Origin of the sequence: Pseudomonas sp. J380 (assembly GCF_009827115.1) — a bacterium.
Lineage (GTDB): Bacteria > Pseudomonadota > Gammaproteobacteria > Pseudomonadales > Pseudomonadaceae > Aquipseudomonas > Aquipseudomonas paracarnis.
The window spans coordinates 5,974,505-6,089,847 of the sequence record NZ_CP043060.1; the positions used below are offsets into that span (position 1 = coordinate 5,974,505).

Sequence of the window (115,343 nt, forward strand, 5' to 3'; positions counted from 1 at the left end):
AGAATTCCTTTCATCGGCCCTACTGGTTTGCATTGTCGGTGGCGCAGTGTGGCGAGCCGAGGCGGATTTGAAAAGCCCTCGGGTTTGCCCGGTCAGTAACATGTTTAACCGGTGTTGAATCAAAAAACGCCGCCGATATAACCAGTCGATCGGGACTTGTGCACATTTGTGGCCAAGGGTGTAACCCTGCTGTCACTGGTGTGCAAGTGCGCCCATTTGCCTGTAATCAAAATTTAAGTCAATGAAAAATCTCGCTTTTTTTTATTGGTGAAAAAATCGTCAGTTTGACTGCGGCCCCCGTTCCATGGGGCTTTGCGCCTGTTCTAGGGGGGTTGTCCACTGAGTTATCCACAGCTTCTGTGGATTGTCCCGAGCGCTTGCTCTAGGACGGGCGTGCACGGTTTTTTCAGCTTTACCTGTACGAAAAAAAGAGTAGAGTGGCGCGCCTTCCGTTCTGCCCCACAGTGCTTTATGAAGTTTCGCTCAGTATCACCTTCTGTTACCGACACGCCCCAAACTGTTACCGCACCCAAGCGTTTTTCCTTGAAGGTCGCATTGTGGCTGCTCGACAGCCCGCGCCTGGGGCAGAGCACCAATATCAAGCATCTCGCCGGACGCTTGCTCAAGCAGCCCGCCCGCGAAGGCGTGGTGGCCGCTCAGAGCCGTCTTGGCCAACTGATGTGCCGCGAGTGCGGAAATGCCCGTGACCGGCGCATCGGCCACGATTTGTTGCGTTCGGCTGCCCGCGCCGGCGACCGTCGCGCCCAGCGCGAACTGGGGCAGGTCGAAGACTGAGCTGTCCTCCGGCCTTAGGCTTGGTTAACCTTGATCTTTTTCGGTGATGGCAGAAATGGCTATGGTGTTTGACTGGACCAGTATCGCCTTGGGTCTTGTGGGTGCAGCCGTGCCGCTACTGGCGCTGTGCTGGCAACTCCAGCGGCGCCTGACCGCACGCACCACCGGTTGGGAACTGCTGGAAGAACGCCTGGCAACCGCGCAACTGGCCCAGGAAGGGCTCGCCGCGCAACTGGACGCCAGTCGCGATGAGATCAGTGACCTCAGCCAGGCCAATGCCGCCAAACAAGCCGACCTGGCGGCGCTGCGCCGTGAAGTCGAGTTGTTGCAGATCGACCGCGATAACGCCCGCGATGCCGCGCACGCCTGGAACCTCGACCGCAGCGCCAAGGAAACCGAACTGCGTCGCCTTGACGCCTTGGCCGCTGCCCTGAGCGCCGAATTGCGCGAGCAGCAAGAGAGTCATCAGCAACGACTCACCGACCTGCAAGGCTCACGAGACGAACTGCGTGCGCAATTTGCCGAGCTGGCCGGCAAGATCTTCGACGAGCGTGAGCAACGCTTCGCCGAAACCAGTCAGGAGCGGCTGGGCCAACTTCTGGACCCGCTCAAGGAACGTATCCAGTCCTTCGAGAAGCGTGTCGAAGAAAGCTATCAGAACGAAGCCCGTGAGCGCTTTTCCCTCGCCAAAGAGCTTGAGCGCCTGCAGCAATTGAACCTGCGTCTGTCGGACGAAGCCACTAATTTGACCCGCGCCCTCAAGGGCCAGAAAACCCAAGGCAACTGGGGTGAGCTGATTCTTGAGCGGGTGCTGGAGCACGCGGGCCTGGAGAAGGGCCGTGAGTACCAGACCCAGGTCAGCCTCAAAGGCCCGGATGGCGAGCGTTTCCAGCCCGACGTGCTGATCATGTTGCCGGGCGACAAGCAGGTGGTGGTCGACTCCAAGGTCAGCTTGACCGCCTATCAACAGTACGTTGCGGCGGATGACGAGGTGATTGGCCAGGCCGCCTTGAAGCAACACGTGCTGTCCCTGCGTAATCATGTCAAAGGCTTGGCCGGCAAGGACTACAAGCGCCTGGAGGGTTTGCACAGCCTGGATTTCGTCCTGCTGTTCGTACCGATCGAGGCTGCCTTTTCTGCGGCATTGCAGGCCGAGCCCAACCTGTTCCAGGAAGCCTTCGACCGCCATATTGTAATCGTCAGCCCCACGACCTTGCTCGCCACCCTGCGCGTGATCGACAGCCTGTGGAAGCAGGAGCGCCAGAGCCAGAACGCACGGGAAATTGCCGAGCGTGCCGGTTGGCTGTATGACAAGTTCGTGCTGTTTATCCAGGACCTGGACGAAGTGGGCAACCGGCTACAACAGCTGGACAAGGCCTACAGCGCGGCGCGCAACAAGCTGACGGATGGGCGCGGGAACCTGGTCAGCCGTACCGAGCAACTCAGGTTGCTCGGTGCCCGTGCCAGCAAGAGCTTGCCGGCGGATCTGCTGGAGCGGGCGATGACCGATTCGGATGGCGTGGCGCATCTCCCGGAATAAATACGGGGCTAAATTGTAGGAGCGAGCTTGCTCGCGAAAAACTCATAGGCGCCGCGTTTATTCAGGAAACACGCGTTATCATTGACGTTTTTCGCGAGCAAGCTCGCTCCTACAGGGGCAAATGTCTGCTCAATAGCGCCCGCAACGCCGCCGGCTTCACCGGCTTGGCCAAGTAATCCAACCCCGCCCCATGCACCTCGGCAACCATCTCCGGTCGCCCATCGGCACTGATCACTACGCCGGGAATCGGCTCGGCCAGTTGTGCACGCAGCCAGCCCATCAACTCGGTACCGGTTTCGCCGTGGTCCAGGTGGTAATCCACCAACGCCAGTTGCGGGCGGATGCCCTCGGCCAGCAATGCCGCGCATTCGGCCTGATTGGCGGCCGTCCAGACTTCACAGCCCCAGCGCGTGAGCAGGCTGCGCATGCCGATCAGGATGCTGTCTTCGTTATCCACACACAGCACGCGTGCGCCACTCAAGGGCAGGCCGGTTTCTGCGGGCGCCTTGGGTTGCACGCTGGTCTGGTTACGGGCCAGCGGCACGCACACGCTGAAGACGCTGCCTTTGCCCGGCCAGGAGCGCACGCTCAGGCGATGGCCCAGCACGCGGCACAGGCCGTCGGCAATCGCCAGGCCCAAGCCCAGGCCCTTTTCGGCGCGTGTCTGGTGACTGTCCAGGCGCTTGAACTCTTCGAAGATCACCTTTTGTTTATCGGGCGCAATACCAGGGCCGCGGTCCCAGACCTCCAGGCAGAGTTCGCCCTTGCGACGACGTACGCCCAGCAGCACCGGGCCGTCGGCATAACGGAATGCATTGGTCAGAAAGTTCTGCAAAATCCGCCGCAGCAGCTTGATGTCGCTGTCCACTCGCAAACGGCTGCCGCGCCAGCGGAAGCGCAAGTGTTGCTCCTGGGCCAGCGCCTTGAATTCTGCTCCCAGGGTGTCGAACAGCTCGTTGAGAACAAAGGGCTGGCGTTGTGGGTTGATCTTGCCGTTTTCCAGGCGCGAAATGTCCAGCAAATCGCTGATCAGGTCTTCGGCCGAGCGCAGTGAGCTATCCAGATGCTGCACCAACTGCCGTGCCTCGCCGGACAGGCCATCGGTCTGGTGCGAGAGGGCGGCGGAAAACAACCGCGCAGCGTTCAGCGGTTGCATCAGGTCATGGCTCACGGCCGCCAGGAACCGCGTCTTCGACTGGCTGGCGGATTCGGCCACGCCCTTGGCGTCGGTGAGGGCCACGTTCAGTTGCGACAGTTCATGGGTGCGCTCGGTCACCCGCTGCTCCAGGCCCTCGTTGGCCTCGGTCAGCGCTTGTTCGGCTTCGCGGAACGCGGTGATGTCGGTGAAGCTCATGACAAACCCGCCGCCGGGCATCGGGTTGCCGATCAACTCGATCACCCGGCCGTTGGGGAACAGGCGCTCGGAGGTGTGCGCACGCCCCTGGCGCATCCAGTGCAGGCGACGCGCCACGTGCACCTGCGCTTCACCAGGGCCACACAGGCCGCGCTCGGCGTTGTATCGAATGATGTCTGCAATCGGCCGGCCGACGCTGATCAAGCCGTCCGGGTAGTTGAACAGTTCCAGGTAGCGCCGGTTCCAGGCCACCAGCTTGAGCGACTGGTCCACCACGCTGATGCCCTGGGTGATGTTCTCAATGGCACCTTGCAACAGAGCGCGGTTGAACTGCAGCACTTCCGAGGCTTCGTCTGCGATACGGACCACGTCCTCCAGCTGCATTTCCCGCCCTTCAATCGCCGCTTTCACCACCGCCCGCGTCGATGAGGCTCCGAGTACGCCGGCCAGCAAGCGTTCGGTGTGGGCGATCCAATCGTTATCAGCATTCTGGTTGGGGTTGAAGCCTTTGCCCTGGCGATAGGCGAAGCGAATAAAACTCTGCTGGGCCCGTTCTTCCCCGACGAAGCGTGCCGCCAGGCTGAGCAGGTCGCTGATCTGCACCGACAGCATGGAGCGCGCACTCGCACGCTGGCTGATTTCCTGGCCGATAAAACGGCCTGCCTGCCAGTGCTCGGAAACCCGTGTGCGCGACAGCATCGACACCCACACGAAGAGGGTGAAGTTACCTGCCAGGGAGAACACGGTGCCCAGGGTCAGCGAGGTGACCGACAGCCCGAACGGGTGGGAGTGCATCCATGTCAGGCCGGGGAAAAGGTTGAGCGACCAGCCCAGACTTTTCGCCGTCACTGGCAAGACCAACGTGTAGAACCACAGGAAAGTACCGGCGGCCAAACCGGCAAACACCCCACGCCGGTTGGCCTGCTTCCAATAGAGGGCGCCGAGCATCGCCGGGGCCAGTTGGGTCACAGCGGCAAAGGCGATCTGGCCGATGGTCGCCAGGCTGGCGGTGGAGCCCAGCAAGCGGTAGCTCACGTACGCCAGCAGCAGGATGATCACAATGCTCACCCGGCGAACCGACAGCATCCAGTGACGGAAGACTTCGAATGGCCGCTCGGCGCTGGATCGGCGCAACAGCCAGGGCAGCAGCATGTCGTTGGAAACCATGGTCGACAAGGCGATGCTCGCTACGATGACCATGCCAGTGGCCGCCGATGCACCGCCAATGAATGCCAGCACGGCGAGGGCAGGATGGGCCTCGGCCATTGGCAGGCTGATCACATAGGAGTCCGGCAGCACCGAGCCGGGCAACAGCATCTTGCCGCCCAGGGCGATGGGCACCACGAACAGTGCCGCGAGGATCAAATAAGCCGGGAACACCCACTTGGCCAGGCGCAAATCCTGGGGGTCGATGTTCTCCACCACCGTCACATGAAATTGTCGCGGCAGGCAGATGATCGCCATCATGGCGACGCCGGTCTGTACCACCATCGAAGGCCAGTTGATGGTCTCTTTCCAGTATTCCTCAAGGCGCGGGGCGAGCATGGCCTGGCTGAACAGATCGCCGAAACCGTCGTACAAGCCGTAGGTGACAAACGCACCGACGGCGAGAAAAGCGAACAGCTTGACCAGCGACTCAAAGGCAATCGCCAGCACCATGCCGCGGTGGTGTTCGGTGGCGTCGAGGTTGCGTGTACCGAACACGATGGTAAACAGCGCCAATACCAGCGACACAATCAAGGCCGTGTCCTGGGCGCGGGTGCCGGTGGTGTCGGGGCCGGCGCCGATCAGCAGGTTCACGCCCAGCACGATGCCTTTGAGCTGCAGCGCGATATAGGGCAGCACGCCGACCAGGCAGATCAACGCCACCACCACCGCCAGGGACTGGGATTTGCCGTAGCGGGCGGCGATAAAGTCGGCGATTGAGGTGATGTTTTCCTGCTTGCTGATCAGGATCATCTTTTGCAGCACCCAGGGTGCCAGCACCAGCAACAGCACAGGTCCCAGGTAGATCGGCAAGAATGCCCACAGTTGTTCCGCCGCTTGGCCTACGGCGCCGAAGAAGGTCCAACTGGTGCAGTACACCGCCAGCGACAGGCTATACACCCAGGCACGCACGCGCGGCGGCAGCGGCGCATGGCGGCGGTCACCGTAAAAGGCGATGGCAAACATAGTGGCCATATAGGCCAGGGCAACGGCGGCGATCAGCCCGCTGGACAGCGTCATGGTAACTCCGAGCATAAGAACACCCGGGCATTCCAGGCCCGGTTGGACAGTCTCGCATGATGCCTGGTGTTAGTCAGTGTCGACCAAGGTCGTGTGGGATCGAATGTCGCAGGCGGCGCTCAGCGTGGCGGCAGGGTTTTCTGGCGCAGGATGTAGATCGTCACCAGCACCGCACTGGTCAGCATAAAGCCCCGTGCCCATGGCAGTGGTACCAGGTAGCAGGAAATCGAGATGCTCAGCCACATCAAGCCGATGGCGTAGACCTTGCCTTTGAGCGGGATGCCATTGCCGTCGAGGTAATCGCGCACCCAGGGCCCCAGGCGCGGGTGTTCCACCAGCCAGTGGTAGAAGCGCGGGGAGCTGCGAGCGAAGCAGGCGGCGGCGAGTAGCAGGAAGGGTGTGGTCGGCAGTACCGGCAGGAAAATACCGATGACTCCCAGCGCTACGCTTAGCCAGCCGATGGCCAGCAGCGCATAGCGCAGGAGCAGTGGACGGTTGCCCATGGGTTCCACGGGCAAGCGACTCAGTGGTGACGTGGCTTGAGGATCGCCGGTTTTTCGTCAGGCGCGTTGCACAGCAGGTACAGCGCGGTCAGGGCTTCCGGGATCTGCACGATCATGTCGTCCATCAGGTTGGCGTCGGCGGCGATGTCGGAGAACTCTGCTTCCTCTTCGAACAGGCCCGAACCGACCATGATCGGCAGCAGCATTTCGCTGACTTCTTCTTCGGCGGTTTCGAACCAGGCGGCTTCGCGCAGGAATACGCCTTCCATGAAACCGATGCACCAGCCGCGCAGGTCGGAGTCATCCGGATCGTCGCCCAGATCCAGCTCGCACGGCAGCTCGAACTCTTCGTCGGAGGCCAGTTGGCGCGCGATGTGGGCCTTGAGGGCGATCAGGGTGGATTCGATTTCTTCGCGATGGGCGGCGTCGCTGTAATGAGGCTCTTCAGCGAACAGCGCGTCGATCCATTCACGGTCCGGGACGGGGTCGGAGCAGATCGACAGGGCGGTCAGGTAGCCGTGGGCGGCCACGTAGTCCAGCGCCTCGTCATGCAGCTCATCGGCGTCGAGGAAGGCTTGCAGGCGGGTTAGTTGCTCAGCGAAGGACATTGAAGGGCTACCTTGGGAATAAACGATGCTGAATTCTAGGCTTTCTTGAGCGCCCAGGCCAGCCGCACGGCATATTTGCCCGGTTTTAGCCTGGTGCGTCTATTCGTCAGTCGCGCCCTTTGGTGGATAACGCTCGGGTATACTGCCGCGTTTTGTGATGCCCCTGCAGGCCCAGCGCCAATCCGGGAAAACTTCGCTTACGGATTATTTTTCGTGAGTGCGGATATTTTCGGCCAGCCTGTATTGAGGGATTTCGGCACCATTTTGGAGTTTTACATGCTCGAGCAGGCTCAACGCGTCCTCAAGGACATCTTCGGCTACGACAGTTTTCGTGGCCGCCAGGGTGCGATCATTGAGCGCGTGGCCAGTGGCGGCGATGCCCTGGTGCTGATGCCTACCGGTGGCGGCAAGTCGCTGTGCTTCCAGGTGCCGGCGCTGTTGCGCAATGGCCTGGCCGTGGTGGTGTCGCCGCTGATTGCGTTGATGGACGACCAGGTCGCCACCCTTGAAGAACTCGGTGTCGCCGCCGCGTCGTTGAACTCCACCCTCAGCGCCGAGCAGCAGCGCGACCTTGCTGCACGCATCAAACGTGGCGAGGTGAAAATGCTTTACCTTGCGCCGGAGCGCCTGGTGCAGCCACGCATGCTGGCTTTTTTGCAGAGCCTTGAGATCGCTCTGTTCGCCATCGACGAAGCCCACTGTGTGTCGCAATGGGGCCACGATTTCCGCCGCGAATACCTGCAGCTTGGCCAATTGGCAGAACTGTTTCCCGATGTGCCGCGTATCGCCCTGACCGCCACCGCCGACAAGCGCACCCGCGAAGAGATCGTCGAGCGCCTGCATTTGCAGAACGCCGAGCGCTTCCTGTCGAGTTTTGACCGGCCCAATATTTTCTACCGCATCGTGCCCAAGGAGCAGCCGCGCAAGCAGTTGCTGGCGTTCCTGTCCGAGCGGCGTAGTGACGCGGGCATTGTGTATTGCCTGTCGCGCAAGAAAGTCGACGAGGTCGCGGCGTTCCTCTGTGAACAAGGCTACCCGGCGCTGCCTTACCATGCCGGGCTGCCCAATGAAACGCGATCAGCGCACCAGAAACGCTTCCTGAACGAGGAAGGCCTGATCATGGTGGCGACCATTGCCTTTGGCATGGGCATCGACAAATCCAATGTGCGTTTCGTGGCGCACATGGATCTGCCCAAGTCCCTTGAGGCTTATTACCAGGAAACCGGGCGTGCCGGCCGCGATGGCCTGCCGGCGGATGCCTGGATGGTCTACGGCCTGCAAGACGTGGTGATGCTCAAGCAGATGCTGCAGAACTCCGAGGGCGACGAGCGCCACAAGCGCCTGGAGCAGCACAAGCTCGATGCCATGCTTTCGTTGTGCGAAGAGACCCGCTGCCGCCGCCAGACCCTGCTGGCGTATTTTGACGAAGACATGCCTGAGCCCTGCGGCCACTGCGATAACTGCATCGACGGCGTGCAAACCTGGGACGCCACCGAACCGGCGCGCCAGGCGTTGTCGACGATCTATCGCACCGGCCAGCGTTATGGCGTGGGCCATCTGGTGGATGTGCTGCTGGGCAAGGACAACGAAAAAATCCGCAGCTTCGGCCACGAGAAACTTTCGGTGTACGGTGTCGGTAAAGCTCGCGCCGAAGGTGAGTGGCGTTCGCTGTTTCGCCAGATGGTTGCCCGTGGGCTGGTCGACATCGATATCGAAGGCTACGGCGGGCTGCGCCTGAATGACAGTTGCCGGCCGTTGCTCAAGGGCGAAGTGAGCCTGGAACTGCGCCGTGACCTCAAGCCGCAGACCACCGCCAAAAGCAGCAGTACTAGCCAGGCCAGCCAACTGGTGCGGGGTGAAGAACGCGAACAGTGGGAAGCCTTGCGCACCCTGCGGCGCAAACTGGCGCAGGAGCACAGCGTGCCACCCTACGTTATCTTCCCCGACTCCACCTTGCTGGAGATGCTTCGTGAGCAGCCCACCACCATGGCCGAGATGGCCCGGGTCAGCGGTGTGGGCGCGCGTAAACTGGAACGCTACGGCCAGGCCTTCCTGGAAGTGCTCGGCGGCCAGGCCGAAGCGCCGAAGGAAATCGCCGATATTCGCCACGAACTGATCAGCTTGGCCCGTGCCGGCATGACCCCGATCCAGATCGCAGGCCAACTGCAATGCTCGGAAAAAAACGTGTACACCTTGCTCGCCGAAGCCATCGGCAAGCAGCAATTGTCCCTGGAGCAGGCCCTTGATTTACCTGAGGATTTGCTCGGTGAAATCCAGGACGCGTTTCTCGATGGAGAAGGCGAATTGCCAGCTGTCACCGAAATTGCGCCGTTGTTTACCGGGCGTGTTCCGGAAGGCGTTTTGTACTGCGTGCGTGCTGCTTTGCAGTCGGAATTCGAAATTTAGTGTGCCAATTACGACAATGTAACGAATCAGTACATAGCGGGCCTTGCCTACTGACAGGGCTCATGCTTAGCTGACTAATAATTAGCCATACTTTATTTTCAGTCTTAAACATGAGTTTTTTATGCCGTTAACCGATCAACACCGTTTTGGCATGCAGTTGGCGCAAATGTCCCGAGGTTGGCGCGCCGAACTGGATCGCCGGCTGGCGGGGCTGGGCTTGTCCCAGGCGCGCTGGTTGGTGCTGCTGCACCTGGCCCGTTTTGTCGAAGCACCCACCCAGCGTGAATTGGCCCAAAGTGTCGGCGTGGAAGGGCCCACCCTGGCTCGTCTGCTCGACAGCCTCGAGGGCCAGGGCCTGGTGCAACGCCAGGCCGTAGTAGAAGACCGTCGTGCCAAACGTATCCTGCTGTGCGACACCGCCCAACCGTTGATCGACCAGATCGAAACCATTGCCACGGCGTTGCGCCATGAATTGTTCGTGGGCGTGAATGAAGAAGACCTGCGGGTGTGCATGCGGGTGCATGAGCACATCCTGGCGAACCTGGAAAAGTCCTGATCTGCAAAATGTAGGAGCGAGCTTGCTCGCGAAAAACGCCAACGATAACGCGGGCTTCCTGAATAAACGCGGCGTCTGTGGGTTTTTCGCGAGCAAGCTCGCTCCTACAAAAGTCCTTGGCAATCCTTTCCTAGAACGTCTGGCCCAGGTTCAAGTACACCGCCTTCTGATTATCATCATTGAACCCATAGCTGAAATTCAGCGGCCCCAGTGGTGTATCAAACCCCAGGAAAATACTCGCGGCGTTGATATAGCCGCTGTCGAACTCGTTATCGTTGTTCCACGCCCGGCCCCGTTCCAGGGATGCACCCAGGTACAACGGGAAGTCCAGCGGCAGGTAAGAGCGTGGGGTGAGCCTGCGGAAGTACACCGCGCGCATGAGGCTGATGTTCTGCCCCGAAATCGCATCCTGGCGGAAGCCCGACAATTGCCGTGCGCCCCCCAGCAGGAAGCTGGAAATCACCACATCCGAATTATCCAGTGTGCGACCGTAACGACCGCCCAGTATCAAGGTGTCCGGCCCGTGGCTCATGGCCTTGTCCAGCTTGAATTCCCACTGGCGATAGCGCTGGTCGGAGCCCAAACCGGGTTCGAACTCGCGAAAGGCCAGGCCGATGTCTTCGCCGCTGTGGGGGAAGTACACGTTGTCCAGGGAGTCGAAGGAATATTTGAGTTCATAGAAGCCTTCGCTGAAGCTCACGCTCGGCAGGTCGCGGTCGCCAATGCGCACGTCCGCCTTGCCCCAGGCTTCGCCCACGCCAAAGCGGATCTCGCCGCTGTTGCCGATCTGCCGGCCCACATTCAAACCAAAGCCATAGCGTTCCAGGCGGTATTCGGAGATGGGGTCGTTGTCCAGGATCAGCTCGACATTCTGTGCCTCGGCCCTGATATAGGGGGCCACAAAGTAGCGTGAGCCGGTGTCCATGGGCTGGTAGAACTCGCTGTAGAGCTCCTGCCGGTCACCAATCTGCACCCGTGTGAGCCATTCCGCGCCGAGGCGGTTGATGCCGTTCACACGGTAACTGGCGCCGAGGTTGAAGGCGCTATCACCGCGCATGTCATCCGAGAGGTTCAAGCCCAGTCGCAGGTAGTCGGTGCCGCTGCGCTTGCCGCGTGCGCTGATCACCAGGGTGTTGTCCTGGCCCTTTTTCACTACGCGGTATTGCACCTGCTCGAAGTAATCCAGGCCGTACAGGGTGCCCATGTCCGATTGCAGGCGGCCCAGATTCAAAGGTTCTCCCAGGCCCTGGCGAATGTAGTAGCGGATGACGTCATCGCTGACCTTGGAGTCGTTCTCCACCTGGATCGCGGTGATCACCGGGGTGCGTTCGCCCGGCGTGCGCGCGGCTACCAGGTCGGCGTCGATGGGTTCGGCAGGGCGCAGGTGTGCCAGGCGTACGTCGAGGGCACGGGTGGCGCGGTAGCCAGCGTCGATCATGTCCTTGGCGCGGCCAAAGTCGGTGACGCCATACGCGGCCAGCGGTGGTTGGATCAACACATCCTTGGGGTTCAGGGCCTTGAGCTGCTCTTCGGAGTTGCGCCGGGTCATCAGGGTGATGGACTGGTTGAGCACATCCACCACGGTTGCCAATTGCTTGCGCGAGCGTAGCGGGGTGCCGATGTCGACCACGATGGCGATATCGACGCCCATCTCCCGCGCCACATCCAACGGAATGTTGTCGGTCATGCCGCCATCTACCAGCAGGCGGCCATCCAGCTCCACCGGGGCGAACACCGCGGGGATCGACATGCTGGCGCGTATCACCTGGGGCAGGTGGCCTTTGCTGAACACCACTTTTTCGCCGGTGGTGATGTCGGTGGCCACGGCGCGGAATGGGATCGGCAGCTTGTCGAAATTACGTGTGTTGCTGCTGTGGGCGAACATGCTTTCCAACAGCAGTGCCAGGTTCTGGCCCTGGATCACGCCCAGCGGCAGGCCGAGGCTGCCATCGTCGCGGAAACTGAGTTTTTGTTTGACCAGGAAATCCCGGTCATCCTGTTTGCGCCGAAACGGTACGTCTTCACGTGGTGGCGCGTCGGACAGGGCCTGCTGCCAGTCGATACCCAGCGCCAACTTCTCCAGCTCGTCGATCTTGTAGCCTGACGCGTACAACCCGCCAATCACCGCGCCCATGCTGGTGCCGGCAATCGCATCGATATGAATACCTTGCTCTTCAAGCGCCTTGAGCACACCGATATGCGCCAGGCCACGGGCAGCCCCGCCGGACAGCACCAGACCGATTTTCGGGCGGGGGGCTTCTACCGCGTCGGCAAGTAGGGGGACAAGGCACAGGAACAGGCAAGACAGCAGGCGGCGCATCATCAATCTCGTGGCTGGGCGACAAAGGCCGCTATTATAGCCACCCGATTCGCTGAGCCTGTTACGCCAGGAGCCGCTTAATGATGTCTGCATGCAAACCCGAGATCGTTATCACCTATTGCACCCAGTGCCAGTGGTTGCTGCGCGCCGCGTGGCTGGCCCAGGAGCTACTCAGCACCTTTGCCGATGACTTGGGGCGCGTGGCACTGGAACCGGCCACCGGCGGGGCCTTTCGCATTACCTGCGATGGCGTGCAGATTTGGGAGCGCAAGGCCGATGGCGGTTTTCCCGAGGCCAAGGTGCTCAAGCAGCGAGTGCGCGACCAGATCGACCCCCAGCGCGACCTCGGGCATAACGACCGTACCGTCTGAAGTCAGGCCGGCGCCGGTTGCTTGGCCTGGCTGGCGCTGCCCATCAGGCCGGAGAGCACGATGGCGACGATGATCAAGGCGCCGCCCAGCAGCATGCGCAGGGTCGGGGTTTCGGCAAACAACAGCCAGGCCACGGTGATGCCGTAGACCGGTTCCATCGCAAACACCACCGAAGCGGTGCGCGCCTTGATTACGGCAAGGCTGGCGACAAACAGGCTGTGGGCGAGGCCGGTACAAAACACCCCCAGCAGCCCGATCCACAGCCAATCTATCCCTCGCACATCCGCCAACCCCGGCGCGGCCACGGGCAGCAGGCACGCGGCGACCACGACGTTCTGGCACAGCGCGGCCTGTACCGCTGGAATGCGCCCGGAACTGGCGCGATTGTTCAGCGACAACAACGAGAACAACAGGCCCGAGGCGATGCCCCACAGCAGGCCGCCCGTGGCTTCGCTGGCGAGATTGAAATCCGGGGTCACAAGCACCAGGCCAACGGTGACCAGCACCACCAGCAGCACTTCATTGGCCCGAATACGCTCGCGGAAAATCAGCCCCTCAAGGATCACCGTAAAGGCCGGAAAGGCGGTGAACCCCAAGGTCGCCACGGCCACGCCGGCGACTTTGACGGCGATAAAGAACGTCACCCAATGGGCAGCCAACAACACGCCGCTGACCAGCAGCCGGCGCCAGTCACGCATCTCCAGTTTTTTCCAGGGAGCGTTGCTGGCAAAGCGCGCAAAGACCGCCAGCGCCAGCACGGCAAACGCCGCCCGGCCAAATACGATGATGGCGGGGGAGGCCGCCGCCAGCTTGCCGAACACGCCGGTGAGGCCAAACATCAATGCGCCGATATGCAGGGCGCCGAGGGCTGAGCGGGGAGTCATTGCGATCCTTGATCCAACAGGGGGTGACAGCCTCGCAGTCTAGAGGGTTGGCGGGTGGGCGTCTGTCGCGGGTGGGGTGATTTTTAGCGCAAGACTCTTGCTAGCCCGCTCGACGCAATGCACCGGGCGAGGCGCCAAACGCCCGAAGCATGGCCGCGCAAAATGCACTTTGCGAGGCGTAGCCGACGCGCTCGGCAATCTCGCCGATGGGTAGGGAGGTTTCGCGTAAAAGCCTGAGCGCCAAGTGCAAGCGGCGACTGCGTAGATAGTCCATCGGCGTTTGCCCGCACTCCGCCATGAACCGCGCATGCAGGCGCGGCACGGACAAATCGGCAATCCGCGCCAGGTCGGCCACCTGGAGCGGACGCGCCGCATGGCGCTCGATATGGCTATTTAACGCGGCATAAGGCAGACGCCGGCCAGGCAGCGGTTGAGCTTGAGGGTGGTTGAGGCTGGCCAGTAACAACACAGCGCCTTGCTGGACGATCAGCGGGTCGTGCACCGGGCTTTGTGCCAGCCACTGCACTAACTGGTGTTGCCGGGCATCCAGCGCCAGGCGCGCGGGTTGGTCGAGCAAGCGGCGGCTGGCATCGGCATGTTCGCCCAAGGATTGCACCACCCAGTGCTCGGTCGGCACATCCAGCACCAGGCAGCGGCTGCCATCGCGGCTGATGCAGGCGTGGTGGGCGGAGAAGGGCAGCACCATCACGCTGCTTTCGCGTACCTGGCTGCCACGGCCATCGACTTCCAGGTCCAGGTGCCCGGAAAGGCCGAACACCAACTGCGCATGGTCATGGCTGTGGGCAATGGGCGCTTCGAGGTAGTGGCGTAGCGTGAGGGTCGGGCTCATCGCGGTCTCCAGGGCGGCAAGCCGTCAGTCTACAACGCTTGGCGGGCCGCGCGCGCTGTCATCAGACTGACGCACGCTTGTCATGGGCTATTAATCGCCAAGGCGCAAGCTCGCCAAAACAGCGTCGAGGGATGCCCATGACCCGTGCCGAGTTCACCAAGCCCAGCCGCAAGCAACGGGTGCGAACCCTGTGGATTTCCGACGTGCACCTGGGCACTCGGGATTGCCAGGCCGAGCATCTGTCGCACTTTCTCAAGGGCTACCACGCCGACAAGGTCTACCTGGTCGGTGACATCATCGACGGTTGGAAACTGCGCGGCGGCATGTATTGGCCTCAAGCCCACACCAACGTGATCCGCCGCTTGCTGACCATGGCCAAGCGTGGCACCGAGGTGATCTATGTCACCGGCAATCATGACGAGTTCCTGCGTCGCTATTCCAAGCTGATCCTGGGCAATATCCAATTGGTCGATGAGGCTGTGCACGTCACCGCCGATGGCCGCCATTTGCTGGTGATTCATGGCGACCAGTTTGATGTGATCACGCGCTATCACCGCTGGCTCGCTTTCCTCGGCGACTCGGCCTACGAGTTCACCCTGACGCTGAACCGCTGGCTGAACCACTGGCGTGCGCGGTATGGCTACGGTTATTGGTCGCTGTCGGCGTACCTGAAACACAAGGTCAAGACGGCGGTGAGTTTTATCAGCGATTTCGAAGAGGCGATTGCCCACGAGGTGACCAAGCGGGAATTGCACGGGGTGGTGTGCGGGCATATTCACCATGCCGAGATTCGCAAGGTGGGCGAGGTGGATTACCTCAACTGCGGGGACTGGGTGGAGTCGTGCACGGCATTGATCGAGCACTTGGATGGGCATATCGAGTTGTATCGGTTGGCGGATGCGCAGGCTAAAGAGGCACTGCTAAAGGCCGAAATGGTCGCTGGCTGAACCTGTGGCGAGGGAGCTTGCTCCCGTGACGGCCTGACAGCCGACGCTGATCTACCTGACACCCCACGATTCAAATGTGGGAGCGGGCTTGCCCGCGATGGCGGCGGGTCAGGCAATTAATCTGCAACTGAACCACCGCCATCGCAGGCAAGCCAGCTCCCACAGTTAATCCTGTTGCTTCAGTTGGAGACGTCAGCAATGGCTTGAGCCAGCAACGTCAAGCGCGTCGCATCAACCCCAGCCACGTTAGCCCGCCCCGAACTGACCATATACACACTGTGCTTCTCGCGCAGTTGCTTGACCTGCTCGGCACTCAAGCCGGTATAGGAAAACATCCCACGTTGCGCGCCGATATGCGCAAAGCGCTCGGCCAGCCCATGGGGCACAAGCGCTTCCACCAACCCGGAACGCAAATGGGCGATCCGCGAACGCATGGCCTCGACTTCCTCGCTCCACTGCTTTTTCAGCTGTGCATCACCGAGGATGGTCGCCACCACGGCGGCACCGTGATCCGGCGGTGTCGACCACAGGTTGCGAGCGATATTCGCCAGTTGGCTGCGTACATCGGTGAGCTTTTCGGCATCCGCCGCACAGACGATCAATGCACCCACGCGGTCGCGATACAGGCCGAAGTTCTTCGAGCAGGAGCTGGTGATCAGCACTTCCGGTAGCTCGGCGGCAAACAGGCGCACCGCCCAGGCGTCCTGCTCCAGGCCATCGCCAAAGCCCTGGTAGGCGAAGTCGATCAGCGGCAGCAACTGGCGTTCACGCACGATCTGCAAGACCTGGCGCCAGTCATCCTGGGACAGGTCAAAGCCGGTCGGGTTATGGCAGCACGCGTGCAGCAATACCACGTCGCCCTTGGGCACGCTGGACAGGGTCGCCAGCATCGCCGTCACATCCAGGCGGTTGTCGCTGCCCACGTAAGGGTAATGGCTGACCTTGAGCCCGGCCTTGGCAAAAATGGTTTCGTGGATCGGCCAGGTCGGGTTGCTCAGCCACACGCCACGGCCCGGCAGGCTGTGGGCGATAAAGTCGGCACTCAAGCGCAGGGCGCCGGTGCCGCCTGGGGTTTGTGTGGCGCCAGCGCGGCGGTCACGCAGCAAGGCCGAGTCGGCGCCTAGCACCAGTTGGCTGATCAGGCTGCCGAAGGCTGCATCGCCATGGCCACCGATATAGGTCTTGGTCACTTGCGTGTCTACCAGGCGCTGTTCCGCCAGTTTCACCGAGTGAGGAATCGGCGTCAGGCCTTGGTCGTCTTTATAGACCCCTACGCCCAGGTCGAACTTGTTCGGGTTGGCATCCTGGGTATACAGGTCCATCAGCCCTAGGATCGGGTCGCCGGGCACGCGGTCGATGGCATCGAAATGCATTACTTGCGGCCCTCGGCGGTCTTGGCCACTTCGTCGGTGCGCGCGGCCATGATGAAGTCGTTGCGGTGCAGGCCCTTGATGGAGTGGCTCCACCAGGTCACGGTGACTTTGCCCCACTCGGTGAGCAGGCCTGGGTGATGGCCTTCGGCTTCGGAGATTTCACCCATGGCGTTGGTGAAAGCCAGGGCAAATTTGAAGTTCTTGAACAGGAAAACCTTTTCCAGCTGCATCACGCCGTCGCGCACTTCGATGTTCCAGTCAGGGATCTGCTTGATCAGCACCGGCAGTTCTTCATCGCTGACTTGCGGGGCATCGGCGCGGCAGGCTTCGCAGTGGGCTTGGTTCAAGGTGGTCATGGAAGGTGTCCTGAATTCGAATGATTGAAGGTCAGTGGCGTTACCCTAAAGCAACGCGGGGCCAGGGAACAGACTCACCTGGCCTTAAAACGCAAGGTTCACGCGGCTTTGGGCTTGGGTGGGAATTTCGGTGCGTGCAGACCCAACTGCATACCGCGCTCCACCATGCCCATGATGTCCTCCTGCGCCACGTCGAACAGGCGCTTGAGCTCGGGCAATACGAAGTACAAAGGTTGCAGGATGTCGATGCGATAGGGGGTGCGCATCGCTTCCAGCGGATCAAAGGCCTGGTGCTCGGGCTCGTCCGACAGGCAATACACACTTTCTTTAGGCGACGACAGAATGCCGCCACCGTAGATACGCCGGCCCTGGGGCGTGTCCACCAGGCCGAACTCGATAGTCATCCAGTACAGGCGCGCCAGGTACACCCGTTGCTCCTTGGTGGCCGCCAGGCCGAGCTTGCCGTAGGTGTGGGTGAATTCAGCGAACCAGGGGTTGGTCAGGAGCGGGCAGTGGCCAAAGATCTCGTGAAAAATATCCGGCTCTTGCAGGTAGTCCAATTCTTCACGGGTGCGAATAAAAGTCGCCACCGGAAACTGCTTGCTGGCCAGTAATTCAAAAAAGGTCTGGAAGGGGATCAGCGCCGGCACGCGGGCGACTTGCCAGCCGGTGGTGTCGGCCAGCACCTTGTTGATTTCGCCCAACTGGGGAATGCGGTCCAGAGGCAGGCCGAGCTTGTCGATACCGTCCAGGTATTCCTGGCAGGCGCGGCCCTCGATCACTTTCAATTGGCGAGTGATCAGGGTGTTCCACACCGCATGTTCTTCTGGCGGGTAGTGGATAAAACCTTGCGCATCGGGCTCGCGGGCCACGTAGTGCGTCTGCTTCATACGGCTCTCCTGCTAGGCATTCGTTCTTGTTATGTCCTGGGATGCTCCTATTGATAACCGGATAGGCGCCGGATTCCATCAGCCTTAACGGACTGGTGTAGGAAAAATTACCGATTATCGTAAAGTATTCGTTACGACAGGCCCGCTAGTCGCAGCTATGGGCTGGGAAAAGCCACCGCGCTGTCACATAATCTTGACGACTATCTGCGCCCAGCGACAAAAAGCCGCGGCGTCTACTCCCTTTTCGAGTCTTTCCATGCGTATCAAAGTGCACTGCCAAAACCGCATCGGCATCCTGCGGGACATCCTCAACCTGCTGGTGGAGTACGGCGTCAACGTCGCCAAGGGCGAAGTCGGCGGCGAGCACGGCAATGCCATCTACCTGTTCTGCCCCAACCTGGTGAACATGCAGTTCCAGGCGTTGCGCCCGCAGTTCGAGGCGATTGCCGGAGTGTTCGGGGTCAAGCGGGTAGGGCTGATGCCCAGCGAGCGGCGGCATATGGAACTCAACGCATTGCTCGGCGCCCTGGAATTCCCGGTGCTGTCCATTGATATGGGCGGCTCCATCGTGGCCGCCAACCGTGCGGCGGCGCAGTTGCTTGGCGTACGGGTAGATGAAGTGCCGGGGATTCCCCTGTCGCGTTATGCCGAGGATTTTGACCTGCCGGAACTGGTGCGCGCCAGCAAGTCACGAATCAATGGCCTGCGGGTCAAGGTCAAGGGTGACGTATTTCTGGCGGACATCGCGCCCCTGCAATCCTCCGAGCACGATGACAGTGAAGCCATGTCCGGCGCCGTGCTCACCCTGCACCGTGCCGACCGTGTCGGTGAGCGTATCTATAACGTGCGCAAGCAAGAGCTGCGCGGTTTCGACAGCATCTTCCAGAGCTCCAAGGTCATGGCCGCAGTGGTACGTGAAGCGCGACGCATGGCGCCGCTGGATGCGCCACTATTAATAGAAGGCGAAACCGGCACCGGCAAGGAGCTGTTGGCCCGGGCCTGCCACTTGGCCAGCCCGCGCGGGCAGTCGCCGTTGATGGCGCTCAACTGCGCGGGGTTGCCCGAGTCGATGGCCGAGACCGAACTGTTTGGTTATGGCCCCGGCGCATTTGAAGGGGCGCGGGCGGAAGGTAAGTTGGGCCTGCTTGAGCTGACGGCGGGCGGTACCTTGTTTCTGGATGGCGTGGGAGAAATGAGCGCGCGCTTGCAGGTCAAGCTGCTGCGCTTTCTGCAGGACGGTTGTTTTCGCCGGGTGGGCAGTGATGAAGAGGTGTACCTGGACGTGCGGGTGATCTGCGCGACCCAGGTAGATTTGTCGGAACTCTGCGCCCGGGGTGAGTTTCGTCAGGACCTTTATCACCGGCTGAATGTGCTGTCTTTGCATATTCCGCCGTTGCGCGAATGCCTGGATGGCCTCGCGCCGTTGGTCGAGCACTTTCTCGATCAGGCCAGTCGGCAGATCGGTTGTCCTCTGCCCAAGTTGGCCCCCGCCGCTATGGACAAGCTCAGCCACTACCACTGGCCGGGCAACGTGCGGCAGCTGGAAAACGTGCTGTTCCAGGCGGTGTCGTTGTGTGAGGGCGGTACGGTCAAGGTTGAGCATATTCGGTTGCCGGATTATGGCGTGCGTCAGCCGCTGGGCGATTTTTCCCTGGAGGGTAGCCTGGAGGATATCGTCGGGCGCTTTGAAAAGGCGGTGTTGGAAAGCCTGTACGCCGAACACCCGAGCAGTCGCCAGTTGGGCAAGCGCCTGGGGGTGTCGCACACCACCATTGCCAACAAACTGCGTGATTACGAAGTGCTCAAGGCCGATCGTAGTTAAAACGGTGGGAGCTGGCTTGCCGGCGATAACGGACTGTCAGTTGGCATATCAGTGCCTGCCCAACCGCTATCGCAGGCAAGCCAGCTCCCACATTGGTTTGGTATTGCCCACGGAATCAACGCCCAGCATCAATCCTCTGTGGGAGCGGGCTTGCCCGCGATGGCGGCGTGTCAGTCAATGAATCTGTGACTGAACCACCGCTATCGCAGGCAAGCCAGCTCCCACATTGGTTGGGTATTGCCCACGGCATCAGCGACCGGCATCAATCCCCTGTGGGAGCGGGCTTGCCCGCGAAGGCGGCGTGTCAGTCAATGAGTCTGTCACTGAACCACCGCTATCGCAGGCAAGCCAGCTCCCACATTGGTTGGGTATTGCCCACGGCATCAGCGCCCGGCATCAATCCCCTGTGGGAGCGGGCTTGCCCGCGAAGGCGGCGTGTCAGCCAATGAGTCTGCACTGAACCACCGCTATCGCAGGCAAGCCGGCTTTGATCTGTACCGGATTTAAGGCCGGTGTTTGCCGCAGGCGGCAGTAGTCCGCCGTTTTTTCGACTGTTTCTCCCTTCACTTCTTTCAGCTACTACACGAAACCCCTGCCCCGCCTGGACTTTAGCCTCTTTTAAAAAGTTGGTTCGCAAATTGCTTAAGCCTCCTCAGTACAGCGGTGGGCGGCAAGCGTCCGTCAGAAAGAGGATAGAGCGTGGACAAGTACCTTTATGTGGCAATGACCGGCGCCAGCCAGAATGCACTGGCGCAGAAGGCCCATGCCAACAATCTGGCGAACATTTCCACCAACGGTTTCCAGCGCGACCTGGAGCAGGCGCGTTCGATGCCGGTGTTCGGTGACAGCTTTCCGGCGCGGGCGTTTGCCATGACCGAACGTCCGGCTACCGACTTTTCACCGGGCGCGATGATCGAGACCGGTCGCGACCTGGACGTAGCCGTCAGCGGCGACGGCTGGATGGCGGTGCAGACCCCCGATGGCGGCGAAGCCTACGTGCGCAGCGCCAGCATGAACGTGGATGCCCTGGGTGTGCTGCGTGCCGGCAACGGTATGCCGATCATGGGCAACGGTGGCCCGATCGCCGTGCCGCCCCAGCAGAAAATCGAAGTGGGTTCGGACGGCACCATCAGCATCCGTGCCATGGGCGAAGGTCCGCGGGTGATGGCGGAAGTGGACCGTATCAAGATGGTCCAGCCTGACCTCAAGAACATGACCAAGGGCCTGGACGGCACCATCCACACCAAGGATGGCCAACCGGCCCAGGCCGACGCGAACGTGCGGCTGACCTCGGGTTTCCTGCAGGCGAGCAACGTCAATGCCGTGGAAGAAATGACCGCAGTGCTGGCGCTGGCCAAGCAGTTCGAGCTGCACATCAAGATGATGAACAGCGCAAAAGAAGACGACCAGGCCATGACGCGCGTCATGCAGATGAGCTGATCCAAGCCCATTAACTAATTTGCAACGCAGCGCCAACCATCCGGCGCACGAAGGAGAACAGCATGCTTCCGGCTCTATGGGTTGCCAAGACAGGCCTGTCCGCCCAGGACACCAACCTGACGACCATTTCCAACAACCTGGCAAACGTGTCGACCACGGGCTTCAAACGTGACCGCGCCGAGTTCCAGGACTTGCTCTATCAGATCAAGAAGCAACCGGGCGCCCAATCGACCCAGGACAGTGAACTGCCGTCGGGCCTGCAACTGGGGACCGGTGTGCAGATCGTCGGCACCCAGAAAAACTTCAGCGCCGGCAACCTGCAGCAAACCGGCCAGCCCCTGGACATGGCGATCAACGGCCGGGGCTTTTTTCAAGTGCTGCAACCGGATGGCACCACTTCTTACACCCGTGACGGCACCTTCCACCTGGACTCCAACGGCCAGATCGTGACCGCCAACGGGTTCGCCCTGGAGCCTGCTGTCGTGGTGCCGCCCGACGCCAAGACCTTCACCGTCGGCAACGACGGCACCGTGTCCATCACCGTCGCTGGCAACCCAGCGTCCCAGGTGATCGGCAACCTGCAAACCGCCGACTTCATCAACCCGGCCGGCCTGCAGGCCATGGGCAACAACCTGTTCCTGGAAACCGCCTCCAGTGGCGCGCCGCAAATCGGCACCCCTGGCTTGAACGGCTTCGGCACCACGCTGCAAAGCACCCTGGAAACCTCCAACGTCAGCACCGTTGAGGAGATGGTCAACATGATCACCACCCAGCGCGCCTACGAGATGAACTCCAAGGTGATTTCCACCGCCGACCAGATGCTTTCGTTCGTTACGCAGAATCTGTAATCAGTCTATGGGGCGCCCTTGAGGGTGCCTGCAACACCGTGAGGTTAGGGTCATGAATCGCTATGTTTGTGTGTTGGCATTGAGTGGGATCGCCGTGCTTGCGGGCTGTGTCGCCCCCACGCCAAAGCCCAATGACCCGTACTACGCGCCGGTGTTGCCACGCACGCCGCTGCCGGCGGCGGCCAACAATGGCTCGATCTACCAGGCCGGTTTCGAGCAGAACCTGTACAGCGACCGCAAGGCGTTCCGGGTCGGTGACATCATCACCATCACCCTGAACGAGAAGACCCAGGCCAGCAAGAACGCCAACTCGCAGATCGGCAAGAACAGCAAGACCAGCATCGGCCTGACCTCGCTGTTCGGCGGCGGCCTGAACACCAACAACCCGCTGGGCAGTGGTGACCTGAGCCTGGACGCCGGCTACAGCGGCGACCGCGCCACCAACGGCAAGAGCGCGGCCGGGCAGGGCAACAGCCTGACCGGTTCGATCACCGTGACCGTCGCCGATGTATTGCCCAACGGCATCATTGCCGTGCGCGGTGAAAAGTGGATGACCCTCAACACCGGCGACGAGCTGGTGCGCATCGCCGGCATGGTCCGCGCCGATGACATCTCCACCGACAACACCGTGCCGTCGACGCGCATTGCCGATGCACGCATTACCTACTCGGGCACCGGCTCGTTTGCCGATGCGAGCCAGCCGGGCTGGTTCGACCGCTTCTTCCTCAGCCCGCTGTTCCCTTTCTAGGTGGCCATTTTGAAGTTCAAACAGCTGATGGCGATGGCGCTTTTGCTGGCCTTGAGTGCTGTGGCCCAGGCCGAGCGCCTGAAGGACATCGCCAGTATTTCCGGCGTGCGCTCCAACCAGTTGATCGGCTATGGCCTGGTCGTGGGGCTCAACGGCACGGGTGACCAGACCACCCAGACGCCGTTCACCCTGCAAACCTTCAATAACATGCTCTCCCAGTTCGGCATCAAGGTACCGCCAGGCTCGGGCAACGTGCAGTTGAAGAACGTCGCGGCGGTGTCGATCAGCGCCGATCTGCCCGCGTTCGCCAAGCCTGGGCAGGTGGTGGACATTACCGTGTCGTCCATGGGTAACTCCAAGAGCCTGCGCGGCGGCACCTTGCTGATGACGCCGCTCAAAGGTATCGACGGCAACGTCTACGCCATCGCCCAGGGCAACCTGGTGGTCGGCGGTTTTGACGCCGAAGGCCGCGACGGCTCGAAGATCACCGTCAACGTGCCGTCGGCCGGGCGTATCCCCGGTGGCGCCACGGTTGAACGCACCGTGCCGAGTGGTTTCAACCAGGGCAACAGCCTGACCCTGAACCTCAACCGCTCCGACTTCACCACCGCCAAGCGCGTGGTCGACAAGATCAACGACATGCTCGGCCCTGGCGTGGCCCAGGCCATCGACGGCGGCTCGGTTCGCGTCACTGCGCCTTTGGACCCAAGCCAGCGCGTGGACTACCTGTCGATTCTGGAAAACCTTGAAGTGGACCCCGGCCAGGCCGTGGCGAAAGTCATCATCAACTCGCGCACCGGCACCATCGTGATCGGCCAGAACGTCAAGGTCTCGCCAGCGGCGGTAACCCACGGCAGCCTGACGGTGACCATCACAGAAGACCCGATCGTCAGCCAGCCTGGGCCGTTGTCCGGTGGCCAGACTGCCGTGGTCCCACGCTCGCGGGTCAATGCCCAGCAAGAAGCCAAGCCGATGTTCAAGTTCGGCCCCGGCACCACCCTGGATGAGATTGTCCGCGCGGTGAACCAGGTGGGCGCTGCGCCCGGCGACTTGATGGCGATCCTCGAAGCTTTGAAGCAGGCCGGCGCGTTGCAAGCCGACCTGATCGTGATCTGAGGCCATGGCCATGGATATGCGCAAGAGCGGCATCAGCAGCACGGCGGACTCGGGGTCTTACTCCGACCTGAACCGGCTTAACCAGCTCAAGGTCGGTGACGACAAAAACAGCGAAGGCAACCTGCGCAAAGTGGCGCAGGAATTCGAGTCGCTGTTTTTGAACGAGATGCTCAAGTCCATGCGTTCGGCCACCGAGGCCCTGGGCAAGGACAACCCGCTGAACACCCCGGCCGCCAAGCAATACCAGGAAATGTACGACCAGCAACTGGCGGTGTCGATGTCCCGCGAAGGTGGCGGTATCGGCCTGGCCGATGTGCTGATGCGCCAGATGCAGAAGAACAAGCCGGTGGAGGCTCAGGCCGCCACCTTGCAAGGCCCGGCGGCGGATGCGCCGGTGAAGAAAGTCGATGTGCCGACCGAGATTGCCGCCGGTACCCAGGCCGAAGGCCCGTTGGGCCGCTCCAATGGCCAGCGGCCTTTGTGGGCGTATCGCGTGGCCGTGCCTGAGGGCGCCGGCACCCATGCCAACGACATGGAACTGATGAACCAGCGTCGTATCGCCTTGCCCAGCAAGCTGGCCGACCGCCTGCTGGCGGGTATCGTGCCGAACGCTCCGGTCGAAGCCAAATCCGCGCCCCTGCGTAACAGCGCTGCCGACGACACGGTCATCAACAGCAGCACGCGTAGCTTTGCCGTGCCGAGCGGGCGCATGCAGGTGTATGGCCGCGCCATTGCCCAGCCACCGCTGGCGCCGGCCAAGAAAGCCTTCAGCTCCCAGGATGAATTTGTCGCCACCATGTTGCCGATGGCCAAGGCCGCTGCCGCACGGATTGGTATCGACCCCAAGTACCTGGTGGCCCAGGCGGCACTGGAAACCGGTTGGGGCAAATCAGTCATGCGCGCCGAGGACGGCAGCAGCAGCCACAACCTGTTCGGCATCAAGGCCGGGCAGAGCTGGCAGGGTGGTCAGGCCCGGGCGATCACCAGCGAGTTTCGCGATGGGGCGATGGTCAAGGAAACGGCGCAATTCCGTTCCTACAGCTCCTACCAGGACAGCTTCCACGACCTCGTGACCCTGCTGCAAAGCCATGATCGCTATAAAGAAGTTGTGAAATCAGCCGACAACCCGGAACAGTTTGTACGCGAGTTGCAAAAAGCCGGTTATGCAACCGACCCGGATTACGCCAGCAAGATTTCGCAGATCGCAAAAAACATGAACAGTTACCAGAACTACGCTGCCGCTGGCGCAACCACACATTTATAAGGTCTGAACCATGAGTTTGCTCAGTATCGGGATGTCAGGGCTCAATGCCGCTCAAGGATCGTTGTCGGTCTTGAGTAATAACATCGCCAACGCCAACACCTCGGGTTATTCGCGCCAGCAGACCACGCAAAATGCGAGTGCCAACAACCCCTACGGCGGTGTGTACATTGGCAGCGGCACCACGCTGGCGGATGTGCGTCGGGTCTATAACGAGTTCCTGGACGCGGCCTACCAGAACAGCACGGCGCTCAATAACGATGCCAAGGCTTATTCCAGCCAGGCCAGCGCCATCGACAAGACTTTGTCGGACAAGACAACCGGCATGTCTTCGGTGCTCAGCGCGTTTTTTGCCGCTGTGCAGACCTCCGCGGCCAACCCCAGCGACGTGTCTGCCCGGCAAGTGCTGCTGACCAGCGCCCAGACCCTGAGTAACCGTTTCAACGCCATCTCCAGCCAATTGACTCAACAGAAAGAGTCGATCAATGGCCAGTTGAGCACCATGAGTGACCAGGTCAACCAGTTGACCTCCTCGATTGCTTCGCTCAACAAGCAGATCACCCAGGCCCAGGGCTCAAGCAACAGCGCCCCGGCCAACCTGCTGGATGCCCGTAACGAGGCGGTGCGCTCGCTCAATGAACTGGTGGGTGTGACCACCAGTGAACAGAATGGTGTGTTCAGCGTCAGCACCGGCACGGGCCAATCCCTGGTATTGGGCGACCGGTCCAACACCCTCTCGGCAGTGCCGAGCGCTAGCGACCCAAGCCAGTACACCATTGCGCTCAATGCTGGCGGCGGTACGGCGATCGACTTGGGCAACGTGCTCAGTGGGGGCAGCATCGGCGGCCTGTTGCGTTATCGCAGTGATGCCCTGATGCCGGCCATCAATGACTTGGGGCGTATCGCCCTGGCGACAGCCGATACCATCAACAGCCAACTGGGGCAGGGCCTGGACTTGAACGGTGACTTCGGCTCATCGCTGTTCAAGGACATCAACAGCGCGGCGGCCATTGCCCAGCGCAGTCAGGGCGCGCTGGGCAACAGCACGGGTTCCGGCAATTTGAATGTGACCATTGCGGACACTAGCAAGCTGTCGACCTACGACTACAAAGTGACCTTTACCAGCGGCAACAACTACACGGTGGTGCGCTCCGACGGCAAGGCCATGGGCGCGTTCGACACCAATACCGCGCCGCCGCCGGTGATCGATGGGTTCACCCTGGCGTTGGATGGCAAGGGGCCGATGGCGGCGGGCGATAGTTTCAAAGTCAGTCCTACCGCCAGCGGTGCGACCAACATCGGCACGACTTTGACGGACGCCAATAAAATCGCGTTCGCCGGGCCATTGCTGGGCGAGGGCAGCAAGACCAACCAGGGTACCGGCACCTTTACACCGCCGACCCTGACCCTGCCTATCGATATTCATGGTGGCGCCGATACCGCGCAACTGCGTACCGGCATTGAGCACTCAATGCCAGTGAAGATGGTATTCGGCAAGCCGGCCGCCGACGGCACCCAGGGTTATACGCTCAACGATGCCCAGGGCAACCCGATTGGCACCGGCACCATCGTGCCGGGCCAAGGCAACAAGATCACGGTCGACGTGCCGATGCGGGATGCCAACGGCACGCTGCTGGTGCCGGCCAAAAGCTTCAAGTTCGATACCACGGTCGCCGGGTCGCCCGCCGCTGGCGACAGCACCACGTTTTCCTTCAACGCCTCGGGCAAGTCGGATAACCGTAACGCCCAGGCGTTGCTCGACCTGCAAACCAAAGCCACCGTCGGCCTGTCCGATGGCAGTGGCGGCGGAGTGAGCCTGGTGGCGGCCAACAGTCGCCTGGTGTCGACCGTCGGAGCCAAGGCCGCGTCGGCCAATACCGACACCACGGCCACGGGCGCCTTGCTCAAGGCCAACCAGGATGCGCGCAACTCCGTGTCCCAGGTCAACCTCGATGAAGAGGCGGGCGACATGATCAAATTCCAGCAGTACTACACCGCCTCGTCGCAGATCATCAAGGCTGCGCAAGAAACCTTCAGCACGCTGATCAATAGTCTTTAAGGGAGTCTGGGACGATGCGTATTTCCACTGCACAGTATTTTGAAACCAGTGCCGCCAAGTACACGGACAACTATTCCAGCGTTGTGAAGGCCCAGGAGCAGGCCAGTTCCGGTGTGCGCGTGCAAACCGCAGCGGATGACCCGGTGGCGGCGGCGAGGTTGTTGTTGCTGCAACAGCAGAAGGACATGCTCGGGCAGTTCAACGGCAATATCACCAGTTTGAAGAACTCGTTGACCAACGAGGAAAGCGTATTGGGTGCAATCAACGAGGCACTGCAGGCGGCCAGTACCTTGGCCATTGAAGCGGGCGGTTCGCGCAGCGATGCCGACCGCAAGTCGATTGCCGGCCAGATCGGTGCGCTTGAAGACCAGGTGCTGGGCTTGCTTAACAGCAAGGATTCCTCGGGCAACTATCTGTTTTCCGGCTCCAAGACCTCGACGCCGCCCTATAGCCGTAACAGCGACGGCACCTACACCTATCAGGGTGATGAAACGCCGCTGAGCCTGCAGGTTTCCGATTCCCTGAGAGTCAGTGCCGGTGACACCGGCAAGAGCATCATGGATGGTGCCGTTAACTCGGGCCGCACCCAGGCGACCTGGATCGCACCTGCTATCGTGCCGCCGGCAACGGCGCCAGTGCCCAATGATCATAAAGTCTCAGTGTCGGCCGGCCTGGTGACTTCAGGCTCGGACTACACGAATAAATTCGCCGATGGCGAGCCTTACAAGCTGACCTTTACCAGCAGCACCCAGTACAAGGTCTCCGACAAGAACGGCAATGACGTCACGTCGGAAATCCCTGGCAACGGCACCTTTGACTCCACCAAGGAAGGCGGCTCCACCGTGAGCCTGCGCGGCGTGAATTTTGATATTGCGGTGGATCTCAAGGATATGGCGACGGGGCCGGACGCCGATGCGCTGGTCAAGGACCGTTCGTTCAGCCTGGCCGCCAAGCCCGACACCTTCAGTGTTTCGCGCACGCCCAGTAATGCCTCCACTGCGCAGCTGACGAATGCGCAGGTGAGCAACCCGGCCACCTATGCCAGTACGTTCCCGGCTAACAGCGGGGCGGTGATCAAGTTCACCAGTGGCACGGCGTATGAAGTCTATGCCCAGCCCTACAGTGCCGACAGCAAAGCGATCGCCACCGGCGACACCGGTGGCGGTACGACCGTGACGGCAGCAGGCGTGACCTTTGATGTCAGCGGCACACCTCAAGCCGGCGATCAGTTTGCGGTCGCTGCCAGCACGGCCAAGACCCAGAACGCGCTGGATACCCTGAGCCAACTGCGCAAGGCGCTGGAGCAACCGGCCGACGGCAACCCGGCGGCGATGGTCAAGCTCAAGGATGCGCTCGACGCTTCCATCAGTAATTTTGCCAATTCACGGGCCCAGGTCGACAACGTGCGCGGTTCCATCGGGGCCCGCGAAGCGGCACTGGATATCCAGTCGGCGGAGAACATCAGTATCGGCACTGCAAACAAAAGCACTATGAGCGATCTGGCGAACATTGACATGGGCGAAGCCGCGATCAACCTCACGTTGCAGCAAACCATGTTGCAGGCCTCGCAACTGGCGTTCGTTAAAATCTCCCAGCTGAACCTGTTCAGTCGCATGTAATCGTCGCAATGAACAACGGCCTCCCCTGGCGACAGGGGAGGCCGTTGTCGTTTCTGGCCTGGAAATGTTGCCGGTTTTTGCACAAAGCGCGCAAAATTGAGTGACCTGTGAGTCATAAAGCGCATCTTCACTGTATCGTGTGAAAAGGATAAGTCGTCACAGGGCCTTTATCGGGCGGCTTTCAGCGAGATTTTCATGGGGTTATCCCCTTTATTGTCAGCACTCCCGGCGTAGTCCGAGGGGTGTTCTCCAGCTATTTAGTATTGGGAAGCCACAATGATTGGCATAAAAAGCATCGCCAGTTACGTGCCGGCAGACGGGATCGATAACTACGCCCAGGGTGCCAAATTCGCCAAGGATGAAGAGTTCATCATCGGCAAGATCGGTTCGGCGTTCCTGCCGCGCAAGGAAGCTGCACAGGAGACTTCCGACCTGTGCGTCGAAGCAGTCAATGCATTGTTTGCCAACAACCCGGATTTGAAGCGCGAGTCCATCGACGCGCTGATCGTCGTCACCCAGAACGGCGATGAAGAGGGCTTGCCCCACACCGCCGCCATCGTCCAGGACAAATTGGGCCTGCCGACTCACGTTGCCGCTTTCGATATTTCCCTGGGCTGCTCCGGCTACGTGTACGGCATCTACGCGATGAAAGGCTTCATGGAAGCCGCCGGCCTGAAAAACGGCCTGCTGATCACCGCCGACCCGTATTCCAAGATCGTCGACCCGGAAGACCGCAACACCACCATGCTGTTCGGTGATGCCGCCACCGCCACCTGGATGGGCGAGGACGCGCCGTGGTTGCTGGGCAAATCCAAGTTCGGTACCGACGGTTCCGGCGCGCCGCACTTGAAGGTCAGCGATGGTGTGTTCTTCATGAACGGCCGCCAGGTGTTCAACTTCGCCTTGCTCAAGGTGCCGGCACACTTGCACGAACTGCTCAATGAGTCGGACCTCAAGGCAGATGACATTGATGCGTTCTGCATCCACCAGGGCAGCGCGGCCATCGTCGACGCCGTGGCGCGCCGCTTTGAAGAAGCGCCGGTGGACAAGTTCATCAAGGACATGGTCGAGACCGGCAATACCGTGTCATCGAGCATTCCGTTGCTGCTGGAAAAGCACGTGATGGACGCCACCTGGAAGCGCGTGGCAATCAGCGGCTTTGGTGTGGGGCTGTCGTGGGGCTCGGCGATTCTCTATCGTCCGTGATGCTTTAGCGGCTTCATGAAAAACGCCGATGATCGAATGATCATCGGCGTTTTTTATTGGCGCCAGAAAAGCCAATGAAACCGAGGTTTTATGCCTGCGTAAGCCGTTGAAATACAAGGGCTGGCACAGGGCTAGTAAAAAAAATCAAAAAAACCCTCAAGCAACCGGCTACCACGACGATAACTATTACGTAGGTTCTCAGGCCACACCCGGCGGTTGCCAGGGCCGGAAGCCGCAGTATCCATCCAACGAGGATTTCGTCATGGCTTTAACAGTAAACACCAACATTGCTTCCATCACGACTCAGGGCAACCTGAACAAAGCTGGCGGCGCCCTGGCCACTTCCATGCAGCGCCTGTCTTCCGGCCTGCGTATCAACAGCGCTAAAGACGACGCTGCCGGCCTGCAAATCGCTAACCGCCTGACCAGCCAAATCAACGGCCTGGGCCAAGCTGTAAAAAACGTGAACGACGGCATCTCCATCGCTCAGACCGCTGAAGGCGCGATGCAGGCTTCGACCGACATCCTGCAAAAAATGCGTACCCTGGCCCTGTCCTCGGCTACCGGCTCCCTGAGCGCCGACGACCGCAAGTCGAACAACGACGAATACCAGGCCCTGACTTCGGAACTGACCCGTATCTCGCAAACCACTACTTTCGGTGGCCAGAAGCTGCTGGACGGTTCGTACGGTACCAAGGCTATCCAGGTTGGCGCCAACGCCAACGAAACTATCAACCTGAGCCTGGAAAACGTTGCGGCTAACAACATTGGTTCGCAGCAGATCAAAACCAAGGCCATCGCGCCTAGCGCAACTGGCCTGGCTGGCGGCGACATCACTGTTACCGGCAACGGCCAAAGCAAAACCGTCACTTACGGTGCAGGCGCATCGGCTAAAGACATCGCTGCGGGCCTGAACGGTTCGATCGGTGGCCTGACCGCTACCGCCAGCACTGAAGTCAAGCTGGAAGTAGGCGCTGCAACTCCGTCGAACTTCAAGCTGGCTGTAGGTAGCGGTACTGCTGTCGATTTCGTCGGTGTAACCGACCTGGCCGGCCTTGCTGACCAACTGAAGTCCAACGCTGCCAAACTGGGCATCAGCGTTAACTACGACGAAGCCAACAAAACCCTGTCGGTTAAGTCGGATTCCGGCGAAAACCTGTCGTTCTCGGGTGCTGATACCAACGCCCAGGCGAACATCAAGGTTGGCGCAAAAGACGGTGCTGGCGCATTCGCCACCCCAGCCGCTCTGGGTGCTGCTGCAATCGTTGTGACCGGTCAGGTTTCTCTTGATTCGGCTAAGGGCTACTCCCTGAGCGACGCTGCTACTGGTGTTTCGGACTTGTTCGCGGGTGCAACCGTTTCGTCGACTAAAACCACCATCGCTAACACCGACGTGACCGACGCTACCAACGCCCAAAACGCCCTGGCAGTAATCGACAAAGCCATCGGCACCATCGACGGCGTTCGTTCGGGCCTGGGTGCTACCCAGAACCGTCTGACTACTACTGCAGACAACCTGCAGAACATTCAGAAGAACTCCACCGCTGCACGTTCCACCGTTCAGGACGTCGACTTCGCTTCCGAAACCGCCGAACTGACCAAGCAACAAACCCTGCAGTCGGCTTCCACCGCGATCCTGTCGCAGGCTAACCAGCTGCCATCCGCTGTACTGAAACTGCTTCAGTAATCAGCGCGCTTGGTAACTAACGGAAGGGCGCGTTTACGTGCCCTTCCGTTTTTTCGGTTTAGAGGAGATTGGACATGGACATGAGTGTAAAGCTGAACCAGTCTTATCCGCCGGTTGCCCCCCAAGGCGCGCCTCCCAAGGTGACCGCCGATCAAAGCAGCAGCAAGGCCCAGGAAGTGGCGGCAACCGGCAAAGAGCCTGAGCGCGCGGAACTGGAAAAAGCAGTAACCGACATTCGCGAATTCGTCCAGGCTGCCCAGCGCAGCCTGGATTTTTCCATTGACGATTCGACCCACCGGGTCGTGGTCAAGGTCATTGCCACCGACAGTGGTGAAGTGATCCGTCAGATTCCGTCGGAAACGGCGTTGAAGCTGGCACAAAACCTTTCCAGCGCAAGCAACGTGTTGTTTGACGACAAGGTGTGAGCTGGCATGAAATTTGTTGCTGTCAGGTCTTGAGGCGCAATAAGTCAAGATAACGGCAGCCACCGAACAGGAGATAGATGATGGCGGGTTCAACGGTAAGTGGTATCGGTTCGAACATCGATACGCAAGCGATCGTGAAGTCCTTGGTGGACGCCGAAAAGGTGCCCAAGCAGACGCAGATCAATACCGCGTCCCAGAAGGCGACCACCACGCTGTCTTCGATCGGCAAGATTCAAGCTGCGTTGGATGCATTCCGTGGTGCCTTGGACACCATGTCCAAAGACAGCAGTTTCACTGGGCTGACGGGCTCGTCGTCGGATGAGAAGACGGCGACCATGACCGCCAGTAATACGGCTTCCAACGGTAGTTTTCGGCTGATCGTCGACCAGTTGGCCCAGGCTTCCAAGTTGTCCACCAAGAACTTCTCCGGCGGCACTTCCGCCGTGGTGAACGCTACGGATAAGCCGACCACCTTGACCATCTCTCAATCGGGCAAGGATTACAGCGTCAATGTTCCAGCTGGCGCGACCTTGCAGCAGGTGCGGGATTCGATCAATACCCAGTTTGGTACTTCCGGGCTCAGTGCCAACATCCAGACCGACTCCAATGGTTCCCGATTGATCCTGACCTCTACCACCATGGGGACCGGTTCCGACCTTACGCTTTCTGGCACCTCCGGCTTGGATGTGGGTTCAACGGTCGTCGATGTGCCCAAGGATGCGCTGTACAGCATTGATGGTGTTGCGTCTGTGTCCAAGACCAACAGTATTGAGGGAGCGCTCAGTGGTGTGAACATCAAGTTGGTGGCGCCTTCGACTTACAAGACGGGCACCTCTGGCGATAAAAACGCTACGCTGATCACCGTCAGTACCAACAACACGGCGCTCAAGTCCGGAGTCAAAGGCTTCATTGATACCTACAACGCCTTGATCACCGCAATGAACGCCGAAACCAAGGTCACCAAGAATCTTGACGGCAGCACGACGGCTGCGGCATTGACAGGTGACTCGACCATGCGTTCGCTGCAGGCGGCGATCCGGAATGAGTTCAACACGCTTTCGGGGACCGGCACTTTCAAGTCGTTGGCTCAATTCGGCGTGAGCACAAGCTCTACTACCGGCTTGCTGACAATCGATGACAAAAAGTGGGACGCTGCCGTCAAGACTAATGCAGCCGATATCAACAGTATGTTCAGCGGCAAAGACGGCATGTTGGCGCGCATGAAAAGTGCAACGGATGACTTTGCCAAGGCCTCTACCGGGGTTCTGGCTACGCGTTCTACGTCGTTGACCGATAGCCTCAAGGACATCGCAAAGCAGCAGGAAACCCTGAACGAGCGCATGGAACTGCTGACCAACAGCCTCTCCGCCAAATACAACGCCATGGACACCTTGGTTGCCCAACTGCGCCAGCAAAGCACCAGCGTCATGACCACGCTCAACGCCTTGAACAACCCTAAAACCAATAACTGATTGCCACTCACGCAAAAGGCCAGGCAACCTGCCTGGCCTTTTCGTAGCGAAAGACGACCGGTGTTAAAGCTTTTTGCGGCCCAGTCGACATATTGGTTACTAGAATCCTTTTCGCTGTCGCCTGTCACGAGGTAGAAACATGAACCCCATGCGAGCCCTTCGCCAATACCAGAAGGTCAATTCCCACGCACAGATCTCCGAAGCCAGCCCGCATCGCCTGGTGCAGATGCTGATGGAGGGCGGCCTGGATCGCATGTCCCAGGCCAAGGGCGCCCTGGCGCGTGGTGACATCGCACAGAAGGGCTTGATGCTCGGCAAGGCCATCGACATCGTTATCGGGCTGCGCGATGGCCTGGATGCTGAAAAGAGTGATAACCCGGCTTATGTTCAGCAGTTGGAAAGCCTTTATGTGTACATGACCAACCGGTTGATGGAGGCTAACCAACAAAACGACGCCGAGATCATCGACGAAGTCGCTCGCTTGATGATTACCGTAAAAGAAGGCTGGGATGCTATCGGCGCGCCACAAGGCGCAGCAGAATAAGGCCACGGGCCTTGAGGAACTCGTCATGAGCCACGCACTGCAACGCATTGATGAAACCCGTGAAGCCCTGGTCGACGCGCTTGCCGCGCGCAACTGGGATGCCATCAGCGAGCTCGACCTGGGCTGCCGCAGTGTGATCGATCAGGTGCTGAGCGAAGCGCCGGTGGATGAGGATGCGCTGCGTGGAAAGCTGGAAAGCCTGTTGGCGGTTTACCAGCAGTTGCTTGAGGTGACGACCGGCGAGCGCCAGGCGATTTTCGAAGAGATGTCGCAGATCAACCAAGCGAAAAATGCGTCAAAGGTTTACCATCTGTTCGGTTGAAAGGGCGCAGTTAATCCGAACGGCGCGTCATATATTTGACTATGCCATCATTTTTGACTTAACTAGTGCTGTTTTCAGATTTCAGACGTCTAGAAGGTAAGAAATCTTACAGACGTCTTGATTGCCCTCATTCCGGGGCAGGAAGTTTTACTAGGGAAGTTGCTATTGCATGTGGCGTGAAACCAAAATTCTGCTGATCGATGACGATAGCGTCCGCCGCCGCGATTTAGCGGTGATTTTAAATTTTCTCGGTGAAGAAAATTTGCCCTGCGGCAGCCACGATTGGCAGCAGGCGGTCAGCTCGTTGTCGTCGAGCCGTGAAGTCATTTGTGTATTGATCGGGACGGTAAACGCTCCTGGCGCAGTTCTGGGCCTGTTAAAGACACTGTCTACCTGGGATGAGTTCCTTCCGGTGTTGCTAATGGGCGATATTTCTTCCGTGGACCTGCCGGAAGACCAGCGCCGCCGCGTGCTATCCAACCTGGAAATGCCGCCCAGCTACAGCAAATTGCTCGATTCCCTGCACCGTGCCCAGGTCTATCGCGAGATGTACGACCAGGCCCGCGAGCGCGGCCGTCACCGTGAACCCAACCTGTTCCGCAGCCTGGTCGGCACCAGCCGCGCCATCCAGCACGTGCGCCAGATGATGCAGCAAGTGGCCGATACCGACGCCAGCGTGCTGATCCTCGGCGAGTCGGGCACCGGCAAGGAAGTGGTCGCGCGCAACCTGCACTATCACTCCAAGCGTCGCGACGGGCCCTTTGTGCCGGTCAACTGCGGGGCGATCCCGGCAGAGCTGCTGGAAAGCGAATTGTTCGGCCACGAGAAGGGCGCCTTTACCGGGGCGATCACCAGCCGTGCCGGGCGCTTTGAGCTGGCCAATGGCGGCACACTGTTCCTCGACGAAATCGGCGACATGCCGTTGCCGATGCAGGTCAAGCTGCTGCGCGTATTGCAGGAACGCACCTTCGAGCGCGTGGGCAGCAACAAGACCCAGAGCGTGGACGTGCGCATCATTGCCGCCACCCACAAGAACCTCGAAAGCATGATCGAGGTCGGCAGCTTCCGCGAAGACCTGTACTACCGCCTCAACGTATTCCCTATCGAGATGGCCCCGCTGCGCGAGCGCGTGGAAGACATCCCGTTGCTGATGAACGAACTGATCTCGCGCATGGAGCACGAGAAGCGCGGCTCCATTCGTTTCAACTCCGCGGCAATCATGTCCCTGTGCCGCCACGGCTGGCCGGGCAACGTCCGCGAGCTGGCCAACCTGGTGGAGCGCATGGCGATCATGCATCCGTACGGGGTGATCGGCGTGGTCGAGTTGCCGAAGAAATTCCGCTACGTCGACGACGAGGACGAGCAGATGGACAGCCTGCGCAGCGACATGGAAGAGCGCGTGGCAATCAACGGCCATACTCCAGACTTCGGCGCTAGCGCGATGTTGCCGCCCGAAGGCCTGGATCTCAAGGACTACCTCGGCAACCTGGAACAAGGCCTGATCCAACAGGCGCTGGACGATGCCAACGGCATCGTCGCCCGTGCCGCCGAGCGCCTGCGTATCCGTCGCACCACCCTGGTGGAGAAGATGCGCAAGTACGGGATGAGCCGCAAAGAAGGTGATGAACAGGCGGATGATTGACGCCTGTTTTTCAACTACTTGATTTATAGGTAGATTTTTTTCGGCACGGGTATTGCTACAGCCCTCGTAACGTTCCGTTTAACTGACGGTCAGCCAAGCGAGAGAGCATCATGCCCCACGCCGCCCAACTATCTTCGGCCCCTGCCATCCAGGGGCTGGTTTCGCCTGTAGAACCGCCGACCCGCCAGGGCCTGGAGCACGCGCTCTCGCAGTTCAACCAGATGTCGAACCAGCTGACCGACTCCTACAGCCTGCTTGAGGCCCGGGTTTCCGAGCTTAAAGGCGAACTGGCGGTGGTCAGCGCCCAGCGAATGCAGGAGCTGGCCGAGAAAGAACGCCTGGCCAACCGTCTGCAAAACCTGCTGGACCTGTTGCCCGGTGGCGTGATCGTCATCGACGACCAAGGCCGCGTTCGCGAAGCCAACCCGGCGGCCTGCGACCTGCTTGGCTTGCCGCTGGAAGGCGAGCTGTGGCGTGAAGTCATCACCCGCTGTTTCGCCCCCCGTGAAGACGACGGCCACGAAGTCTCCCTCAAGGACGGGCGCCGGCTGTCCATTGCGACCCGTTCCCTGGACGCCGAGCCGGGCCAGCTTGTGCTGCTCAATGACCTGACAGAAACCCGGCACCTGCAAGATCAGTTGGCTCGCCATGAGCGGCTGTCGTCCCTGGGGCGGATGGTCGCTTCCTTGGCGCATCAGATTCGTACGCCGTTGTCGGCGGCATTGATCTACGCCAGCCATTTGACTGACGAGCAATTACCAGCGGCCACCCACCAACGCTTTGCCGGGCGCCTCAAGGAGCGCCTGCATGAGTTGGAACACCAAGTACGTGACATGCTGGTATTTGCCCGCGGCGAACTGCCGCTGACCGATCGCGTTACCCCTGCTGGTTTGATGCAGTCGCTGCAAGCGGCAGCGGCGACCCATGTGCAGGAGGCCAACCTGCGCTGGCAGTGCGACAGCCACCAGGGCGAATTGCTGTGCAACCGCGACACCCTGGTGGGCGCGCTGCTCAACCTGATCGAAAACGCTACCCAGGCCAGTGGCCCCGGGGCGCGCCTGAAAGTGCACCTGTATAGCCGCGGACAAACCCTGCGCCTGTGCGTCAGCGACAGCGGCAGCGGTATCGCCCCGCAGGTGCTGCAGCGCCTGGGCGAGCCGTTTTTTACCACCAAGACCAACGGCACTGGCCTGGGCCTGACCGTGGTCAAGGCAGTGGCCCGTGCCCATCAGGGACAATTGCAGCTGCGTTCGCGCCTGGGGCGTGGCACCTGTGCATTGATGACCTTGCCGCTGTTTTCCAGCGCGGCAAGCGCGGAGTAAGAGGATGATGGCTATCAAGGTTTTATTGGTGGAAGACGATCGCGCCCTGCGTGAAGCATTGGCTGACACGCTGCTGTTGGCGGGCCATGACTACCGTGCGGTCGGCTCTGCCGAGGAAGCCTTGGAGGCGGTCGAGCAGGAAACCTTCAGCCTGGTGGTCAGCGATGTGAATATGCCCGGCATGGACGGCCACCAGTTGCTCGGCCTGCTGCGGGTGCGCCAGCCGCAACTGCCGGTGCTGCTGATGACCGCCCATGGCGCGGTGGAGCGGGCGGTGGATGCCATGCGTCAGGGCGCGGCGGATTACCTGGTCAAGCCGTTCGAACCCAAGGCGTTGATCGAACTGGTCGCCCGGCATGCCCTGGGCGTAATGCCCGCAGCCGACGGCGATGGCCCGATTGCCTTTGAGCCGGCCAGCGCGCAATTGCTTGAACTGGCGGCGCGGGTGGCGCGCAGTGATTCCACTGTGCTGATTTCCGGCGAGTCCGGCACCGGTAAAGAAGTGCTGGCGCGTTATATCCACCAGCAATCGGGCCGTGCCAAACAACCGTTCATTGCGATCAACTGCGCGGCGATCCCCGACAACATGCTGGAAGCCACCTTGTTTGGCCATGAAAAGGGCTCGTTCACCGGCGCCATCGCGGCCCAGGCCGGCAAGTTCGAACAAGCCGACGGCGGCACCATTCTGCTCGACGAAATCTCGGAAATGCCCCTGGGCCTGCAAGCCAAGTTGCTGCGTGTGTTGCAGGAGCGTGAAGTGGAGCGCGTGGGGGCACGCAAGCCGATCCAGCTGGATATCCGCGTGGTTGCCACCACCAACCGCGACCTGGCGGGCGAAGTGGCGGCGGGGCGCTTCCGTGAAGACCTCTTCTACCGGTTGTCGGTGTTCCCGCTGGCCTGGCGCCCATTGCGTGAGCGCCCGGCGGATATCATCCCCTTGGCCGAGCGCCTACTGAACAACCACGTCAAAAAAATGAAGCATGCCCAGGCGCGGTTGTCGCCCGAGGCCCAGGCGTGCCTGGTCAATTACCCATGGCCGGGCAACGTGCGCGAGTTGGATAATGCCATACAGCGTGCGCTGATTTTGCAGCAGGGCGGCTTGATCCAGCCGCAGGATTTCTGCCTGGCCATGGGTAATGGCGTTGCGCCGTTGCCGAGCCTGGCCCCGGCTCCAGTGGTCGCCGAGGCGGAATCGGCAGGCGCCCTGGGTGATGACCTGCGCCGCCGTGAATTTCAGATGATCATCGACACCCTGCGCGCCGAGCGTGGCCGCCGCAAAGAAGCGGCCGAGCGCCTGGGTATCAGCCCGCGTACCTTGCGCTACAAGCTGGCGCAGATGCGCGACGCCGGTATGGATGTGGAAGCGTATCTTTTCGCCACATGACCTCGCGCCAATGCCGTGTGTAGGAGCGAGCTTGCTCGCGAAGAACCCATAGGCGCCGCGGGCATTCTGGAAGCACGCGTTATCGTTGGCGTTTTTCGCGAGCAAGCTCGCTCCTACAAAAAACCGTGCGGTAAGAAGGGCCAAAAACGTGCGGTAACAAGTTCGACAAGCTTTGTCGCCTTTTCTTACGAGTTGCTCCAGAGCTGGCACCCTTGTTGCTACCACCCCTAGTAACCGCTGCGTAGTGTCAAAAAATTGCGGGTCGTCGGAGAGAGAAGGTCATGAGCCAGGGTATTGAGTTCAATCGGTTGATGTTGGATATGCGCGCCATGCAAATGGATGCCATGGCTCAACCGAAATCCGTCGCGCCAGCGCCGGAATTGGGCCAAAGCAATTTTGCCGACATGCTCGGTCAGGCAATCAATAAAGTCAGCGATACCCAGCAGGCGTCCAGCCAGTTGGCGACGGCCTTCGAGATCGGTAAAAGCGGTGTGGACCTCACCGATGTGATGGTCGCCTCGCAAAAGGCCAGTGTGTCCTTCCAGGCCTTGACCCAAGTGCGTAACAAGCTGGTTCAGGCGTATCAAGACATCATGCAGATGCCGGTTTAAGGACGAGATTTAAGTCATGGCTGAAGCAGTCTCCGACAACCTCCCCGCCAAGGCCGACGGCAAACCGCCGTTATTTGGCCTGTCGTTCCTGGAAAACCTCTCGGAAATGACCATGCTGCGTCAGGTGGGCCTGATGGTGGGCCTGGCCGCCAGCGTGGCGATTGGTTTTGCCGTGGTGCTGTGGTCGCAGCAACCCGATTACCGCCCCCTGTACGGCAGCCTGTCGGGCATGGATTCCAAGCAGATCATGGAAACCCTCGCCGCCGCCGACATCGCCTACACCGTGGAGCCCAACTCGGGCGCCTTGCTGGTCAAGGCTGATGACGTAGCCCGCGCGCGGATGAAACTGGCCGCCGCTGGCGTGGCGCCGTCCGACAGCAACATTGGTTTTGAAATCCTCGACAAGGACCAGGGCCTGGGCACCAGCCAGTTCATGGAAGCCACCCGCTATCGTCGTGGCCTGGAAGGCGAACTGGCGCGCACCATTTCCAGCCTCAATAACGTCAAGGCCGCCCGTGTGCACCTGGCGATTCCGAAAAGCTCGGTGTTCGTGCGTGACGAACGCAAGCCCAGCGCCTCGGTCTTGGTCGAGCTGTTTGCTGGCCGCTCCCTGGAGCCTGGCCAGGTACTGGCGATCGTCAACCTGGTTGCCACCAGTGTTCCCGAATTGAGCAAGTCGCAAATCACCGTGGTGGACCAGAAGGGCAACCTGCTGTCCGACATGGCCGAAAACTCCGCGCTGACCCAGGCCGGCAAGCAGTTCGACTACAGCCGCCGCATGGAAAGCATGCTCACCCAGCGCGTGCATAACATCCTGCAACCGGTACTGGGCAACGACCGCTACAAGGCTGAAGTGTCGGCCGACGTGGACTTCAGCGCCGTCGAGTCCACCTCCGAACAGTTCAACCCGGACCAGCCGGCCCTGCGCAGCGAGCAGTCCACCAGCGAACAACGCACCGCCAGCAATGGCCCCCAAGGTGTGCCAGGCGCCCTGAGCAACCAGCCACCCGCGCCGGCCTCGGCACCACAAACCACTGGTGGCGCCGCCGCCACGGCTGGCGCGATCCAGCCTGGCCAGCCGCTGTTGGACGCCAACGGCCAGCAGATCATGGACCCGGCCACCGGCCAGCCGATGCTTGCGCCATACCCTGCGGACAAGCGTAACCAGTCCACCAAGAACTTCGAACTCGACCGTTCCATCAGCCACACCAAGCAGCAGCAGGGCAAGATCAATCGCCTGTCGGTGTCGGTGGTGGTCGATGACCAGGTCAAGGTCAACCCTGCGGACGGCGCGGTGACCCGTGCACCGTGGACGGCTGACGAACTGGCGCGCTTCACCCGCCTGGTGCAGGACGCCGTTGGTTTCGACGCCAGCCGTGGCGACAGCGTCAGCGTGATCAACATGCCGTTCTCCGCCGAGCGCGGTGAAGTGATCGCTGACCCGGCGTTCTACACCCAGCCGTGGTTCTGGGACATCGTCAAGCAAGTGCTGGGGGTGCTGTTCATCCTAGTGCTGGTGTTTGGTGTATTGCGCCCGGTGCTCAACAACATCACTGGCGGCGGCAAGAAGCAACTGGCGCTGGCCGGTGGCGACGTCGAGTTGGGTGGCATGGGCGGCCTGGACGGCGAACTGGCCAACGACCGCGTCAGCCTCGGCGGCCCGCAAAGCATCCTGTTGCCAAGCCCGAGCGAAGGCTATGACGCTCAGTTGAACGCAATCAAGAGTCTGGTGGCAGAAGACCCGGGCCGTGTGGCTCAGGTCGTGAAAGAGTGGATTAACGCAGATGAATGATCGAGCCGCTGTGGCCAAGCTGTCCCGGGTCGACAAAGCCGCCGTGCTGCTGCTGTCCCTGGGTGAAACCGACGCCGCCCAAGTGCTGCGCCACATGGGCCCTAAAGAGGTCCAGCGAGTGGGCGTGGCCATGGCGCAGATGCGCAATGTGCACCGCGAGCAAGTCGAGCAGGTGATGAGCGAGTTCGTCGAGATCGTCGGCGACCAGACCAGCCTGGGCGTCGGCTCCGACAGCTACATTCGCAAGATGCTCACCTCGGCCCTGGGCGAAGACAAGGCCAACGGCCTGATCGACCGCATCCTGCTGGGTGGCAACACTAGCGGCCTGGACAGCCTCAAGTGGATGGAGCCGCGGGCAGTGGCCGACGTGATCCGCTACGAGCACCCGCAGATCCAGGCGATCGTGGTGGCCTACCTGGACCCGGACCAGGCCGGCGAAGTGCTCGGCCACTTCGACCATAAAGTGCGCCTGGACATCATCCTGCGTGTGTCGTCGCTGAACACTGTGCAACCGGCGGCGCTCAAGGAACTCAACACCATTCTGGAGAAGCAGTTCTCCGGCAATTCCAACGCCTCGCGCACCACCCTGGGTGGCATCAAGCGCGCAGCCGACATCATGAACTTCCTCGACAGCTCGGTCGAAGGCCAGTTGATGGACTCGATCCGCGAGATCGACGACACCCTGTCCGGCCAGATCGAAGACCTGATGTTCGTGTTCAACAACCTGGCCGATGTCGACGACCGTGGCATCCAGGCGCTGCTGCGCGAAGTGTCCTCGGACGTGCTGGTGCTGGCGCTCAAGGGCTCGGACGAAAACGTCAAAGAAAAAATCTTCAAGAACATGTCCAAGCGTGCGTCCGAATTGCTTCGCGACGACCTGGAAGCCAAGGGCCCGGTGCGCGTCAGCGACGTGGAAACCGCCCAGAAAGAAATCCTCACCATTGCCCGCCGTATGGCCGAAGCCGGAGAAATCGTTCTCGGCGGGAAGGGCGGCGAAGAAATGATCTAAGGCGCCTTGCATGTCGAATAAAGATGAGGCGCCCAGCGATCTGATTCGCGCGCGGGATGTCGGCGGCTTCGACATCTGGTCGCTGCCCAGTTTCGACCCCCATGTGCCGGAGCCTGAGCCTGAACCGGTTGAAGAACCTCCGGCAGAGATGGAAGAAGTGCCACTGGATGAAGTCCAGCCACTGACCCTCGAAGAGTTGGAAACCATTCGCCAGGAGGCCTACAACGAAGGCTTTGCGGCGGGGGAAAAAGACGGCTTTCGCAGCACCACCCTCAAGGTTCGCCAGGAGGCCGAGGTGGCGCTGGCCGCCAGGCTGGACAGCCTGGAGCGCTTGATGGGCAACCTGTTCGACCCTATCGCCGAACAGGACTCGCAGCTGGAAAAATCTATGGTTGGCCTGGTGCAGCACATTGCTCGTCAGGTGATCCAGCGCGAGCTGGTGCTCGATTCCAGCCAGATCGAAGGCGTGATGCGTGAAGCCCTCAAGCTGCTGCCCCTGGGCGTCGGCAATGTGCGGCTGTACATCAATCCGCAGGATTTCGAACAGGTCAAAGCCCTGCGCGAGCGCCATGAAGAAACCTGGCGCATCGTCGAAGACGCTTCGTTGCAGCCCGGTGGCTGCCGTGTCGAGACCGAACACAGCCGCATTGACGCGACGGTGGAAACCCGTATCAGCCAGATCATGGCCAAGTTATTTGATCAACTGCATGAACAGGCCCTGCATCCCGCCGAGCCTGACCTGAGCGTTGACCTGGACGCCACCGATGCGCCTTGATCGCACCAGCTTCGCCAAGCGCCTGGGCAGCTACGCCGAGGCCACTGAGTTGCCGGGCCAGCCGGTCCTCGAAGGGCGCCTGTTGCGTATGGTCGGCCTGACTCTCGAAGCCGAGGGCCTGCGCGCCGCAATGGGCAGCCGCTGCCTGGTGATCAACGACAACAGCTACCACCCGGTGCAAGTCGAAGCCGAGGTGATGGGCTTTTCGGGCAGCAAGATTTTCCTGATGCCGGTCGGCAGCCTCACCGGCATTGCCCCCGGCGCCCGCGTGGTACCGCTGGCCGACACCGGCCGACTGCCCATGGGCATGAGCATGCTGGGCCGCGTACTCGACGGTGCCGGCCGTGCGCTGGACGGCAAGGGCGGCATGAAGGCCGAAGACTGGGTGCCGATGGACGGCCCCACCATCAACCCGCTCAAGCGCAACCCCATCAGCGTGCCGCTGGATGTGGGCATTCGCAGCATCAACGGTTTATTGACGGTCGGTCGCGGCCAGCGCCTGGGCCTGTTCGCCGGTACCGGCGTGGGTAAGTCGGTATTGCTGGGCATGATGACGCGCTTTACCGAGGCCGACATCATCGTGGTGGGGCTGATCGGCGAGCGGGGCCGCGAAGTGAAGGAGTTCATCGAGCACAGCCTCGGTGAAGAAGGGCTCAAGCGTTCTGTTGTCGTCGCTTCTCCGGCAGACGATGCACCGCTGATGCGCCTGCGTGCGGCGATGTACTGCACGCGCATCGCCGAATATTTCCGCGACAAGGGCAAGAACGTCCTGTTGCTGATGGACTCGCTCACGCGTTTCGCCCAGGCCCAGCGCGAGATCGCTTTGGCCATCGGTGAGCCGCCGGCTACCAAGGGTTACCCCCCGTCGGTATTTGCCAAGCTGCCCAAGCTGGTAGAGCGTGCCGGTAATGCCGAAGCCGGCGGTGGCTCGATCACCGCGTTCTATACCGTGTTGTCTGAAGGCGACGACCAACAGGACCCGATTGCCGACTCGGCCCGGGGCGTGCTCGACGGCCACATCGTGCTGTCGCGGCGCCTGGCGGAAGAGGGGCATTACCCAGCCATCGATATCGAAGCGTCCATCAGCCGGGTGATGCCGGCGGTGGTCACGCCGGAGCATATGGCCCGTGCCCAGCAGTTCAAGCAGCTGTGGTCGCGTTACCAGCAAAGCCGTGACCTGATCAGCGTCGGCGCCTATGTGGCCGGTGGCGACCGCGACACCGACCTGGCCATCGCCTTGCAGCCGCAACTGGTGACCTACCTGCGCCAGGGTCTCAACGACAAGATCACCATGGGCGAGAGCCAGTCGCACTTGCAGTCCATCTTCGCCCCGGCGCCGGGCGGCTAATCCATGGCCAACAGCCGCGCCGCACGCCTGGCCCCGGTGGTGGACATGGCCGAAAAGGCCGAGAAAGCCGCCGTACAGCGCCTGGGCTACTTCCAGGGCCAGGTGCGGTTGGCCCAAAGCAAGCTGGGCGACCTGGAGCGTTTTCGTGGCGAGTACCAACAACAGTGGATCGAGCGCGGCAGCCAGGGTGTTTCTGGCCAGTGGCTGATGGGGTACCAGGGCTTTCTCAATCAGCTTGAAACCGCCGTCGGCCAGCAACGCCAGAGCCTGGCCTGGCACGAGACCAACCTCGACAAAGCCCGCGAGGCTTGGCAACAGGCGTTTGCCCGGGTCGAGGGGCTGCGCAAGCTGGTGCAGCGCTACATCGACGAAGCGCGAGCCATCGAAGACAAGCGCGAGCAAAAACTGCTCGATGAATTGTCCCAGCGCCTTCCCCGCCCAGAACAGTTCTAACCGGCACCACAAATCCAGTGTGGGAGCTGGCTTGCCTGCGAAAGCGGTGGTTCAGTTAAAGATTCAGTGGCTGACACGCCGCCACCGCAGGCAAGCCAGCTCCCACAGTTGATTCACTGTGTTGCTCAGATGCTCTTCAACTGCTACACCTTGTGTCTAGTGCAATGACAAGGAAGCAGTCACATGTCAGTCGAGTCAGAAGTATCCCTGGACGGGAAGAAGTTGACGATCGCAATCAAGGGCCGGTTCGATTTCGGCAGCCACCAGGCGTTTCGGGAAGCCTACGAGCGTTTCTACAAGGTCCCCGAGACCTATATCGTCGACCTCAAGGATGCCACCTATATGGACAGTTCAGCCCTCGGCATGCTGCTGTTGCTACGGGATCATGCCGGCGGTGATGACGCCGAAGTCAGAGTGATCAACAGCAGCAACGACGTGCGCAAGATCCTCGCCATCTCCAACTTCGACAAACTGTTCGATATCAATTGAGCGCCCTGGCCCCTGTCCTGGAGGCGCTGACCATCCTGATCGCCGAAGACAGCGCCGCCGACCGCCTGTTGCTGGCGAGCATCATCCGCCGCCAGGGCCATCAGGCGCTGACTGTCAGCAATGGCGCCGAAGCGATTGAGGTGTTTGCCCGCGAGCGTCCGCAACTGGTGTTGATGGACGCACTGATGCCGGTCATGGATGGCTTTGAAGCCGCGCGGCAGATCAAGCAACTGGCGGGGGAGGCGCTGGTGCCGATCATCTTCCTCACGTCGCTGCGCGAAAGCGAAGCCCTGGCCCAGTGCCTGGACGCCGGCGGCGATGACTTTCTGCCCAAGCCCTATAACCCCTTGATCCTGGCGGCCAAGATCAACGCCATGGACCGCCTGCGCCGCCTGCAAGCCACGGTTTTGCAACAGCGTGACCTGATCGCCAGGCATCACGAACACCTGATGCATGAGCAGCGGGCGGCCAAGGCGGTGTTCGACAAGGTCGCCCATTCCGGTTGCATCAACGCCGCGCCGAATATCCGCTACCTGCAATCGCCTTATGCGTTGTTCAACGGTGACCTGTTGCTGGCGGCCTACACACCGTCCGGCGATATGCACGTGCTGCTAGGGGATTTCACTGGCCATGGCTTGCCGGCCGCCATCGGCGCCATGCCCCTGGCCGAGGTGTTCTACGGCATGACCGCCAAGGGCTATGGCCTCACGCAGACCCTGCGGGAAATGAACGCCAAGCTCAAGCGTATCCTGCCGGTAGACATGTTCTGCTGTGCCACCTTGCTGTGCCTGAGCGCCCAGCGGCGTGCGGTGGAGGTGTGGAACGGCGGCATGCCCGAAGGCTATGTGCATGAAGTCGCCACGGGCAGGCGCACGCCATTGATGTCGCGGCACCTGCCGTTGGGGGTGTTGTCGGCAGAGGCGTTCGATGACAGCACCGAGGTCTGGCCCATGGCGTTGGGCGACCGGGTATTCCTGCTCTCCGACGGCGTGCTGGACACCGCTGACGCCAACGATCAACTGTTCGGTGCCGAGCGCTTGCAGCAGGTGTTCGCCGCCAACCGCGAGCCCGACCGCCTGTTCGAGGACATCGAGCAGGCCCTGGCGGCCTTTCGCGGCCAGGCGCGCGATGACGTCAGCATGGTCGAGATCACGTTGCAGGCGGGCCAACCCTTGCGGGCGGCAGAACCGATGTATGCCGACAGCGGCCAGTCGTGCCCGCTGGATTGGTCGGTGAGTTTCGAATTCCGCGCCCAGACGCTCAGGACTTACAACCCGCTGCCGTACCTGCTGCAGCTGCTGTTGGAGATCCACGGCCTGCGCGAGCAGAGCGGGGCGCTTTACAGTGTGATGGCCGAGTTGTATTCCAACGCGCTGGAGCATGGCGTGCTGGGCCTGGACTCACGCCTCAAGCGCGATGCCCAAGGGTTTGCGCAGTATTATCGCCAGCGCCATGAGCGCCTGGCGCAGTTGGACAGCGGCTATGTGCGCGTGCATATGCAGGTGGTGCCCACCGACAAGGGCGGCAAACTGACCTTGCGCCTCGAAGACAGCGGGCAGGGTTTTGATGTGGAGCAAGAGCTGGCGCGCCCCGTGGACATCGACCGTCTGTCTGGTCGGGGACTGAGCCTGGTGCGTCAACTGAGCAGCGCTGTAGGCTGGTCCGATGGCGGGCGCACTGTCTGCGTGGAGTTTTGTTGGGCGGCTCTGGCATAATCCGCCGATTCTTGATCAAGGAGCGAGCAAGTGGCTGAGATTCATATGGACCCCGAGGTGTTGTCGGGTTTGCAGGAAGTCATGGAAAGCGAATACCCCACGCTGCTGGACACCTTTCTGCATGATTCTGAAGAGCGCGTGCAAGCGCTGCGCAAGGCGCGGGACGACGCCAAGACGTTGGGGCGCATCGCACACAGCTTCAAGGGCAGCAGTGGCAACTTGGGGGCGCTGCGGTTGGCAACGTTGTGTGAGCGGTTGGAGACCGAGTCCTTCAAGTCTGCTTCCGACTTGGGGGCGTTGGTGGATCAGATTGATCGTGAGTTTGCGCTGGTTCGGCCGCTTTATGAGCATGAACGGGAGCGGTTTTCTGGGGTTTGATATTTTATCGGCCTGACTTGGCCCGACTCTTGCTCTACCTCCACAGACTGCATTCCCGACCCCATGCAGTGGAGACCCTTACTTATGCCAGTCGCTCCCAATTCGCTTCTTCAGGCTGCCGCTGCGGCCAAGCCTCAAGCGCCGGCCGCCACGCCTGCCGTAGCGCCTGCGGCTCCGCGGGACAAGGGCGCTGGCTTCGCTCAAGTGTTTGCCAAGCAAGCTGCCAAGCCGCAGGCCAAGAGCGACGACGCGCCAGCCAAACCGGTGCGCGACAAGGCTTCTGATGCCAGCGCCAAACCGGCCGCCGGCGACGATAAACCTGCCGCCAGCGCGCCAGCGGTTGCCGATAGCGGCAATCCCTTGCCTGCCAAGCCGGCCAAGAGCGACGACCACGCTGACAGTGAAGGCGAGCAACCTGCCGACCCGTCCCTGGCGTTGCAACCGGTTGCCGACCCGGCGCTGGTTGCTACCGTGACGCCTGTGGCGGTGCCTGTGCCGGTACAAGCGCCTGCCGTCACGGCCGCAGATGACAACGCCCAGCCGCTCATTGCGGTAACCGAGGAGCCCAAGCAGCCAACCTTCGACCCTGAGGCCGACCCGCTGGATTCGATGCCGGCCGTGCGCCTGGCGATGGAGCAGGGCGGTCATGTTTCGGCCAGCAGCCAGGCGCCGCAGAAAGCCGCGCCCACCACTCAGGACCAGCCGACCGCCGCGCAGAGTTTTGCCGCCGGCCTGGCCAACATGGTCGACCAGCAAGCCACCAAGGACAGCACCGACCAGGGGGGCGACAAGGCCTTCGGCGCGCTGATCGATGACGGCCTCAAGGACCTCAAGAACGCCAGCAGCGACACCCGTGTGGATGACTTCGCCAACCGCCTGGCTGCGCTGACCCAGGCGGCCACGCCGAAAACCGCGAATGCCTTGCCGCCCGTCCCCAATGCGCCCCTGGCCATGCACCAGAGCGGCTGGACCGAGGAGGTGGTCAACCGCGTAATGTACCTGTCCAGCGCCAACCTCAAGTCGGCCGAGATCCAGTTGCAGCCCGCTGAGCTGGGGCGCCTGGACATCAAGGTCAACATGACGGCGGACCAGCAGGCCCAGGTCAACTTCATGAGCGGCCATGCGGTGGTGCGTGAAGCGCTGGAAAGCCAGTCTGGCCGTTTGCGCGAGATGTTTGCCCAGCAGGGCATGGGGCAGGTGGATGTGAATGTCTCCGACCAGTCGCGGGGCCAGGACCAGCAGCAACAGCAGAGCCAGGCGCGAGGCGTCAGTAGCAGCGGCAGGCGCGCTGACAGCGGCGACGCCGGTGGCCCTGTGGATGTGGCCGAAGTGGCAGCGCCCGTGAGCCAGAGCGTGATCGGCTCCAGCGCCGTCGACTACTACGCCTGACTTCCTGCTCAAACCCGGTCAGTGGCTGATCGTTCCCACGCTCTACGTGGGAATGCCGCCCCGGACGCTCCGCGTCCCGAAGTCGGCGATGTTTTCGACCATTGCACACGGTGACGCGAAGCGTCACAAGATGCATTCCCACGCAGAGCGTGGGAACGATCATCTTCCTGCGCCTGCCAGACAACTCTGGCATAACACTTGCTCTTGCCTTGCCATAGATCTACGAATCCCCGAATAGTGACGGATTATTGGCATGGCGAAGAGCGACGACGCAGCAACTCCCCCCGCAGGCAAAGGCAAGCTCAAGCTGATCCTGTTGATTGTGCTGGGCCTGCTCCTGGCGATCGGTGCCTCGGTGGGCGGCACCTGGTACATCATGCACAGCAGTGCGAGTAAACCGGCGCCCACCGCCGAAACTGCCACGAACGTCAAGCAACCGGCAATCTTCGAGCAGATGCTTCCGGCCTTTGTCGCCAACTACAACCAGAATGGTCGTCAACGCTACCTGCAGGTGAGCATCACCTTGCTGGCGCGCAACCAGGCGGACCTGGATGCCCTCAAGGTGCATATGCCGGTGATCCGCAACAACCTGGTGATGCTGTTCTCCGGGCAGAGCTTCGACAGCCTGGCCACGCCAGTCGGCCAGGAAATGCTGCGCCAGAAGGTCACTGCCAGCGTGCAGGAAGTGGCCCAGAAAGAACTCGGCAAAGTCGTGGTCGAGCAGGCGCTCTTCACTAACTTCGTATTGCAGTAGGATCACGACATGGCCGTGCAAGACCTGCTGTCCCAGGATGAAATCGACGCGCTGTTGCATGGCGTGGACGATGGTCTGGTACAGACCGAAATGGCTGCCGAACCCGGCAGCGTCAAAAGTTATGACCTGACCAGCCAGGATCGCATCGTGCGGGGACGCATGCCGACCCTGGAGATGATCAACGAACGCTTTGCCCGCTACACCCGCATCAGCATGTTCAACATGTTGCGCCGCTCGGCGGACGTGGCCGTGGGCGGCGTGCAGGTGATGAAGTTCGGTGAATACGTGCACTCGCTGTACGTGCCCACCAGCCTCAACCTGGTCAAGATCAAGCCGTTGCGCGGTACCGCGCTGTTCATCCTCGACGCCAAGCTGGTGTTCAAGCTGGTGGACAACTTCTTCGGTGGCGACGGCCGTCACGCCAAGATCGAAGGGCGTGAATTCACCCCCACCGAACTGCGGGTGGTGCGCATGGTGCTGGAGCAGGCCTTCATCGACTTGAAGGAAGCCTGGCAGGCGATCATGGAAGTCAATTTCGAGTACATCAACTCGGAAGTGAACCCGGCCATGGCCAACATCGTCGGCCCCAGCGAGGCCATTGTGGTGTCGACCTTCCACATCGAACTCGATGGCGGTGGCGGCGACCTGCACGTGACCATGCCTTACTCGATGATCGAACCGGTGCGCGAAATGCTCGACGCCGGCTTCCAGTCCGACCTCGACGATCAGGACGAACGCTGGGTCAAGGCCCTGCGCGAAGACCTGCTGGACGTCGACGTGCCGCTGAGCGCCACCGTGGCCCGCCGTCAGTTGCGCCTGCGGGATATTTTGCACATGGCGCCTGGGGACATCATCCCCGTCGACTTGCCGGAAGAGTTGATCATGCGCGCCAACGGCGTGCCGTCATTCAAGGTCAAGCTCGGTTCCCACAAGGGCAACCTGGCGCTGCAAGTGGTTGAGCCGATCAACCGCCGCTGATTCAACCCCAATTCATGATTGTTTGCTGCGCCGAGGACATGTAATGGCTACCGAACACGAAAACACTTCCGCCGAAGACCAGGCCCTGGCTGACGAGTGGGCTGCGGCCCTGGAAGAAACCGGCGATGTTGGCCAGGACGACATCGACGCGCTGCTGGCCGCCGACGCCGCCACCGCGCCGGCCGGCAACCGCCTGGCCATGGAAGAATTCGGCAGCGTGCCGAAGAACAACGACCCGGTGAGCCTCGATGGCCCGAACCTGGATGTGATCCTCGACATCCCGGTGTCGATTTCCATGGAAGTGGGCAGCACCGAAATCAACATCCGCAACCTGTTGCAGCTCAACCAGGGCTCGGTGATCGAACTGGACCGCCTGGCCGGCGAGCCATTGGACGTGCTGGTCAACGGCACCCTGATTGCCCATGGCGAGGTGGTGGTGGTCAACGAGAAGTTCGGCATCCGCCTGACCGACGTGATCAGCCCGAGCGAACGCATCAAGAAGTTGCGCTGAGATGAAGTACTCGATGGCGGGACTGTTGCTGGCGCTGCCATTGAGCGCCTTGGCGGCCGAGCCGGTGGCGCAGGTGGCTGCGGCGCCAGCGGTCGGCAGCGTCGGCGGGCAGTTGACGCAACTGGTGCTGGGCCTGTTGCTGGTGATCGGCCTGATCTTCCTGCTGGCCTGGTTGATGCGCCGCGTGCAGCGCATCGGCCCGGGCAACGGCCAGGTGATAGAGCTGGTGGGCTCGCGCGCCCTCGGCCCGCGTGATCGGCTGGTGCTGGTGCAAGTGGGCGAAGAGCAGATCCTGCTCGGCATCACCCCCGGCCGCATCACCCCGCTGCATGTACTCAAGACCCCGGTGGACGCGGTCAAGACCGAAGCCGCCACGCCAGAATTCGCCCAGCGCCTGATGGAGTTGCTGGGCAAGGATCAGAAGGATAAGAAGTAATGCGCGTTTTGTTGACGCTCATGCTGTTGCTGGCCGCGCCGATGGCCCTGGGCGCCGACCCGTTGTCGATCCCGGCGATCACCCTGGGCACCAACGCGGCGGGCGCCCAGGAATATTCGGTCAGCCTGCAGATCCTGCTGATCATGACGGCGCTGAGTTTCATCCCAGCGTTCGTCATGCTGATGACCAGCTTTACGCGGATCATCATCGTCTTCTCGATCCTGCGCCAGGCCCTGGGCCTGCAGCAGACGCCGTCGAACCAGATCCTCACCGGCATGGCACTGTTTTTGACACTGTTCATCATGGCGCCGGTGTTCGACAAGGTGAACCAGCAAGCCCTGCAACCTTATCTGGCGGAAAAGCTCACAGCCCAGGATGCCATCGACAAGGCCCAGGGCCCGATCAAGGACTTCATGCTGTCGCAAACCCGCTCCAGCGACCTTGAGCTGTTCATGCGCCTGTCCAAGCGCACCGACATCGCCACCCCGGACCAGGCACCGCTGACCATCCTGGTACCCGCGTTCGTCACCTCCGAATTGAAGACCGCGTTCCAGATCGGTTTCATGATCTTCATCCCGTTCCTGATCATCGACTTGGTGGTGGCGAGCGTGTTGATGGCCATGGGTATGATGATGCTGTCGCCGCTGATCATCTCGTTGCCGTTCAAGATCATGCTGTTTGTGCTGGTGGACGGTTGGGCGCTGATTATTGGCACCTTGGCCGGCAGTTTCGGAGGGGTATAGCGCTATGACGCCAGAAGTCGCCGTCGACCTGTTCCGTGAAGCGCTGTGGCTGACCACCCTGATGGTCGCCGTGCTGGTGGTGCCGAGCCTGTTGGTGGGCCTGCTGGTGGCGATGTTCCAGGCCGCCACCCAGATCAACGAACAAACCCTGAGCTTTCTGCCGCGCCTGCTGGTGATGCTGGTGACCCTGATTGTCGCCGGCCCGTGGTTGGTGCAAACCTTCATGGAATACATCCTGCAGTTGTACGGCAGTATTCCGCAGTTGATCGGCTGAGCCGATGCAATCCTTGCTGGCCTTGACCGACACCCAGATCAGTACCTGGGTAGCCTCGTTCATCCTGCCGCTGTTTCGCGTCACGGCGATGCTGATGGCCATGCCGGTGTTCGGCACCACCCTGGTACCGCGTCGTGTGCGCCTGTATTTCGCGGTGGCGATCACCGTGGTAATCGTGCCTGGCCTACCGCCGATGCCGCCGGTGAACGCTCTCGACCTGAGCGCCTTGCTGCTGATTGCCGAACAGATTCTGATCGGTGCCATGCTGGGGTTTTCCCTCATGCTGTTCTTCCAGGCTTTTGTGATCGCCGGGCAAATCATCTCGATCCAGATGGGCATGGGCTTCGCGTCCATGGTCGACCCCACCAACGGCGTGTCGGCGGCGGTGATAGGGCAGTTCCTGACCATGCTGGTGACCTTGCTGTTTCTGGCCATGAACGGTCATCTGGTGGCGTTCGAAGTCTTGACCGAAAGCTTCACCACCTTGCCGGTGGGCTCGGGGTTGGTGGTCAACCATTTCTGGGAGCTGGTGGGGCGCCTCGGCTGGGTACTGGGGGCTTCGCTGTTGCTGGTGCTGCCGGCGATCACTGCGCTGCTGGTGGTCAATATCGCCTTCGGCGTGATGACCCGTGCGGCGCCGCAACTGAATATCTTCTCGATTGGTTTCCCGCTGACCCTGGTGTTGGGTATGGGGATTTTCTGGGTCGGCCTGGCTGACATTCTCAATCAGTATCAACCGCTGGCCACCGATGCCTTGCAGTTCTTACGTGACCTGGCACGGGCGCGCTGAGCCATGGCCGAGAGCGAGAGTGGTCAGGACAAAACAGAAGACCCCACGGAGAAACGTAAAAAGGACTCCAGGGAAAAGGGCGAGATCGCGCGTTCCAAAGAGCTCAACACCTTCGCCACCATGATCGCCGGTGCAGGCGCCTTGCTGATCTACGGCGGTGGCCTGGCGCTGGACCTGCTGGAGATGATGAAGCACAACTTCAGCTTGCCGCGCGAAGTGTTGCTCAACCCCGATGCCATGGGCCAGTACCTGCTGCACTCGGGCAAAATCGCGCTGCTGGCGGTGCAGCCGATCCTGATCACCTTGTTGCTGGCCGCGCTGATCGGCCCGGTGGCCCTCGGCGGTTGGCTGTTTGCCGCGGGCAGCATGGCGCCCAAGTTCAGCCGCATGAACCCGGGGGCGGGGCTCAAGCGCATGTTTTCCGCCAAGGCCCTGGTGGAATTGCTCAAGGCCCTGGCCAAGTTTTTCCTGATTCTGTTCGTGGCGCTGGCGGTGTTGTCGTCCGATATCGACGATTTGCTGCGCATTGCCCATGAGCCGCTGGAATCAGCGATCATCCACAGCGTGCAAGTGGTGGGCTGGAGTGCGCTATGGATGGCGGCCGGGCTGATCCTCATCGCCGCCGTGGATGCGCCGATCCAGTTGTGGGAAAGCCACAAGAAACTGCTGATGACCAAGCAGGAAGTGCGCGACGAGCACAAGGACCAGGAAGGCCGCCCCGAGGTCAAGCAACGCATCCGCCAACTGCAGCGGGAAATGTCCCAGCGCAAGATGATGGCCTCGGTGCCCGACGCCGATGTGGTCATCACCAACCCGACTCACTACGCCGTAGCGCTTAAGTACGACCCGGAGAAGGGCGGCGCACCGATGCTGCTGGCCAAGGGCAGTGATTTTACCGCGTTGAAAATCCGCGAAATTGCGGTGGCCAACGACATTCTGTTATTGGAGTCGCCAGCATTGGCGCGCTCGATTTTCTACTCCACCGATCTGGACCAGGAAATCCCCGCCGGCTTGTACCTGGCCGTTGCACAGGTACTGGCCTACGTTTACCAAATCCGTCAATACCGCGCCGGCAAGGGCAAGCGGCCTGATCCGCTCAAGGATTTGCCGATCCCGCCGGACCTGCGTCGCGATTCTTGAACGCTCCTACAGTGGTGTGTTGTTTACCTGTCAACTTTGACAGTAGCCATTACGCCGCCTTCACTGTTTGATACAGCGATGAGGCGTGCAGCTCTGCACGACTCGGGAGGCGGTGATGGATAGGGGTACGGTCAGGTGGTTTGATGCGGTCAAAGGCATCGGCTTTATTGCCCGGGATCGCGATGGCAACGAGGTTGCCGTCCAGTCGACAGGCGCTCAACACGGTAACGTTCCTCCCACCCCTCCCAAACCGCGAAAACCCCGCAAGCGCAAGAAACCCTCGGATGCATGAATCTTCTGCTGTTCCGCCGCTACCACCCATCGGTAGCTCACGTCTACCTGTCAACTCTGACAGTAGCCAAAGGATGCTTCCCGTTGTTTTATGACTGAACCAAGCACTGCGCGTATGTAGTAAACGAGATGCAGGGAGAGCGGGATTGAAGGTGGCTACAGGGACTGTCAAATCCTATGACCGGGTCAGGGGCGATTGGCTGATCGAATTGGATGATGAGGCAGAAGAGGTATTTATCAATCGCAAGGATTGGCGTTGCACAGCGCTGTCGGTGGGTAAGCAACTGAGGTTTCAAATGGTCCATCGGCCCAAGGGCATCTATGCGTTGCCCGTCAGGGGGCATCACCGGGGTTGGTTGGGGTCTGAGTGAGGGTAAGGAGAGCAAAAATGGCAACGGGTACTGTGAAATGGTTTAACGCGGAGAAGGGGTTTGGCTTTATTGCCCCGGAGGATGGGGGGGATGACGTTTTCGTCCATTACTCGGCAATCCAGTCGCAGGGGCAAAAAAACCTGGATGAAAACCAAAAAGTAGAATTTGACATCACGCAAGGGCCAAAAGGCCCTCAGGCTGAGAATGTGCGGCCAGTTTAAAAACTGGATCACATGTGGGAGCTGGCTTGATCGTTCCCACGCTCCCGCGTGGGAACGCATCGCGTGACGCTCTGCGTCACCCTTGCAGAGTGCTCAAGTCGTGCGCCTGGCTCGGGACGCGGAGCGTCCCAGGCGGCATTCCCACGCAGAGCGTGGGAATGATCCAGGGAGCCGCGTTATTGTTCTAGCCTCAGGTATCAAGCCTCTTGATCGTTCCCACGCTCCCGCGTGGGAGCGCATCGCATGACGCTCTGCGTCACCCTTGCAGAGTGCTCAAGTCGTGCGCCTGGCTCGGGACGCGGAGCGTCCCAGGCGGCATTCCCGCGCAGAGCGTGGGAATGATCGAGGGAACCGCGTTATTGTTCTAGCCTCAGGTATCAAGCCTCTTGATCGTTCCCACGCTCCCGCGTGGGGAACGCATCGCGTGACGCTCTGCGTCACCCTTGCAGAGTGCTCAAGTCGTGCGCCTGGCTCGGGACGCGGAGCGTCCCAGGCGGCATTCCCGCGCAGAGCGTGGGAATGATCCAGGGAACCGCGTTATTGTTCTAGCCTCAGGTATCAAGCCTCTTGATCGTTCCCACGCTCCCGCGTGGGAACGCATCGCGTGACGCTCTGCGTCACCCTTGCAGAGTGCTCAAGTCGTGCGCCTGGCTCGGGACGCGGAGCGTCCCAGGCGGCATTCCCGCGCAGAGCGTGGGAATGATCGAGGGAACCGCGTTATTGTTCTAGCCTCAGGTATCAAGCCTCTTGATCGTTCCCACGCTCCCGCGTGGGGAACGCATCGCGTGACGCTCTGCGTCACCCTTGCAGAGTGCTCAAGTTGTGCGCCTGGCTCGGGACGCGGAGCGTCCCAGGCGGCATTCCCACGCAGAGCGTGGGAATGATCGAGGGAACCGCGTTATTGTTCTAGCCTCAGGTATCAAGCCTCTTGATCGTTCCCGCGCTCCCGCGTGGGAACGCATCGCGTGACGCTCTGCGTCACCCTTGCAGAGTGCTCAAGTCGTGCGCCTGGCTCGGGACGCGGAGCGTCCCAGGCGGCATTCCCACGCAGAGCGTGGGAGTGATCGAGGGAACCGCGTTATTGTTCTAGCCTCAGGTATCAAGCCTCTTGATCGTTCCCACGCTCCCGCGTGGGAACGCATCGCGTGACGCTCTGCGTCACCCTTGCAGAGTACTCAAGTCGTGCGCCTGACACACCGCATCGCAGGCAAGCCAACTCCCACACTTGAATCGGTTTACCACTCGAAAATCGGCCCCGAAAGCAAAGTTGGAAGGCTTCTTGCAACCCCGCCTCCAAGTCGCCTTCCAGCGTCAAAACTTTGCTTCAAGGACCCGAGGAATACCGGTGGTAGATCGCTCTCAAATGCTCAACACGGCCCGTGGCACCCTGACTGACCTGTCGCGGGGCAATCTGGGTGTGCCGTTGTTGTTGCTGGTGATGCTGGCAATGATGATGTTGCCGATGCCGCCGTTCCTGCTCGACGTGTTCTTTACCTTCAACATTGCCCTGTCCGTCGTTGTGTTGCTGGTGTGCGTGTACGCCTTGCGGCCGCTGGATTTCGCGGTGTTCCCGACGATTCTGCTGGTGGCGACCCTGCTGCGTCTGGCATTGAACGTCGCTTCCACGCGGGTGGTGATGCTCCACGGCCAGGACGGCCACGCCGCCGCCGGCAAGGTAATCCAGGCCTTCGGTGAGGTGGTCATCGGCGGTAACTACGTGGTCGGTATCGTGGTGTTCGCGATCCTGATGATCATCAACTTCGTCGTGGTGACCAAGGGCGCCGGGCGGATTTCCGAGGTGAGCGCGCGGTTTACCCTCGACGCCATGCCCGGCAAGCAGATGGCCATCGACGCCGACCTCAACGCCGGCCTGATCGACCAGGGCCAAGCCAAGGCCCGTCGGGCGGAAGTCGCCCAGGAAGCCGAGTTCTACGGCTCCATGGACGGTGCCAGCAAGTTTGTGCGCGGCGACGCCATCGCCGGCCTGTTGATTCTGTTCATCAACCTGATCGGCGGTGTGGCCGTCGGTATGTTTCAGCACGGCATGACATTCGGCGATGCCGGCAAGGTGTATGCCTTGCTGACCATCGGTGACGGTTTAGTGGCGCAATTGCCATCACTGTTGTTATCCACAGCGGCGGCCATCATGGTTACCCGTGCTTCGGGCTCCGAAGACATGGGCAAGCAGATCAGTCGGCAGATGTTCGCTTCGCCCAAGGCCCTGGCCGTGGCGGCGGGCATCATGGCGATCATGGGCATTGTGCCGGGCATGCCGCACTTCTCGTTCCTGAGCATGGCGGCCCTGGCGGGTGGTGCGGCGTACCTGTTCTGGAAAAAGCAGAACCAGGTCAAAGTCCAGGCCCAGCAGGAAATCGCCCGTCAACAGGAGCTGCTGCCATCCCCGGCCCGCGCCCAGGAAACCAAGGAGTTGGGCTGGGACGACGTCACGCCCATCGACATGATCGGCCTGGAAGTCGGTTACCGCCTGATCCCGCTGGTCGACCGCAACCAGGGTGGGCAACTGCTGGCGCGGATCAAGGGTGTGCGCAAGAAGCTGTCCCAGGACCTGGGTTTCTTGATGCCCACTGTGCATATCCGTGACAACCTCGACCTGGCCCCCAGCGCTTATCGCCTGACCCTGATGGGGGTAATCCTGGCCGAAGCCGAGATCTACCCGGACCGCGAACTGGCGATCAACCCCGGCCAAGTGTTCGGTACCCTCAACGGCATTACCGCCAAAGATCCGGCTTTCGGCCTGGAAGCGGTGTGGATCGAAGTCAGCCAGCGCAGCCAGGCGCAGTCCCTCGGTTACACCGTGGTGGATGCCAGCACCGTGGTCGCCACGCACCTCAACCAGATTCTCTACAAGCACTCCCACGAGTTGATCGGCCACGAGGAAGTCCAGCAATTGATGAGCTTGCTGGCCAAATCGTCGCCAAAACTGGCCGAAGAGCTGGTGCCTGGCGTGCTGTCACTGTCGCAGTTGCTCAAGGTGTTGCAAGCGCTGTTGGCCGAACAGGTGCCCGTGCGCGACATTCGCAGCATTGCCGAGGCCATCGCCAACAATGCCGCCAAGAGTCAAGATACTGCCGCTCTGGTGGCGGCGGTGCGTGTCGGCGTGTCCCGCGCAATCGTGCAAAGCATTGTAGGGACTGAGTCGGAGCTGCCTGTGATCACCCTGGAGCCCAGGTTGGAACAAATATTGCTCAATAGTATTCAGAAGGCAGGGCAAGGCCAGGAAGAGGGCGTTTTACTGGAGCCAAGCATGGCTGAAAAGCTGCAGCGTTCGTTGATCGACGCCGCACAGCGCCAGGAAATGCAGGGCAATCCGGTGATCCTGCTGGTGGCCGGCCCGGTTCGCGCGATGTTGTCGCGGTTCGGACGCCTGGCTGTACCGAATTTGCACGTGTTGGCTTACCAGGAAATTCCTGACAATAAGCAAGTGACTATTGTCGCGACAGTTGGGCCCAATGGCTGAGGTAGTGGGTTATGCAAGTTAAGCGTTTTTTCGCCGCCGATATGCGTCAGGCCATGAAACTGGTCCGTGATGAGCTGGGCGCCGATGCCGCGATTATCGGTAACCGTCGGATTGCCGGCGGTGTCGAGCTGACGGCTGCCTTGGATTACACGCCCCAGGCGCTGGCCCCGCGCGTGCCAAACATGGAGCTCGAAGACGAGCTGCGCAAGACCGCCTCGCGCATTGTGTCGGCCCAGGCTGAACTGAGCATGCGTGGCGACAGCGATGCCAGCACCAATCGCCAGCTGTTTGCCGGCCTGCCGCTGACCGCCGCGGAGCCGCTGGTTGAACCCACCTTTGTCGAACCGCCGCGTCCTGCAGCGCCTGCCCCGGCTGCCGCAGTTGACCAGCGCGTGATTGACTCGATGCGTTTTGAACTCAACGGCCTGCGTGAATTGCTCGAAGTGCAGCTCGGCTCGCTGGCCTGGACCCAACTGCAAGGCAGCAAGCCGCAGCAAGCCAACCTCTGGCGTCGCCTGCAACGCATCGGCCTGTCCGGCCCGTTGTCCCGCGACCTGCTGGCCTTGACCGCTGAAGTCGAGGAGCCGCGCCAGGCCTGGCGCATGCTGCTGGCGCACTTGGCGCGCATGATTGCCACGCCGGAAATCGAACCCCTGGAAGAGGGCGGTGTAATCGCCATGGTCGGCCCCGCCGGCATGGGCAAGACCACCACCCTGGCAAAGCTGGCGGCCCGTTACGTGCTTAAATACGGCGCGCAGAATATCGCCCTGGTGAGCATGGACAGTTACCGTATCGGCGCTCAGGAGCAGCTCAAGACCCTGGGCCGCATCCTCAACGTGCCGGTAACCCATGTTGACCCGGGCCAGTCCCTGGCCAATGCCCTCGACCCGTTGCTGCGCAAGCGCGTGGTGCTGATCGATACCGCCGGCCTGCAAGCCAGTGATCCGGCGCTGCGCATGCAGCTCGAAAGCCTGGCCGGGCGAGGCATCAAGTCAAAAAATTACCTGGTGCTTGCAACCACCAGCCAGAAACAGGTTCTTACCGCTGCTTATCACAGTTACAAGCGTTGCGGCCTGGCCGGTTGCATCCTCACCAAGCTCGATGAAACCGCGAGCCTGGGCGAGGTGTTGAGCCTGGCCATCAGCCATGAATTACCGGTTGCCTACCTCACCGACGGGCCGCGGATCCCGGATGATCTGCATCTGCCGCGCCGTCATCAGTTGGTCAGCCGTGCCGTGAGTGTGCAAATGCAAGACGAGCCTAGCGAGGAAGCGATGGCCGATATGTTCGCCGACCTTTACCACCACCCGGCTAAACGGGTGGGTTGAGGCAGGATGAACACCGTGAAATGTACCTACATCGATGGTCTGCAAGCGATTCACGCGGCCAAGCCATGTAGCCTGCGTCTAAGCAAGACAAGGTAAAGAAATAAAATGGGCAGCATGCATCCCGTACAGGTGATCGCGGTGACCGGCGGCAAAGGTGGCGTCGGGAAAACTAACGTGTCAGTGAATTTGTCCCTGGCCCTGGCAGAGCTTGGCCGTCGCGTCATGCTGCTGGATGCTGACCTGGGCTTGGCGAACGTGGACGTTCTGCTGGGGCTGACACCCAAACATACCCTGGCCGATGTGATCGAAGGCCGTTGTGAGCTGCGCGACGTGCTGCTCCAGGGCCCCGGAGGCATTCGCATCGTGCCGGCGGCCTCGGGCACCCAGAGCATGGTGCACCTGAGCCCCGCGCAGCATGCTGGGCTGATCCAGGCGTTCAGCGACATCGGCGACAACCTCGACGTGCTGGTGATCGACACCGCCGCCGGGATCGGCGAGTCGGTGGTCAGCTTTGTGCGCGCAGCGCAGGAAGTGCTGTTGGTGGTGTGCGACGAACCCACCTCCATCACCGACGCCTACGCGCTGATCAAGCTGCTTAACCGTGACTACGGCATGAACCGCTTTCGCGTGTTGGCCAACATGGCCCAGAGCCCGCAGGAAGGGCGCAACCTGTTCGCCAAGTTGACCAAGGTCACGGATCGCTTCCTCGATGTGGCCTTACAATACGTCGGCGCAGTTCCCTATGACGAGTGTGTGCGCAAGGCCGTGCAAAAGCAGCGTGCGGTCTACGAAGCGTTCCCTCGTTCGAAATGCGCACTGGCGTTCAAGGCCATTGCCCAGAAGGTCGATACCTGGCCGTTGCCCGCCAACCCGCGGGGGCATCTGGAGTTTTTCGTCGAGCGTTTGGTGCATCAGACGAGCGCAGGACCGGTGCTATGACATCCAGCGGCTACAACCTTTACAAAAAGTCGGCACGTGACAGCCAGGGCGAATTGATCGAGCGCTATGCGCCGTTGGTCAAGCGCATTGCCTATCACCTGTTGGCGCGCCTGCCCGCGAGTGTGCAGGTCGAAGACTTGATCCAGGCCGGCATGATCGGCCTGCTTGAAGTCTCGACCAAATACGACGCCAGCAAGGGTGCCAGTTTCGAAACGTATGCGGGTATCCGTATCCGTGGCGCGATGCTCGATGAAGTGCGTAAAGGCGATTGGGCGCCGCGTTCGGTACACCGCAATACGCGCATGGTCAGCGATGCAATTCGTGCAATTGAAGCAAAAACCGGTCGTGACGCTAAAGATCATGAAGTTGCGGCCGAACTCCAATTGAGTCTCGACGATTACTACGGGATTTTGAACGATACCTTGGGCAGCCGCCTGTTCAGTTTCGACGACCTTTTACAGGACGGCGAGCACGAAGGGCTGCACGAGGACGGCGCGAGCGCGCATACGGAGCCGTCGCGCGACCTGGAAGATGAACGTTTCCAGGGCGCGTTGGCCGATGCAATCGCCAATTTGCCAGAGCGTGAGCGGCTGGTGCTGGCGCTGTACTACGACGAAGAGCTGAACCTCAAGGAAATCGGTGAGGTACTGGGGGTCAGCGAATCGCGTGTCAGCCAGTTGCATAGCCAGTGCGCAGCCCGCTTGCGGGGCCGATTGGCCGAGTGGCGCGCGCGCTGACAGGCAGTGTGGGGGCACTGCAGACGCTGCCGTGAGATCGCAAGGTTTCGCGGCTATGTGCCGTGGTGCCCTGGGCAGTCCTTTTTGTGTAACGCCTGTTGATTGAAATGGCGCGTCCAGGTGCTGGGCGCGTTTAAGACTGCTTGGAGGTCGAATTGGACAAGAACATGAAAATCCTCATCGTTGATGACTTCTCAACGATGCGGCGGATCATAAAAAACCTGTTGCGTGACCTTGGGTTCACCAACACGGTCGAGGCGGATGACGGCCTGACGGCCATTCCGATCCTCAACAGCGGGAGCATCGACTTTCTGGTGACCGACTGGAACATGCCGGGCATGACCGGTATCGACCTGCTGCGCCATGTGCGCGCCGATGAAAAACTGCGCAGCCTGCCTGTGCTGATGGTGACCGCCGAAGCCAAGCGCGAACAGATCATCGAAGCCGCCCAAGCCGGGGTCAACGGTTACGTGGTCAAGCCATTCACGGCACTGGCCTTGAAAGAGAAGATCGAGAAAATCTTCGAACGCATCCACGGCTAATGCCATCGCGGGGGAGCTATGGAGCATAACGAAACGTCACAGGGCGACTTTGAGTCGACCCTGAAAAAACATGCTCACCAGTTGGTCGACAGCCTGGAAAAAGGCCAGTTCGCCGATGCGGTGCAGTTGATCCATGAGCTTAACCAGACCCGTGACCGCGGCCTGTACCAGGAAGTGGGCAAGCTCACACGCGAGCTGCACAGCGCAATCGTCAATTTCCAGATTGACCCGCGCATGCCCCAGGCCGAAGAAATTTCCCAGATCACTGATGCCACTGAGCGCCTGTCCTATGTGGTCAGGCTGACCGAGGCAGCGGCCAACCGCACCATGGACCTGGTGGAAAACGCCACGCCCCTGGTCAACGGCATGGCCACCGAAGCCCAGGCCTTGAGCCAGGACTGGGGCCGCTTCATGCGCCGCGAAGTCGGCGCTGAAGAATTTCGTGAATTGGCGCGTCGCGTCGACGGGTTCCTGTCGCGCAGCGAACAGGAAAACCGCACGGTGGCCAGCAACCTCAACGACATCCTGCTGGCCCAGGATTACCAGGACCTCACCGGCCAGGTGATCAAGCGCGTGACTCAGTTGGTCACCGAAGTGGAAAGCAACTTGCTCAAATTGGTGCTGATGGCCGGCCAGGTCGATCGTTTTGCCGGCATCGAACATGACCGCGAAGCGATCCTCTCGGAAAAAGATCCACAAAAACATCTCGCCAAGGGTGAAGGTCCGCAGATTCATGCCGATAAACGTGAAGACGTTGTGTCAGGTCAGGATGACGTAGATGACCTGTTATCCAGTTTAGGCTTCTAAGGAGCACCCACATGAGCTTCGGCGCCGATGAAGAAATCCTTCAGGATTTCCTTGTAGAGGCCGGCGAAATTCTAGAGCAACTGTCCGAACAACTGGTCGAGCTGGAAAGCCGACCGGATGATGCGAACCTGCTCAATGCAATTTTTCGCGGTTTTCACACTGTAAAAGGGGGCGCCGGCTTCCTCCAGCTCCATGAGCTGGTGGAGTGCTGCCACATCGCCGAGAACGTCTTCGACATCCTGCGCAAGGGTGAGCGTCACGTCGACTCGGAATTGATGGACGTGATTCTCGAAGCACTGGATGCGGTCAACGGCATGTTCAGCCAGGTGCGTGAACGTGCACCGATCACCGCTGCCACCCCGGAACTGCTGGCCGCCCTGGCGCGCCTGGCCGAACCTGCCGACACCGCGGCTGCGCCGGTGGTCGAGGCCGCACCGGAACCGGTGGCGCAAGCCGAGCCGGACGTGACCGACAGCGAGTTCGAACAACTGCTCAACTCCCTCAGCGCGGTCAAGGCCGAGGCTGAAGCGCCGGTGCAGCCTGCCGCGACGCCGAGCAGTGAAGACATTACCGACGCCGAATTCGAGTCGTTGCTCGACCAGTTGCACGGCAAAGGCCAGTTCGCAGCAGATGCCGTGGCCCCGCCTGCCGCTGCGCCAGAAGCACCCGCTGCCAACGCCAGCACCGACATCACCGACGACGAGTTCGAGGCACTGCTCGACCAACTGCATGGCAAAGGCACTTTTGTGGCCGAAGCCCTGCCCGAGGTGGCGGCGACTGCCGCCGCCGCTGCGCCAGCGGCCAGTACCGCACCGGCCGGTGACGGGTTGATCTCCGATCACGAATTCGAAGCCCTGCTCGACGAGTTGCACGGCAAAGGCAAGTTCAGCGAAGTGGCCCCGGCCGCTGCCGCCCAGGTTACAGCGCCAGCCGCTGCCACTGCGGCACCGGTTGCTGCCAAACCTGCGCCGGCTGCCAAGCCAGCACCTGCTGCCGCCCCGGCCCCTGCGCGTGCAGCCGCGCCGGCTGCTGCGGAAAAACCCGCCAGCGAAGCCGAAACCACCGTGCGCGTGGATACCGCGCGCCTGGACGACATCATGAACATGGTGGGCGAACTGGTGCTGGTGCGTAACCGCCTGGTGCGCCTGGGCCTGAACAGTGGCGACGAAGCCATGCAGAAGGCCGTGTCGAACCTCGACGTGGTCACCGCCGACCTGCAAACCGCGGTGATGAAAACGCGGATGCAGCCGATCAAGAAAGTCTTCGGCCGTTTCCCGCGCCTGGTTCGCGACCTGGCGCGCCAGCTCAAGAAAGAAATCAACCTGGAGCTGGTGGGCGAAGAAACCGACCTCGACAAAAACCTCGTCGAGGCCCTGGCCGACCCGCTGGTCCACTTGGTGCGCAACGCGGTCGACCACGGTGTAGAAACCCCGGAAGAACGCGAAGCCGCCGGCAAGTCCCGCAACGGCAAAGTGATTTTGGCGGCGGAGCAAGAGGGCGACCACATCCTGCTGTCGATCACCGATGACGGCAAAGGCATGGACCCGACCATCTTGCGCAATATCGCGGTCAAGCGCGGCGTGATGGACAAGGACGCCGCCGACCGCCTCACCGATACCGAGTGCTACAACCTGATCTTTGCCCCGGGGTTTTCGACCAAGACCGAGATCTCCGACGTGTCCGGGCGTGGCGTGGGCATGGACGTGGTGAAGACCAAGATCAGCCAGCTCAACGGCTCGATCAATATCTACTCGACCAAGGGCCAGGGCTCCAAGATCGTCATCAAGGTGCCGTTGACCCTGGCGATCATGCCGACCCTGATGGTGATGCTGGGCAACCAGGCGTTCGCCTTCCCGCTGGTCAACGTCAACGAGATCTTCCACCTCGACCTGTCGCGCACCAACGTGGTGGACGGCCAGGAAGTGGTGATCGTGCGCGACAAAGCGTTGCCGCTGTTCTACCTCAAGCGCTGGCTGGTGGCCTCGGCCGCCCATGAAGAACAGCGCGAAGGCCATGTGGTGATTCTGTCCGTGGGCACCCAGCGCATCGGCTTTGTGGTCGATCAACTGGTGGGCCAGGAAGAAGTGGTGATCAAGCCTTTGGGCAAGATGCTGCAGGGCACCCCGGGCATGTCGGGCGCGACCATTACCGGTGACGGTCGCATCGCGCTGATTCTCGATGTTCCAAGCATGCTCAAGCGTTACGCCGCACGGCGTATTTGATTCTGGAGGGGCAGGGCGGTCATGCCCGCCCCGCCTAACGGAGTGTTTATGGCAGTCAAGGTCCTGGTGGTGGACGATTCGGGTTTCTTCCGCCGCCGCGTCTCGGAAATTCTTTCCGCTGATCCAACGATCCAGGTGGTCGGCACGGCCACCAACGGCAAAGAGGCGATCGATCAAGCCATTGCCTTGAAGCCGGACGTGATCACCATGGACTACGAGATGCCGATGATGGATGGCATCACGGCCGTGCGCCACATCATGCAACGCTGCCCTACACCGGTATTGATGTTTTCCTCGCTGACTCACGAAGGCGCGCGGGTGACCCTCGACGCTTTGGATGCCGGCGCGGTGGACTTTTTGCCGAAGAATTTCGAAGACATCTCGCGCAACCCTGACAAGGTCAAGCAGATGCTGTGCGAGAAGGTGCACAGCATTTCCCGCAGTAACCGTCGCAGCTTGTTCAGCACGCCCGCGCCAGCTGCCACGCCTGCGCCCGCAGCAGCGGCGCCGACCTCGTCGTTTGCGCGCCCGGCGCCTGCGCCCGTGGCCCGGCCTGCGGTAGCGCCGGTACGTGCCGCCGCAGCGCCGAGTGCGCATTCGCCCGCGCCCAAGCGCAAGGCTTACAAACTGGTCGCCATCGGCACCTCCACTGGCGGCCCGGTGGCCTTGCAGCGGGTCCTGACCCAACTGCCGGCCAACTTCCCGGCGCCGATTGTGCTGGTGCAACACATGCCGGCGGCGTTCACCAAAGCCTTCGCCGAGCGCCTGGACAAGCTGTGCCGTATTACCGTCAAGGAAGCCGAGGATGGCGACATCCTGCGTCCTGGCCTGGCACTGCTGGCGCCGGGCGGCAAGCAGATGATGGTGGACGGGCGTGGCGCGATCAAAATCCTGCCGGGCGATGAGCGCCTGAACTATAAGCCGTGCGTGGACATCACCTTCGGTTCTGCAGCCAAGTCCTATGGCGACAAAGTTCTGGCGGTGGTGCTCACCGGTATGGGCGCCGATGGCCGTGAAGGTGCGCGCCTGCTCAAACAGGGCGGTAGCGCCATCTGGGCCCAGGATGAAGCCAGTTGCGTGATCTATGGCATGCCCATGGCCATCGTCAAGGCTGACCTGGCCGATGCGGTCTACAGCCTGGACGACATCGGCAAGCACCTGGTGGAGGCCTGCCTCTGATGGATGTGTTGAGCCTGATCGGCATCACCATGGCGTTTGTCGCCATCATTGGTGGCAACTACCTGGAAGGCGGCCACCTCGGCGCCTTGGCCAACGGCCCGGCAGCGCTGATCGTGATCGGTGGCACCGTGGGCGCGGCGTTGTTGCAGTCGCCCCTGAGCTCATTCAAGCGTGCCATGCAGATTCTGGTGTGGATCATTTTTCCGCCACGGGTCGACCTGGCAGGCGGTATCGACCGTGTGGTCAATTGGAGCCTCACCGCCCGCAAGGAAGGCCTGCTGGGCCTGGAAGGCGTGGCCGATGCCGAGCCTGACAGCTACGCGCGCAAAGGCCTGCAACTGTTGGTCGATGGCGCCGAACCGGAAGCGATCCGCAGCATCCTCGAAGTGGATTTCTACACCCAGGAAAGCCGTGACATCAATGCGGCCAAAGTCTTTGAAAGCATGGGCGGCTATGCGCCGACCATTGGCATCATCGGCGCGGTGATGGGCCTGATCCACGTGATGGGCAACCTGGCCGACCCTTCGCAACTGGGCAGCGGCATTGCCGTGGCATTTGTCGCGACCATCTACGGCGTGGCCAGTGCCAACCTGGTGTTGCTGCCGGTGGCCAGCAAGCTCAAGTCGATTGCCATGCGCCAGTCGCGTTATCGCGAAATGTTGCTCGAAGGCATCCTGTCGATTGCCGAGGGCGAAAACCCGCGCTCCATCGAATTGAAGCTTCAGGGCTTCATGGATTGATGGGTATGCACATTGACCTGTGGCCAGTGAGCTTTATGTGGCGAGCGAGCTTGCTCGCGCTGGGCTGCGAAGCAGCCCCAAAACCAGGTACCGCAATCTGTCTGAACAAACGCGTTGCCTGGATGGGGGCCGCTTCGCGCCCCAGCGCGAGCAAGCTCGCTCGCCACAGTAAAGCGGCCAATAGCGGTCAGGGAGGTATTTGCCTGTGAGCCGTCGCCGTCGCGAGCCTGAAGAGCACGTCAACCACGAACGCTGGCTGGTGTCCTACGCGGACTTCATCACCTTGCTGTTCGCGTTTTTCGTGGTGATGTACTCGATCTCGTCGATCAACGAAGGCAAGTACAAGATCATTTCCCTGGCGCTGGTCGGCGTGTTCAACGATGCCGAGCGGGCGATCAAGCCGATCCCCATCGGCGAAGAGCGGCCCAAGACGGTGACCCCGGCCAAGCCCCTGGTCAATGACAGTGATGAAACCGCCGCCGGCATCCAAGGCACCAGCGACCCGCTCAAAAGTATCGCCGACGATATCAGTGCCGCCTTTGGCGACCTGATCAGCTCCAACCAGATGACCGTGCGCGGCAATGAGTTGTGGGTGGAGATCGAGCTGAACTCCAGTCTGTTGTTCGCCAGTGCCGATGCGTTGCCCAGTGACCAGGCGTTCACGATCATCGACAAGGTGGCGGCGATCCTCAAACCGTTTGAAAACCCGATCCACGTGGAAGGCTTCACCGACAATTTCCCCATCAGCACCGCGCAGTACCCGACCAACTGGGAACTGTCCTCGGCCCGCGCGTCGAGCATCGTGCGCATGTTGGCCATGCAGGGCGTGAACCCCCAGCGCCTGGCGTCGGTGGGCTATGGTGAATTCCAGCCGGTGGCCAATAACGCCACGGTGGAAGGCCGCGCCCGTAACCGCCGGGTGGTGCTGGTGGTCTCGCGCAACCTGGATGTGCGTCGCAGCCTGACCGGTACTGGCACTGCCAATGCCACCCCGGATGCGGCGTTGAAGCGTGCTGGCACACAAACTGCACCGCCCGTTGTCAAGCCGCCGGTCCGACCGAGTAACGTCAATTCTCCGTCGCTGGCTCAATAACCGTATGCAATGTCTCGGTCGCGCCTGTGCCCGCCGGGAGGAACCAACCGAATGAGAGTCTGGGCAGTTGCCAATCAAAAGGGTGGAGTCGGCAAGACCACCACTTCCATCGCCTTGGCCGGTTTGCTGGCCGAAGCGGGCAAGCGTGTGGTCGTGGTCGACCTGGACCCCCACGGTTCCATGACCAGCTATTTCGGCTACGACCCGGATGCGCTGGAACACAGCTGCTATGACCTGTTTTTGCACAAGGGCAGCGTGCCGGCGGATCTGCCTGGGCAACTGCTGTTGCCCACCAGCAACGAAAGCATTTCCCTGCTGCCGTCGAGCACTGCCCTGGCCACCCTGGAGCGCCAGTCGCCAGGCCAGAGCGGCCTGGGCCTGGTGATCGCCAAGACCCTGGCGCAGCTGTGGCAGGACTTCGATTACGCGATCATCGACAGCCCGCCGTTGCTCGGCGTGCTGATGGTCAATGCGTTGGCGGCCAGCCAGCAATTGGTGATCCCGGTGCAGACCGAGCACCTGGCGGTCAAGGGCCTGGAGCGTATGGTCAGCACCCTGGCGATGATCAACCGTTCGCGCAAGCAGGCGCTGCCGTTCAGTATCGTGCCGACCTTGTTCGACCGTCGCACCCAGGCGTCCCTCGGCACCTTGCGCGTATTGCGCGATGCCTACCCGGACACCATCTGGAATGGCTACATCCCGGTGGACACGCGCCTGCGTGACGCCAGCCGTGCCGGGCTCACACCGTCGCAGTTCGACGGCAAGAGCCGTGGCGTGCTGGCCTACCGTGCGTTGCTCAAGCACCTGCTGTCGCAACAGCTTGTGGCGCAGGTGGCGTGATGAACCGTCCTGTCGAATTCAAGACCCGCCCGCAACTGGCTCTGGAATCCTACCTGGATGCCTTGCTGCAGGATGCGACGGCCGAGGAACTGCCAGAACCGATTCTGGTACTTGAGCCTGCTGTCGAACCCGAAAGCCCGCTGGATGAATTCCAGCAGGCGGTGATGGAAGAACAGGCACGGGATGCGCAGGTGGTGGTGCCAAGCGCCCCGGCGGTGGTGGCGCCCCCGGTGGTCGAACCGCTGGTGGACGTGCACCTGCCGCCCAGCATCACGCCGCCGCCGATGACGGGCGACGGTCGCCCCTCATGGGCTGCCGAGCCGTTCGAGTGCCTGCTGTTCGACGTCGCCGGGTTGACCCTGGCGGTGCCGCTGGTGTGCCTGGGCTCGATCTATTCCCTGGAAGGCCAGGAGCTGACGCCGCTGTTCGGGCAGCCGGAGTGGTTCCTCGGCATCCTGCCCAGCCAGGCCGGCAACCTCAAGGTGCTGGATACGGCGCGTTGGGTGATGCCCGACCGCTACCGCGATGATTTTCGCCAGGGCCTGCAATACGTGATCTCGGTGCAGGGCTACGAGTGGGGGCTGGCGGTGCATCAAGTCAGCCGCTCGTTGCGCCTGGACCCCAATGAAATCAAATGGCGCAGCCACCGCGGCCAGCGGCCGTGGCTGGCGGGCACGGTGATTGAACACATGTGCGCGTTGCTGGATGTCGCCGAACTGGCCGAGTTGATCGCCAGCGGTGCGGTGAAGGCAATGCCACAGAACAAACGCAGTTGATTGAACAATAAGGGCCGTGCGGTTGCGCGGCCTACGTGCACACACGCCGTCGATAGCGGCATTTGAAGGGGTCAGATGAATGAACAAGTCAGCGTCCGCACAAGGTTTGGATGATCCGATCCTGCAATGGGTGACCTTCAAGCTGGACAACGAAACCTACGGCATCAACGTGATGCGCGTGCAGGAAGTGCTGCGCTACACCGAGATCGCCCCGGTTCCAGGCGCGCCAAGCTACGTGCTGGGCATCATCAACCTGCGCGGCAATGTGGTGACGGTGATCGACACCCGCCAGCGGTTCGGCCTGGACACGGTTGAAGTCAGCGACAACACCCGTATTGTGATCATCGAGGCCGACAAGCAAGTGGTCGGCATCCTGGTCGACAGCGTGGCCGAGGTGGTTTACCTGCGCCAATCGGAAGTGGAAACCGCACCGAACGTGGGTAACGAAGAGTCGGCCAAGTTCATCCAGGGCGTGTGCAACAAGAACGGCGAACTGCTGATTCTGGTTGAGCTGGACAAGATGATGAGCGAAGAAGAATGGTCGGAACTGGAGAGCATCTGATTGTTCCTTGAGGCAGCGGTGATTGTCCTGGCCCTGTTGTGGGCCGGGACCTTGGCGTTTGTGCTGCGCTCTATGCGCCAGCAGCGGGAGTCAGCCTTGCAACAGGCCGAGCGCGATGCGGTGCGCGACCGGCGCATTCTGGAACTGGTCAAGCGTGTTGATCACTTCCAGCAAAGTGCGGTGCGGGTTGGGGATGAAGTGCATGAACTGCGCGCGATTCTCGCGCCGTTGCCCGACAGGTTGGTGCAGTTGGAGCAGCGTGATCCGTCGAACCTGTCGTTTGCCCAGGCGGCCAAGCTGGTTGGCATGGGGGCGACGGTGGATGAGTTGACCCAGTCGTGCGGGCTGACCCAGGCTGAGGCGCAGTTGATGAGCAAGTTGCACAAGGGCTGATTCTCGATAGCGGCCTGGCAGCCGACGCTTCTCTACCTTGCGCCCAACGATCCAACTGTGGGAGCTGGCTTGCCTGCGATGACGGCCTGCCAGCCGACATCTATCTGCCTGACAGCCCACATTTTGATCTGCATACCTCAATCAATTTTCTCCAGCCACAGACTTTTCCTGTTCCCCAAAGGTCAACATCCTTCAAGCACCTTGACCCAGGAGATTCTCCCAAATGACCGCCCCCAAAGCCCTGTTGATCCTCCACGGCAAACAAGCCCTCAACGAGGATGTGCGCGCTGCTGTGCTGTCGCGGCGTGAGCAGGGTGGGGAGTTGGCGGTGCGGGTGACCTGGGAGGGCGGTGATGCCCGGCGACTGGTCAATGAAGCCCTGGCCGAGGGGTACACCCATATCATTGCCGGCGGTGGCGACGGCACCTTGCGCGATGTGGCCGAAGCCATGGCCCATGCCAACACTGACGCCAGCCTGGTGCTGATGCCCCTGGGCACCGCCAATGATTTCGCCAAGGCCGCCGGCGTGCCGTTGGAGCCGGCTGGCGCCCTGGCCTTGCTGGACGTACAGCCCAGGGCGATCGACCTGGGCCAGGTCGGTGGGCAAATCTTCCTGAATATGGCCACCGGTGGTTTTGGCAGCCAGGTCACGGCCAACACCTCCGAAGACCTGAAGAAGGTCTTGGGCGGTGCCGCGTACCTGTTCACCGGTTTAACCCGCTTCAGTGAATTGAAAGCCGCCTACGGTGAATTGGAAGGCCCGGATTTCCATTGGAAAGGCGAGTTGCTCGCGTTGGGCATCGGCAACGGTCGCCAGGCCGGTGGCGGGCATGTGCTGTGCCCCGGAGCATTGGCTGATGACGGGCTGTTGGATGTCAGCATCTTGCCGGCGCCTCAAGAGGTGGTCGGCACGTTGCGTGAGTTGATGAACAACGGCTGGGGCCTGGACACCATGTTCGTGCGCGCACGCCTGCCCTGGGTGAAGATCAAGGTCGCACAAGGCTTGTACATCAACCTCGACGGCGAGCCGCTGGAAGGCGACGACCTGCACTTCGAGGCGCTGCCCAATGCCCTGCGCGTGCACTTGCCGCTGGGTTCGCCGTTAGTCGTCCAGGCTGATGATCTGCTCACGCACGGCAAATAGCACCAGGCCCGCCACGTCAAAAATCTGCAAGCGCTTCATGATCTGCGAGCGGTGGGCTTCGACGGTCTTGATACTCAGGCCCAGGCCATGGGCAATTTCCCGGGTGGATTTGCCGCGCACGATCAAGCGCAGGATTTCCAGTTGTCGCGCCGTCAGGTTGTGGCTGTGGGCGACAGGCGCGCTGGAGTCCTGGCTACGGATCAGCGCCTGGTTGATCACTGTGTGGGCGATGGCGGGGCTCAGGTAGCGTTCGTTGTTACGCAGCGCCTGCAGGGCATGTTCCAGCTCGTTGGCGGTGGTGTCCTTGAGCAGGTAGCCGTGGGCACCAGACTCAAGGGCGCGCATGATCATCTCGGGATCGGTGTGCATCGACAGGATCAGCACTTTGCACTTGGGGTAGGCGCGCTTGAGTTGCTGCAAGGCATCCAGGCCCCCGGTGTGTTTCATCGACAGGTCCAGCAGCACAATGTCGGGCTGCAGGGCGCAGAATTTCTCAAGCAGTTGCGCGCCATCGCTGGCCTCTCCAACGACGGCGTAGCCGGGGATATCCAGGATCAGTGCACGCACGCCGGCGCGGATCAAGGCATGGTCATCGACCAGGAGCAGATTGCAGGTCACCGGAGAACCTTATGGGCACTGGCCCGTTCGAGGGCGCGGGGGGGCCAGGGGAAAAGTGCGTGGATGCGTGTGCCGTTGCCCGGCTGGCTGCTGACGGACACGGTGCCGCCCAACTGGTGGGCCCGTTCGCACATGCCGGCCATGCCCCGTTGGCCTTCCTTGCCGGGGTCGGCGGCAGGTGCGAAGCCCTGACCGTCATCGCATATCGTCAGTGACAGCCCTTCCGGCAAGCGTTGCAGGCGCACCAGCAGGTTGTGTGCCTTCGCATGGCGCAGCATGTTGGTGACCGCTTCCTGGGTGATGCGAAAGGCCGCCACGGCCATTTCTTCGGGAATGCCGGTGAGGCGTTGCTGACACTCCAGGCTCCAGCACACCTGGGTATTTTCCAGGGCCTTGAGCAGGTGCGCGCGCAGGCTGGCTTCCAGCCCCAGGCTTGCCAGTTGGCGAGGGTTGAGAATGGCGGACACGTCGCGCACCTTGGCCAGGGTTTCATTGAGCGTATTGCATAGCACCGAGCAATGAATTTGCAGGTCTTGGGGCAGTCGACGCTGCAACCATTCGCTCTGCAACTTGGCGGCGGTCAGCAGTTGGCCGATGTCATCGTGCAGCTCGCGGCTGAGGCGGTGGCGTTCGTTTTCCTGGACTTGCAGCAGGCGGTCGGCCAGCTCCTGGGGCTGGAACTTGATGGCTTTGCGCGAGCGCCACTGGTGCAGGGCGACCACTGCCAACGTGACTAGGTTGAGCAACACAATCACTAATGGCAGCGGCGCGCCTTGCAGGTAAACCCACAGGCTGACCAGCACTGAGCACAGGCACAGGGCAAGGATGAGGGCGCGCGCATGGCGGCGGGACACGAACCTTGCGATGAGTGACTTGAGGCTGGCGTACATAGCGGATGGAGCCAATGAGGGTTCACTGCGCGAAGACCGGTCACGGCGGTTGACTGGGCTCTGTCGAGAGTGCGGTGCCGGATCGTGGTTATCCATAATGAAGTTGCTTCATTTCGAGCGGTGCATGGTACCACCACTATTACCGTTGGTCGCCTGGCATATTCCTCCCTCGATATATTAACCACGGCAATGCCCTGACGGTCAGGCCAGCGCTCTTGAGTTGTATTAGTTAGACTGATTTGTACAATTTTAAGGTGCTGGCTAATTGATATTTCTTCAGTCTCTAGAAGTGTTTCATCTTTGGCTTAAACGGTCGCTTTTAGATAACACGGGTATTAAATACGACCTCTCCTTGATTTAAGACCTCTGCTGTAGACGCTGCTGATGGCCGTAGTCTTTTTGCGGAATCTGCGAGGTCACCGTGGCAATCAGCGAAGTTTGCTCACTGTCATCCAGGCCCAGTTCCCCGGTACGGATGTCAATCAGCTCCAGTTGCCAAGCCAGTAACCTCAGGCAGTCGTGCAACGCCTCCAGGGCCTGGTCATGCAGTTGCACCGGGCTCACGGCATTGGCGATCAGGTATTGAATATGCCGGGAGAACTCGCTGATCGCCTGCAAGGCCAGGCCATCGGCTTTTTCTGCCAGTTTGGCCAAGCTGGTTTTCATGCAGTCGATGGCGTCGCTGTCATTGCGGATCAAATGCAGGTGGTTCAGGCATTCCTCGGACTTGGCCAGCAGCATTTCGGCTTCCAGCAGAAACTCGGGAAGCGCGGTTTGCCATTCGTTCGCGCTATTCATCATGCAAGTCTCCACAACTTAAGGTCGGGTGATGAGATGTCGCACCGGGTGAATGGCTTAAAACTAGCGCTGAAATACGACTGGGGCGTGTAGGTTGCTTCCGATAATCCAGTAGGACGTTTATTGAAAAACTCACGAATGCCGCCTTTAACCGCTGTTAGGCGGGATGACGCAACTTCAGTTGCCGATACGTGAGTGCCTGAAAGGCCCGTAGACCAAGGGCTTGGGTGGGCAAACAAAAGCCTGACTCCATTCATGCAATGAGAATGGCGTCACATTAATGGCTATTAGATATCGCGAATATCAGGTTGGGCCTGATTGCGTATAGGGGAATCCCCTATGTGGCGGAACTGCACGTCAATTCGACTGTCGCGCAAGGCGGCTTGATAGAGCATCAAGGGCCCAAGCAGTAAAGCATGATGTCAGTGTGACATCAATGGATTTACATGGCATTTTATTGGGGTCAAGGTCCGGCGCTTGCCGCCGATAACGTGCTTATACAGCTGCATACCCTTTCACGCGCCTGCGGCGTGTACACCAGGAGCTTTTAATGGCCGGCATTCTCGACACGGTAGATCAACGCACGCAATTGGTGGGTGAGAATCGCCTGGAAATTCTCATGTTCCGCCTCTTCGGACGGCAGTTGTTCGCGATCAACGTGTTCAAAGTGCAGGAAGTGCTGCAGTTGCCCAAGCTGACCCTGATGCCCCAGCGCCACCCGTTCGTGTGTGGGGTGGTCAACCTGCGTGGCCAGACCCTGCCGGTGATCGATCTGTCCCAGGCCATCGGCATGCGTCCTTTGGTGCCGGGCCCCAACAGCACCATTATCGTCACCGAATATAATCGCTCGGTGCAGGCGTTCCTGGTGGGCGGCGTCGACCGCATCGTCAACATGAACTGGGAAGCCATCCTGCCGCCGCCGACCAGCGCCGGTCGCCAGCACTACCTCACCGCCATCAGCAAGGTCGATGAGCAACTGGTGGAAATCATCGACGTGGAAAAAGTCCTCGCCGAGATCGTGCCCTACAACGCCAAGGTCTCCCGGGACAAACTTGAAGATCCGGTGCTGGAGCGTGCCCGTGGCCGCGAAGTGCTTCTGGTGGATGATTCCAACGTGGCGTTGTCGCAGTTGCGTGACACCCTGGGCCAGTTGGGCGTGAAGATGCACGTCGCCAGCGACGGTCTCAAGGCACTGAACATGCTCAAGGCGTGGGCCGACAGCGGCCAGGTGATGACCGACAAACTGCTGATGATCTTCACCGACGCCGAAATGCCCGAGATGGATGGCTACCGTCTCACTACCGAAATCCGCAACGACCCGCGCCTGCGTGGTCTGTACGTGGTGATGCACACCTCGCTGTCGGGCAGCTTCAATGACTCGATGGTCAAAAAGGTCGGCTGCGACAATTTCCTCTCCAAATTCCAGCCGGACAAGCTGGTGGACGTGGTACGCCAGCGACTGATGTTGGACGAAATGCCCGCCTGACTTTAGGATGACACTTTGTTTCCTAGGAAGGCAGGCCCATGCTGCGTCTCAGCGCGTTGTACCGTTACCCCTTGAAGTCCGGCAAGGCCGAAGCCTTGCAGCAGATTGGCCTGGATAAACTCGGGTTGGACGGGGATCGACGCTGGATGCTGGTGGATGAAGCCAGCGGGCGGTTCCTGACGCAACGGGCCGTGGCGAAGATGAGCCAGCTCTCGGCGTTGTGGAACAGCAGCGGGGGCCTGACCCTGAGTTCGCCGGGCTACGCGTCTTTGGATGTGGCATTGCCGGGCAGCGCCGGCGAACTGCGTGGTGTGACCATCTGGCGCGATACGCTGCGTGTGCCGGATGCTGGCGATGAGGCCGCGGCCTGGGTCAGCGCATTCATTGGCAAGCCGACGCGCCTGGTGCAACTGCCCCTGGAACGTGCGCGCACCACCGAAGCCGGGTATGGCAAGGATGACGACAAGGTCGGCTTCGCTGACGGCTACCCGTTGCTGTTGATCGGCCAGGGCTCCCTCGACGACTTGTGTGAAAAGATCGGCCGCCCGATGCAGATGCTGCGTTTTCGTCCCAACCTGGTCATCGAGGGCGCCGAGGCTTTCGCCGAAGACGGTTGGAAGCGCTTGCGCATCGGCGACGTGGAGTTTCGGGTGGTCAAGCCGTGCTCGCGGTGCATCCTCACCACAGTCGACCCCCAGACCGGTGAGCGCAGCCCCGACCGCGAGCCTTTCGCGACGCTGCAAACCTACCGCCAGACCGAAAAGGGCGCGATGTTCGGCCAGAACCTGGTCAACGATGGCATCGGGCGCCTGGAAGTCGGCATGCCGGTAACGGTGCTGGAATAAAAAAGCCCGTCTCGTGGGAGACGGGCTTTTTGTGTGCCGGGTACCGCTTAGCCGCGGTATTCACACAGGTAGGCGGTGTCCACCGCAACCTTCAACTGGAACTTGCTGTTGGCCGGTACGTTGAACTGGCTGCCGGCAGCGAAGGTTTCCCAGTCGCTGCTGTCGGGCAGCTTCACGGTCAGGGCGCCGGAGACCACGTGCATGATTTCACGTTGGGCGGTGCCGAATTCGTATTCACCCGGAGCCATCACGCCGATGGTCGCCGGCCCTTCTGCGGTGCCGAAAGCGATCGACTTGACGGTGCCGTCGAAGTACTCGTTGACTTTGAACATGGGTGAATCCTCGGAAAAGATGGATGCTTACGCTCATCACTGCAGGCGCGGGCTTCTGTGGCGAGGGAGCTTGCTCCCGTTGACTGCGTAGCAGTCCCCGTTTTTTGGGGGAGCTTCGCACCCCAGCGCAAGCAAGCTTGCTCGCCACAGGATTTCGTTGGTGCAGGTGGGCAGCATCAAAGGAAAATGGCTGGCCAGTATGCCCAAGGCTGTGGACGCTGCCTAGACCGGCAATATCAGCGGCAGCAGGCGTGCGGTGTTGCGTGCATCCTCCAGGGCGCGATGCTGCTGGCCATTGAACTGCATTCCGGCCAATTGCAGCGCACCATTGAGCCCCAGCGGCTTGTCCAGGCGCCGGGCCTTGGCAAAGCGTTGCTTGAGGTTCACATGCGGGGTGTCGCCCAAGGCGCTAGCGAGGCCATGGCGCTGCCACTCCAGCTCAAGCTGCACGCGATCATAGTCACCCCAACTGGCCCAGCCTTCCAGGCGTGGCTGATGTTGGCCCAGCCAGCGCTCGAACAGCGGCCACACCTCGGTGATCGGCGCGGCCATGTCGATATTGGCCTGGGTGATATGGGTGAGTTTGCGGCAAAAGGGTGTCAGCAATGGCCGGCGCAAGGGCCGCACAAAGCGCTGGAAGTGGTCCAGTTCGCGGCCCTGGCGGTTGACCAGGCTGGCGCCGATCTCGATGACTTCCATCTCTGTCACGGGCCAGCCGCCGTCATCCGTTGTGGCTTCAAGGTCAATAATCAGCCAATGAGGCATGTGCAGGTTCCCGTACTCGTCCCTTCCTGATGGGGATAGAGCGTAGCCCGGCCCTGTAGTTCCGCCTAGGGGCGTTATTCGATCTCCAGCAAAACCTGACGGTTGCGCACCTGGTCGCCCGTCATGACGCGCATCTCCTTGACGGTGCCATCGATGCCGGCCTCCAACGGGTGCTCCATTTTCATCGCTTCGAGCACCAGCAACAGTTGGCCTTTGCTGACGGTCTCACCGACGCACACCCGTATATCGACGATGGCGCCGTCCATGGGCGCCTGGACCGTGCCGCTGCTGGCGTCGGCCTGGCGGCTGGCGACTTGCTGGGTGCGGTCTGTGACATTCAGCCCTGGTAGCCATAGCCGGTTGCCGTCCAAGTGATAAGCGATGCGGCGGCGGACCCCCTTGATGACCAGGCTGGCGTGGCGGCCGTCGGTGGTGAGTTGCAGGTCGTCAACGCTGACACTGTGGAGTTGGCCGTTGGCCTCCAGACGGTACGTTACCGGGACACTCGCCGTATTGCGCCAGCGCGCAAGTGTTTGGGTGTGCTGGTTGGCGCTGTGTTGATAAAACAGCGCGGCGGCCAGCTTGAGCTGTTCAGCGGTCGCCGTCTGCTGTGGGATGACGCTGAAGTGTTCGGCGATCAACCCCGTGCTGAAGTCGCCATTGATAAAGTCCGGGTGCTTGAGCAGGTCGATGAGCAAACGCTGGTTGGTCGCCACGCCCAGCAATGCGCTGTCTTCCACGGCCCGCAGCAGTTTTCGCCGGGCTTCTTCGCGGCTGGCGCCGTGGGCGATGATCTTGCCCAGCATCGGGTCGTAGAACGGGCTGACGGTTTGGCCTTCAAGCAATCCATGGTCGATGCGTACGCCGGGGGCTGGTTCCCAACGCAACACGTCACCGGTTTGCGGCAGGAAGCCCTGGGCCGGGTCTTCGGCGTACAGGCGTACTTCCATGGCGTGGCCGGTCAGGGTCACCTGTGATTGGGTGAGTGGCAGCGGTTGGCCGGCGGCGATCTGCAACTGCCAGTCCACCAGGTCGAGGCCGGTAATCATCTCGGTGACGGGGTGTTCGACTTGCAGGCGCGTGTTCATTTCCAGGAAATAAAACTGGCCGTTGCGGTCGAGCAGAAACTCCACGGTGCCGGCACCTACATAGCTCACCGCCCGCCCGGCCTTGAGCGCGGCTTCGCCCATGGCCTGGCGCAGATCGGGCGTCATCACGGGGCAGGGCGCTTCTTCAATGACTTTCTGATGGCGGCGCTGTATCGAACAGTCGCGTTCGCCGAGGTAAATGAGGTTGCCATGGCTGTCGCCGAACAGCTGCACTTCCACGTGGCGCGGGTCGATCAGCGCCTGTTCGAGGATCAACTCGTCGCTGCCGAACGCATTCATGGCTTCCGAGCGTGCGGTGCGCAGTTGCTCCAGCAGCTGTTCGCGCTGGTGCACCAGGCGCATGCCACGCCCACCGCCACCGGCGCTGGCCTTGATCATCAGTGGGAAGCCGATGCGTTCGGCTTCCCGTTGCAGGGTGGCATCGTCCTGGGCACTGCCTTGATAACCGGCGATGCAAGGTACGCCGGCGTCGAGCATGGCGAGTTTGGACAGGCGTTTGCTGCCCATCAGTTCGATCGCCTCGGCGCTGGGGCCGATGAAGGTGAGCGTGGCCTGCTGGCAGGCGCGGGCGAAGTCGGGGTTTTCCGAGAGGAAGCCGTAGCCGGGGTGAATGGCGTCGGCGCCGGTCAGTTGGGCGGCGGCGAGGATGGCCTCTGTGTTCAGGTAGGACTGGTGGACGGGCGCCGGGCCGATGTGTACGGCTTCGTCGGCCATCTGCACGTGCAGGGCATCGGTATCCGCGTCGCTGTACACGGCCACGGTGCGGTAGCCGAGGGCCTGGGCAGTGCGCTGGATGCGGCAGGCGATTTCACCGCGGTTGGCGATCAGGATCTTGGTGAATGCGGGCATTGGGTTATCCCTTGGTGGATGTGGCGTGTGTTGGGGCTTCTTCGCAGGCAAGCCAGCTCCCACATTTGAAATGTCTCCCCCTGTGGGAGCTGGCTTGCCTGCGATGGCGTCATCGAGACCAACTCGGCTTTCGCTTCTGCACAAACGCCTGCGTCCCCTCGACCCCTTCTTCACTCCTCACCGCCTCGGCAAACCACTGCGCCCCGCGATCCAGCACGGCCTCAAGGGGCTCATCCACACTGGCCAGCAACAGCGCTTTAGTCCGTGCGTTCGCCCCCGGCGCACACTGCAACACCTGCCCCAATACCTCATCCACCCGCTGCGCCAATGCCTGGGCGTCGTGCTCGACAAAATGCACCACTCCCAGCCGCCCAGCCTCCACCCCATCAAACCGCGCCGCCGTCAGCGCCAGGCGCCGCGTGTGAGTAAGGCCAATACGCTTGACCACAAACGGCGCAATCTGCGCCGGCAACAAGCCCAGGCGGGTCTCGGGCAAGCCGAACTGCGCCTGGCCCTCTGCAATCGCAATATCACTCACGCACGCCAGCCCGAACCCACCGCCCAGCACCGCGCCTTGCAGCACCGCGATCACCACGGGTGTCAGTGCCTGCACCTCTTGCAGCAAGGTGCCAAATGCGCGGTTCAACGTTTGCAGTTGATCCCCCGCGCTGACCAGATCCTTCACATCGGCCCCCGCGCAAAAATGCCCGCCCGCGCCGCTGATCACCACGGCGCGCACCTGGCTGTCCAACTGCGCCAGTACCGCGCGCAGCTCATTGACCATTTCAAGGCTCATTGCATTGCGGCATTCGGGCCGGTTGAGGGTGATATGCAGCACGCCGTTGTGGGCTTCTAGCAGCAAGGTGCTCATGGCTTTTTACCGGGCAGGGTGCCCATCAGTTTGCAGATGATGCCCAGCATGATTTCGTCGGCACCGCCGCCAATCGACACCAGGCGCACGTCGCGATAGGCGCGGGCCACCGGGTTGTCCCACATGAAGCCCATGCCGCCCCAATATTGCAGGCAACTGTCGCTGACCTCACGGCCCAGGCGCCCGGCCTTGAGTTTGGCCATGGAGGCCAGCCGCGTGACATCCTGGCCCTTGATGTACTGCTCGGTGGCCTGGTAGACCAAGGCGCGCAGGCATTCGATTTCGGTGGCCAGTTCCGCCAGGCGGAAGTGGATCACCTGGTTGTCGATCAACGCCTTGCCGAAGGTTTGGCGCTCCTTGCAGTATTCGATGGTGCTGTCGATGCAGTACTCCAGGCCCTTGATCATATTGGCCGCGCCAAACAGGCGTTCCTCCTGGAACTGCAACATCTGCATCATGAAGCCCGCGCCTTCGTGGCCGATGCGGTTGCGTTGCGGTACGCGCACGCCGTCGAAAAACACCTGGGCGGTCTCGGAGCTGTGCATGCCGAGTTTTTCCAACGGCGGGCTGACGCTGATGCCGGGGCTGTTCATCGGCACCATGATCAGGGATTTGTTGATGTGCGGCTTGTCGTCCGAGGTGTTGGCCAGCAGGCAGATGAAGTCAGCGCTGGGCGAATTGGTGATCCACATCTTGCTGCCATTGATCACGTAGTCGTCGCCGTCCTTGCGCGCATGGGTCTTGAGCCCGGCCACGTCGGAGCCGGCGCCGGTTTCCGAGACGCCGATGCAGCCCACTTGTTCGCCGCTGATGGCCGGGCGCAGGAACTCTTCGCGCAGTTCATCGGAGCCGAAGCGCGCCAGGGCCGGAGTGCACATATCGGTCTGCACACCAATGGACATGGGGATGCCGCCGCAGCGGATGATGCCGAACTCTTCGGCGGCGACAATGGAGTAGCTGTAGTCCAGGCCCATGCCGCCGAATTTTTCCGGTTTGGAGATGCCCAGCAGGCCGAGGTCGCCGGCCTTGCGGAAGATTTCGTGAATGGGGAAGCGCCCGGCTTTTTCCCATTCATCCACGTACGGGTTGATCTCGCGGTCGACGAAGGCGCGCACGGTGCGGCGCAGTTCCTGGTGTTCCTGGGTGAAGATCATTTTTATTGTTCTCCCTGTTGGGACGCGGAGCGTCCTGGTTTGCATTCCCACGCGGAGCGTGGGAACGATCACCCACGTGGAGCGTGGGAACGTTCAGCGCGCCACGCCAAAGCTGTTCGGTTGCAGTTGCCGCAGTTCGGCTTCGTGACAGATATCCAGCACAAACCCGAGCAAGGTGCGGGTATCCCGTGGATCAATCAGCCCGTCGTCCCACAGGTTGGCGCTGCCGTAGAGGGCGGTGGACTGGCTGTCGAGCTTCTGCGCGGTGACCTGTTCGAGCATGTCGAGCACCTTGGGGTCGGGCACCAGGCCGTCCTTGAGTTGCTTGGCCTCGGTGACAATGCGCAGCACTTTGCCGGCCTGTGCGCCGCCCATCACCGCAGTACGGCTGTTGGGCCAGGCGAAGATAAAGCGCGGGTCCAGGCCGCGGCCGCACATGGCGTAGTTGCCGGCACCGTAGGAACCCCCGACCACGATGGTGAGTTTAGGCACGCGGGCATTGGCCACCGCCTGGATCATCTTCGCGCCGTGCTTGATCACCCCTTGCTGTTCCGACTCGGTGCCCACCATGAAGCCGGTGGTGTTATGCAAGAACAGCAGCGGCGTACGGCTCTGGTCGCACAGCTGGATAAACTGCGCGGCCTTGCTCGCGCCCTTTGGGGTGATGGGGCCGTTATTGCCGATCACTCCCACGGCGCGCCCCTGGATATGCAGATGGGCGCAGACGGTGTGGGGGTCGAACTCGCCCTTGAATTCCAGCAGGTTGGAACCGTCGGCCAGGCGCGCCAGGATTTCGCGCACGTCATAGGGCTTTTTCGGGTCATCGGGGATCAGCCCCAACAGCTCTTCAATCGGGTACAGCGGTTCGCGATAGGCGCGGGGTGGCGCGTGCGGCAAGCGATCATTCCAGGGCAGCAGGCCCACAATTTCACGCACGATGCGCACGCCGTCGGCATCGTCTTGGGCCAGGTACTCAGCGGTGCCGGCGGTTTGCGCGTGCATCTGCGCACCCCCCAGTTCTTCATCGGTGGCGACTTCGCCAGTGGCGGCCTTGAGCAACGGTGGCCCGGCGAGGAACAGCTTGGCCTTGCCGCGCACCACCACCACGTAATCCGACAGCCCCGGCTGATACGCACCGCCGGCCGTCGCCGAGCCGTGCACCACGGTGATCTGCGGCAAGCCCATGGCGGACATGCGTGCCTGGTTGGCAAAGCTGCGCGCGCCTTCGACGAAAATCTCGGCTGCGTAGTTGAGGTTGGCGCCGCCGCTTTCGGCGAGGGTCACCACTGGCAGTTTGTTCTCCATGGCGATCTGTTGCAGGCGCAGGGATTTTTTCAGCCCGGAGGGGGAAATGGTGCCGCCTTTGATCGCGCTGTTGTTGGCCACCACCAGCATGCGCACGCCGCTGACATAGCCGATACCAGCGATCAGCCCGCCACCGGCGGCGCTACCGTCCTTGTCGTCGTGGAGTTTGTAGCCGGCCAGACTGGCCAGCTCCAGGAAAGGCGCGCCGGGGTCCAGCAGCAGGTTGAGGCGCTCACGGGGCAGCAATTGGCCGCGCTTGTCGAACTTGGGCTTGGCTTCCTGGGCCTTGGCCAGCAGGGTGTGTTCCAGTTGACGTAGCTGGGCAATGGACGCCAGCATGGCTTCGCGGTTTTGCGCGAACGCTGGGCTGTTAGGCTCGATCATGGTTTCAATGACAGGCATGGCGTTATTGCTCCGCCTTGAGTACATCCGGCAGGTAGGCGCGGTGGAACCCGTTGAATGGCTCGCTCGGCGCCTGCGCCTTGTGCAGCGGCCATGCGCGGCTGCCCAGGCTGGCGGCGCCGTCGATGCGCAGGGTGCTACCGCTGATAAAGGCCGCAGCCGGGCTGAGCAGGAAGACGATGGCCGCGCTGACTTCCGACTCGGTGCCGATGCGCTTGAGCGGTACATGCTCACGCAGGGTGGGAATCACCGCCTTGAACGCGCCTTCGTAGGTGTCCATGCCGCTGGAGGCAATCCAGCCAGGCGCCACGGCGTTGACGCGCACCCCGGCATAGCCCCACTCAAACGCGGCGGTCTTGGTGACGTTGTCCATGCCGGAGCGCGCCGCGCCGGAGTGGCCCATGCCGGGCATGCCGCCCCACATGTCGGCGAGCATGTTGACGATCGCGCCACCGTGCTTGCTCATCGACTGGTTGAACACTTCCCGCGCCATCAGGAAACCGCCCACCAGGTTGGTGCGCAGTACGGTTTCAAAGCCCTTCTGATTGATCGCCGCCAGTGGCGACGGGTATTGGCCGCCCGCGTTATTCACCAGGCCATGGATGGGGCCGTGGTCGTGCAGGATCTGCGTGACCAGCGCTTTCACCGCCTCTTCCTCACGAATGTCACAGGCATGCCAATGGGCGACGCCGCCATCTTCAGCAATTTCCGCCGCGACCTTCTGCAGTTTTTCTGGCTTGCGCCCCACCAGGATCACGCAGGCACCAAGGGCCGCCAGCTCATGGGCGGTGCAGCGGCCAATGCCACTGCCGCCTCCGGTGACAATCACGGTTTGCCCCTTGAACAGGTCGGCTTTGAAGATCGAGTCGAAGGCCACGGCGACGGTCCTTTAGGTGAGTTGATCGGCAATGTATTGCGGCACGGCGATGGGGATTTCCAGCAGTTGCTGAGCGAAGGCTTTGCCTTGCGGGTCGATGCGCAGGCTGGCGATACCGCCGCCGCCCAGGGCATTCTCCAGCAGGAAATTCAGGCTGTGGCTGCCGGGCAAGTACCAGCGTTCGACGCGGCCATGGATCGGGTCGAGCACGTGGTCCATCCAGTCGACGATCACCTCCGGGGTCAGGGCTTCGGCGATCCACGGCAGGTAGTCAGGGTGGCGAGCGATCACGCCGATATTGCTGTGGTTGCCCTTGTCACCTGAGCGCGCCACGGCGAGTTTCACCAGCGGCACACTGGCATCGGCACGGCCCTCCGGCTTGGCCGGCTCGATGGGCACAGCCGGCGTGAGCAGAGGCGCGGAGACGGGCAGCTCGACGGCATGACGTTGGCCTTGGTACTCGATGGCGACGCTACACCGTGATTTGTCGACCAGGAACGAAAACAGCCGAATCAGCGGATACACCGTCGGTCGCCCGCCCACAATGCCGGTCAGCCCCGGTGCCATGCCGGTGGCCGCCTGGGCGATCTCGCGAGCGAACAGTACCAGCGCCTGCTTGTTCGGATGCCGCACCGCCAGCTTCACCACCACTTCGCGGCAATCCGCACGCCGGGCGTGGGCGCCGTAGGTGGCTTCGCTGCCGAGCAGTTCGATGTTGACGTCGGTGTAGGGCGCCCAGCCGCGCTGGCTGAACAGCTCCGAAGTCTTGTTGATGAGCGCCTGGCTGACCCGCTCGGCCTTGGCCACCGCGTCGATGCCGGCGAGCAGGCAACTGGCGGTGCAGCGAAAGCCATCGGGGTAAGTGGCGCTGACCTTGTACTGGTCGGTGGGTGGCAGGCCCTTGGCGCCGTGCAGGCGCACCGCGTGTTTGCCTTGTTGCTGCAGTTTGACCTGGCTGAAATCGCAGATCACGTCCGGCAGCACATAGGCGCGCGGGTCACCGATTTCATACAGCAGTTGTTCGGCCACGCTGAGTTCGCTGATCAGCCCGCCGCTGCCTTCGACCTTGTTGACGGTGAACTGGCCGTCGGCGCTGACTTCGACGATAGGGAAGCCGATGTGTTCGTAGTCGGGCACGTCACGCCAGTCGGTGAAGTTACCGCCGGTGCATTGGGCGCCGCATTCGATGATATGCCCGGCCAGGGCGGCCTGGGCCAGGTGATCGTAGTCCTGCCATGACCAATTGAATTCATGCACCAGTGCCGCGCTGACCACTGCGCTGTCGACCACCCGGCCGGTGATGACAATATCAGCGCCGAGCCCCAGAGCCTGGGCAATGCCCGGTGCGCCGAGGTAGGCGTTGGCGGACACGCACAGAGGCGGCAGTGGGGCGCCGTTGTACAGGTCGGTGACAGGTGGCAGCTGTTTGAGTTGAGGGTGCAGGTCATCGCCGAGCAACACGGCGATTTTCAGCGGGGTGTGGGCGTTATCGCAGGCCGCTTGCAGGGCGGCGGCGCAGGCTTGGGGGTTGATACCACCGGCATTGCTGATCACCCGGATGCCCTGGCGCTGGATATCCGCCAGCAGGGGTGTCAGCACCTCGACAAAATCCGTGGCGTAACCGGCCTTGGGGTCTTTCAGGCGGGCACCGGCGAGGATCGACATGGTGACTTCCGCCAGGTAATCGAACACCAGGTAATCCAAGGCACCGCCCTGCACCAATTGGGCGGCGGCGGTGCAGGTGTCGCCCCAGAAGGCGCTGGCGCAGCCGATACGTACCGTCTTGCTCATGAGAAATCCTTCCTCCAAGGGCTGGTGCCGAGACTACCAAGCAAGCGCTTGGTTTGTAAACTCCAGTCACAAGTTTTACCCAAGCGCTTGCTTGGGTGGCAGTCACGGCCTAAATTGCCGGCCAAGACGACAGTAGACGTGAAGGAGAGCAGCATGGATGAGCACAAAGCCCTGGGGGTGATGCGCACCATGGTCGATGGTGGCCAATTGACGGACCCCGAGAGCGCCCGCGGCAAGTTGCTGCAAACCGCAGCTCATCTGTTTCGCAACAAGGGTTTCGAGCGCACCACCGTGCGAGATCTGGCCAGCGCCGTGGGCATCCAGTCCGGCAGCATCTTTCATCACTTCAAGAGCAAGGATGAGATATTGCGTGCCGTGATGGAGGAAACCATCCATTACAACACCGCGATGATGCGCGCTTCACTGGAGGAGGCGAGCACGGTGCGCGAACGCGTGCTGGCGCTGATCCGCTGCGAGTTGCAGTCGATCATGGGCGGCAGTGGCGAGGCCATGGCGGTGCTGGTCTACGAATGGCGCTCGCTGTCGGCCGAAGGCCAGGCGCACGTGCTGGCCCTGCGTGACGTGTATGAGCAGATCTGGTTGCAGGTACTGGGCGAGGCCAAGGCCGCTGGCTACATCCGGGGCGATGTGTTTATTACCCGGCGCTTCCTCACCGGGGCCTTATCCTGGACCACCACCTGGTTTCGTGCCCAAGGCAGCCTGACCCTTGAGGAGTTGGCCGAAGAGGCCTTGTTGATGGTGCTGAAGTCGGACTGAGGCGCAAGTTATTAATTTGCTGGCGAAAGTTGTCTCCCCCAGTAAAAACGCCTAGCTTATCGGCATTGAACTCTTCAACGGTGCGTGCCTCGATGTTTTCGCCATGGCGGCTGGCTGCAGGACTTACTTTATGGGCACTGGGCACCGCCGCGTGGACGCCGGCCGGTGCCGCGCAGTTGGTGAGAATCGGCGCGGCGCATTTTCCGCCCTACACCGTACGCCCTGAACAAGGCGCCGACACCGGGTTGCTGCCGCAATTGGTCGAGGCGTTGAACGCTGCGCAAACGGATTACCAGTTCGTGGTGGTGCCTACCTCGATCCCCCGGCGTTTTCGTGACTTCGAGCAAGGCCGGGTCGACATGGCCATCTTCGAAAACCCGTCCTGGGGTTGGCAGAATATTGCCCATACCAGTGTTGATATGGGGCTGGAAGATGCGGAAATATTCGTTGCCCAGCGTCAACCCGGGCGCGACCAGAGCTACTTCACCGACCTCACCGGTAAGCGCCTGGCGGTATTCAGCGGGTATCACTATGCCTTTGCCGACTTCAATCCCGATCCCAAGAACATGGCCGAGCGTTTCAATGCGACGTTGACCTATTCCCATGACAGTAATCTGCTGATGGTTGCTCGTGGGCGTGCGGATATTGCGCTGGTTACCCGTTCGTACCTGAGTGATTTCATGGTGCGCAACGCAGACATGGCGGGGCAGTTTTTGGTGTCGGAGCGTATTGACCAGGTGTATCACCACTATGCGTTGTTGCGGCCCAAGGCACCGATCACTGGTCCGGCGTTTGCCGAACTGCTCAAGCGTCTGCGCGACAGTGGCCAGATGCTGAAGATTTTTGAGCCGTATCGTATTGATGTGACGCCGGTGCCCTGAGGTCTTAGTAAGTAAAATCCTTCGGGCTCGGGGGGTCAACTGTGGGAGCTGGCTTGACTGCGATGACGGCCTGAAAGCCGACACCTATCTACCTGACACCCCACAGTCAAAATGTGGAACCAGGCTTGCCTGCGGTGGCGGCCTGACAGTCAACACAGTTGGACCGTGTACATATCCATTCCTGCGGTAACGGCTACTTAGGGTTCCGCTTTTACAGCGGCTCACTTTTGAAAAGCGCAAAAGTAAGCAAAACGCTCTTGCCCCACCACTCGGCACCTCGCCTAGGCTCGGTGTGCCCGTAATCCGCCAGTGATTTGGGGGGCCGCCGCCACGCGCCATCCATGGCGCGGGGCGGCTAAACCGGCATCCCTGCCGGTTTACCCCCCAAATCCCTGTCGAATTCCGGCCAGCGTGGTTTAACGGGGCGCCTAAGATCAAAAGCCAGATCAAGATCACAAGCAGATCAAGATCACAAGCAGATCAAGATCAAGAGCGGCTCGCTTCGCATCGTAGTTTCCGTGGAGCCCTTACCCACATATGTCGGCGCTGCATTAAACCCGCCGCGCAAACGTATCGCTATGACTGCCCGACACCTTGCGGCAATGCACCAGCGCATCGCGAATCATGAAGTTCACCAAGGTCGGAGACACCCCAAGCTCCTTGGCGATGTCTTTTTGCGGCACGCCATGCAAGCGGTACATCTCGAACGCGTAGCGGGTGCGCTGGGGCAGTTGCGTCAGGGCGTCGGCGATGTTTTCCAGGGTGTTGAAATTGATGTGCGAGGTTTCCGGTGAAGCGCCGTGAATAACCACATTCAAGCCTTCCTCTTCGGTCCCGGAGTATTTGAGCTCCAGGGCCTGCTTGCGGTAATGATCGATCGCCAGGTTGCGCACGATCTGAAACAGATAACTCAGTTGGGCCTTGAACGATGAGGTGATGGTCGGCGCCGACTGCAGCCGGAAGTAGGCGTCCTGCACCACGTCTTCGGCGCGGGAGCGGCACCCGGTGATACGGGCCGCGATCTTCACCAAAATCAGTCGATTGTCGACGAACGCCTGGAGAAGGGGTGAATCGCACCTGCCTGTGGATACTTGTTCCGTCATGGAAATCACCTTGCTGCGAATAGGTTAGGGGAGGGCATCCCTGCTGAGGCCTCCTACATATCGGGCAACAAATTATGCTTAATGATAATGATTGTCAAATGAGAAGACGAACTAATCTTATGCCTTGGGCAAAGGTGTGAACCACGTCTCGCTCGCCCCCGGCGACTAATTATTTGAAGGCTCCGTCCGTTCTCATGGGTGACAGGTTCGTTAGTACAACGGCCAAGGATCAGCACCCGCAGGAGGACCAGATGGGTTTTTATCGTGCATTCAGCGTGTTTCAGTTCGGAGTCCTCGCGGGATGAGTACGTCCCTGCGGCTGCGCCTGTTTTGCCTGCCCCACTCAGGCGCCAGCGCCTCGGTCTACGCTCGCTGGCGCCGGGTCCTGCCGGACTGGCTGCAAGTGTGCCCGCTGGAATTGCCGGGACGCGGCATGCGCATGGACGAGCCATTGCAGCGCGATATCAAGGCCTTGGCCGCGCAGCTTGCTGAAGAAATCAGCCGTGATCTCGATGGCCCCTATGCCTTGTTCGGCCACAGCCTTGGCGGGTTGTTGGCGTTTGAATTGGCTCACGCTTTAAACGCGCGCAATCTGCCCGCGCCCCTGGCGTTGTTCGTGTCCGGCACGGCGGGCCCGGCGCGTCGTGATGTGAGCGAGTACGCCGTCGAAAAGACCGATGCCCAACTCATTGCCCGGCTGCGCGAATTGCAGGGCACCGCCGAAGAAGCCCTGGCCAACCCCGAGCTGATGCAACTGATGTTGCCGATCCTGCGCGCTGATTTCCTGCTGTGCGGCAGTTTCACCTATGGCGAGCGTCAGCCTCTGACGCTGCCGATTCACGTGTTCGGTGGCAAGCAAGACAGCGTGCGTGCCGACCAGTTGCTCGACTGGCAACTCGACGCCGCCAGTGGGTTTTCCCTGGACATGTTTGACGGCCATCACTTCTTCCTCGTGCAGCACGAAAGCGCCGTGCTGCGCTGCGTGCGTCGCTATGCCGACGAGCACTTGGCGCGCTGGCGCATTGGTGCGACGCGGCAGCTCGTCGCCGGCTGAACTCCACCGACTTCCCGAATTTCCCGTAAGCCGATTTCAGGCAGGAACCCCATGATGGACGCCTTCGAACTCCCTCGCACCCTGGTCCAGTCCCTTCAACAGCGTGCTGCGCAGACGCCGGACCAGGTGGCGTTGCGCTTCCTCGCCGAGAGTGCCGAGCACAGTGTGGTGCTCAGTTATCGCGACCTCGACCAACGCGCCCGCACCATCGCCGCCGCCTTGCAAGCCAACGCTGGCCTGGGCGAGCGTGCGGTGTTGCTGTTCCCGAGTGGCCCGGACTATGTGGCGGCGTTCTTTGGTTGCCTGTACGCCGGGGTGATCGCGGTGCCGGCGTATCCACCGGAATCCACGCGTCGTCATCACCAGGAGCGCCTGCTGTCGATCATCAGCGATGCCGAGCCGCGGCTGCTGTTGACCATTGCCAGCCTCAGCGAGGGCCTGGCGCAGATTGAAAACGCGCCCAAGGTGTTGAGCGTCGACACCCTGGAGGCGCAGCAGGCCGACCAGTGGGTCGAGCCCGACCTCAAGGCCGACGACATCGCGTTCCTGCAATACACCTCCGGCTCCACCGCATTGCCCAAGGGCGTGCAAGTCAGCCACGGCAACCTGGTGGCCAACGAAGTGCTGATCCGCCGTGGTTTTGGCATCGACCTCAACCCCGATGACGTGATCGTCAGTTGGTTGCCGCTGTACCACGACATGGGCCTGATCGGCGGCCTGCTGCAACCGATCTTCAGCGGCGTGCCCTGCGTGTTGATGTCGCCGGCCTACTTCCTTGGCCGACCTTTGCGCTGGCTGGAGGCGATCAGCGAATACGGCGGCACCATCAGCGGTGGCCCGGACTTCGCCTACCGCCTGTGCAGCGAACGGGTCAGTGAGTCGGCCCTGGAACGCCTGGATTTGAGTCGCTGGCGCGTCGCCTATTCGGGTTCCGAGCCAATCCGCCTCGACACCCTGGAACGCTTCGCGGAAAAATTCGCGGCCTGTGGTTTCACGCCGAATAATTTCTTCGCCTCCTACGGCCTGGCCGAAGCCACCCTGTTTGTCGCCGGCGGTACCCGTGGCCGTGGCATTCCCGCCCTGCGCCTGGACGAACAGGCGCTGGCCGCCAACCGTGCCGAACCGGGGCAGGGCCCTGCGATCATGAGTTGCGGCACCAGCCAGCCGGACCACGCCGTGCTGATCGCCGACCCGCACACCCTCACCGAGCTGCCCGACCAGTGCGTCGGCGAACTCTGGGCCACGGGCCCGAGCATCGCCCACGGCTACTGGCGCAACCCGCAAGCCAGCGCCAAGACCTTCATCCAGCACGCTGGCCGCACCTGGTTGCGCACCGGTGACCTGGGTTTTATCCGCGACGGTGAGGTGTACATCACCGGGCGCCTGAAAGACCTGCTGATCGTGCGCGGCCACAACCTTTACCCCCAGGACATCGAACAGACCATCGAGCGCGAAGTGGAAGTGGTGCGCAAGGGTCGGGTCGCCGCGTTTGCGGTCAATGACCAGGGCCTGGAAGGCATCGGCATCGCCGCGGAAATCAGCCGCAGCGTGCAGAAAATCCTGCCGCCCGAAGCGCTGATCAAAGCGATCCGCCAAGCCGTGGCCGAGGCCTGCCAGCAAGCTCCGAGCGTGGTGGTGCTGCTCAACCCAGGCGCTTTGCCGAAGACCTCCAGCGGCAAAGTGCAGCGTGCGGCCTGTGCGATTCGGCATGCCGATGGCAGCCTCGACAGCTACGCGCAGTTCCCCGGGCAGCCGGGGCAGGCGAGCGAAGTGGCGCTGGAATCGGACCTGCAACGGCAGATCGCGGCGATCTGGTGCGAACAACTGCAACTGGCTCATGTGGCGGGCGACGATCACTTTTTCCTGCTGGGGGGCAACTCCATCACCGCGACCCAAGTGGTCGCCCGCCTGCGCGAAAGCCTGGGGCTGGAACTGAGCCTGCGCCTGCTGTTCGAAGCGCCGACCCTCGCCGCCTTCGCCACGGCCGTCGCGCAACTGCAACAGGATGGCGGCGTGGCCCAAGGCGCAATCCACGTGCTGTCACGTCAAGAAGACCTGCCCCAATCCCTGGCACAGAACCGCCTGTGGATCACCTGGCAATTGGACCCTCACAGCAGTGCCTACACCATTCCAGGCGCCTTGCACCTGCGCGGCGAGCTGGATGAAGACGCACTGCGCCACAGCTTCCAGCAACTGATCCAGCGTCACGAAGCCCTGCGCACGCGCTTCTACGAGCGCGACGGCCAGGCGTTCCAGCGTGTCGAGGCTACGGCGGATTTCGAACTGCCGATCATCGACCTCAGTGACCTGCCCAACACCGAGCGCGAAGCCCGTGCGCAAGAGGTTCGCGAAGACCAGGCGCGCAGCCCGTTCGACCTGGAAAAAGGCCCGTTGCTTCGGGTTACCCTGGTGCGCCTGGGCGATGAAGAGCACCAACTGCTGGTGACGCTGCACCACATCATTGCTGACGGTTGGTCGCTGAATATCCTGATCGACGAGTTCTCGCGCCTGTACGCCGCTGCCGCCCAAGGCCAGTCTCTGGAGCTGCCGCAGCTGGCCTTGCAATACGCCGACTACGGCAGCTGGCAGCGCCAATGGCTGGCCGAAGGCGAGGGCCAGCGACAGCTGACGTACTGGAAAGCGCAGTTGGGTGACGAGCATCCGGCCCTGAACCTGGCCACCGATCACCCGCGTGCAGCCCAGCATCGGCACAGCGCCTCGCGCCATCGCCAGCGCCTGGATGCGCGCCTCAGTGCGGCGATCCGCCAGACCGCCCAGGCCCATGACTCAACACCGTTCATGCTGCTGCTGGCGACGTTCCAGACCTTGCTCTATCGCTACAGCGGCCAGCGCGACATCCGTATCGGCGTGCCCAATGCCAACCGCCCACGCCATGAAACCCAGGGCCTGATCGGCTTCTTTATCAACACCCTGGTGCTGCGCGCCGAGCTGGACGGGCGCCTGCCGTTCAACCAACTGTTGGCCGCCACTCGCGAGACCACATTGGCCGCCCAGGCCCATCAGGACCTGCCCTTCGAACAACTGCTGGAAGCCTTCCCCCAGGCCCGCGAACAGGGCCTGTTCCAGGTCATGTTCAACCACCAGCAGCGCGACCTCAGTGCCTTGCGCCGCCTGCCGGGCCTGCTGGCCGAAGAGTTGCCCTGGCACAGCCGCGAAGCCAAGTTCGACCTGCAACTGCACAGCGAAGAAGACCGCAATGGGCGCTTGAGCCTGTCGTTCGACTACGCCGACGAGCTGTTCGATTGCGCGACCATCCAGCGTCTGGCCGAGCACTTCATCCATCTACTTCAAGCTGTGTGTACGCAACCACAACACGCCATCGGCGATCTGCCGTTGATGCAGGCTGACGAACAGCAACCCTGGAGCGAAGCCCCCTGCGCGCCGGCCCGGCACTGGCTGCCCGAGCTGCTCAATCAGCAGACGTCGGACGCCACCGCATTGGTCTGGCAGGACGGCAGCCTGACATTCGCCCAATTGCACACCCAGGCCAACCGCCTGGCCCATTACCTGCGCGACAAAGGCGTCGGCCCGGACGTGTGCGTGGCCATCGCCGCCGAGCGTTCGCCGCAACTGCTGATCGGCCTGCTCGCCATCATCAAGGCCGGTGGCGCCTACGTGCCGCTGGACCCGGATTACCCCGCCGAACGCCTGGCCTACATGCTCAAGGACAGCGGCGTGCAACTGCTGCTCACCCAGACCGCGTTGCTGCCCCAACTGCCCAGCGCCGAAGGCGTGTGCGTGATTGCCATGGACAGCCTGCACCTCGACAGCTGGCCGACCCAGGCGCCAGGCTTGCACCTGCACGGCGATAACCTCGCCTACGTGATCTACACCTCCGGTTCCACCGGCCAACCCAAAGGCGTGGGCAACACCCACGGCGCCCTGGCCGAGCGTTTGCAGTGGATGCAGGCCACCTATCAACTGAACGAAACCGATGTGCTGATGCAAAAGGCGCCGATCAGTTTCGACGTGTCGGTGTGGGAATGCTTCTGGCCATTGATTACCGGCTGCCGCTTGGTATTGGCCGGGCCGGGCGAACATCGCGACCCGCACCGCATCGCGCAGCTTGTGCAGGAACACGGGGTGACCACGCTGCACTTCGTGCCGCCGCTGTTGCAGCTGTTTATCGACGAGCCGCTGGTGGCCGAATGCACCAGCCTGCGTCGCCTGTTCTCCGGCGGCGAAGCCTTGCCCGCCGAACTGCGTAACCGCGTACTGGCGCGCTTGCCAGCGGTGCAATTGCACAACCGCTATGGCCCGACCGAAACCGCGATCAACGTCACCCACTGGCAGTGCGCCGCCTCGGATGGCGAGCGCTCGCCGATTGGCCGGCCGTTGGGCAATGTGATCTGCCGCGTACTGGACGAGCAGCTCAACCCGTTGCCGGCCGGTGTGCCGGGCGAACTGTGCATCGGCGGTATCGGCCTGGCGCGGGGTTACCTGGGCCGTGCCGGGCTGACAGCCGAACGTTTTGTCGCCGACCCGCTGGGCGCGGCGGGCACCCGCTTGTATCGCACCGGTGACCGTGCGCGCTGGAACGCCGATGGCGTGCTCGAATACCTCGGACGCCTCGATCAGCAGGTCAAACTGCGGGGGTTCCGGGTGGAGCCGGAAGAAATCGAAGCGCGCCTGCTGGCCCAGGTAGGCGTTGCCCAGGCCGTGGTGCTGGTGCGTGATGCACAGTTGATCGGCTACTACACCGCCGACACCGAACTGGATGAGCAAAGGGTCAAAACCGCCCTGGCCGCCGAGTTGCCGGAGTACATGGTGCCCGCGCTGCTGATGCGCCTTGACGCCATGCCCCTGAGCCCCAGCGGCAAGCTCGACCGGCGTGCCTTGCCAGAGCCGGTATGGCAAACCCGCGAACACGTCGAACCGCACACACCTTTGCAGCTGCAAATCGCCGCGATCTGGCGCGAGGTGCTTGGCCTGCCACGCATCGGCCTGCGCGATGACTTTTTCGCACTCGGCGGGCACTCGTTGCTGGCCACGCAAATCATCTCCCGCACCCGCCAGGCCTGCGACGTCGAACTGCCCCTGCGCACGCTGTTCGAAGCCAGCGAGCTGGGCGATTTTGCCCAGCAGGTCGGGCTGATGCAGGCGGCGGGCCAGCGCAACCAACAGACTGCCATCGCCAAAGTCGACCGCAGCCAGCCGGTCCCTTTGTCCTATTCCCAGCAGCGCATGTGGTTCCTCTGGCAGATGGAACCGGACAGCCCGGCCTACAACGTCGGCGGCATGGCGCGCCTGCGCGGCGTGCTGGATGTGGGGCGTTTCGAGGCCGCCTTGCAGGCCTTGATCATGCGTCACGAAACCCTGCGCACCACTTTCCCAAGTGTCGATGGTGTGGCCTGTCAAAAGGTCTCGGCGCAAACCAATGTGCGCATGGACTGGCAGGATTTCTCCGCGCTGAATGAGCCGCAGCGCCAGCAGCGTTTGCAGCAACTGGCCGATGTCGAGGCGCACACGCCGTTCAACCTGGAAACCGGGCCGCTTTTGCGCGCCTGCCTAGTCAAGGCCGGCGAGCAGGAACATTACCTGGTGCTGACCCTGCACCATATCGTTACCGAAGGCTGGGCCATGGACATCTTTGCCCGTGAACTCAGCGCCTTGTACGAAGCTTTTATCGACGAGCGCGACTCACCGCTGCCAGCGTTACCGGTGCAGTACCTCGACTATAGCGTGTGGCAACGCCAGTGGATGGAAGCCGGTGAGCGCCAGCGTCAGCTGGACTACTGGACCGCCCAACTGGGCAACGAACACCCATTGCTGGAACTGCCCGGCGACCGTCCGCGGCCACCGGTGCAAAGCCATCGGGGCGAGCTGTACCGGTTTGATTTGAGCGATGAGCTGGCCGCCCGCGTACGTGCCTTCAACGCCCAGCACGGCCTCACGCTGTTCATGACCATGACCGCGACCCTGGCGGTGTTGCTCTACCGCTACAGCGGCCAGACCGACCTGCGCATCGGCGCGCCAGTGGCCAACCGTATCCGCCCGGAAAGCGAAGGCTTGATTGGCGCGTTCCTCAATACCCAGGTGCTGCGTTGCCAGCTCACTGGGCAAATGCGGGTCAGCGAGCTGTTCGAGCAGGTGCGCCATACCGTGATCGAGGGCCAGTCCCATCAGGACCTGCCGTTCGACCATCTGGTGGAAGCCCTGCAACCGCCGCGCAGCGCGGCGTACAACCCGTTGTTCCAGGTGATGTGCAACGTGCAGCGCTGGGAGTTCCAGCAAAGCCGCCAACTGGCTGGCATGACCGTGGAGTACCTGGCCAACGATGCGCGGGCGACCAAGTTCGACCTCAACCTGGAAGTCACCGACCTCGACCATCGCCTGGGTTGCTGCCTGACCTACAGCACCGACCTGTTCGACGAGGCGCGTATTGCGCGTATGGCCGAGCATTGGCGCAACTTGCTTGAAGCGTTGGTCGCCGATCCTGGCCAGCGCCTCAGCGAATTGCCGTTGCTTAGCGCGTATGAACAACGCGCCTTGCAAGACAGCCTGGGGGTGGAGAAGGGCGAGCATCGCCTCGACCAGTGCATCCATCAACTGTTCAGCCAGCAGGCCAGCCAGCGGCCGGATGCCCCGGCGCTGACCTTTGCCGGTGTGACCCTCTCGTATGCGCAACTGGATGAGCGTGCCAACCGCCTGGCCTGGATGCTGCGCGAGCGTGGCGTGGGCCCGCAGGTGCGCGTGGGCCTGGCGCTGCCGCGTTCGCTGGAAATGGTCATCGGTTTGCTGGCGATCCTCAAGGCCGGCGGTGCCTATGTGCCGTTGGACCCGGAATACCCGCTGGACCGCCTGCATTACATGATCGAAGACAGTGACATCGGCCTGCTGCTCAGTGATGCGGCGCTGTTCGAAGCCCTTGGCCAATTGCCGGCGACGGTGGCGTGCTGGTGCCTGGAGGATGACTCGCCGGTGCTGGCGAATTACCCCGCCGAAGCGCTGCCGTTCGTGAGTCTGGCACAACACCAGGCGTACCTCATCTACACCTCGGGCTCCACGGGCAAGCCCAAAGGCGTGGTGGTGTCCCACGGTGAGATCGCCATGCATTGTCAGGCAGTGATCGAGCGCTTTGATATGCGCCCGGATGACTGCGAGCTGCACTTTTACTCGATCAACTTCGACGCTGCCACCGAGCGTTTGCTGGTGCCGCTGCTGTGCGGGGCGCGGGTGGTATTGCGCGCCCAGGGCCAGTGGGATGCGGAGGAAATCTGCGCGCTGATCCGTACCCATCGCATCAATGTGCTCGGTTTCACCCCCAGCTACGGCAGCCAGTTGGCGCAGTGGCTGGCGACCCAGCAACAGACGCTGCCGGTGCGCATGTGCATCACCGGTGGCGAAGCCTTGACCGGCGAACACCTGCAACGCATCCGCGCAGCGTTCACGCCCCAGTTGTTCTTCAACGCCTACGGCCCCACCGAAACCGTGGTGATGCCCCTGGCCAGCCTGGCGCCCGAGCAGTTGGAGGAGGGCGCAGGCAGCGTACCGATCGGCAGCATCGTCGGCGAGCGCGTGGCCTACATTCTCGACGCCGACCTGGCGCTGGTGCCCCAGGGCGTCAGCGGTGAGCTGTACATCGGCGGCGCCGGCCTGGCCCAGGGTTATCACCAGCGGCCGGGGATGACGGCGGAGCGCTTTGTCGCAGACCCGTTTGCTGGCAAGGGCGGGCGCCTGTACCGCACAGGCGACTTGGTACGCCAACGCGCCGATGGCCTGGTGGAGTACCTGGGGCGCATCGACCATCAGGTGAAGATCCGCGGTTTTCGCATCGAGCTGGGCGAAATCGAAACGCGCTTGCTCGAACATGACGCTGTGCGCGAAGCGGTGGTGCTGGCACTGGATGCGCCGAGCGGCAAGCAATTGGTGGCGTACCTGGTCAGCGATGCCGAGCACGCCGCCTTGCGCGACGCGTTGAAGGCGCACCTCAAGGCGCAACTACCGGACTACATGGTGCCCGCGCATCTGATCGTGCTGCAGAGCATGCCGCTGACCGCCAACGGCAAGCTCGACCGCCGCGCCTTGCCTGAGCCGGACCCAGAGGCCAATCGCCAAGCCTACGTGGCGCCGCGCAGCGAGCTGGAACACAGCCTGGCCGCCATCTGGTGCGCGGTGCTGAACGTGGAGCAAGTGGGCCTCGACGATAACTTCTTTGAACTGGGCGGCGACTCGATCCTGTCGATCCAGGTGGTGAGCCGTGCGCGCCAGGCCGGGATTCATTTCAGCCCCCGTGACCTGTTCCAGCACCAGACGGTTCAGAGCCTGGCTGCCGTGGCCACCCGCTCGGAACGCGTCATCGCCGAGCAAGGGCTGCTGACCGGCCCCTCGGGCCTCACGCCGATTCAGCACTGGTTCTTCGACACCGATATCCCGGCGCGCCAGCACTGGAACCAGGCATTGGTGCTCAAGCCACTGCAACTGCTCGATGCCCATCGCCTGGAGCAAGCGCTGCTGGCGGTGCTGGAACACCACGACGCGCTGCGCTTGAGCTTTACCCCGCGCGATGCGCAATGGCATGCCGAACACCTGGGCGTGCCGGAAGGCGGCGTGCTGCTGCAGGCGCAGGTGCGTGACATGCAGGCGTGCACGGCGTTGTTCACCGACACTCAGCGCAGCCTCGACCTGGCACAGGGGCCGCTGCTGCGCGCCTTGCTGGTGGACGGGCCGCAAGGCCAGCAGCGCTTGCTGATCGCCATCCATCACCTGGTGGTGGACGGCGTGTCGTGGCGCGTCCTGCTGGAAGACCTGCAAAATGTTTATCGCCAACTCAGTGAAGGCCAGTCCGTCAGCCTGCCGGCCAAAACCAGCGCGCTGCGTGATTGGGCTGCACGTTTGCAAGCCTATGCCCACAGTGAGTCACTGCGCGAAGAGCTGAGCCTGTGGCAAGCGCAACTAGCTGGCCCCACCGTGGCCTTGCCAGTACAGCGTCCCCAAGGCGCACGGCGCAATAGCGATGCCGAAACGGTCAGCGTGCGCCTGGATGCCGAGCGCACCCGGCAGTTGCTGCAACAGGCGCCGAGTGCCTATCGCACCCAGGTCAACGACCTGTTGCTGACCGCCTTGGCCCGCGTACTGTGCCGCTGGAGCGGGCAGGCCTCGGCACTGATCCAACTGGAAGGCCATGGCCGCGAAACCTTGTTCGATGATATCGACCTGACCCGCAGCGTGGGCTGGTTCACCAGTGCCTATCCGTTGCGTCTGACGCCGCAGGCCGAGCAGGGCGACTCGATCAAGGCGATCAAGGAGCAACTGCGTGGCGTGCCCCATAAAGGTTTGGGGTATGGCGTGCTGCGTTACCTGGCCGATGACCTGTGCAAGCAGAGCATGGCCGCATTGCCGAGCGCGCAGGTCACCTTCAACTACCTGGGTCAGTTCGACCAGAGCTTTGGCACTGACGCGCTGTTCCACCCGCTGGAGGAATCCGCCGGCCTGGCCCATGACCCGGATGCGCCGTTGCCCAATGAACTGAGCATCGACAGCCAAGTCTACGGCGGCGAGCTGGTGCTACGCTGGACGTTCAGCCGTGAGCGGCATGATCAGCAGGTGATTCGCGATCTGGCCGAGGCCTACCTGGGCGAATTGCACAGCCTTATCGCCCATTGCCTGCAGGACGATGCCGGTGGCCTCACGCCGTCCGACTTCCCCCTGGCGCGCCTGACCCAGGTGCAACTGGACGCCTTGCCAGTACCGGCCAGCGCCATCGAAGACGTCTACCCGCTGACTCCGATGCAGGAAGGCTTGCTGCTGCACACCCTGCTGGAGCCCGGCACCGGCCTGTATTACATGCAGGACCGCTATCGCATCAACAGCGCCCTGGACCCGGAGCGTTTTGCCCAGGCCTGGCAAGCGGTGATTGCCCGCCACGAGGCCTTGCGCGCCTCGTTCTGCTGGAACGTCGGCGAAGACATGCTGCAAGTGATCCACAAGCCCGGCAGTACGCCGATCGAGTACCTGGACTGGAGCGCCGACCCGCAGGATCAGCAGGAGCCGCGTCTGCAAGCCTTGCTCAAGGCCGAACGCGAAGCCGGTTTTGACCTGCTCAACCAGGCGCCTTTCCACTTGCGCCTGATTCGCGTGGGCGAGGCGCGCTACTGGTTCATGATGAGCAACCACCACATCCTGATCGATGCCTGGTGCCGTTCGCTGCTGATGAATGACTTCTTCGATATCTACACAGCCCTGGGCGAAGGCCGCGATGCGCAACTGGCGACGCCGCCGCGCTATCGCGACTACATTGCCTGGCTGCAACGCCAGGACCTCAACGAGGCGCGCCAGTGGTGGCAGCAAAACTTGCAAGGCTTCGAGCGCGCCACGCCGATCCCGAGTGACCGCCCGTTCCTGCGCGAACACGCCGGTGGCAGCGGCGGCATGGTGGTGGGCGACTGTTACACCCGCCTGGATGCCAGCGACGGTGCGCAGTTGCGCGAACTGGCCCAGGCGCATCAGCTCACCGTCAACACCTTCGCCCAGGCGGCGTGGGCCCTGGTGCTGCGGCGTTTGAGTGGCGATCGCGACGTGCTGTTCGGCGTCACCGTGGCCGGGCGTCCGGTGGACATGCCCGAGATGCAACGCACCGTCGGCCTGTTTATCAACAGCATTGCGCTTCGGGTGAAACTGCCCGAGGACGGCGAGCGCTGCAGCGTGCGCCAGTGGTTGAGCGCCTTGCTCGACAGCAATATGCAACTGCGCGAGTACGAATACCTGCCGTTGGTGACGATCCAGGAACACAGCGAATTGCCCAAAGGCCAGCCGCTGTTCGACAGCCTGTTTGTGTTTGAGAACGCGCCAGTGGAAGTCTCGGTGCTGGACCGTGCACAAAGCCTGAACGCCACCTCGGATTCCGGGCGTACCCACACCAACTTCCCGCTGACGGCGGTGTGCTACCCCGGCGATGACCTCGGTTTGCACCTGTCCTACGACCAGCGTTATTTCGACGAAAGCACCGTGCAAGGCATGCTCGCTGAGTTCAAGCGCCTGTTGCTGGCGCTGGTGCAGGGCTTCCATGGCGACATGGCCGAGCTGGCGCTGATTGGCGAGCAGGAACGTGAATTCCTGGTGGCGGGCTGTAACCAGAGTGAGCGAGCCTATCCGCTGGAGACGAGCTACATCGAGCTGTTCGAGGCCCAGGTGGCAGAGCATCCGCAGCGCATCGCCGCCAGTTGCCTGGACCAGCAATGGAGCTACGACGAACTGAACCGCCGCAGTAACGGCCTGGGCCACGCGTTGATTGCGGCCGGTGTGGGCCTGGACCAACCGGTGGCGTTGCTGGCTGAACGTGGGTTGGACTTGCTCGGCATGATCATCGGCAGCTTCAAGGCCGGTGCCGGTTACCTGCCGCTGGACCCAGGGCTGCCCGGCCCGCGCCTGAGCCGCATCATCGACATGAGCCGCACGCCGCTGCTGGTGTGCACCGAGGCGTGCCGCGAGCAGGCCGTCGAGTTGCTGCAAGGGGTTGATTGCCAACTGCTGGTGTGGGAGGAAGTGCCCGCCCGTGGCGAAAACCCCGGTGTCTACAGCGGCCCGGACAATCTTGCCTACGTGATCTACACCTCGGGTTCCACCGGCTTGCCCAAGGGCGTGATGGTCGAACAGCGTGGCATGCTCAATAACCAGTTGAGCAAGGTGCCGTACCTGAACCTGAGCGATGCCGATGTGATTGCCCAGACCGCGTCGCAAAGCTTCGATATTTCTGTGTGGCAGTTCCTCGCCGCGCCGCTGTTTGGCGCACGGGTGGACATTGTGCCCAATACCATCGCCCATGATCCGCAAGGGTTGCTGGCCCATGTTCAAGCACAGGGCATCACCGTGCTGGAGAGTGTGCCGTCGCTGATCCAGGGCATGCTGGCCCAGGAGCGTATCAGCCTCGAGGGCCTGCGCTGGATGTTGCCGACCGGGGAGGCCATGCCACCTGAGCTGGCCCATCAGTGGCTGCTGCGTTACCCGCAGATTGGCCTGGTGAATGCTTACGGCCCGGCGGAATGCTCCGATGATGTGGCGTTCTTCCGCGTCGATCTGGCGTCGACCCGTGGCACTTACCTGCCGATTGGTACGCCGACCGACAACAACCGCTTGTACCTGCTGGACGGCGCTTTAGAGCTGGTGCCTCAAGGGGCGGTGGGCGAGTTGTGCGTCGCCGGCACCGGTGTCGGTCGTGGCTATGTCAGCGATCCGCTGCGCACCGCCCAGGTGTTTGTACCCAACCCCTTTGGCGCGCCTGGTGAGCGCCTCTACCGTACCGGCGACCTGGCACGGCGTCGCAGCGATGGGGTGCTGGAGTATGTCGGGCGTATCGACCACCAGGTGAAGATTCGCGGCTACCGCATCGAACTGGGTGAAATCGAAGCGCGCCTGCATGAACAACCCCTCGTGCGCGACGCGGCGGTGGGTGTGCAAGAGGGGGCCAATGGCAAACATCTGGTCGGCTACCTGGTGGCCGCCGATGCCACACTCGACCCGAGCGAGCAGTTGGAGCGCATCAAGCAACGCCTGCGTGCCGAACTGCCGGAATACATGGTGCCACTGCATTGGCTATGGCTTGACCGCCTGCCCCTGAATGCCAACGGCAAGCTCGACCGCAAGGCCCTGCCGGCCCTGGAGATCGGCCAGTTGCACAATCAGGACTATGTGGCGCCGTGCACTGAACTGGAAACCACGTTGGCGGGTATCTGGGCCGAGGTGCTGAAGGTCGAGCGGGTCGGGGTGCAGGACAACTTCTTCGAACTGGGCGGGCACTCGCTGCTGGCCACGCAGATTGCCTCGCGGGTGCAGAAGACACTGCAGCGCGATGTGCCGTTGCGGGCGATGTTCGAGTGCAGCACCGTGGCGGAGTTGGCCGAGTATATCGAGGGGGTGGCAGGCAATGAGATCAGTGCCGAGAAGGTGGATCGGTTGAGTGATTTGATGGCGGAGTTGGAGGGGCTTTGATCTTCGTTGTCTATCAGGGCCTCATTGCAGCATAAGCATCTACACAGCTGGACCTGTGGCGAGGGAGCTTGCTCCCGTGACGGCCTGGCAGCCGACGCTGATCGAGCTGGTGCACCGCGATCCAAATGTGGGAGCTGGCTTGCCTGCGAAGACGGCCTGCCAGCCGACACCTATCTACCTGAGGCCCCGTGATCAAATTGTGGGAGCTGGCTTGCCTGCGATAGCGGCCTGACAGCCGACACAGGTGTCAGACCGAGTACATATCCATTCCTGCGGTAACGGCCACTTAGGGTTCCGCTCTTACAGCGGGTCACTTTTGGAAAAGAGCCCCAAAAGTAACCAAAAGGGCTCCTGCCCCACCACTCGGCACCTCGCCTAGGCTCGGTGTGCCCGTAATCCGTCAGTGATTTGGGGGGCCGCCGCCACGCGCCATCCATGGCGCGGGGCGGCTAAACCGGCATCCCTGCCGGTTTACCCCCCAAATCCCTGTCGAATTCCGGCCAGCGTGGTTTAACGGGGCGCTTAAGATCAAGATCAAAAGCAGATCAAGAGCAAGAGCGACTCGCTTCGCATCGTGGTTACCGTCTGCTGTTACAACCCACAAAGTTGTGTAGATACCTATGCTCATCGCAGGCAAGCCAGCTCGCACATTGGATCGCGGGGCATCAGTTATATCTGTGTCGGCTGCCAGGCCGTCACGGGAGCAAGCTCCCTCGCCACAGATTTAGCGTCGTGCCGAAGTTGTGTAGATACCTATGCTCATCGCAGGTAAGCCAGTTCCTACATTTTGAGTTGTGAATACATTCAAATGTGGGAGCTGGCTTGCCTGCGATGGCGCCCGCGAGGGCGGCGCTTATTTTGGCCCGAGAATTTTCACTAACTTATCCGGCGAAGGCGCCCCCTGCTGCTGCTGCAACCCACCCTTGTCATCCAGATAGAAGATCGCCGGCGTCGCCGACAACTCCAGTTCATCCATCAGCTTCATATTGGCATCAAGCTTGGCCTCGACCTCGGCCGGGATCTTTTCCAGCGCCTTGAGCTTGCTGCCCTTGCCGGCGGCTTCGTGTTCTTGCAGGGCTTTTTGCGGGTCTTTGGCGGCGAGCAGGGCGGCGGATTTGCCTGGGCTGTCTTCGCGGATGATGCCGACCATGATGTGGCGCAACTGCACCTTGCCGGCCTTCACCCACGGGCGGGCCTGTTCCCAGAACATGTTGCAGTACGGGCAGTTGGGGTCGCTGAACAGGTAGACGGTGCGCGGGGCGTCTTTATCGCCATCCTGGATCCAACTGCTGTTTTCCATCTTGGCCCAGACTTCCTTGGCCATCGGCGCGTACACCAGTTTTTCCAGGGGCGCGGTGCTCAGGTCATTGCCTTGGGCGTCGTACAGGTTGCCCGCGATCACGTGCTTGCCGTCGGCGGTCAGGTACAGGGCCATGCCACGGTTCTGGTACTGGGCGGCGTAGCCGGTGAGGCCGCTGGGGGCATCGAATTTGCCGATGATCTTGGCACCTTTGGCTTCGATCTGTTTGATCGGGGCCGGCAGGTCTTCGGCCTGGGCCAGCGTAGCGGCTAGCGTCAAAGGCAGCAGGGTCAGCAGGTGGCGGAGGCGAGGCATGTCGGTTTCCTTGTCGTGGTGTTGTCGAAGGGTTCCATGGCACGGGCCAGGCTGGCTTCGGAGAGTTCGCCCAGGTGGCTGTTGATCAGGCGCCCATCGGCTTGGTAGAACAACGTAGTCGGCAAGGCCATGGAACCCACGGCCTGGCCGAGGCGGCCGCTGGCGTCGAACAGCACGTTGTCGAGGTTCAGGCCCTGGGTGGCCAGGTAAGTGCTGACGCTTTGCATGCTTTCGGCCTGGTTGACGAACAGGAAGGTCACATCGGGGCGCATGCGCTGGGCGTTTTCCAGCACCGGCATTTCGCGTCGGCACGGCGGGCACCAGGTGGCCCAGAGGTTGATCACCAACGGGCCGCCTTGATAATCCGCCAGTTGCACCACCTCGCCATTGGCATTGCGCAGGGTGATATCCGGCAGGCGCGTGCCTTTTTCGTACAGACTGAGGGACAGGCTGGTCATGCCCCAGAACACCAGGCCGGTGATCACCCCGGCGCTGAGCGGCTTGCGCAGGGCAGGGCGACGCCAGCCGTAGACCAGCGCGCCGAGGATCAGCGCGATGATCCCGGGCCAGGCGAGAAAGCCGCCGTCACGCAGGTCGACCATCTCCACCCAGTCGTGGCTGTAATAACTCCAGTACATCAGCACAAAGCTGACGCGGGCGGCGAGCAGGCCCAGCAGAAACAGGCTGAACAGCACCGACTCCGGGTTTTCGCCGCCGCGCTTGGCCACGCGCCAGCCCACCAGGGTGGCGAGAATCAGCGCACTGATCAGCAGCAGGTGATTCAGGGCGATGGCGAAGGTGCCGATGGTGAGGGTCAGCATCAGAGAGCGTCCCGCGTCTGGGTCCAGCGTTGCAGGAAGGCGGCGGCGTCTACTTCGCCGGTGATGCGTTGGGCGCGGCGTTCTTCACCGTCCGGGCCGATCCACACGAAGCTCGGTGGCCCTGGCACTTTGTAGCGGCCCAGCAGCTCGCGGCTGGCGGCGTTGTCGGCGGTGACGTCCAGGCGTAACAGGCGCACGTCTTTGAGCGCGTCCATCACCTCGGGTTTGCCGAACACCTGTTTCTCCATGATCTTGCACGACACGCACCAGTCGGCGTAGTAGTCCAGCAGCACCCATTGGCCCTGGGCCTTGGCACTGTCGAGCTGGCTTTGCAGCACGGCCGGGTCGTTGATCGTGGTGAAGGCATCGTGGGCGCTCGGTGCACCGGCGACCTTTGAGCCGCTGTAGACCTTCAAGGGTTGCCACAGCTCATCGCTGCCACCGGCCGCCCCCACCACCAGCACCGCGCCCCACAGACCCAGCACCAGGGAACCAGCGCCGAATACCTTGGCCGCCAGGCCGGACTCACGGGCCAGCGCCCAGCCACAGTACGCCATCACCAGCGCCAAGGCGCCCCACAGGCCGATCCACAGGCTGTCGCCGACCACCGGGCGAATCATCAGCACCGCGGTGCCCAGGAACAGGAAGCCGAAGATGCCCTTGAGCACGTTCATCCAGGTGCCCGGCTTGGGCAGGAAGCGATTGCCCACGGTGACCAGCAGCAACAGCGGAATGCCGATACCGATGCCCATGGCAAACAGGATCAGCCCCCCGTGCAGCGCATTGCCGCTCTGGGCGATGTACAGCAGGGCGCCAGCCAGGGGCGCGGTCATGCACGGCCCCACCAGCAGGCCGGACAACGCGCCGAGCACACCGGCACCTACCAGGCTGCCACCGCTTTGCTGGCGGCTGACGTTATCGAGGCGGTCGCGCAGGAAGGCGGGCAGTTGCAGTTCAAAGAAGCCGAACATCGGCAGGGCGAGCAGCACGAACAACGCCGCAAAGCTGCCGAGGATCCACGGGGTTTGCAGCAACGCCGCCAGGTTGGCGCCGAGCAACGCGGCCATCACCCCCAGGCCGGCATACACCAGCGCCATGCACACCACGTAGCTGCCGGCCAGGGCAAATCCGCGACGCGGGCTGGCGCCGCTACCGACCACCAGGCCAGCGAGGATCGGCAGCATCGGTAACGAGCAGGGCGCAAACGCCAACAGCAGGCCCAGGCCGAAGAACACCAGCAGGCTCCACCCCAGGCTGCGCTGCTGCAGGCCGCTGGCCAGGCTTTGATCCTGGGCTTGCGCGGTCGCGGCGACGGCCGGGTTGCCGCCCAGGTCCACGGTGATCGACTGCGGCGGATAGCACAGGCCCGCATCGGCGCAGCCCTGCCAGCCGAGCTTGACCTGGCCGGTGGTGCCAGCGGGGATCTTCACTTCCAGGCCCTGGCGATACACCTGTTGTTCACCAAAGAACTCGTCGCTATGGGCTTCACCCTCGGGCAGCACGGGCTTTTCGGCCAGGCCGTCGAACTTCATGCGCTGCTGGTACAGGTAGTAACCGTCGGCAATCTGCCAAAACAGCTGGGTTTCGCCGCTTTCAAGACGTTCGGAGGTAAAGGCGAAGGCTTTGCCCACCGGGAGGAAGTCGGGTTTGGTTTCGAAGGGGCTGCCCGGCGCTGCCTGGGCGAATCCCGCGAACAACACCAGCAGAAAGGTAAACAGATGCCGCATGGTCAAGCCTTAGTTCGATGCAAGTGAGGCACACAATGTGTGGCGTTGATTAACCGATGATTAACCGCCGCTATTCTAGAGCGTAGGGATTGTCCGGTGTTGCGAACTTTAGCGGCATAATGCGCGCTTAATCCGTGGCTTTTCTAATCGCGCCATCTTTCATGAAGGGTTAACCATGCACGTACTGGTCTGTGAAGACGACGAACTGATCGCCAGTGGCATCGTGGCCGGCCTGACCGCCCAGGGCTTTACCGTGGAGCGCGTGGCCACGGCCTCGGCGGCGCGGGCGATGCTCAAGGCCGCGGCCTTCGACATCATGGTGCTCGACCTTGGCCTGCCCGACGAAGACGGCCTCAAGCTGCTGCAACAACAACGCAGCCAGGGGTTGGACATTCCGGTGCTGATCCTCACCGCGCGGGACTCGGTGACCAACCGCGTCGATGGCTTGCAAGCCGGCGCCGACGATTACCTGCTCAAGCCCTTCGACCTGCGTGAACTCGCTGCTCGCCTGCAAACCCTGCTGCGCCGGGTGGCGGGACGCAGCGTCAATCTGATCGAACATGGCCGCCTGGCCTACGACCCCAGCAGCCGCGAGACCTTCCTCGGCGGCCAGCCGGTAGATTTGTCCCGGCGTGAACAGGCGTTGTTGCAGGCGCTGTTGCACAACAAGGGCCGCGTACTGTCCAGCGAACAGCTCAAGGACAGCGTCTACGGCTTCAGCGACGAACTGGAAAGCAACGCCCTCAACGTGCATATCCACCACCTGCGGCGCAAGTTGGGCAATGGCATCGTCGAAACCGTCAGGGGGCTGGGCTATCGCCTGGGCACGGCTGATGGGGGAGAAAACACGCCGTGATGAGCTTGCGTCTGCGCCTGACGTTCAAGCTGGGCGCCGCTTTTGTACTGATCTGGGTGCTGGCGGCCGCCTGGATGCTCAACGACTTGCGCAACCAGATGATGTTTTCCCTCGACCAGCGCCTGGTGGCCTCTGCGCGCATGGTGGCCGGGCTCACCGAGCAGATGCCGGGCCTGGCCAGCGTCAGCGGGGGCGCGCATTTGCGCACCGAACAACTGAATGTGCCGGGTGGCATGGCTTGCCAGGTCAGCTCCTTGCGTGGCGAGATCCTGGCGCGCAGCCATACCACGCCGGAGGAAGGGTTGGAGTCGCGCCGCAGCGGCTTTCGCGACCAGATCATCGACGGCGTGGGCTGGCGCAGTTTTACCCTGTCCCGTGGCGACTTGCTGATCACCACCGCCGACCGCCAGGTGGAGCGTGAAGCCCTCAACCTGTCGATCCTGCTGGCGGCGTCGGTGCCGGTCGGCGTGGCATTGCTGGGCTGCCTGTGCCTGCTGTGGCTGGGCATTGGCCAGAGCCTGGTGCCGCTCAACCGTATGCGGGATGCCCTGATGCGGCGCAGTGTCGACTCCCTCGAGCCTCTGCAGATTCATCCTCTGCCCAGTGAACTCAAGCCGTTGCTCGACACCCAGAACCAACTGCTGCAGCGCATCGCCAAGACCATCGAGCGCGAACGTCGCCTGACCGGTGACGCCGCCCATGAACTGCGCAGCCCGTTGACCGCGATCAAGACCCACCTGCAAGTCGCGCGCATGACCGAGGGCGCGGCCCGCGACCAGTCCCTGGCGCACGCCGAGGAGGGCGCCGATCGCTTGCATCGCACCCTGGAGCAACTGTTGTTGCTGGCGCGGGTGGAGGGCAGCCTGTCGTTTGACGATGGCCTGCAGTCCAGTGCCGAGGAAGTCGCCCGGTTGGCGATCCAGGATGCCAACGCCGGCGACAATTCACGCATTGATCTGATCCTGGCGCCGGATCTTTCCCCTGTTCCAGTGGCAATGCCTGTGGGTCTTGCCGTCGCGGCCTTGCGTAACCTGCTGGACAACGCCTTGCGCCATACCCCGGCCGATACCCGCGTGGAACTGCAGGTGTTTTCTACCTTGAATAATGTGGTGTTCCGCGTGCGTGACCATGGCCAGCAGATCTCCAGCGAAGACCTGCAATACCTCACCCAACGCTTCTGGCGCAATGGCAGCAGCGAAGGCTGTGGCCTGGGCCTGGCGATTGTCCAGGCGATCGTGCAGCGCTGTTCCTGCTCGCTGCACTTCGACAGCCAGCCCGACGGTATGCGGGTTGATCTGGGTATGCCGTTGCGGCGCTGAGCTGCCCTTTTCACGTGGCAAATAATTACCGCCCGCCTGAGGCTCAAGCCTTCAGGATGGCGGTAATTTTTTTGCGCTTGAACGGGCCGAATGAGTCGGCTCGAAATGAAAAGGACTGTTCTTATGTTGGTGATCGACACCAGTTTCCCCGCCAGGGATTTCAACGACCGCCGCGGCGAATCCGTGCAGCAGGTGCTTGTGCACTACACCGCCGCGCCCTTTGCTTCCTCGCTACGCACCCTCACCCAAGATGGCGTCAGCGCTCACTATCTGCTGCCCGATCCCGCTGAACCCAGCTACCGCGCTGCCGGTTATGAAGAGCTGCGGGTGTTTCGCCTGGTGGACGAGGACCAGCGCGCCTGGCACGCAGGCGTGAGCTATTGGGCGGGGAAGGCCGATCTCAACAGCCGCTCGGTGGGCATTGAAATCGTCAACCTGGCGCGGGATGAAGCGGGGGTCTTTACCTTTCCGGAGTACGCACCGGCACAGATTGACCTACTGATTGAATTGCTTCGCGACCTGCTGGAGCGCTATCCGCAGGTGGGCCCCACTGACTGGCTCGGGCATTCGGACGTGGCCTACTGGCGCAAGAGCGACCCTGGGCCTCGGTTGCCCTGGCGTGTGCTGCATGAGGCCGGCATCGGGGCCTGGTTTGATGAATCGAGCCGGGCGATGTACCAGCGCCGCTTTTGTCTCGGCTTGCCGCCGGAGGTCGAAGTGGAGCGGGCGTTTCAGCGTTATGGCTACAAGCCCGCGCAGAATCGCCGGGCCTTTGAACAGCGCACCCGGGCGTTCCAGATGCACTTTCGACCACGGGATTATTGTGGATTCCTGGATGCAGAGACTTGCGCGATCTTGTATGCCCTGAACGAAAAGTACCGCGGGATTTAATACCGAGCACTGTTCAAATGTAGGAGTGAGCTTGCTCGCGAAAAACGTCAACGATACCGCGGGCTTTCTGGATAAACGCGGCGCCGGGGAGTTTTTCGCGAGCAAGCTCGCTCCTACAATTGGATCTTCATTCATCAGTTAACAACCCTCGTCCCCTAAATCCTTTTCACGCTGAAGCGTCTCCACAACAGGAAATCCGTGCGCATGCCCTTGGGCCAGACGCCAACGGATCGGCAGTTTGGTCACGATCATCAGCGTATTGAGGGATCCACAGATGTCAGTCGCTACCAGCCGTATCGAAGACGCCCCGGTGCAGGCCGCGGAAACGCTCTATCAGTTTGACGAAAGCCCGCTGCTGGCCCGCCAGCGCCAGCAGGAATCCAACGCCCGCAGCTACCCACGGCGCATCCCCCTGGCACTCAAACGCGCCAAGGGCATTTACGTGGAGGACGTGGAGGGGCGGCGGTTTATCGACTGCCTGGCCGGCGCCGGAACCCTGGCGCTGGGGCATAACCACCCGGTTGTGATCCAGGCCATCCAGCAAGTGCTGAGCGACGAACTGCCCCTGCATACCCTGGACCTGACCACGCCGGTCAAGGATCAATTCGTGCAGGACCTGTTCGGTTTGCTCCCGTCGGAACTGGCGCGAGAAGCGAAAATCCAGTTCTGCGGCCCCACCGGCACTGATGCGGTGGAAGCCGCGTTGAAGCTGGTGCGCACTGCTACCGGGCGCAGCACCGTGCTGTCGTTCCAGGGCGGCTATCACGGCATGAGCCAGGGCGCGCTGAGTTTGATGGGCAGCCTGGGGCCAAAGAAACCCTTGGGCGCCTTGCTCGGCAATGGCGTGCAATTCCTGCCATTCCCGTATGACTACCGTTGCCCGTTTGGGCTGGGTGGCGCCGAAGGTGTGCGGGTCAACCTGCATTACCTGGAAAACCTGCTCAACGACCCGGAAGCCGGCGTGCTGTTGCCAGCGGCGGTGATTGTCGAAGTGGTCCAGGGTGAGGGCGGTGTGATCCCGGCGGACATCGACTGGCTGCGTGGCCTGCGCCGTATCACCGCGCAAGCGGGGGTGGCGCTGATCGTCGATGAGATCCAGAGCGGTTTTGGGCGTACCGGCAAAATGTTTGCCTTCGAACACGCCGGCATCATTCCGGACGTGGTGGTCATGTCCAAGGCGATTGGCGGCAGCCTGCCGCTGGCGGTGGTGGTGTATCGAGACTGGCTCGACACCTGGCTGCCGGGCGCCCATGCCGGGACCTTCCGCGGCAACCAGATGGCGATGGCGGCGGGCTCGGCGGTGATGCGCTACCTCAAGGATCACGACCTGGCAGGCCATGCGGCGACCATGGGCGAGCGCCTGGGCGAACACCTGCGCATCCTGCAGCGCGACTTCCCGCACCTGGGGGATATCCGTGGGCGTGGGCTGATGCTGGGGGTGGAGCTGGTAGACCCGACTGGCACGCCTGATAGTCAGGGCCACCCACCGGTGCATCGCCAGTTGGCGCCGCTGGTGCAGCGCGAATGCCTCAAGCGCGGGCTGATCCTGGAACTGGGCGGGCGCCATGGCAGTGTGGTGCGTTTCCTGCCACCGCTGGTGATCACCGCTGGCGAAGTCGACCAGGTGGCTGAGATTTTCGGGCGCGCCTTGGCGGCGGCCGTGGCCAGCCTGTAATTTTCCAGGCCCTTGGTACGTTTCTACAGATATCAGTGCTGCGCGTGGTGCGCAGCCAGCCTTTGAGCGACGGAGAACAGCAATGACCTCAGTATTTGACCGCGACGACATCCTCTTTCAGGTAGTGGTCAACCATGAAGAACAGTATTCGATCTGGCCCGACTACAAGGCCGTGCCGGAAGGCTGGCGCACCGTGGGCAAGAGTGGCATGAAGAAGGAATGCCTGGCGTATATCGAGGAAGTGTGGACCGACATGCGGCCGTTGAGCCTGCGCCAGAAAATGGATGGCGCGGCCCTCGCCAACTGATTCACCCAATACCCTGTGTAGGAGCGAGCTTGCTCGCGAAGAGCGCAAGAACGCCGCGTTTACCCTGAATAAACGCGGCGTTCTGAAGTTTTTCGCGAGCAAGCTCGCTCCTACAGGGGGGTATGGGTATAGAGGTAATCCGTCGCCAACGACGCCAGCGTCCTCACGCCTACCACCAACGCCGACTCATCCACAAAGAACCCTGGGTTGTGATTCGGTGCCGCCTTGCTCATGTCCTGATCCCTCGGGGTCACCCCCAGGAAGACAAACAGCCCCGGCGCCTCCTTGGCATAGAACGAGAAGTCTTCGGCGCCACCCACCAACGGGCCTTGCACCACATCATCCTGAGCCGCCCAGCGCAGGCTCGGCAGCATTTTCTCGGTCAGCGCCGGGTTGTTGATGGTGGGGTCGTACTTCTCGATGATCGTCACTTCGGCCTTGGCGCCACCGCTTTCGGCGATTTTCTCTACGGTTTGACGCACGTCTGCATGCAGCTTCTGGCGGATACCGTAGTCGTAGGAGCGAATGGTGCCGCTCATGTCCACCGACTCGGGGATGATGTTATAGCGGGTGCCACCGTTGATGGTGCCGATGCTCACCACAGAGGGGAATGACGAAATATCGGTACGGCGGCTGACCACGGTCTGCAGGCCGACAATGGTTTGAGCGCCAACGGTGATCGGGTCGATACCGTCCCAGGGGCGGCCGGCGTGGGTCTGTTTGCCGAGGATCCTGATGCGCAGGTCATCGGAGCTGGCCAGGGTCGGGCCCGGTCGGTAGGCGATTTGCCCGGCAGGCACACCGGCCCACACATGCAGGCCAAACACCGCATCGGGCTTGGGCGCTTTCATCACGCCTTCCTGCACCATCATCTTCGCACCCCAGGTGTTCTTGCCGTCGGGGATAAAGTCGCTGGGGCCTTCTTCGGCCGGTTGGAAATAAAACACCACGGTGCCGGGCAGGCGCTCGCGCATCCCGGTGAGAATCTTCGCAGTGCTCAGCAGGATAGCGGTATGGGCGTCGTGGCCGCAGGCGTGCATCACGTCGACTTCTTTGCCCAGGTAGGTGCCCTTGGCTTTGGAGGCGAAGGGCAGGTCGGCGACTTCCTTGACCGGCAGCGCATCCATGTCGGCGCGCAGGGCCACGGTCGGGCCGGGCAGGGCGCCTTTCAAGATGGCGACGACGCCAGTGCGGGCCACCCCGGTCTTCACCTCAAGGCCGAGTTCGCGCAACTGTTTGGCGACCAACTCGGCGGTGCGGGTTTCGGTATTGCCCAGTTCCGGATGGGCGTGGATATCGCGGCGGGTTTCCAACAGGCTGGGTTCGAGGATTTTTGCCTGGGCGGCAATGGTTTCCCGGGCACTGTCCTGGCCGCTGCTGGCGGCGATCACTGCACTGCTCGCGACCGCGCCGAGCAGACCCAAAACCCATTGGTGTGTCAGACCGTTCATTCGCATACCAACCTCTCCTTGCTTATTGTTGTGGATCTTTCTCCTGCACGCTGCCGGCAGTCTGCACCTGCACGCTCAAGCGCGGTGTCGCCAGGTCCAGCCCGGCTTCATCCAGGTGCCGCTTGAGCGACAGGTTGAATGCCCGCGACACTTCCCACTGCTTGATCGGCGCGGTCTTGAAGCGTGCGCGCAGGATCGCGCTGCCGGACTCGAAGCTTTCCACGCCCTGGATCTCCAGCGGCGACCAGATATTGCGGCGTTGCAGCGGGTCGTTACGCATGGCATGGCCGACCTCGCGCATCAGTTTGATCGCGTCGTCGATTTCCATGTTGTAAGGGATCGCCACCCGGAAGATGGCGTAGCCGAACTCGCGGGAGTAGTTCTTGATGCTCTTGATTTCGCTGAACGGGATGGTGTGCACGATGCCGTCGATATCGCGCAGGCGCACGGTACGGATGGTCAGGCCCTCTACGGTACCGAGGTGGCCGCCGACGTCCACGTAGTCGTCGATGGCCAGGGAGTCTTCGATGATGATGAACAAGCCGGTGATCAAGTCCGCCACCAGCGACTGTGCACCAAAACCGATGGCGATACCGATCACACCCGCACCGGCCAGCAAGGGCGTGACGTTCATGCCCATGTTCGCCAGGGCGACGATGGCGGCGATGATGAAGATGGTCACGAACAGCACGTTGCGGATCAGCGGCATCATGGTTTGTGCACGCGCGTTGGCCAGGCCTTTGCGCGAACGGGTCAGGGCGTGGTGAATCGCGGTGTCGCTGAGGATCCAGATCAGCCAGGCGAACAACAAGGTCCCACCGAGGCCGAACAGCTTCACGGCTATTTCATGGCCTTCACCTTCGGTAAAGCGAATCATCGACAGGCCCCAGACCCGCAGCCCCAGTTCGATGAATACCAGCCACACCACCAGGTGCACCAGGGTGTAGACAAAGCCTTTGAGGCGTTCGGAGTACAGCGCGTGGCGTTTGTGCCCGCGTTGCGGCTTGAGAGCGTGGCGGCGCACCAGGCCGTTGATCACCATGCACAACACCAGCAGCACCGTGCACAGCAACGACTGGCGCAGGGCGGTGCTGGTGTCGCCGGCCGACAGGAAGGTGGCGAACAGTGAGATGCCCACCAGCAGAAGAGCCGGGATGTACCAGAAGGTGCCGATGATCGACAGAGTATCGGTGAGGGCGCGGCGCGTCAGTCGGCGCGACAGCGGCTGGTTGCGGATCAGGTGCGCGATGGGCCGGCGGAAACGCAGGATAAACACCCCGGTGGACAACGCCGCCATGACATTGGCCACGGTCGCGGCGGTGTGGGCCAGATGCTGGCCGAGCGCGGCAACCAGGCGCGGGTCGCTCAAGGCTTCACCGAAGGCGGCAAAACTGCCGATCCACCACAGCGGGCGGAACGCCTGGTGGCGCAGGATATACAAGGCGCGGTGGCGGTGCGGGCCGTCGAGTACGGAGAAGGCAATCACGCAGATTGCCGAGAAACAGGTGCCGACTACCAAGGCATAGGCCAGCACCATGGCCAGGGATTTGCCCAGGGAGGAAGGCAGGGCGTAGCTCAGGTAAACCGTGATCACCAGGGCGATCAACCAGGGGCCCAGCTTGCGCAGGGCAAAGCGCAGCATGTCCCAGGTGCGCGGGTGCTGCGGCAGCTCTTCGGGCAGG

95 protein-coding genes (2 of these 95 running past the window's edge) are annotated in these 115,343 nt (G+C 61.8%); 68 read left to right on the forward strand and 27 right to left on the reverse strand.

Annotation, left to right across the window (positions count from 1 at the left end):
- Nucleotides 1-14, reverse strand: the 5' portion of a protein-coding gene (locus tag FXO12_RS27345; protein WP_034128341.1) for a hypothetical protein. It extends 292 nt beyond the left edge of the window; the window shows 14 of its 306 coding nt (coding positions 1-14); the start codon lies at nucleotides 12-14; its stop codon lies off the left edge, out of view.
- 457 nt (nucleotides 15-471) lie between these two features.
- Between FXO12_RS27345 and FXO12_RS27350 the strand changes: the two genes are divergently transcribed.
- Nucleotides 472-795 (forward strand): hypothetical protein, encoded by a 324-nt coding sequence (locus FXO12_RS27350; RefSeq protein WP_034128342.1) that lies wholly within the window; start codon nucleotides 472-474, stop codon nucleotides 793-795.
- A gap of 175 nt (nucleotides 796-970) precedes the next feature.
- A complete protein-coding gene (rmuC, locus tag FXO12_RS27355; RefSeq protein ID WP_169918249.1) occupies nucleotides 971-2,335 on the forward strand; it encodes a DNA recombination protein RmuC in 1,365 nt (454 codons plus the stop codon).
- Between the two features lie 109 nt (nucleotides 2,336-2,444).
- Here rmuC and FXO12_RS27360 read toward each other — a convergent pair whose 3' ends face one another.
- The 3 genes from FXO12_RS27360 to FXO12_RS27370 all read right to left on the reverse strand — a co-directional run bounded on the left by FXO12_RS27360 (nucleotide 2,445) and on the right by FXO12_RS27370 (nucleotide 7,026).
- Nucleotides 2,445-5,915, reverse strand: a complete 3,471-nt coding sequence (locus tag FXO12_RS27360) for a PAS domain-containing hybrid sensor histidine kinase/response regulator (protein ID WP_057976928.1) — start codon at nucleotides 5,913-5,915, stop codon at nucleotides 2,445-2,447.
- Between the two features lie 119 nt (nucleotides 5,916-6,034).
- Nucleotides 6,035-6,418: a YbaN family protein gene (locus FXO12_RS27365; RefSeq protein ID WP_019818414.1), complete on the reverse strand. Its 384-nt coding sequence runs from the start codon at nucleotides 6,416-6,418 to the stop codon at nucleotides 6,035-6,037.
- Between the two features lie 20 nt (nucleotides 6,419-6,438).
- Nucleotides 6,439-7,026, reverse strand: coding sequence for a YecA family protein (locus tag FXO12_RS27370; protein WP_034128344.1), 588 nt, complete (start codon nucleotides 7,024-7,026; stop codon nucleotides 6,439-6,441).
- A 276-nt stretch (nucleotides 7,027-7,302) separates the two neighbouring features.
- Here FXO12_RS27370 and recQ point away from each other — a divergent pair, with 276 nt between their 5' ends.
- Both recQ and FXO12_RS27380 read left to right on the forward strand, forming a co-directional pair.
- Nucleotides 7,303-9,432, forward strand: a complete 2,130-nt coding sequence (gene recQ / locus FXO12_RS27375) for a DNA helicase RecQ (protein ID WP_014719373.1) — start codon at nucleotides 7,303-7,305, stop codon at nucleotides 9,430-9,432.
- 121 nt (nucleotides 9,433-9,553) lie between these two features.
- Nucleotides 9,554-9,988, forward strand: a complete 435-nt coding sequence (locus FXO12_RS27380) for a MarR family transcriptional regulator (protein ID WP_003193007.1) — start codon at nucleotides 9,554-9,556, stop codon at nucleotides 9,986-9,988.
- 130 nt (nucleotides 9,989-10,118) lie between these two features.
- Here FXO12_RS27380 and FXO12_RS27385 read toward each other — a convergent pair whose 3' ends face one another.
- A complete protein-coding gene (locus FXO12_RS27385; protein WP_034126768.1) occupies nucleotides 10,119-12,308 on the reverse strand; it encodes a patatin-like phospholipase family protein in 2,190 nt (729 codons plus the stop codon).
- 83 nt (nucleotides 12,309-12,391) lie between these two features.
- Between FXO12_RS27385 and FXO12_RS27390 the strand changes: the two genes are divergently transcribed.
- Nucleotides 12,392-12,679: a SelT/SelW/SelH family protein gene (locus tag FXO12_RS27390; RefSeq protein WP_014719371.1), complete on the forward strand. Its 288-nt coding sequence runs from the start codon at nucleotides 12,392-12,394 to the stop codon at nucleotides 12,677-12,679.
- Nucleotides 12,680-12,681: 2 nt separating this feature from the next.
- Here FXO12_RS27390 and FXO12_RS27395 read toward each other — a convergent pair whose 3' ends face one another.
- Nucleotides 12,682-13,563 (reverse strand): DMT family transporter, encoded by an 882-nt coding sequence (locus FXO12_RS27395; RefSeq protein ID WP_054898654.1) that lies wholly within the window; start codon nucleotides 13,561-13,563, stop codon nucleotides 12,682-12,684.
- Between the two features lie 100 nt (nucleotides 13,564-13,663).
- Nucleotides 13,664-14,413 (reverse strand): AraC family transcriptional regulator, encoded by a 750-nt coding sequence (locus FXO12_RS27400; RefSeq protein ID WP_054898653.1) that lies wholly within the window; start codon nucleotides 14,411-14,413, stop codon nucleotides 13,664-13,666.
- Nucleotides 14,414-14,550: 137 nt separating this feature from the next.
- On the opposite strand from FXO12_RS27400, the gene FXO12_RS27405 reads away from it, so the two are divergent.
- Nucleotides 14,551-15,360 (forward strand): UDP-2,3-diacylglucosamine diphosphatase, encoded by an 810-nt coding sequence (locus FXO12_RS27405; protein WP_057976930.1) that lies wholly within the window; start codon nucleotides 14,551-14,553, stop codon nucleotides 15,358-15,360.
- Nucleotides 15,361-15,539: 179 nt separating this feature from the next.
- Here FXO12_RS27405 and FXO12_RS27410 read toward each other — a convergent pair whose 3' ends face one another.
- The 3 genes from FXO12_RS27410 to phhA all read right to left on the reverse strand — a co-directional run bounded on the left by FXO12_RS27410 (nucleotide 15,540) and on the right by phhA (nucleotide 17,979).
- The gene (locus FXO12_RS27410; protein WP_034126772.1) at nucleotides 15,540-16,733 is read right to left on the reverse strand and encodes an amino acid aminotransferase; all 1,194 of its coding nucleotides are present in this window, start codon (nucleotides 16,731-16,733) and stop codon (nucleotides 15,540-15,542) included.
- Entirely contained in the window at nucleotides 16,733-17,089 is a 357-nt protein-coding gene (locus tag FXO12_RS27415; protein ID WP_003192995.1) for a 4a-hydroxytetrahydrobiopterin dehydratase, read from the reverse strand. Before FXO12_RS27415 ends, FXO12_RS27410 begins: the two co-directional genes overlap by 1 nt.
- Before the next feature lie 98 nt (nucleotides 17,090-17,187).
- Entirely contained in the window at nucleotides 17,188-17,979 is a 792-nt protein-coding gene (phhA, locus tag FXO12_RS27420) for a phenylalanine 4-monooxygenase (protein ID WP_003192992.1), read from the reverse strand.
- 256 nt (nucleotides 17,980-18,235) lie between these two features.
- Between phhA and FXO12_RS27425 the strand changes: the two genes are divergently transcribed.
- The 51 genes from FXO12_RS27425 (at nucleotide 18,236) to yegS (ending at nucleotide 72,144) form a co-directional block, all read left to right on the forward strand.
- Entirely contained in the window at nucleotides 18,236-19,801 is a 1,566-nt protein-coding gene (locus tag FXO12_RS27425) for a sigma-54-dependent transcriptional regulator (protein WP_060772685.1), read from the forward strand.
- A gap of 699 nt (nucleotides 19,802-20,500) precedes the next feature.
- Complete coding sequence (locus FXO12_RS27430; RefSeq protein ID WP_003192988.1) at nucleotides 20,501-21,241, forward strand: flagellar basal body rod protein FlgF; 741 nt, start codon at nucleotides 20,501-20,503, stop codon at nucleotides 21,239-21,241.
- 62 nt (nucleotides 21,242-21,303) lie between these two features.
- Entirely contained in the window at nucleotides 21,304-22,089 is a 786-nt protein-coding gene (gene flgG, locus FXO12_RS27435; RefSeq protein WP_003192986.1) for a flagellar basal-body rod protein FlgG, read from the forward strand.
- A 52-nt stretch (nucleotides 22,090-22,141) separates the two neighbouring features.
- Nucleotides 22,142-22,837, forward strand: coding sequence for a flagellar basal body L-ring protein FlgH (gene flgH / locus FXO12_RS27440; protein WP_014719364.1), 696 nt, complete (start codon nucleotides 22,142-22,144; stop codon nucleotides 22,835-22,837).
- 6 nt (nucleotides 22,838-22,843) lie between these two features.
- Nucleotides 22,844-23,953, forward strand: a complete 1,110-nt coding sequence (locus FXO12_RS27445; RefSeq protein WP_161793221.1) for a flagellar basal body P-ring protein FlgI — start codon at nucleotides 22,844-22,846, stop codon at nucleotides 23,951-23,953.
- Nucleotides 23,954-23,957: 4 nt separating this feature from the next.
- Nucleotides 23,958-25,217, forward strand: coding sequence for a flagellar assembly peptidoglycan hydrolase FlgJ (flgJ, locus tag FXO12_RS27450; protein WP_057976934.1), 1,260 nt, complete (start codon nucleotides 23,958-23,960; stop codon nucleotides 25,215-25,217).
- A 10-nt stretch (nucleotides 25,218-25,227) separates the two neighbouring features.
- On the forward strand, nucleotides 25,228-27,273 hold the full coding sequence (gene flgK / locus FXO12_RS27455) for a flagellar hook-associated protein FlgK (RefSeq protein WP_034126776.1): 2,046 nt from the start codon (nucleotides 25,228-25,230) through the stop codon (nucleotides 27,271-27,273).
- Between the two features lie 14 nt (nucleotides 27,274-27,287).
- Entirely contained in the window at nucleotides 27,288-28,892 is a 1,605-nt protein-coding gene (locus tag FXO12_RS27460; protein ID WP_057976938.1) for a flagellar hook-associated protein 3, read from the forward strand.
- Nucleotides 28,893-29,168: 276 nt separating this feature from the next.
- The gene (locus FXO12_RS27465) at nucleotides 29,169-30,098 is read left to right on the forward strand and encodes a ketoacyl-ACP synthase III (RefSeq protein WP_003192977.1); all 930 of its coding nucleotides are present in this window, start codon (nucleotides 29,169-29,171) and stop codon (nucleotides 30,096-30,098) included.
- A 262-nt stretch (nucleotides 30,099-30,360) separates the two neighbouring features.
- Complete coding sequence (locus FXO12_RS27470; protein ID WP_054920185.1) at nucleotides 30,361-31,785, forward strand: flagellin; 1,425 nt, start codon at nucleotides 30,361-30,363, stop codon at nucleotides 31,783-31,785.
- Nucleotides 31,786-31,859: 74 nt separating this feature from the next.
- Complete coding sequence (locus FXO12_RS27475) at nucleotides 31,860-32,210, forward strand: flagellar protein FlaG (protein WP_054920183.1); 351 nt, start codon at nucleotides 31,860-31,862, stop codon at nucleotides 32,208-32,210.
- Between the two features lie 80 nt (nucleotides 32,211-32,290).
- Nucleotides 32,291-33,682 (forward strand): flagellar filament capping protein FliD, encoded by a 1,392-nt coding sequence (gene fliD / locus FXO12_RS27480; protein WP_054920181.1) that lies wholly within the window; start codon nucleotides 32,291-32,293, stop codon nucleotides 33,680-33,682.
- A 139-nt stretch (nucleotides 33,683-33,821) separates the two neighbouring features.
- Nucleotides 33,822-34,226, forward strand: coding sequence for a flagellar export chaperone FliS (fliS, locus tag FXO12_RS27485; RefSeq protein WP_054898643.1), 405 nt, complete (start codon nucleotides 33,822-33,824; stop codon nucleotides 34,224-34,226).
- 25 nt (nucleotides 34,227-34,251) lie between these two features.
- Nucleotides 34,252-34,548, forward strand: a complete 297-nt coding sequence (locus tag FXO12_RS27490; protein WP_034126783.1) for a flagellar protein FliT — start codon at nucleotides 34,252-34,254, stop codon at nucleotides 34,546-34,548.
- A 169-nt stretch (nucleotides 34,549-34,717) separates the two neighbouring features.
- Nucleotides 34,718-36,190, forward strand: coding sequence for a sigma-54 dependent transcriptional regulator (locus tag FXO12_RS27495; protein ID WP_034126784.1), 1,473 nt, complete (start codon nucleotides 34,718-34,720; stop codon nucleotides 36,188-36,190).
- Nucleotides 36,191-36,300: 110 nt separating this feature from the next.
- A complete protein-coding gene (locus FXO12_RS27500) occupies nucleotides 36,301-37,512 on the forward strand; it encodes a PAS domain-containing sensor histidine kinase (protein ID WP_054898642.1) in 1,212 nt (403 codons plus the stop codon).
- 7 nt (nucleotides 37,513-37,519) lie between these two features.
- Nucleotides 37,520-38,896 carry a sigma-54 dependent transcriptional regulator gene (locus FXO12_RS27505; RefSeq protein ID WP_034127042.1) on the forward strand — a complete coding sequence of 459 codons (1,377 nt, stop codon included), beginning with the start codon at nucleotides 37,520-37,522 and terminating at the stop codon, nucleotides 38,894-38,896.
- Nucleotides 38,897-39,177: 281 nt separating this feature from the next.
- Nucleotides 39,178-39,507: a flagellar hook-basal body complex protein FliE gene (gene fliE / locus FXO12_RS27510; protein WP_003192959.1), complete on the forward strand. Its 330-nt coding sequence runs from the start codon at nucleotides 39,178-39,180 to the stop codon at nucleotides 39,505-39,507.
- Between the two features lie 16 nt (nucleotides 39,508-39,523).
- On the forward strand, nucleotides 39,524-41,299 hold the full coding sequence (gene fliF, locus FXO12_RS27515) for a flagellar basal-body MS-ring/collar protein FliF (RefSeq protein ID WP_014719351.1): 1,776 nt from the start codon (nucleotides 39,524-39,526) through the stop codon (nucleotides 41,297-41,299).
- The gene (fliG, locus tag FXO12_RS27520) at nucleotides 41,292-42,308 is read left to right on the forward strand and encodes a flagellar motor switch protein FliG (RefSeq protein WP_003192957.1); all 1,017 of its coding nucleotides are present in this window, start codon (nucleotides 41,292-41,294) and stop codon (nucleotides 42,306-42,308) included. Before fliF ends, fliG begins: the two co-directional genes overlap by 8 nt.
- Before the next feature lie 10 nt (nucleotides 42,309-42,318).
- Nucleotides 42,319-43,083: a flagellar assembly protein FliH gene (gene fliH / locus FXO12_RS27525; protein ID WP_057976940.1), complete on the forward strand. Its 765-nt coding sequence runs from the start codon at nucleotides 42,319-42,321 to the stop codon at nucleotides 43,081-43,083.
- Nucleotides 43,073-44,431 carry a flagellar protein export ATPase FliI gene (gene fliI / locus FXO12_RS27530; RefSeq protein ID WP_034126786.1) on the forward strand — a complete coding sequence of 453 codons (1,359 nt, stop codon included), beginning with the start codon at nucleotides 43,073-43,075 and terminating at the stop codon, nucleotides 44,429-44,431. The genes fliH and fliI overlap by 11 nt, the downstream gene beginning before the upstream one ends.
- Nucleotides 44,432-44,434: 3 nt before the next feature.
- A complete protein-coding gene (fliJ, locus tag FXO12_RS27535) occupies nucleotides 44,435-44,884 on the forward strand; it encodes a flagellar export protein FliJ (RefSeq protein WP_034126787.1) in 450 nt (149 codons plus the stop codon).
- A gap of 183 nt (nucleotides 44,885-45,067) precedes the next feature.
- Nucleotides 45,068-45,373 carry an STAS domain-containing protein gene (locus tag FXO12_RS27540; RefSeq protein WP_034126788.1) on the forward strand — a complete coding sequence of 102 codons (306 nt, stop codon included), beginning with the start codon at nucleotides 45,068-45,070 and terminating at the stop codon, nucleotides 45,371-45,373.
- Nucleotides 45,370-47,088, forward strand: a complete 1,719-nt coding sequence (locus FXO12_RS27545; RefSeq protein ID WP_057976942.1) for a fused response regulator/phosphatase — start codon at nucleotides 45,370-45,372, stop codon at nucleotides 47,086-47,088. Before FXO12_RS27540 ends, FXO12_RS27545 begins: the two co-directional genes overlap by 4 nt.
- A gap of 30 nt (nucleotides 47,089-47,118) precedes the next feature.
- Nucleotides 47,119-47,466, forward strand: coding sequence for an Hpt domain-containing protein (locus tag FXO12_RS27550; RefSeq protein WP_014719347.1), 348 nt, complete (start codon nucleotides 47,119-47,121; stop codon nucleotides 47,464-47,466).
- Between the two features lie 84 nt (nucleotides 47,467-47,550).
- Nucleotides 47,551-48,855: a flagellar hook-length control protein FliK gene (locus FXO12_RS27555; RefSeq protein ID WP_057976944.1), complete on the forward strand. Its 1,305-nt coding sequence runs from the start codon at nucleotides 47,551-47,553 to the stop codon at nucleotides 48,853-48,855.
- 253 nt (nucleotides 48,856-49,108) lie between these two features.
- The gene (gene fliL / locus FXO12_RS27560) at nucleotides 49,109-49,609 is read left to right on the forward strand and encodes a flagellar basal body-associated protein FliL (protein WP_019818373.1); all 501 of its coding nucleotides are present in this window, start codon (nucleotides 49,109-49,111) and stop codon (nucleotides 49,607-49,609) included.
- A 9-nt stretch (nucleotides 49,610-49,618) separates the two neighbouring features.
- Entirely contained in the window at nucleotides 49,619-50,587 is a 969-nt protein-coding gene (gene fliM / locus FXO12_RS27565) for a flagellar motor switch protein FliM (RefSeq protein WP_014719344.1), read from the forward strand.
- A 43-nt stretch (nucleotides 50,588-50,630) separates the two neighbouring features.
- Complete coding sequence (gene fliN / locus FXO12_RS27570) at nucleotides 50,631-51,098, forward strand: flagellar motor switch protein FliN (protein ID WP_003192941.1); 468 nt, start codon at nucleotides 50,631-50,633, stop codon at nucleotides 51,096-51,098.
- A 1-nt stretch (nucleotide 51,099) separates the two neighbouring features.
- A complete protein-coding gene (gene fliO, locus FXO12_RS27575) occupies nucleotides 51,100-51,534 on the forward strand; it encodes a flagellar biosynthetic protein FliO (protein WP_034126791.1) in 435 nt (144 codons plus the stop codon).
- Nucleotides 51,534-52,277, forward strand: a complete 744-nt coding sequence (fliP, locus tag FXO12_RS27580) for a flagellar type III secretion system pore protein FliP (RefSeq protein ID WP_003192937.1) — start codon at nucleotides 51,534-51,536, stop codon at nucleotides 52,275-52,277. The genes fliO and fliP overlap by 1 nt, the downstream gene beginning before the upstream one ends.
- Before the next feature lie 4 nt (nucleotides 52,278-52,281).
- On the forward strand, nucleotides 52,282-52,551 hold the full coding sequence (gene fliQ, locus FXO12_RS27585) for a flagellar biosynthesis protein FliQ (RefSeq protein WP_003192936.1): 270 nt from the start codon (nucleotides 52,282-52,284) through the stop codon (nucleotides 52,549-52,551).
- A 4-nt stretch (nucleotides 52,552-52,555) separates the two neighbouring features.
- Nucleotides 52,556-53,341: a flagellar biosynthetic protein FliR gene (fliR, locus tag FXO12_RS27590; protein ID WP_034126792.1), complete on the forward strand. Its 786-nt coding sequence runs from the start codon at nucleotides 52,556-52,558 to the stop codon at nucleotides 53,339-53,341.
- A 3-nt stretch (nucleotides 53,342-53,344) separates the two neighbouring features.
- Nucleotides 53,345-54,481 (forward strand): flagellar biosynthesis protein FlhB, encoded by a 1,137-nt coding sequence (gene flhB / locus FXO12_RS27595; protein ID WP_054920172.1) that lies wholly within the window; start codon nucleotides 53,345-53,347, stop codon nucleotides 54,479-54,481.
- A gap of 679 nt (nucleotides 54,482-55,160) precedes the next feature.
- The gene (locus FXO12_RS27605) at nucleotides 55,161-55,364 is read left to right on the forward strand and encodes a cold-shock protein (protein ID WP_054920168.1); all 204 of its coding nucleotides are present in this window, start codon (nucleotides 55,161-55,163) and stop codon (nucleotides 55,362-55,364) included.
- 1,363 nt (nucleotides 55,365-56,727) lie between these two features.
- Complete coding sequence (flhA, locus tag FXO12_RS27610) at nucleotides 56,728-58,842, forward strand: flagellar biosynthesis protein FlhA (protein ID WP_060772681.1); 2,115 nt, start codon at nucleotides 56,728-56,730, stop codon at nucleotides 58,840-58,842.
- An 11-nt stretch (nucleotides 58,843-58,853) separates the two neighbouring features.
- Complete coding sequence (flhF, locus tag FXO12_RS27615; protein WP_003192914.1) at nucleotides 58,854-60,170, forward strand: flagellar biosynthesis protein FlhF; 1,317 nt, start codon at nucleotides 58,854-58,856, stop codon at nucleotides 60,168-60,170.
- 105 nt (nucleotides 60,171-60,275) lie between these two features.
- On the forward strand, nucleotides 60,276-61,109 hold the full coding sequence (gene fleN, locus FXO12_RS27620) for a flagellar synthesis regulator FleN (protein WP_003192912.1): 834 nt from the start codon (nucleotides 60,276-60,278) through the stop codon (nucleotides 61,107-61,109).
- Complete coding sequence (gene fliA / locus FXO12_RS27625; protein ID WP_003192909.1) at nucleotides 61,106-61,846, forward strand: RNA polymerase sigma factor FliA; 741 nt, start codon at nucleotides 61,106-61,108, stop codon at nucleotides 61,844-61,846. Before fleN ends, fliA begins: the two co-directional genes overlap by 4 nt.
- A gap of 167 nt (nucleotides 61,847-62,013) precedes the next feature.
- Nucleotides 62,014-62,388, forward strand: a complete 375-nt coding sequence (locus FXO12_RS27630; protein ID WP_003192908.1) for a chemotaxis response regulator CheY — start codon at nucleotides 62,014-62,016, stop codon at nucleotides 62,386-62,388.
- Nucleotides 62,389-62,406: 18 nt separating this feature from the next.
- Nucleotides 62,407-63,195: a protein phosphatase CheZ gene (locus tag FXO12_RS27635; protein WP_003192906.1), complete on the forward strand. Its 789-nt coding sequence runs from the start codon at nucleotides 62,407-62,409 to the stop codon at nucleotides 63,193-63,195.
- 11 nt (nucleotides 63,196-63,206) lie between these two features.
- Entirely contained in the window at nucleotides 63,207-65,417 is a 2,211-nt protein-coding gene (locus tag FXO12_RS27640; protein ID WP_060772682.1) for a chemotaxis protein CheA, read from the forward strand.
- Between the two features lie 48 nt (nucleotides 65,418-65,465).
- Nucleotides 65,466-66,596 carry a chemotaxis response regulator protein-glutamate methylesterase gene (locus FXO12_RS27645; RefSeq protein WP_034126798.1) on the forward strand — a complete coding sequence of 377 codons (1,131 nt, stop codon included), beginning with the start codon at nucleotides 65,466-65,468 and terminating at the stop codon, nucleotides 66,594-66,596.
- Nucleotides 66,596-67,336: a flagellar motor protein gene (locus tag FXO12_RS27650; RefSeq protein ID WP_003192902.1), complete on the forward strand. Its 741-nt coding sequence runs from the start codon at nucleotides 66,596-66,598 to the stop codon at nucleotides 67,334-67,336. Before FXO12_RS27645 ends, FXO12_RS27650 begins: the two co-directional genes overlap by 1 nt.
- A 205-nt stretch (nucleotides 67,337-67,541) precedes the next feature.
- Entirely contained in the window at nucleotides 67,542-68,429 is an 888-nt protein-coding gene (gene motD, locus FXO12_RS27655; RefSeq protein ID WP_057976952.1) for a flagellar motor protein MotD, read from the forward strand.
- 51 nt (nucleotides 68,430-68,480) lie between these two features.
- Complete coding sequence (locus tag FXO12_RS27660) at nucleotides 68,481-69,269, forward strand: ParA family protein (RefSeq protein WP_014719332.1); 789 nt, start codon at nucleotides 68,481-68,483, stop codon at nucleotides 69,267-69,269.
- On the forward strand, nucleotides 69,269-70,045 hold the full coding sequence (locus tag FXO12_RS27665; protein WP_054920403.1) for a CheW domain-containing protein: 777 nt from the start codon (nucleotides 69,269-69,271) through the stop codon (nucleotides 70,043-70,045). The genes FXO12_RS27660 and FXO12_RS27665 overlap by 1 nt, the downstream gene beginning before the upstream one ends.
- Nucleotides 70,046-70,124: 79 nt before the next feature.
- Nucleotides 70,125-70,607, forward strand: a complete 483-nt coding sequence (locus FXO12_RS27670; protein ID WP_003192896.1) for a chemotaxis protein CheW — start codon at nucleotides 70,125-70,127, stop codon at nucleotides 70,605-70,607.
- On the forward strand, nucleotides 70,608-71,000 hold the full coding sequence (locus FXO12_RS27675; protein WP_057976958.1) for a DUF2802 domain-containing protein: 393 nt from the start codon (nucleotides 70,608-70,610) through the stop codon (nucleotides 70,998-71,000). It begins immediately after the preceding gene.
- Nucleotides 71,001-71,223: 223 nt separating this feature from the next.
- The gene (yegS, locus tag FXO12_RS27680; protein ID WP_057976960.1) at nucleotides 71,224-72,144 is read left to right on the forward strand and encodes a lipid kinase YegS; all 921 of its coding nucleotides are present in this window, start codon (nucleotides 71,224-71,226) and stop codon (nucleotides 72,142-72,144) included.
- Here yegS and FXO12_RS27685 read toward each other — a convergent pair.
- The 3 genes from FXO12_RS27685 to FXO12_RS27695 form a co-directional block, all read right to left on the reverse strand.
- The gene (locus FXO12_RS27685) at nucleotides 72,103-72,762 is read right to left on the reverse strand and encodes a response regulator transcription factor (RefSeq protein ID WP_057976962.1); all 660 of its coding nucleotides are present in this window, start codon (nucleotides 72,760-72,762) and stop codon (nucleotides 72,103-72,105) included. The two genes, yegS and FXO12_RS27685, sit on opposite strands and share 42 nt — an antisense overlap.
- Entirely contained in the window at nucleotides 72,759-73,652 is an 894-nt protein-coding gene (locus FXO12_RS27690) for a sensor histidine kinase (RefSeq protein WP_057976964.1), read from the reverse strand. The genes FXO12_RS27685 and FXO12_RS27690 overlap by 4 nt, the downstream gene beginning before the upstream one ends.
- Nucleotides 73,653-74,009: 357 nt before the next feature.
- Complete coding sequence (locus FXO12_RS27695; RefSeq protein WP_169918712.1) at nucleotides 74,010-74,453, reverse strand: hypothetical protein; 444 nt, start codon at nucleotides 74,451-74,453, stop codon at nucleotides 74,010-74,012.
- A gap of 547 nt (nucleotides 74,454-75,000) precedes the next feature.
- On the opposite strand from FXO12_RS27695, the gene FXO12_RS27700 reads away from it, so the two are divergent.
- A complete protein-coding gene (locus tag FXO12_RS27700; protein WP_034126805.1) occupies nucleotides 75,001-75,936 on the forward strand; it encodes a chemotaxis protein CheV in 936 nt (311 codons plus the stop codon).
- Nucleotides 75,937-75,974: 38 nt separating this feature from the next.
- Nucleotides 75,975-76,781: an MOSC domain-containing protein gene (locus FXO12_RS27705; protein ID WP_060772683.1), complete on the forward strand. Its 807-nt coding sequence runs from the start codon at nucleotides 75,975-75,977 to the stop codon at nucleotides 76,779-76,781.
- Nucleotides 76,782-76,828: 47 nt separating this feature from the next.
- Here the strand turns inward: FXO12_RS27705 and FXO12_RS27710 are convergent, their stop codons facing one another.
- The 8 genes from FXO12_RS27710 to FXO12_RS27745 form a co-directional block, all read right to left on the reverse strand.
- Nucleotides 76,829-77,113 carry a pyrimidine/purine nucleoside phosphorylase gene (locus tag FXO12_RS27710; RefSeq protein ID WP_003226701.1) on the reverse strand — a complete coding sequence of 95 codons (285 nt, stop codon included), beginning with the start codon at nucleotides 77,111-77,113 and terminating at the stop codon, nucleotides 76,829-76,831.
- 222 nt (nucleotides 77,114-77,335) lie between these two features.
- Nucleotides 77,336-77,878 (reverse strand): exonuclease domain-containing protein, encoded by a 543-nt coding sequence (locus tag FXO12_RS27715; RefSeq protein ID WP_019818536.1) that lies wholly within the window; start codon nucleotides 77,876-77,878, stop codon nucleotides 77,336-77,338.
- Between the two features lie 74 nt (nucleotides 77,879-77,952).
- Nucleotides 77,953-79,836 carry an acetyl/propionyl/methylcrotonyl-CoA carboxylase subunit alpha gene (locus tag FXO12_RS27720; protein WP_057976968.1) on the reverse strand — a complete coding sequence of 628 codons (1,884 nt, stop codon included), beginning with the start codon at nucleotides 79,834-79,836 and terminating at the stop codon, nucleotides 77,953-77,955.
- 109 nt (nucleotides 79,837-79,945) lie between these two features.
- Nucleotides 79,946-80,707, reverse strand: a complete 762-nt coding sequence (locus FXO12_RS27725; RefSeq protein WP_057976971.1) for an enoyl-CoA hydratase/isomerase family protein — start codon at nucleotides 80,705-80,707, stop codon at nucleotides 79,946-79,948.
- Nucleotides 80,704-81,861 (reverse strand): citronellyl-CoA dehydrogenase, encoded by a 1,158-nt coding sequence (atuD, locus tag FXO12_RS27730; RefSeq protein WP_057976972.1) that lies wholly within the window; start codon nucleotides 81,859-81,861, stop codon nucleotides 80,704-80,706. Before atuD ends, FXO12_RS27725 begins: the two co-directional genes overlap by 4 nt.
- A gap of 93 nt (nucleotides 81,862-81,954) precedes the next feature.
- Nucleotides 81,955-83,568 (reverse strand): geranyl-CoA carboxylase subunit beta, encoded by a 1,614-nt coding sequence (gene atuC, locus FXO12_RS27735; RefSeq protein WP_054896350.1) that lies wholly within the window; start codon nucleotides 83,566-83,568, stop codon nucleotides 81,955-81,957.
- 4 nt (nucleotides 83,569-83,572) lie between these two features.
- On the reverse strand, nucleotides 83,573-84,445 hold the full coding sequence (locus tag FXO12_RS27740) for an SDR family oxidoreductase (protein ID WP_034126811.1): 873 nt from the start codon (nucleotides 84,443-84,445) through the stop codon (nucleotides 83,573-83,575).
- Between the two features lie 12 nt (nucleotides 84,446-84,457).
- Nucleotides 84,458-86,236 (reverse strand): acyclic terpene utilization AtuA family protein, encoded by a 1,779-nt coding sequence (locus FXO12_RS27745; protein ID WP_057976974.1) that lies wholly within the window; start codon nucleotides 86,234-86,236, stop codon nucleotides 84,458-84,460.
- Between the two features lie 153 nt (nucleotides 86,237-86,389).
- On the opposite strand from FXO12_RS27745, the gene FXO12_RS27750 reads away from it, so the two are divergent.
- Nucleotides 86,390-87,013, forward strand: coding sequence for a TetR/AcrR family transcriptional regulator (locus FXO12_RS27750; RefSeq protein WP_034126813.1), 624 nt, complete (start codon nucleotides 86,390-86,392; stop codon nucleotides 87,011-87,013).
- A gap of 92 nt (nucleotides 87,014-87,105) precedes the next feature.
- A complete protein-coding gene (locus FXO12_RS27755; protein WP_060772684.1) occupies nucleotides 87,106-87,894 on the forward strand; it encodes an ABC transporter substrate-binding protein in 789 nt (262 codons plus the stop codon).
- Between the two features lie 551 nt (nucleotides 87,895-88,445).
- On the opposite strand, the gene FXO12_RS27760 is transcribed toward FXO12_RS27755, so the two are convergent.
- Nucleotides 88,446-88,997 (reverse strand): RNA polymerase factor sigma-70, encoded by a 552-nt coding sequence (locus tag FXO12_RS27760; RefSeq protein WP_032904207.1) that lies wholly within the window; start codon nucleotides 88,995-88,997, stop codon nucleotides 88,446-88,448.
- Nucleotides 88,998-89,298: 301 nt separating this feature from the next.
- Between FXO12_RS27760 and FXO12_RS27765 the strand changes: the two genes are divergently transcribed.
- Both FXO12_RS27765 and FXO12_RS27770 read left to right on the forward strand, forming a co-directional pair.
- The gene (locus FXO12_RS27765; protein ID WP_057976982.1) at nucleotides 89,299-90,051 is read left to right on the forward strand and encodes a thioesterase II family protein; all 753 of its coding nucleotides are present in this window, start codon (nucleotides 89,299-89,301) and stop codon (nucleotides 90,049-90,051) included.
- A 51-nt stretch (nucleotides 90,052-90,102) separates the two neighbouring features.
- Nucleotides 90,103-102,999, forward strand: a complete 12,897-nt coding sequence (locus FXO12_RS27770) for a non-ribosomal peptide synthetase (protein WP_057976984.1) — start codon at nucleotides 90,103-90,105, stop codon at nucleotides 102,997-102,999.
- 853 nt (nucleotides 103,000-103,852) lie between these two features.
- On the opposite strand, the gene dsbG is transcribed toward FXO12_RS27770, so the two are convergent.
- The 3 genes from dsbG to dsbD are packed head-to-tail and all read right to left on the reverse strand — an operon-like array spanning nucleotide 103,853 to nucleotide 107,162.
- Nucleotides 103,853-104,614 (reverse strand): thiol:disulfide interchange protein DsbG, encoded by a 762-nt coding sequence (gene dsbG / locus FXO12_RS27775; protein WP_054896344.1) that lies wholly within the window; start codon nucleotides 104,612-104,614, stop codon nucleotides 103,853-103,855.
- Complete coding sequence (locus tag FXO12_RS27780; protein WP_034126122.1) at nucleotides 104,590-105,435, reverse strand: TlpA disulfide reductase family protein; 846 nt, start codon at nucleotides 105,433-105,435, stop codon at nucleotides 104,590-104,592. Before FXO12_RS27780 ends, dsbG begins: the two co-directional genes overlap by 25 nt.
- The gene (dsbD, locus tag FXO12_RS27785; RefSeq protein ID WP_057976986.1) at nucleotides 105,435-107,162 is read right to left on the reverse strand and encodes a protein-disulfide reductase DsbD; all 1,728 of its coding nucleotides are present in this window, start codon (nucleotides 107,160-107,162) and stop codon (nucleotides 105,435-105,437) included. The genes FXO12_RS27780 and dsbD overlap by 1 nt, the downstream gene beginning before the upstream one ends.
- 175 nt (nucleotides 107,163-107,337) lie before the next feature.
- On the opposite strand from dsbD, the gene FXO12_RS27790 reads away from it, so the two are divergent.
- The 5 genes from FXO12_RS27790 to FXO12_RS27810 all read left to right on the forward strand — a co-directional run bounded on the left by FXO12_RS27790 (nucleotide 107,338) and on the right by FXO12_RS27810 (nucleotide 112,210).
- Nucleotides 107,338-108,018 (forward strand): response regulator, encoded by a 681-nt coding sequence (locus tag FXO12_RS27790; RefSeq protein ID WP_014719307.1) that lies wholly within the window; start codon nucleotides 107,338-107,340, stop codon nucleotides 108,016-108,018.
- Nucleotides 108,018-109,337, forward strand: a complete 1,320-nt coding sequence (locus tag FXO12_RS27795) for an ATP-binding protein (RefSeq protein WP_054896343.1) — start codon at nucleotides 108,018-108,020, stop codon at nucleotides 109,335-109,337. The genes FXO12_RS27790 and FXO12_RS27795 overlap by 1 nt, the downstream gene beginning before the upstream one ends.
- Before the next feature lie 123 nt (nucleotides 109,338-109,460).
- Nucleotides 109,461-110,228 carry an N-acetylmuramoyl-L-alanine amidase gene (locus FXO12_RS27800; protein ID WP_054896342.1) on the forward strand — a complete coding sequence of 256 codons (768 nt, stop codon included), beginning with the start codon at nucleotides 109,461-109,463 and terminating at the stop codon, nucleotides 110,226-110,228.
- Between the two features lie 274 nt (nucleotides 110,229-110,502).
- On the forward strand, nucleotides 110,503-111,903 hold the full coding sequence (locus FXO12_RS27805) for an aspartate aminotransferase family protein (RefSeq protein WP_057976988.1): 1,401 nt from the start codon (nucleotides 110,503-110,505) through the stop codon (nucleotides 111,901-111,903).
- Nucleotides 111,904-111,985: 82 nt separating this feature from the next.
- Entirely contained in the window at nucleotides 111,986-112,210 is a 225-nt protein-coding gene (locus tag FXO12_RS27810) for an MbtH family protein (RefSeq protein WP_003192847.1), read from the forward strand.
- A 110-nt stretch (nucleotides 112,211-112,320) separates the two neighbouring features.
- Here the strand turns inward: FXO12_RS27810 and FXO12_RS27815 are convergent, their stop codons facing one another.
- Both FXO12_RS27815 and FXO12_RS27820 read right to left on the reverse strand, forming a co-directional pair.
- Complete coding sequence (locus FXO12_RS27815) at nucleotides 112,321-113,667, reverse strand: amidohydrolase (RefSeq protein WP_054896340.1); 1,347 nt, start codon at nucleotides 113,665-113,667, stop codon at nucleotides 112,321-112,323.
- Nucleotides 113,668-113,683: 16 nt separating this feature from the next.
- Nucleotides 113,684-115,343 carry the 3' portion of a mechanosensitive ion channel family protein gene (locus tag FXO12_RS27820; RefSeq protein WP_034126128.1) on the reverse strand. It continues 506 nt past the right edge of the window, so the window shows 1,660 of its 2,166 coding nt (coding positions 507-2,166); the start codon falls outside the window, past its right edge; its stop codon occupies nucleotides 113,684-113,686.

Bases quoted from the DNA above. Each gene is read 5' to 3' on its own strand.
- FXO12_RS27350 (WP_034128342.1), top strand. From the start codon at position 472: ATGAAGTTTCGCTCAGTATCACCTTCTGTTACCGACACGCCCCAAACT.
- FXO12_RS27360 (WP_057976928.1), bottom strand. From the start codon at position 5,915: ATGACGCTGTCCAGCGGGCTGATCGCCGCCGTTGCCCTGGCCTATATG.
- FXO12_RS27365 (WP_019818414.1), bottom strand. From the start codon at position 6,418: ATGGGCAACCGTCCACTGCTCCTGCGCTATGCGCTGCTGGCCATCGGC.
- FXO12_RS27370 (WP_034128344.1), bottom strand. From the start codon at position 7,026: ATGTCCTTCGCTGAGCAACTAACCCGCCTGCAAGCCTTCCTCGACGCC.
- recQ (WP_014719373.1), top strand. From the start codon at position 7,303: ATGCTCGAGCAGGCTCAACGCGTCCTCAAGGACATCTTCGGCTACGAC.
- FXO12_RS27380 (WP_003193007.1), top strand. From the start codon at position 9,554: ATGCCGTTAACCGATCAACACCGTTTTGGCATGCAGTTGGCGCAAATG.
- FXO12_RS27385 (WP_034126768.1), bottom strand. From the start codon at position 12,308: ATGCGCCGCCTGCTGTCTTGCCTGTTCCTGTGCCTTGTCCCCCTACTT.
- FXO12_RS27390 (WP_014719371.1), top strand. From the start codon at position 12,392: ATGTCTGCATGCAAACCCGAGATCGTTATCACCTATTGCACCCAGTGC.
- FXO12_RS27395 (WP_054898654.1), bottom strand. From the start codon at position 13,563: ATGACTCCCCGCTCAGCCCTCGGCGCCCTGCATATCGGCGCATTGATG.
- FXO12_RS27400 (WP_054898653.1), bottom strand. From the start codon at position 14,413: ATGAGCCCGACCCTCACGCTACGCCACTACCTCGAAGCGCCCATTGCC.
- FXO12_RS27405 (WP_057976930.1), top strand. From the start codon at position 14,551: ATGACCCGTGCCGAGTTCACCAAGCCCAGCCGCAAGCAACGGGTGCGA.
- FXO12_RS27410 (WP_034126772.1), bottom strand. From the start codon at position 16,733: ATGCATTTCGATGCCATCGACCGCGTGCCCGGCGACCCGATCCTAGGG.
- FXO12_RS27415 (WP_003192995.1), bottom strand. From the start codon at position 17,089: ATGACCACCTTGAACCAAGCCCACTGCGAAGCCTGCCGCGCCGATGCC.
- phhA (WP_003192992.1), bottom strand. From the start codon at position 17,979: ATGAAGCAGACGCACTACGTGGCCCGCGAGCCCGATGCGCAAGGTTTT.
- FXO12_RS27425 (WP_060772685.1), top strand. From the start codon at position 18,236: ATGCGTATCAAAGTGCACTGCCAAAACCGCATCGGCATCCTGCGGGAC.
- flgG (WP_003192986.1), top strand. From the start codon at position 21,304: ATGCTTCCGGCTCTATGGGTTGCCAAGACAGGCCTGTCCGCCCAGGAC.
- flgH (WP_014719364.1), top strand. From the start codon at position 22,142: ATGAATCGCTATGTTTGTGTGTTGGCATTGAGTGGGATCGCCGTGCTT.
- flgJ (WP_057976934.1), top strand. From the start codon at position 23,958: ATGGCCATGGATATGCGCAAGAGCGGCATCAGCAGCACGGCGGACTCG.
- flgK (WP_034126776.1), top strand. From the start codon at position 25,228: ATGAGTTTGCTCAGTATCGGGATGTCAGGGCTCAATGCCGCTCAAGGA.
- FXO12_RS27460 (WP_057976938.1), top strand. From the start codon at position 27,288: ATGCGTATTTCCACTGCACAGTATTTTGAAACCAGTGCCGCCAAGTAC.
- FXO12_RS27465 (WP_003192977.1), top strand. From the start codon at position 29,169: ATGATTGGCATAAAAAGCATCGCCAGTTACGTGCCGGCAGACGGGATC.
- FXO12_RS27470 (WP_054920185.1), top strand. From the start codon at position 30,361: ATGGCTTTAACAGTAAACACCAACATTGCTTCCATCACGACTCAGGGC.
- FXO12_RS27475 (WP_054920183.1), top strand. From the start codon at position 31,860: ATGGACATGAGTGTAAAGCTGAACCAGTCTTATCCGCCGGTTGCCCCC.
- fliD (WP_054920181.1), top strand. From the start codon at position 32,291: ATGGCGGGTTCAACGGTAAGTGGTATCGGTTCGAACATCGATACGCAA.
- fliS (WP_054898643.1), top strand. From the start codon at position 33,822: ATGAACCCCATGCGAGCCCTTCGCCAATACCAGAAGGTCAATTCCCAC.
- FXO12_RS27490 (WP_034126783.1), top strand. From the start codon at position 34,252: ATGAGCCACGCACTGCAACGCATTGATGAAACCCGTGAAGCCCTGGTC.
- FXO12_RS27495 (WP_034126784.1), top strand. From the start codon at position 34,718: ATGTGGCGTGAAACCAAAATTCTGCTGATCGATGACGATAGCGTCCGC.
- FXO12_RS27500 (WP_054898642.1), top strand. From the start codon at position 36,301: ATGCCCCACGCCGCCCAACTATCTTCGGCCCCTGCCATCCAGGGGCTG.
- FXO12_RS27505 (WP_034127042.1), top strand. From the start codon at position 37,520: ATGGCTATCAAGGTTTTATTGGTGGAAGACGATCGCGCCCTGCGTGAA.
- fliE (WP_003192959.1), top strand. From the start codon at position 39,178: ATGAGCCAGGGTATTGAGTTCAATCGGTTGATGTTGGATATGCGCGCC.
- fliF (WP_014719351.1), top strand. From the start codon at position 39,524: ATGGCTGAAGCAGTCTCCGACAACCTCCCCGCCAAGGCCGACGGCAAA.
- fliG (WP_003192957.1), top strand. From the start codon at position 41,292: ATGAATGATCGAGCCGCTGTGGCCAAGCTGTCCCGGGTCGACAAAGCC.
- fliH (WP_057976940.1), top strand. From the start codon at position 42,319: ATGTCGAATAAAGATGAGGCGCCCAGCGATCTGATTCGCGCGCGGGAT.
- fliI (WP_034126786.1), top strand. From the start codon at position 43,073: ATGCGCCTTGATCGCACCAGCTTCGCCAAGCGCCTGGGCAGCTACGCC.
- fliJ (WP_034126787.1), top strand. From the start codon at position 44,435: ATGGCCAACAGCCGCGCCGCACGCCTGGCCCCGGTGGTGGACATGGCC.
- FXO12_RS27540 (WP_034126788.1), top strand. From the start codon at position 45,068: ATGTCAGTCGAGTCAGAAGTATCCCTGGACGGGAAGAAGTTGACGATC.
- FXO12_RS27555 (WP_057976944.1), top strand. From the start codon at position 47,551: ATGCCAGTCGCTCCCAATTCGCTTCTTCAGGCTGCCGCTGCGGCCAAG.
- fliL (WP_019818373.1), top strand. From the start codon at position 49,109: ATGGCGAAGAGCGACGACGCAGCAACTCCCCCCGCAGGCAAAGGCAAG.
- fliM (WP_014719344.1), top strand. From the start codon at position 49,619: ATGGCCGTGCAAGACCTGCTGTCCCAGGATGAAATCGACGCGCTGTTG.
- fliN (WP_003192941.1), top strand. From the start codon at position 50,631: ATGGCTACCGAACACGAAAACACTTCCGCCGAAGACCAGGCCCTGGCT.
- fliO (WP_034126791.1), top strand. From the start codon at position 51,100: ATGAAGTACTCGATGGCGGGACTGTTGCTGGCGCTGCCATTGAGCGCC.
- fliP (WP_003192937.1), top strand. From the start codon at position 51,534: ATGCGCGTTTTGTTGACGCTCATGCTGTTGCTGGCCGCGCCGATGGCC.
- fliQ (WP_003192936.1), top strand. From the start codon at position 52,282: ATGACGCCAGAAGTCGCCGTCGACCTGTTCCGTGAAGCGCTGTGGCTG.
- fliR (WP_034126792.1), top strand. From the start codon at position 52,556: ATGCAATCCTTGCTGGCCTTGACCGACACCCAGATCAGTACCTGGGTA.
- flhB (WP_054920172.1), top strand. From the start codon at position 53,345: ATGGCCGAGAGCGAGAGTGGTCAGGACAAAACAGAAGACCCCACGGAG.
- FXO12_RS27605 (WP_054920168.1), top strand. From the start codon at position 55,161: ATGGCAACGGGTACTGTGAAATGGTTTAACGCGGAGAAGGGGTTTGGC.
- flhA (WP_060772681.1), top strand. From the start codon at position 56,728: ATGCTCAACACGGCCCGTGGCACCCTGACTGACCTGTCGCGGGGCAAT.
- flhF (WP_003192914.1), top strand. From the start codon at position 58,854: ATGCAAGTTAAGCGTTTTTTCGCCGCCGATATGCGTCAGGCCATGAAA.
- fleN (WP_003192912.1), top strand. From the start codon at position 60,276: ATGGGCAGCATGCATCCCGTACAGGTGATCGCGGTGACCGGCGGCAAA.
- fliA (WP_003192909.1), top strand. From the start codon at position 61,106: ATGACATCCAGCGGCTACAACCTTTACAAAAAGTCGGCACGTGACAGC.
- FXO12_RS27630 (WP_003192908.1), top strand. From the start codon at position 62,014: ATGAAAATCCTCATCGTTGATGACTTCTCAACGATGCGGCGGATCATA.
- FXO12_RS27635 (WP_003192906.1), top strand. From the start codon at position 62,407: ATGGAGCATAACGAAACGTCACAGGGCGACTTTGAGTCGACCCTGAAA.
- FXO12_RS27640 (WP_060772682.1), top strand. From the start codon at position 63,207: ATGAGCTTCGGCGCCGATGAAGAAATCCTTCAGGATTTCCTTGTAGAG.
- FXO12_RS27645 (WP_034126798.1), top strand. From the start codon at position 65,466: ATGGCAGTCAAGGTCCTGGTGGTGGACGATTCGGGTTTCTTCCGCCGC.
- FXO12_RS27650 (WP_003192902.1), top strand. From the start codon at position 66,596: ATGGATGTGTTGAGCCTGATCGGCATCACCATGGCGTTTGTCGCCATC.
- FXO12_RS27660 (WP_014719332.1), top strand. From the start codon at position 68,481: ATGAGAGTCTGGGCAGTTGCCAATCAAAAGGGTGGAGTCGGCAAGACC.
- FXO12_RS27665 (WP_054920403.1), top strand. From the start codon at position 69,269: ATGAACCGTCCTGTCGAATTCAAGACCCGCCCGCAACTGGCTCTGGAA.
- FXO12_RS27670 (WP_003192896.1), top strand. From the start codon at position 70,125: ATGAACAAGTCAGCGTCCGCACAAGGTTTGGATGATCCGATCCTGCAA.
- yegS (WP_057976960.1), top strand. From the start codon at position 71,224: ATGACCGCCCCCAAAGCCCTGTTGATCCTCCACGGCAAACAAGCCCTC.
- FXO12_RS27690 (WP_057976964.1), bottom strand. From the start codon at position 73,652: ATGTACGCCAGCCTCAAGTCACTCATCGCAAGGTTCGTGTCCCGCCGC.
- FXO12_RS27695 (WP_169918712.1), bottom strand. From the start codon at position 74,453: ATGATGAATAGCGCGAACGAATGGCAAACCGCGCTTCCCGAGTTTCTG.
- FXO12_RS27700 (WP_034126805.1), top strand. From the start codon at position 75,001: ATGGCCGGCATTCTCGACACGGTAGATCAACGCACGCAATTGGTGGGT.
- FXO12_RS27705 (WP_060772683.1), top strand. From the start codon at position 75,975: ATGCTGCGTCTCAGCGCGTTGTACCGTTACCCCTTGAAGTCCGGCAAG.
- FXO12_RS27710 (WP_003226701.1), bottom strand. From the start codon at position 77,113: ATGTTCAAAGTCAACGAGTACTTCGACGGCACCGTCAAGTCGATCGCT.
- FXO12_RS27715 (WP_019818536.1), bottom strand. From the start codon at position 77,878: ATGCCTCATTGGCTGATTATTGACCTTGAAGCCACAACGGATGACGGC.
- FXO12_RS27720 (WP_057976968.1), bottom strand. From the start codon at position 79,836: ATGCCCGCATTCACCAAGATCCTGATCGCCAACCGCGGTGAAATCGCC.
- FXO12_RS27725 (WP_057976971.1), bottom strand. From the start codon at position 80,707: ATGAGCACCTTGCTGCTAGAAGCCCACAACGGCGTGCTGCATATCACC.
- atuD (WP_057976972.1), bottom strand. From the start codon at position 81,861: ATGATCTTCACCCAGGAACACCAGGAACTGCGCCGCACCGTGCGCGCC.
- atuC (WP_054896350.1), bottom strand. From the start codon at position 83,568: ATGCCTGTCATTGAAACCATGATCGAGCCTAACAGCCCAGCGTTCGCG.
- FXO12_RS27745 (WP_057976974.1), bottom strand. From the start codon at position 86,236: ATGAGCAAGACGGTACGTATCGGCTGCGCCAGCGCCTTCTGGGGCGAC.
- FXO12_RS27750 (WP_034126813.1), top strand. From the start codon at position 86,390: ATGGATGAGCACAAAGCCCTGGGGGTGATGCGCACCATGGTCGATGGT.
- FXO12_RS27755 (WP_060772684.1), top strand. From the start codon at position 87,106: ATGTTTTCGCCATGGCGGCTGGCTGCAGGACTTACTTTATGGGCACTG.
- FXO12_RS27760 (WP_032904207.1), bottom strand. From the start codon at position 88,997: ATGACGGAACAAGTATCCACAGGCAGGTGCGATTCACCCCTTCTCCAG.
- FXO12_RS27765 (WP_057976982.1), top strand. From the start codon at position 89,299: ATGAGTACGTCCCTGCGGCTGCGCCTGTTTTGCCTGCCCCACTCAGGC.
- FXO12_RS27770 (WP_057976984.1), top strand. From the start codon at position 90,103: ATGATGGACGCCTTCGAACTCCCTCGCACCCTGGTCCAGTCCCTTCAA.
- dsbG (WP_054896344.1), bottom strand. From the start codon at position 104,614: ATGCCTCGCCTCCGCCACCTGCTGACCCTGCTGCCTTTGACGCTAGCC.
- FXO12_RS27780 (WP_034126122.1), bottom strand. From the start codon at position 105,435: ATGCTGACCCTCACCATCGGCACCTTCGCCATCGCCCTGAATCACCTG.
- dsbD (WP_057976986.1), bottom strand. From the start codon at position 107,162: ATGCGGCATCTGTTTACCTTTCTGCTGGTGTTGTTCGCGGGATTCGCC.
- FXO12_RS27790 (WP_014719307.1), top strand. From the start codon at position 107,338: ATGCACGTACTGGTCTGTGAAGACGACGAACTGATCGCCAGTGGCATC.
- FXO12_RS27795 (WP_054896343.1), top strand. From the start codon at position 108,018: ATGAGCTTGCGTCTGCGCCTGACGTTCAAGCTGGGCGCCGCTTTTGTA.
- FXO12_RS27800 (WP_054896342.1), top strand. From the start codon at position 109,461: ATGTTGGTGATCGACACCAGTTTCCCCGCCAGGGATTTCAACGACCGC.
- FXO12_RS27805 (WP_057976988.1), top strand. From the start codon at position 110,503: ATGTCAGTCGCTACCAGCCGTATCGAAGACGCCCCGGTGCAGGCCGCG.
- FXO12_RS27810 (WP_003192847.1), top strand. From the start codon at position 111,986: ATGACCTCAGTATTTGACCGCGACGACATCCTCTTTCAGGTAGTGGTC.
- FXO12_RS27815 (WP_054896340.1), bottom strand. From the start codon at position 113,667: ATGCGAATGAACGGTCTGACACACCAATGGGTTTTGGGTCTGCTCGGC.